Source organism: Streptomyces sp. NPDC096324, assembly GCF_044763015.1.
Lineage (GTDB): Bacteria > Actinomycetota > Actinomycetes > Streptomycetales > Streptomycetaceae > Streptomyces.
On the sequence record NZ_JBIWFK010000004.1, the window covers coordinates 1 to 112157 of the forward strand.

Here is a 112157-nt window from a genome sequence, read left to right on the forward strand (position 1 = left end):
AGGAGTGTTATCCGGTATTAGACCCCGTTTCCAGGGCTTGTCCCAGAGTGAAGGGCAGATTGCCCACGTGTTACTCACCCGTTCGCCACTAATCCCCACCGAAGTGGTTCATCGTTCGACTTGCATGTGTTAAGCACGCCGCCAGCGTTCGTCCTGAGCCAGGATCAAACTCTCCGTGAATGTTTTCCCGTAATCGGGACGACACCACGAGAGCGGAACAACCGGTCGGAATAGGACCGGTCGTTCACAGCGTCCTCGCTGTGCGCCTACCGGAACAATGCCCGGCAGGACTTTTTCAAAGGAACCTCGTCCCGGCCGATCGGCCGGAGACGGGGTATCAACATATCTGGCGTTGATTTTTGGCACGCTGTTGAGTTCTCAAGGAACGGACGCTTCCTTTGTACTCACCCTCTCGGGCTTTCCTCCGGGCGCTTCCCTTCGGTCTTGCGTTTCCGACTCTATCAGACTCTTTCGGGCCTGACTCCCAGTCAGCGGGTTTTGTCTACCGGCCTTTCAGCGCTTTCGCGTTTCGCGGCCTTTCGACATTCACTACGTTAGCGGATTTCCTCGGCGACTCATAATCGAGTTCCGCAGGTTCGAATTCAGACGTGCAGGCACGCCGAATAAGCCCCCGCTGCGGGGAAGTCGTAGGTAGTGGGTTGGCCGCTCTCGGCTGCTGGCTGAACGCCGTAACCGGTTCAAGCGGCTCGGGCTACATTACGGATCCCCTAGGGGCGAGTCAAGTTGAACGGCGGCGAGGCGCATGCGCTCTATAAGGACTCACCGTGGGGTCGTCGGCGATCCAGAAACGCCACGGGTGGACGCCCCCGTCGCCCGAGACTCCGGTGCGCGGCCCGTTGCGTACCTGGTCGGAGGGGACGGGGCTCCCCGTCAGCATGGTCAGAGGCGAAGCCTCGGGGCCGCAGGCGTCCGCCCCGTCGAGTGACCGGTCCACCCCCAGGGCCGTCGCGAGCCGCGCCGGTCCTTTGGCCAGTTCCTTGTCGTATCGGGCCGAGAGTCGACGTTTACGAGCGAGATCCACGCCCTCCGTGACCTCGCCGGCCCGGAGGAGCACTCCACTGGGCCTGCCCTCCGGGCCGCACACCAGGTTCATGCAGTGCCACATGCCGTAGGTGAAGTAGACGTACACATGACCGGGCGGGCCGAACATCACGCCGTTGCGGGCCGTGCGGCCGCGGTAGGCGTGCGAGCCGGGGTCGTTCGGGCCGTCGTAGGCCTCGACCTCCGTCAGGCGCAGCTCGATCGGGCCGTCCGGCGTGGCCCGTACGAGCAGGCGTCCCAGCAGGTCGGGGGCGACGTCCAGGACGGGCCGGTCGAAGAAGTCCCGCGTCAGGGGCGTACGGTCAGGGGCCGCGATCATGGCGTACGAGCGTAGTCCCTCCCTTCTCCCCGGTGTGGTGGGGTCCGGAGCCGTTCGGCGGAGTCCGGACGGATACGTGCCGGCGGGGTGGTCAGCGGGCCTCTCCGCTTGTAAGGGTGAGGGCGCGGAACCGGTCGGGGCCGGATCGCGTTTGTAGGGATCAAAGGATCCAGACAGACAGTGGACGAACAGGCATTGCCTGGGGAGGAAGTGACGACATGGGGTTCAAGCGGCTGCTTGCGAGCTTGGGGGCCGGTGGGGCTTCGGTCGAGACGGTGCTGACCGAGGCCAACACCGTTCCGGGCGGCGTCGTCCAGGGCGAGGTGCGGATCCAGGGTGGCTCGGTCGACCAGGCGATCGAGGGTCTGTCGGTCGGCCTTCAGGCCAAGGTCGAGGTCGAGGGCCACGACGACCAGGAGTACAAGCAGAACATCGAGTTCACGAAGCTGCGGCTCGGCGGGGCCTTCCAGCTCCAGGCCGGCGCCGTGCACACGGTCCCGTTCGGTCTGGAGGTGCCGTGGGAGACGCCGATCACCATGATCGACGGGCAGAGCCTGCGCGGGATGAACATCGGTGTCACCACCGAGCTGCAGATCGCCCGCGCCATCGACCCGGGTGACCTCGACCCGGTCAACGTGCACCCGCTGCCGGCGCAGAAGGCGATTCTCGACGCCTTCATCCAGCTCGGCTTCCGCTTCAAGAACGCGGACATGGAGAAGGGGCACATCCGCAACACCCGTCAGCGGCTGCCGTTCTACCAGGAGATCGAGTTCTACCCGCCGTCGCAGTACCGCGGGCTGAACCAGGTGGAGCTGAGCTTCGTCGCGGACGACCGCGCGATGGACGTCGTCCTGGAGATGGACAAGAAGCCGGGCCTCTTCAGCGAGGGCAGCGACTCCTTCCGCTCCTTCCAGGTCGGTCTGCACGACTTCCACGGCACCGACTGGGCCGGATACCTGAACCAGTGGCTGTCGGAGGTCGGCAGCAAGCGGAGCTGGTTCTAGGACATGTCCGCAAAGTCGCGTCGTCCGCCCGGCGGGCAGGCGAGACTTTGCGGACACGGCCTAGGCTCGAGGCACGGAATCCGCCGTTCTGGAGGTACTGACGTGACCGAGCTCAAGAGGCCGCCGCTTCCGCACGACTTCCATCCGCCGGTGCCGGCGTTCACGCTCACCAGCGAGGACGTCGAGCCGGGCGCGGTGCTGAAGGACGCGCAGGTCCACGCGGCCGGGAACACCTCGCCGCAACTGAGCTGGGAAGGCTTTCCACCGGAGACGAAGAGTTTCGCCGTGACGTGCTTCGATCCGGACGCCCCGACAGGCAGCGGGTTCTGGCACTGGGTGCTGTTCGACATCCCGGCCTCGGTGACGGAGCTGCCGACGGGCGCGGGCAGCGGCAAGTTCGAGGGTCTTCCCGACGGTGCCGTCCAGGTGCGCAACGACTACGGGTCCCGTGACTTCGGCGGCGCCGCGCCGCCGGCCGGGGATCCCGCGCACCGGTACGTCTTCACGGTGTACGCCGTGGATCAGGAGAAGCTCGGTCCCGACGCGGACGTGTCGCCCGCCGTGGTGGGCTTCAATCTGCGGTTCCACACGCTGGCGCGCGCCCAGTTGATCGGCGAGTACGCCAATCCCGCCGCAGACTGACGTTCACCGAACGTTTGCCCGCCTCTGGTCATGGAAGTGATCAGGGGCGGGCATTTTTTATTGCGTTGTCCATCTCGGCGTGCCCGGCCAAAGTTGATCCCAGCCCGCCGCAGGTGGGCCGGTGCGCAAGAGGAGGTGGGCCGGATGCGGGACACGCTGGTACTGAACGCGAGCTTCGAGCCGTTGTCGACGGTGACGTTGAACCGAGCCGTCGTTCTGGTGCTGACGGACAAGGCCGTCGTCGAGCAGGCCCACCCCGAACTGCGCATGCGCGGTGCCGCACTGGACATACCCGTGCCCCGGGTGATCAGGCTCTGCCGTTACGTCCGGGTGCCGTTCCGAAGACAAGCTCCGTGGTCGAGGCGGGGTGTGCTGGTACGCGACCGGCACCGGTGCGCCTACTGCGGTCGCCGGGCCACGACCGTGGACCACGTGGTGCCGCGGGCGCAGGGTGGTCGGGACTCCTGGCTGAACACCGTGGCCTCCTGCGCCGAGGACAATCACCGCAAGGCCGACCGTACGCCGGAGCAGGCCCAGATGCCGTTGCTGCGGCAGCCGTTCGAGCCGACTCCCGCGGACGCCATGCTGCTGGCGCTCGGTCAGGACGACTTCGACGCGCTGCCGGAGTGGCTGGCCCAGCCGGCCGCGTAGTCCGTACGACGATGGGGCCCACCTCCCGCGGGAGGTGGGCCCCATCGTCGTACGGGCAGTCGTGGGGCGTCAGTCCGTGATGGACGGCTTCTCGCGGCGCTCCGAGCCGCCGCCGGAGTCCCTCGAGGAACCGCCGTTGCCCGAACCGCCGCCCAGTCCACCGAAGTTGCCCATGGCCCCGCTGAGACCCTTGAGGGCGTCACCGATCTCGCTGGGCACGATCCAGAGCTTGTTGGCGTCGCCCTCGGCGATCTTCGGGAGCATCTGGAGGTACTGGTAGGAAAGGAGCTTCTGGTCCGGGTCTCCGGCGTGGATGGCCTCGAAGACCGTACGGACGGCCTGGGCCTCGCCCTCGGCGCGCAGGGCGGCCGCCTTGGCCTCACCCTCGGCGCGCAGGATCGCGGACTGCTTCTCGCCCTCGGCGGTGAGGATCTGGGACTGCCGGATGCCTTCCGCGGTGAGGATCGCCGCGCGCTTGTCGCGGTCGGCGCGCATCTGCTTCTCCATCGAGTCCTGGATGGAGGTGGGCGGTTCGATCGCCTTCAGCTCGACGCGGTTGACGCGGATGCCCCACTTGCCGGTGGCCTCGTCGAGGACTCCGCGCAGGGCCGCGTTGATCTCCTCGCGGGAGGTCAGGGTCCGCTCCAGGTCCATGCCGCCGATGATGTTGCGCAGTGTGGTGACGGTGAGCTGCTCGATCGCCTGGATGTAGCTGGCGACCTCGTACGTCGCGGCTCGCGCGTCGGTGACCTGGTAGTAGATGACGGTGTCGATGTTGACCACCAGGTTGTCCTGGGTGATCACCGGCTGCGGCGGGAACGGGACGACCTGTTCACGCAGGTCGATGCGGTTGCGGATCGAGTCTATGAACGGGACGACGATGTTCAGGCCGGCGTTCAGTGTCCGCGTGTAGCGGCCGAAGCGCTCGACGATGGCGGCGCTGGCCTGCGGGATGACCTGGATGGTCTTGATCAGGGCGATGAAGACCAACACCACCAGAATGATCAGGACGATGATGATCGGTTCCATCGATGCTCCCCGTACCCTTCTCCACTCGGCAATTGCGAAAGATCTTATGGGTGTTGAAGATCTTGCTGGACGAGTCTGACAGAACGTCGTCTGCCACGTGGGGCGTTCGGTTCACTTGCGTTGTACGAGGTCACATGACGATCGCCGTGGCTCCGTCGATGTCCACGACATCGACTTCCTGGCCCACCTCGTAGGTCTGGGCGCCGTCGAGGGAGCGCGCGGACCAGATCTCTCCGCCGAGCTTGACGCGGCCGGCGCCCGAACCGTCCACGCGTTCCAGGACGATGGCCTGTTTGCCCTTCAACGCTTCGATCCCGGTGGCGAGTTCGGGGCGCCGGCGGTGCCGGGTCGCGATGGGGCGGACGACGGCGATGAGTGCGACCGACACGACGACGAACACGAGTGTCTGGACGACGACACCGCCGCCGAGACCGGCCGTGACCGCGCCGGCGACGGCGCCCACGGAGAGCATGCCGAACTCCGGCATCGCGGTCACCACGAGCGGGATGCCGAGTCCGGCCGCGGCGATGAGCCACCACACCCATGCGTTGATGTCGTCCACATGGTCATGGTAGGACCGCGGCCCCCTGGCGGACAGAGCGCACGATCACGTCGGATACGCCGGTTGAGGGGTGCGGGGTGCGCGGGACGGAGCGGTTCAGCCCATCGGCAGGCCCTGCGCGGTCCAGCGCTCGCCGACCTGCTCGACGACGAGGGGGAGGCCGAAGCAGAGGGAGAGGTTGCGCGAGGTGAGTTCGAGTTCCAGCGGTCCGGCGGCGAGCACCTTGCCCTGGCGGATCATCAGGACGTGGGTGAAGCCGGGGGCGATCTCCTCGACGTGGTGCGTGACCATGATCATGGAGGGGGCGATCGGGTCGCGCGCGAGCCGGCCGAGGCGGCGCACGAGGTCCTCGCGGCCACCGAGGTCGAGGCCTGCCGCGGGCTCGTCGAGGAGCAGCAGTTCGGGGTCGGTCATCAGGGCGCGGGCGATCAGGGTGCGCTTGCGCTCGCCCTCGGAAAGGGTGCCGAACCTGCGGTCCAGGTAGTCGCTCATGCCGAGGCGGTCGAGGAAGGCGCGGGCGCGCTGCTCGTCGATGTCCTCGTAGTCCTCGTGCCAGCCGGCCGTCATGCCGTACGCGGCGGTGAGGACCGTCTGGAGGACCGTCTGGCGCTTGGGGAGCTTCTCCGCCATCGCGATGCCGGCGATGCCGATGCGCGGGCGCAGTTCGAAGACGTCGACCTTGCCCAGGGCCTCACCGAGGATGGTGGCGGAGCCCGAGCTGGGGAAGAGGTAGCTGGAGGCGACGTTCAGGAGGGTCGTCTTCCCGGCGCCGTTGGGGCCGAGGATGACCCAGCGCTCCCCCTCCTTGACCGACCAGGAGACCTGGTCCACCAGAGCGCGGCCCTCGCGGACCACGGATACGTCCACCAGTTCCAGTACATCGCTCATGAGCGCGTTGTCTCCCATTGCAGTCTCGGCCGTCGCTTGCGTCTGTGGACGAAGCCCCCAGGGAAAACCTACGCCACCGGTCGGGCACACCGATCCATCGGCCGGTCCTTAGGGTGGGGGCATGCTCTCCGAACCACGCTCAGGACGGCTGGCCGCATGGGGAAATGCCCTATTGGCCGGACTTGTTTCCCCGGACGACGCCGTGCTCGCCGTCGTCGGGGACGACGCGGTGCACCGGGTCGAGGGGTTGCCCGGCGAGTCGGGGCCCGTCGGGCTCACGCTCGCTCTCGGCCGGCTGCGCCGACTCGGGGTGACCGGGCTGCGGGTCGCGTTGCCCGCGCCGGGGCATCCGCTGGGACTCAGTGGGCCGCCCGAGTTCAACGCGCGCGCCCTCGACGCCGAGGAGGCCGTGGTCTGCCACGGCGCGGCGCTGGGGCTCGTGCCCGAGGTGTACGAGGCCGGGCCGGCCGGCGATGTGCATGTCGAGGTCGTCTGGCACTGCCTCGCCGTACGCGAGGCGCCGCCCGCCGATGTGCCTTCGCTCGGGGAGGCCGAGCGGGAGCTGGCGGAGGCGCTCCGCGACGCGACGCAGGTGCTGTCGCGGCTGGACGTGGCCGGGTCGGGGCCGGTCGCGGCGGCGGCGATCGACGCGTACCGGGCGCGGGCGGAGCGAGGGCGCGAGGTGCTGGCGCCCGGGTACCCGCCGCGCGCCGTGCGGGTGCTGGAGCTGGCTCAGCGGGTCGGGACGCTGATCTCGGTGGCGCACGAGAGCGGGCACGGTGGCGCGGTGAGCGCGTCGGAGATGTCCGGTCGGACCGAGGCGCTGCGTCCGGTGGAGCGGACGGCCCGGCGGGCGCAGGTGGCCGCTTACAACGCCTTCGTGGAGGAACGCGAACGCGGGGCGCGCTGAGCTTGTGCGGATCGCGGTTCGGTCCGGTGGGTGGGTCGGGGCCGTGCCGGTGCATCAGCCCGTCGCCGTCGGACGGAGAGGTGACCGTCGGTGGCGACGGGCATCGATGTACCGGCACGTCCCCGACGGCGCGTTCCCGGCTGCGGGTGCGAGATCCAGACGGTCACAGCCCCGACCGGGGAAGTCCCAACCCCGGCCGCAGCAGGTTTCAGCGCCGGCCGGGGAAAGTTTCAGCCCCTCCGGCGTTTGAGGAGCGGGGTCTGGGGCGGAGCCCCAGGTACGGGTCGGGTAGGGGCGGAGGGGGCGAAAGGCGCCTGTGTTCGGGGGGCGTCGGCTTCCGGAGGGCTCGGGGTGGGCGCGCGGGTCCGGGGAGGCATGCGGAAGGGCCCCGCGAAACGTTTCCGTTCGCGGGGCCCTTTCGACGGGGATGGCTCAGCCGTTGACGCCCGTGTTGCCGAACGCCGGGTTCAGGAGGCCGACGAGGTTGGCGGTGTTGCCCACGACGTTGACGGGGACGTGCACGGGGACCTGAGCGACGTTGCCCGAGACGGCGCCCGGCGACTTCGCGGCCGCACCCTCGGCACCCGAGTCGGCGACAGCGGCACCAGCACCAGCGCCCGCGGCGATACCGACGACGGTGACGGCCAGGGCGGCCTTCTTGGCGATGTTCATGAAAACTGTTCCTCCTGCGTTCACGGATCCGACCCTGCCGAGGGTCGTACGCTGAGAAACGCCGCCGAGTCGGGGACGGCACGGGGAGACGTAACGTTTGCCCCGTCCGGTGCAGTCCGCGGATGAGCCGACAAACCGACCGGCCCCCAGGGGATCCCTGGAGGGCCGGTGGTCAAGGTCGCCGCGACGGGGAACCTCAGTGGTTGAGGCCGAGGTTGCCGAAGGCCGGGTTCAGGGCGCCGATGACGTTCACGCTGTTGCCGACCACGTTCACCGGTACGTCGACCGGGGCCTGGACGAGGTTGCCGGAGACGACGCCCGGGGAGCCCACGGCCTTGCCGGACGCCGACGCGCCGTCCGCCGCCGAGGCCATGCCCGCGCCGGCGGCGACCAGACCGCCGGCCACCATCGCGACGGCCGTGAACTTCTTCAGGTTCTTCACTTGCGAAACCCCTCCTCGCGAACACCGCGGCAGGTCCGCCACGGCGCACTGGAGAACGGCCGGGCTCCAGGAAGGATGCGCCATCCGGGTGACATACACCCGACGGTATGAATCTCATCCCGGAGCGACACCCTCCGAGTTGACGATCAGTTCGTGATCCCGTGCCGTACGGCCCAGAGCGCGGCCTGGGTGCGGTCGGCGACGTCGAGCTTCATCAGGATGTTCGAGACGTGGGTCTTCACGGTCTTCTCGGAGAGGACGAGGGCGCGCGCGATCTCCCGGTTGGAGCGGCCGTCCGCGATCAGACCGAGGACCTCCCGTTCCCGCTCGGTGAGCGAGACACCTCTTCCCTGACCCGAGTTGACCTCCTCCTGGGACAACAGCGCGTGCGCGACCTCGGCTTGCAGGACGACGTGTCCCGCGTGGACCGAGCGGATGGCTCCGGCCAGCGCGTCGGGGTCGACGTCCTTGTACACGTACCCGGCGGCGCCCGCGCGCAGGGCCGGTACCACCGTGCGCTGCTCGGTGAAGCTGGTGACGATCAGTACGCGGGTGGGGTTGGCGAGTTCGCGGAGTTTTCGCAGCGCGTCGATGCCGTCCATCCCCGGCATCTTGACGTCCATGAGGACGACGTCCGGCTTCAGTTCCTCGGCGCGGGTGACGCCTTCGGATCCGTCGGACGCCTCGCCGACGACCTCGATGTCGTCCTGCACTTCGAGGAAGGTGCGCAGCCCCCGGCGGACGACCTGGTGGTCGTCGACGAGCAGCACCTTGATTGCGTCAGCCACCAGGAACCTCCATCTCGATCACGGTGCCCTTCCCGGGCGCCGACTCCACGGTGAGTGTGCCGCCGACCCCGCTCGCCCGGTCCCGCATCGACACCAGGCCGAGATGACGGCCGGCGCTGCGTATCGCGGTGGGGTCGAAGCCGCCGCCGTCGTCGCGGACGTGCAGGACGGCGCCGGGGCCGCGCCGGTCCAGGGTGACGTCGACGTGAGCCGCGCCGGAGTGCCGCAGCGCGTTGTGCAGGGCCTCCTGGGAGACCCTGAGCACGGCTTCCTCCTGGGAGGCGGGCAGCGCTCGTACACCGTGGCTGGAGAAGGTCACGCGCGCGGAGTGGGCGCGGTCGAGGACCTGGATCTGGGTGCGCAGGGTGGCGACGAGTCCGTCCTCGTCGAGGGCCGCCGGGCGCAACTCGACGACGGCGGCGCGCAGTTCCTCGGTGGCCTCCGCGGCGAGCGCGGCCACGTGCTGGAGTTCGCCCTTGGCGCGGGAGGGGTCGCGGTCGACGAGGGTGGCGGCGGCCTGCGCGGTCAGGCGCAGGGAGAACAGCTTCTGGCTGACGGCGTCGTGCAGTTCGTGCGCGAGCCGGGAGCGCTCCTCGGCGATGGTGAGTTCGCGGCTGCGTTCGTAGAGCCGGGCGTTGGTCAGGGCGATCGCCGCGTGCTGGGCGAGGATGGTGAGGAGTTCCTCGTCGTCCTCGGTGAAGCCGCAGCGGCCGTCCTCCTCGGCGCACGGCCCCGCCCCTTCGGGCCGCAGCTTGTTCGCGAGGAAGAGCGCGCCGATGATCTCGTCGCCGTCGCGGATGGGCAGGCCCAGGAAGTCGGACATGTCGGGGTGGGCCGCGGGCCAGCCCTCGAAGCGGGGGTCCTTGCGCACGTCGGCCAGGCGCTCGGGGCGGGCCTCGCGCAGCATCGCGGCGAGGATGCCGTGCTGGCGCGGGAGCGGTCCGATGGCCTTCCACTGCGCGTCGCTGACCCCGTCGACGACGAACTGGGCGAAGCCGCCGTGGTCGTCGGGCACGCCCAGTGCCGCGTACTGCGCGTCGAGCAGTTCGCGGGCCGAGGCGACGATCGTCTTGAGGACGTCGCGCACTTCGAGATGCCTGCTCATGGCCAGCAGCGCGGAGCTCACCGCGTACAGGCCCGACCGGGGTCCGTGACTCATGCCCCCAAAGTACCGGCGGGGTGTGACCGTGCGTATCGGGCCGTCGGCCTCGCCCACCGGGCCATTGGGCCTAGGACGAAGGGCCCCTGATCATTGCGGCCCGCGGACGAGGCGCCCGGGCGGACCGCGTTCCTACCGTGAGGGCAGCCGCCGGGAAGGCGGTCCGAGCGAGGGGACGGTTGTCATGCCGGTAGCGATCATCACGGGGGCCTCGAAGGGACTGGGGAGGGCGCTCGGCGCGGCTCTGGCGGGGCGCGGCTGGGATCTGGTGCTCGACGCCAGGACGCCCGGGGTGCTGGAGGAGACCGCGCGGGGGCTCTCCGTGTACGGGACGCGGGTGGAGGCCCTGCCCGGGGACGTGACGGACGCCGGTCACCGTGCCGAGCTGGTGGCGGCGGCCCGGAAGCTGGGCGGTGTCGATCTGCTCGTGAACAACGCGAGCGCGCTGGGCGCGGAGCCGCTGGTGCGCCTGGAGGAGCTGGATCCGGAGGGGCTGCGGCGGGCCCTGGAGGTCAATGTGGTCGCCGCGCTGGGCCTGGTCCAGGAGGCGCTGCCGCTGCTGAGGGCGGCCGGGGCGGGCGCGGTCGTCGGCGTCAGTTCGGACGCCGCGGTGCAGGCGTACGAGACGTGGGGCGGTTACGGGGCCTCGAAGGCCGCGCTGGACCATCTCTCGGCGGTGCTCGGCGAGGAGGAGCCCGGTCTGCGGGTGTGGGCGGTGGATCCGGGGGACATGGGGACGGACCTCTATGCGGCGGCCGTACCGGACGACGACGATCCGCGCCCGGCGCCGGAGCGTGTGGTCCCGGCCTTCCTGCGGCTGCTCGACGAACGGCCGGCCAGTGGGCGCTACACGGCTTCGGACCTGCTGGAGGAGCGGTGACGACGGTGGCGGGGGTCTCTCGGGCCGGGCGCGGCCGTGAGTGGGGAAGCGTTCCGGAGGAGTTGTCGGCGCGGGTGCCGGCGGAGCAGCGCGGTCCCGGCCGCGACCGGGATTCCGTACGGCTGCTGGTGTCGCGCGGTACCGAGGTGTCGCATCACGCGTTCGTGGAGCTGCCCCGGTTGCTGAAGGCCGGGGATCTGCTGATCGTCAACACCTCGGCCACGCTGGCGGCGGCCGTGGACGGGCGGATCGGGCACGCGCGCGTGGTGGTGCACTTCTCCACCCGGGGCGACGACGGGCGGTGGGCGGTCGAGCTGCGGGATCCGGACGGCCGCGGCACCACACGCGCGCGGGCGGGCGGCCCCGCGGGGACAGTGGTGCGCCTGCCCGGGGACGTACCTCTCGTACTGGAGGAGCCACTGACCGCGCGGGGGCGGCGGCTGTGGTGGGGGCGGGTGCCGGACGTGGACGTGCTGGGGCTGCTGCGGCGGTACGGGCGGCCCATCCGCTACTCCTACACGGACAGGGACCAGCCGCTGTCCGTGTACCAGACGGTGTTCGCGTTGCCGTCGGACGACGGGGCGGGGAGCGCGGAGATGCCGAGCGCGGCGCGTCCCTTCACCTCGCGTCTGGTGGCGGAGCTGGTGAGCCGGGGTGTGCAGTTCGCGCCGGTCACCCTGCACACGGGGGTCGCCTCGGCGGAGTCGCACGAGCCGCCGTATCCGGAGCGGTACGAGGTTCCGGCGGTGTCGGCCCGGCTGATCAACGCCGCGCGGGCCGGTGGGGGCCGGATCGTCGCGGTCGGTACGACGGCGGTGCGGGCCGTGGAGTCCGCGACCGGCGAGGACGGGCTGGTCCGGGCGGCGAAGGGGTGGACCGGACTCGTGGTGACTCCGGAGCGCGGGGTGCGGGCCGTCGACGGGCTGGTGACCGGGCTGCACGAGCCGGAGGCCTCGCATCTGCTGATGCTGGAGGCGATCGCGGGAGGGGCGGCGATCGACCGTGCCTACGACGAGGCCCTGCGCGGGCGCTATCTCTGGCACGAGTTCGGGGACGTGCACCTCATCCTCCCCGGGAACGGCCCTCACTCTGAGCATTGCTCCCGCAACCCCACGTCAGAATGATCGAGGACCCCTGTGAGCCCTCGCATAGGGCCCAGGTCACGTACGAAGGCGCATAGGAGATAAAAGGGACAAGGTGACCAGCGGAGACGTGCCAGTCTGCCCCGATTTGCCCCATCTGTGTCCACTACCTGGCTTCGTAGGTCACACCTTTGCCAGAGCATTTTGCGACCGCTAAGAATTGCTCATGTCGCTCAGCGCCTCGGGTTCTCCCCCGGGGCGTTTGTTCCGGAAACACAGTCCCCTACCGGGACGCAGAGCGACCTCCGCGCTATTCGAAGAGGTCTATCAGTCATGCTCAAGAACATTGCCGATCGTGGTCGTAGTCCGAAGCTGACGAAGCTCCACAAGTACTCGCTCGCCGGTGTGGCCACCCTCGGTGCCGCCACCCTCGCGTTCTCCCTGGCGCCGGGCGGCTCGCACACCACCACGGACGACGCCGCCGCCTCCACGGCGCCCGTCGCCTACAGCGGTAAGCAGATCCAGGGCGTCGAGTCCGGCGTGGCCGGCACCAGCGTCGCCGACCTGAAGGCCAAGACCATCGAGGCCAAGCACAAGGCGGCGGACTCCGCGGCCGCGGCGAAGAAGAAGGCCGCCCAGGCGGCTGCCGCCAAGAAGAAGGCGGCCGCCGAGGCCGCCGCGAAGAAGAAGGCCGCCGCCCAGGCCGCCGCGAGGAAGAAGGCCGCCGCGGCGAGCCGCTCCACGCAGCGCATCAAGATGCAGACGGTCTCCGCGAAGACGTACGCCAACAACCTCGACGGCTGGATCCGCGAGTCCCTCGACATCATGAAGGCGAAGGGCATCCCCGGCACCTACCACGGGCTGCACAAGAACATCATGCGTGAGTCCTCGGGCAACCCGATGGCCATCAACGACTGGGACATCAACGCCATCAACGGCATCCCGTCGAAGGGCCTGCTCCAGGTCATCCCGCCGACGTTCAAGGCGTACCACGTGGCCGGCACCTCGTGGGACATCTACAACCCCGTCGCCAACATCACCGCCGCCGCCAACTACGCGGCCGACAAGTACGGTTCCATGGACAACGTGAACAGCGCGTACTGAGGACTCAGCGCGGAGTTCCCACACAGACGCCGAAGGGCGGCACCCCGATGGGGGTGCCGCCCTCGCGTCGTTCCCGGGCGTCTACTTGCGCATGACCTCGGGCTCGTGGCGGCGCAGGAAGCGGGCCACGAAGAAGCCGCAGGCGATACCGAGGACGACCAGCGCGATCATGTCCACGGTCCAGGCCCCGGCCGTGTGGTTCCACAGCGGGTCCGTGCTCGTCGGATCGTCCTGGTTCGGGAAGATGTTGTTCAGGTCCAGCGTCGCCCCGGACGCGGCCACCGCCCAGCGGGCCGGCATCAGGTACGAGAACTGGTTGACACCCACCGTGCCGTTCAGGATGAACAGGCAGCCGGTGAAGACCACCTGGACGATCGCGAACATGACCAGCAGCGGCATGGTCTTCTCGGCCGTCTTCACCAGCGAAGAGATGATCAGGCCGAACATCATCGACACGAAGCCCAGCGCCATGATCGGCAGTGTGAGCTCGACCTTGGGCAGGCTCTTGAGGATCAGTCCCTCGGACGGGACCTCGCGGCTGCCGAAACCGATGGCGCCGACCAGCGCGCCCTGGAGCATGGTGATCACACCGAGCACGATCACCTTGGACATCAGGTACGCCGAGCGCGACAGACCCGTCGCGCGCTCCCGCTCGTAGATCACCCGTTCCTTGATCAGCTCACGGACCGAGTTGGCGGCGCCCGCGAAGCACGCGCCGACCGCGAGGATCAGCAGCACGGTGGTGGCGGTGCCGTTCGCCACATGGGCGCCCGACGGCAGGATCTTGTCGTTGACCAGCAGCGTCTTGCCGTTGTCGATGAGCAGGCTGACCGAGCCCAGGACCGCCGGCAGGATCACCGTCAGCGCCAGGAAGCCCTTGTCCGACACGATCACCGAGACATAGCGGCGCATCAGCGTCATGAGCTGAGAGCCCCAGCTCTGCGGCTTCGGCGGCTTCATCGCCTGCGCGGGCGGCATCTGCGTCGACTGCGGAGCCACCGCGTCGATGTCCGCCGCGTACATCTGGTAGTGCTGCGAGCCCTTCCAGCGGCCCGCCCAGTCGTAGTCGCGGTAGTTCTCGAACGCGGAGAACACGTCGGCCCAGGTCTCGTAGCCGAAGAAGTTCAGCGCCTCTTCCGGCGGACCGAAGTAGGCGACGGAGCCGCCGGGCGCCATCACGAGGAGCTTGTCGCAGATCGCGAGCTCCGCCACGGAGTGCGTGACGACGAGGACCGTACGGCCGTCGTCGGCGAGGCCGCGCAGGAGCTGCATGACATCGCGGTCCATGCCCGGGTCGAGACCGGAGGTCGGCTCGTCCAGGAAGATCAGCGACGGCTTGGTGAGCAGCTCCAGAGCCACCGAGACACGCTTGCGCTGGCCACCGGAGAGCGAGGTGACCTTCTTCTCCTTGTGGATGTCCAGCTTCAGCTCGCGCAGCACCTCGTCTATGCGCGCCTCGCGCTCCGCGCCCGTGGTGTCGGCGGGGAAGCGCAGCTTGGCCGCGTACTTGAGGGCCTTCTTGACGGTCAGCTCCTTGTGCAGGATGTCGTCCTGCGGGACCAGACCGATGCGCTGACGCAGCTCGGCGAACTGCTTGTACAGGTTCCGGTTGTCGTAGAGGACGTCACCCTGGTTGGCGGGGCGGTAGCCCGTGAGCGCCTTCAGGAGCGTCGACTTGCCGGAACCCGACGGGCCGATGACCGCGACGAGCGACTTCTCGGGAACGCCGAAGGAGACGTCCTTGAGGATCTGCTTGCCGCCGTCGACGGTGACCGTCAGATGGCGGGCCGAGAAGGAGACCTCGCCGGTGTCGACGAACTCCTCGAGCCGGTCGCCGACCAGCCGGAACGTCGAGTGGCCGACGCCGACGATGTCGTTCGGGCCGAGCAGCGCGGAGCCGCCCTTGGCGATCGGCATACCGTTGACGTACGTGCCGTTGTGCGAGCCGAGGTCACGGATCTCGAAGCGGCCGTCCGGCGTCGCGTGGAACTCGGCGTGGTGGCGCGAGACCTGGAGGTCGGAGACCACCAGTTCGTTCTCCAGCGCACGACCGATGCGCATCACGCGGCCCAGCGAGAACTGGTGGAACGTCGTCGGGCTGCGGTCGCCGTAGACCGGCGGTGCCCCCGCGCCACCGCCGGGTCCCTGCTGCTGCGGAATGCCCCCCGAATGCTGTGCGTTCTGCGGGGCCTGCGACCCCTGCGGCGTCGGCTGCTGAGCCCAGCCGGGGCCGGCGCCCTGCGCCGCGAACGGCTGCTGCGCCACCGGGGCCGCGGCACCGGCCACACTCAGCCGCGGACCGTCGGTCGCGTTGCCGAGGTGCACGGCCGAACCGGGCCCGATCTCCAACTGGTGGATCCGCTGCCCCTGTACGAAGGTGCCGTTGGTGCTCCCGTGGTCGTCGATGACCCAACTACGGCCGTTCCAGCTGATCGTGGCGTGACGCCAGGAGACCCTGGCGTCATCGAGCACGATGTCCCCCTGCGGATCACGTCCGAGGGTGTGAGGCCTGGACGCGTCGAGCGTCCAGGTCCGTCCATTCAATTCCAGTACGAGTTCCGGCACTCCAGCCCCACTGAGTTGTCCCCCGAGTTACCCCCATCACAGGGAGTCTAGGGATGTCGAACATCGTGGGGAACTATTTCAGTTCAGGCCCCCTGACCGAAAGTCGGGCCTTGTGAACGTTGATGGCGGGCGGGTTGTCCGTATCCGTTGACGGGGTTGAAACCGGCCCGGAGAGTGGTAATCCCACACGAGGGGGACATGCGCGGGATCACCGCGTCGCTGATCGGGGGGTCTGGCGATGAGCATCGGGACCACGCACCACGGCGGGAACGGCGGGCGGGTGCCGTGGGGAGACGTGCTGTTGTCCGCGATCGCCTCCGTGAGCTGGGCGTTGATCGGGATGGCGGGCACCGCAGCGCTCGGTCTGCATCTGCTCGGGGCGGACGCGGCGGCCTCGCTCGGCCCGATGACCGCCGCGATGGTGGCCCTCGGGGCGGGCGGCGCGGTGACGCCGTCCGGCAACGTGTCCGCCTTCGGGCTGAAGGGCGCGCAGGCGCACACCGCCATCCAGATCACACCGCTCGGCGTCGGGCTGGTCGGTGCCCTGCTGCTGTCGTGGTTCTTCCTGCGCTCCCTGCGTGGGGCAGGAGCTGTCGTCACGTCGGCCGAACTCCTCGCGCGGGCGGGCTCGGTGGTCGCCCTGTTCGTGGCCACCCTGGGCGGGCTCGCCTGGGCCGGACACGACGTCATCACGATCGACGGCGACAAGCTCGGGCTCGACAAGGCCGTGGGCGGGGGCGGGGGCGACGGGCTCGGCTCCATCACCGACAAACTGCCCGGCGGTCTCGGGGACCTCGGCGGTCTGCTGCCCGGCAAGATCGGTGACCTCGTGAAGGCGAAGGCCGCCGTGGGGTTCTCCGTCGACACCGTGCCGACCCTGCTCGGCGGGGCCGCGTGGGCCGCCTCGGTCCTGCTGATCGCGCTGCTGGCCTCCCGGCGTACGCCGTTGCCGCGCGGCTGGGACGTCGTGCATCGCGCGGTGCGGCCGGCCGTCTCCTCGCTCGTCGCCGTCCTGCTGGTCGCCGTCCTCGCCGGGCTCGCGGCGGCCGCGTACACGGCGATCGGCGACGACCACCCGAAGCGGATCGCGGGAGCCGCGCTGCTCGGCGCGCCCAACGGCGTGTGGCTCGGCATCCCCCTCGGGCTCTTCGTGCCCTGGGACGGGAAGGCCACCGGTGAGCTCGCCAAGCTGTTGCCCGACCCCCTCGACAAGCTCCTCACCGCCGACGCGTCCCGGCCCGTCACCCTCGGGCGGCTCGCCGAACTCGACGGGCGCGTATGGCTGTTGGCGCTCGCGGCCGCTCTGATGATGCTGTACGCGGGCGTCCTGACGGCTGCGCGTACGCCATTCGTACGGGTGGGGGGTGCGGCGGCGGGAGGATCCCCGGGGGGCCCGGATGTACGGGGGGACGGTGCTCTGCGGTTCGCGGCGCGCTGCGCACTTCGGCTGGGGGGTGTCACGGCGCTGGCGCTGCCGCTGCTCGCGTGGCTGACGGAGGTGTCGGTGGACGCGTCCCTGTCCGTGTTCGGGTTCGACGCGTTCGGGGCGGGGATCGAGCTGCGGGGCCGGCTCGGGGTGGCGTTGGTCCTGGGGGCTCTCTGGGGGGCCGGGGCGGGGGCTGTGGGGGCGTTGCTGGCTTGGGTGTGTGGGGCTGTGGGGCGGGGGGCTGCGGGGGGTGCTGAGGTTGTCGGGGGGGCTGGGGTTCCTGGGGTGGCGTGGGGGGCCGGGGGGCCTGGGGGTGCGGGTGCGGGTGCGGGTGCGGGTCACGATGCGGAGGCCGGGCCCTATCGGCCTCGGGGGTCGTATCGGGCGCCGAACCCTGACACCAATCCGTACCTGACGGTGCCGGACGAGTTGCGGGAGCCGGAGGATCGTAGGGCGGGGGATCGTAGGGCGGGGGACGTGTATGGGGCGCCCACGATGGTGGGCCCGGTCGGGCCGGTCGGGCCGTCGTCGAAGCGGAGGCCGGACGGGCCGCCGCCGCTGCCTCCTCCCCCGCCGCCGGTTCCGCCCTCGCCGGACGAGGGGCGGCCGGGTCCGCGCCGGCCTCGACGCTGAGGGCGCTGCGCCGGCGGTCGCGGTGCCGGGTGTTGCCCGTGCCGGTGTCGGCGCCGGGTTCCGTTCGGTGCCGGTGTCGGATTCCGTCCGGTGGGTGGGGCGGGGCCGCGCCGGTACATCCGCCCGCATCCGAACGGATCCCAGCGGGGTCGAGAAGTGCGGGTGGGTGATGATCCGTCCGGCCTGTCGGGCATTTGATGTACCGGCACGTCCCCTCCCGTGCGCTGCCGACTGCGGGTGCGTCGTGGTGACCTTGCCGGCCCGTTCCGGGAGCTGCTGGCTGCGGGTGCATCGTGGTGACCGCGCCGGCCCGATCCGGGCGCTCCCGACTGCGGGTGCGTCGTGGTGGCCGCGCCGGCGTCTTCTGCCGGAGCACGGCTGCGGGTGCGAAATTCAGCCCCGGCCGGGAAAATCCAGCCCCTCCGGCGAATGAGGAGCGGGGTCCGGGGCGGAGCCCCAGGGTCATGGGGGTCCCCCCTGGTCGAGCGAAGCCGAGACCTTGGGGGAGGGTAGGGGCGGAGGGGGCGAAAGAGGCTTGGTGGTGCGGCGGGGCGGGGACCGGTGGCGGGGGTGAGGGGGCGTCTCGGGGTGGCGGGTGGGTGTTCGTCACTCGGGGGACGCCGGGGTGTCACCCAGTGTTCCGTGTCCGCTAGGCGGACCGGGCGGGCGGGCGGCACTGGGTGCCGGATACGGTGGGAAATACCATGAGCGCTTCACATACCCCTGATGTGCCCACTCTTCTTGTCAAGATCTTCGGCAAGGACCGGCCGGGCATCACCGCCGGACTCTTCGACACCCTCGCCGCCTACTCCGTCGACGTGGTCGACATCGAGCAGGTCGTCACCCGGGGCCGGATCGTGCTGTGCGCGCTCGTGACCGAGCCGCCCGGAGGCCTCGAAGGCGATCTTCGGTCGACCGTCCACAGCTGGGCGGAGTCGATGAAGATGCAGGCGGAGATCATCTCCGGCCTCGGCGACAACCGCCCGCGCGGTCTGGGACGTTCGCTGGTCACGGTGCTCGGACACCCGCTCACCGCGGAGTCGACGGCCGCCATCGCCGCACGGATCACGAAGACCGGCGGCAACATCGACCGTATCTTCCGGCTGGCCAAGTACCCGGTGACCGCGGTCGAGTTCGCGGTGTCCGGCACGGAGACCGAGGAACTGCGCACCGCGCTGGTGACCGAGGCGTCGGCACTCGGTGTCGACATCGCGGTCGTGGCCGCGGGCCTGCACCGGCGGGCCCAGCGTCTCGTCGTGATGGACGTGGACTCCACGCTCATCCAGGACGAGGTGATCGAGCTCTTCGCCGCGCATGCCGGGTGCGAGGCCGAGGTCGCCGAGGTCACGGCGGCCGCGATGCGCGGTGAGCTGGACTTCGAGCAGTCCCTGCACGCGCGCGTGGCGCTCCTCGAGGGGCTGGACGCGTCGGTGGTGCAGAAGGTGCGCGAGGAGGTGCGGCTGACGCCGGGCGCGCGCACCCTGATCCGCACGCTGAAGCGGCTCGGCTTCCAAGTCGGTGTCGTCTCCGGCGGGTTCACTCAGGTCACCGACGACCTGAAGGAGCGGCTCGGGCTCGACTTCGCCCAGGCCAACACGCTGGAGATCGTCGACGGAAAGCTGACCGGCCGGGTCACCGGCGAGATCGTGGACCGGGCCGGCAAGGCGCGGCTGCTGCGCCGCTTCGCCGCCGAGGCCGAGATCCCGCTGGCCCAGACCGTGGCGATCGGCGACGGCGCCAACGACCTGGACATGCTCAACGCCGCCGGTCTCGGGGTCGCGTTCAACGCGAAGCCGGTCGTACGGCAGGCCGCGCACACCGCGGTGAACTTCCCGTTCCTCGACACGGTCCTCTATCTGCTGGGCGTCACCCGTGAAGAGGTCGAGGCCGCCGACATGCACGAGGACGACTTGGCTCACTGAGCGACGGTCCTCGGACGGACGAGGGCCCGGCACCGTGACGGTGCCGGGCCCTCGTGGGTTGTCGGGGCGGGGTCACTCCGTCGGGGCCCAGTAGTCGGTCAGGGCCGCCGATCCGGGTTCGAGGGACTTCCAGGGGCCGTCGAAGGTGAGGACCGCGAACGCCGCGGTGTGGAAGCCCTGGGCGTTCATCCGGGCGCGGCTGTCACCCTCCGCCCGGCCCGCCAGGATCTCGGTGAGGCCGTGCATGCCGGGATTGTGGCCGATCAGGATCGCGCTCCGGGCGTCGTCCGGGGTTTCGTTGATCACGGCGATCAGCTCACCGGGCGAGGCTTCGTAGATCCGCTCCTCGTAGACCGTTTTCGGCCGGTGCGGGAGCTCCAGGACGGCGTGCTTCCATGTCTCGCGGGTGCGAATCGCGGTGGAGCACAGGGCCAGGTCCAGGGGGATGCCGCTGTCGGCCAGCCTGCGTCCGGCGATGGCGGCGTCCATGCGGCCCCGGTCGGCGAGCGGCCGCTCATGGTCGGACACCTGCGGCCAGTCGGCTTTCGCATGCCGGAAGAGGACGATCCTGCGGGGTTCTGCGACGCTCATGCGTCCCAGCTTCGCACGAAACATGCCATGGGGCTCAAGGAGTTGATGTGGTCCCCCGGCGAGGGTGAAGCCGTGCCCCGTCAGGGGTGATGGCATCCCCGTGGAGGGGGCGCGGTGCGGTGGGGCCGGGGCTCGCGGGTGTGCGGCGGCGGGCCCTCGGTACGCCGCTCAGGAGGCGTTGTGCAGGACCGCTTGCTGGACGCGCTCGAACAGGTGGGTGATCGCCGGGTCGCCGGTCGCCGCGTGCGCGTCCGCCGGGTTCAGGATCATGATCAGCAGGACCACGAAGGAGAGCGTGGGCAGGGCGAGGGCCCACCAGGGCAGGCGGATGTCGACGCGGCCCGTGGTCGCCGGGTGGGGCCGGGTGTGCGTAGGGGCCGACATGCCGCCTCCGTGAGTCTTCGAGTGGTCCCTGGCCGCGGTTCGCGGTCACGATTCGAAGCTACGGAATACGCCGCTCTCGGCCCATCCGGTGATCCACCCACTTGACCCTGACACTCACCCCCTAGGGGATGGGGGGTTATCCCCACCTCCGGGCCGGCGGTCGGCCCCGGCGTCGCCGACGGGACGGGCCCGAGGGGTGTGCGGGGTGTCAGGGCACCGGTGCGACGGCGGTCAGTGCCAGGTCGCCGGTCTCGGTGATCGGGACGAGGGCACCGGGCTCGGGGCTCCGCCGGTCACGGGGAGGCGATGGACGCGATGATGCCGATGATCACCGTGATGGCCAGCATCGCGCCGAGCACGAGCAGCAGCTTCTTCTGGCCGTTCTGGGGGTTCGGGTCGAGCACAGGCATGCGGTCAGTCTCGCACTCCTGGTACGTCGCGCCGTCGCCGGGGCCCGTTTCCGGCAGCCGGGGTCAGCCGGCCGCCTCGTCCTCCACGGTGCGGTCGCGGCCCGCCAGGATGCCGACCCCGATCTGCGGGATCATCAGCCCGGCCATCAGCGCGATCGGCAGGCCCCAGCCGCCGCTGTGCTGGTAGAGCACGCCCACGAGCAGCGGGCCCGGGATCGAGATCAGGTATCCCGTGCTCTGGGCGAACGCCGACAGTTGCGCGACACCGGCGCCGGTCCGGGCGCGCATGCCGACCATGGTCAGGGCCAGGGGGAAGGCGCAGTTGGAGATGCCGAGCAGCAGGGCCCAGGCCCAGGCACCCTGTGCCGGGGCCAGGTAGAGGCCCGCGTATCCGGCGAGTCCGCAGAGGCCCAGGGCGACCACGATGGGCCCCTGCCGGGGCAGGCGGGTGGCGAGGCGCGGGATGACGAAGGCCAGGGGCACGCCCATCACCATCGTGACGGCGAGGAGCAGCCCGGAGGTGCTCGCGGCGACGCCCGCGTCGCGGAAGATCTGCGCCATCCAGCCCATCGTGATGTAGGCGGCCGTGGCCTGGAGACCGAAGAAGACGGCCAGGGCCCAGGCGGTGCGACTGCGGGTGATGCGCAGCCCGCCGGGCTCCGGGCGGGCGACGGCGGCGGCAGCCGTAGGAGGCTTCGTGACGCCGGCGCGGGACGCGGTCGCGGTGTCAGTGCCGCTGGTGCCAGTGCCGGCGGCGAGGTCCGCGGACGCGGCAGGCGCGCCGTCACCGGTGTCGGGAGCCGTGCCCCGGGCTCGTACCAGCAGGATCCACGGCAGCACCGCAGCCGCCGCGAGGCCCGCCCACACCACGAGGCCGGAGCGCCAGTCGCCCCCGAGGGCGTCGGTCATGGGGACGGTCGCCGCCGCGGCGGCGGACGTGCCGAGGGCGAGGGCCATCGAGTACAGGCCCGTCATGGAGCCGACCCTGTCGGGGAACCAGCGCTTGACGATCACCGGCATCAGGACGTTGCTGACGGCGATGCCCATGAGCGCGAGGGCGCTGGCGGCCAGGAAGCCGGCCGTTCCCCCGATGTACGGCCGCACGGCCAGGCCCGTGGTGATGGCGACCATGCCCGCGCAGACGACGGCGGCGGCCCCGAAGCGGCGGGCGAGCCGCGGTGCGGTCACGCCGAAGAGGGCGAAGCACAGGGGCGGCACGGAGGTGAGGAGTCCGGCGACGCTGCCGCTCATGCCGAGGCCCCCGCGCACCTCTTCGAGGAGGGCGCCGAGGCTGGTGATGGCCGGGCGCAGGTTGAGGGCGGCGAGGACGATGCCGGCGACCACGAGCCGTGTCGTCCACGCGCGCGGGTGGGGTTTCGCGGCTGCCGTGCTCCGGACGGGGCGGCGTATCGCGGGGGGACGCGTCGGCGTACGGGTTTCCTCGGGGACCATGAGGCCCATCATAGAATCATGGGATGATTGGGTGTCCAATCGCGCTGCGTTAATCTCCGGAACCTCCGGCCCCGCGCGAACGATCACACCCGGGCCCGTACGAAGGACCGCCATGCCGCTGAGCCATCCCCGCCGTTCGGCCCTGTCCGAGCAGGTCATCGCCGAGCTGCGGAACCAGATCACCTCGGGCGAGTGGCCGGTGGGCTCCCGTATCCCCACCGAGCCGGAGCTCGTCGACCAGCTCGGCGTCGCCCGCAACACCGTGCGCGAGGCGGTCCGGGCGCTCGCCCACAACGGGCTGCTGGACATCCGGCAGGGATCGGGCACCTACGTGGTGGCGACCAGCGAGCTCGCGGGCGTGATGCACCGCCGGTTCGCGGACGCCGACCCGCGGCACATCGCCGAACTGCGGTCCACGCTGGAGTCGAGCGCCGCCCGGCTGGCCGCCGAACGGCGCACGGAACGCGATCTCAAGCAGTTGGAGGCACTCCTCGTACGTCGTGAGGAGGCCTGGGAGTCGGGCGACGCGGAGTCCTTCGTGGCCGCCGACGCGACCTTCCACCTGGCGGTGGTGGCCGCGTCCCACAACGACGTCATGACGGCGATGTACGCGGATCTGGGCGAGGTGCTGCGCGACTGGCTGCGCGTGGACGTCGGCAAGGAGCTGACGCCGGAGTCGTACATGGACCATGCCCTGCTCGTCGACGCGATCCGGGCGGGCGACGCGGAGGCGGCCGCCGCGGAGGCCGCGAGCTATCCCTTCCAGTGCCGACCGGGCCCGCCGGCCGGCACGGAGTAGGCACGGGCGCCGGGCCCGGTGGCCCGGGGCGTCACTTCTCGTGCGTGATCCAGACCGCGCGGATCTCCTTCCAGCAGCGGCCGGTCAGCCGGACGGTCATCGCCGGTCCGACCTCGACCGGGGTGCCGTCGGTGTCGATGTCCCACCAGCGGGCGCACTCGACGTGCAGAGCGACGTGGTCGGTGCCCACATAGGGGTTGTGGCAGTACGCGACGACCTGGGAACCGGTGACGGTGGTCCGGCACTCGGCGCCGAACGGCTGGGGCACGGCGGGCTTCCGCGCCTCCTCGCCCGCGGCGGCCGGCCGGGACCCTTCGTTCACCCTCTCCGCGTGCGGGAAGGACATCGCGTCGTGAGGGACGGCCAGGACGACAGCGACAGCGGCGAACACCGGAGCAAAGCGGCGGGACAGGCGCACAAGGGGACCTCCTCGGCCGAACGGCTACGGGGCGGGCGGTGCGTCCTCCCAGGGTGCCGGTCAGGGGGTCCCGGCCGCCCGGCCGACTGGGCCGAACGGGGGACGCCCCGCTCCCCGCGCGCTGCGGGAAACGGGGCGCCGGTACCGCGCGTAAGCGTTTACGCGCCGATGGCGTGCAGGCCGCCGTCCACGTGGATGATCTCGCCCGTGGTCTTCGGGAACCAGTCGCTCAGGAGGGCGACGACGCCCTTGCCGGCCGGCTCCGGGTCCTTCAGGTCCCACTCCAGCGGGGCGCGGGTGTCCCACACGGAGGCCAGCTCGCCGAAGCCCGGGATGGACTTGGCGGCCATGGAGCCGATGGGGCCGGCGGAGATGAGGTTGCAGCGGATGTTCTGCTTGCCCAGGTCGCGGGCCATGTAACGGCTGGTGGCCTCCAGGGCGGCCTTGGCCGGGCCCATCCAGTCGTACTGCGGCCACGCGTACTGCGCGTCGAAGGTGAGGCCGACGACGGAGCCGCCGTTCTGCATCAGCGGCAGGCAGGCCATCGTCAGCGACTTCAGGGAGAACGCCGAGACGTGCATGGCCGTGGCGACCGACTCGAACGGCGTGTTCAGGAAGTTGCCGCCGAGGGCGTCCTGCGGCGCGAAGCCGATGGAGTGCACGACGCCGTCGAGGCCGCCCAGCTCCTCGCCGACGACGTCGGCGAGACGCCCGAGGTGCTCCTCGTTGGTGACGTCCAGCTCGATGACCTTGGTGGGCTTCGGCAGCTTCCTGGCGATGCGCTCGGTCAGCGTGGGCCGCGGGAACGCGGTCAGGATGATCTCCGCACCCTGCTCCTGGGCCAGCTTCGCGGTGTGGAAGGCGATGGAGGACTCCATCAGCACACCGGTGATCAGGACGCGCTTGCCCTCAAGAATTCCGCTCATGGTGATCAGTGACCCATTCCCAGTCCGCCGTCAACAGGGATGACGGCTCCAGTGATGTATGAGGCGTCGTCCGAGGCGAGGAACCGCACCGTCGCGGCGATCTCCTCCGGCTGCGCGTAACGGCCGAGCGGCACCTGCGACACGATGCCGGCGCGCTGTTCGTCGGTCAGCACCTTGGTCATGTCGGTGTCGACGAAGCCGGGCGCGACGACGTTGAAGGTGATGTTGCGCGAGCCGAGCTCGCGGGCGAGCGAGCGCGCGAAGCCGACAAGGGCGGCCTTGGACGCGGCGTAGTTCGACTGTCCCGCCGAGCCGAGCAGCCCGACGACCGAGGAGACCAGCACGACGCGGCCCTTCTTGGCGCGCAGCATGCCCCGGTTGGCGCGCTTGACGACGCGGAAGGTGCCGGTGAGGTTCGTGTCGACGACCGAGGTGAAGTCCTCCTCGGACATGCGCATCAGCAACTGGTCCTTGGTGACGCCGGCGTTGGCGATCAGGACCTCGACCGGGCCGTGCTCGGCCTCGATCTCCTTGTAGGCCTGCTCCACCTGCTCGGTGTCGGTGATGTCGCACTTGACCGCCAAGAAGCCGGCCGGCGGCTCACCGGACCGGTACGTGATCGCGACCTTGTCGCCGGCGTCGGCGAATGCTCGGGCGATGGCGAGGCCGATGCCCCGGTTGCCTCCGGTGACGAGAACCGAGCGGCTCAACGGATCACCCTTTCGTTAGCGGACTGAAACCCCTGCAATACAGGCGCCTTCCTCGAAAACCTATCGGTCCGCCAGGCTTCCCAGGGAATCGGGCACCGACAGTGGGTTCGGGTGACTGCTGTCGGGTCTCTACAGAAAGCCGGGGCGGTACGGCCGTAAGACGGACGCCTCGCGGCCGAAAGACGCGCCCGGTCACGGCAAAGGCGTGGCCGCCGGGGCCGCCCGCGCGACATGATCGGACCCGACGGGCCACGACAGCAGGGAGAACCTCGGTGCCTCATTCCATCGACGAAGCCTTCACGGCGCTACCGCTGCGCGCACTCGCCGACGCCGCGCTCGCGCGGGCGCGGGCGCTGGGCGCCGACCACGCGGACTTCCGGTTCGAGCGGGTGCGCAGCGCGTCCTGGCGGCTGCGCGACGCCAAGCCGGCCGGATCGTCGGACACCACGGACCTGGGGTACGCGGTACGGGTCGTGCACGGCGGGACCTGGGGGTTCGCGTCGGGTGTGGACCTGACGATGGACGCGGCCGCGAAGGTCGCCTCGCAGGCCGTGGCGATGGCGAAGCTGTCGGCGCAGGTGATCAAGGCGGCGGGGTCGGACGAGCGGGTGGAGCTGGCCCGGGAGCCGGTGCACGCCGAGAAGACGTGGGTCTCGTCGTACGAGATCGATCCCTTCTCGGTGCCGGACGAGGAGAAGGCGGGGCTGCTGGCCGACTGGAGCGCGCGGCTGCTGGCGGCCGACGGTGTCAACCACGTCGACGCGTCCCTGCTGACCGTGCACGAGAACAAGTTCTACGCGGACACCGCCGGGACGGTGACCACGCAGCAGCGGGTGCGGCTGCATCCGCAGCTCACCGCGGTGGCCGTCGACGACTCCAGCGGCGAGTTCGACTCGATGCGGACGATCGCGCCGCCCGTCGGGCGCGGCTGGGAGTACCTGCTGGGCACCGGCTGGGACTGGGAGGGCGAGCTGGAGCGGATTCCGGGACTGCTCGCGGAGAAGATGCGGGCGCCGAGCGTGGAGGCGGGGGTGTACGACCTCGTCGTGGACCCGTCCAACCTGTGGCTGACCATCCACGAGTCCATCGGGCACGCCACCGAGCTGGACCGCGCGCTCGGCTACGAGGCGGCGTACGCCGGGACCTCCTTCGCCACCTTCGACCAGCTCGGCAAGCTCAGGTACGGCTCCGACCTGATGAACGTGACGGGTGACCGCACCGCCGAGCACGGCCTCGCGACCATCGGGTACGACGACGAGGGCGTCGAGGGCCAGTCCTGGGACCTGGTGAAGGAGGGCACGCTCGTCGGCTACCAGCTCGACCGGCGGATCGCGGACCTGACCGGCTTCGAGCGCTCCAACGGCTGCGCGTACGCCGATTCGCCCCGGCATGTGCCCGTGCAGCGGATGGCCAACGTGTCGTTGCGGCCGGACCCCGGCGGGCTGTCCACCGAGGACCTGATCGGGGGTGTCGACCGGGGCATCTACGTCGTCGGCGACCGGTCCTGGTCCATCGACATGCAGCGCTACAACTTCCAGTTCACCGGCCAGCGCTTCTTCAGGATCGAGAACGGCCGGATCACGGGCCAGCTCCGTGATGTCGCGTACCAGGCGACGACCACCGACTTCTGGGGTTCGATGGCGGCCGTCGGCGGCCCCCAGACGTACGTCCTCGGCGGTGCCTTCAACTGCGGCAAGGCCCAGCCGGGCCAGGTCGCCGCGGTGTCGCACGGCTGCCCTTCCGCCCTCTTCAAGGGTGTCAACATCCTCAACACCACGCAGGAGGCCGGTCGATGAGCGCCCGTACGAGCAAGCCGCACGAAGTCGTCGAGCGTGCCCTCGAACTGTCCCGGGCCGACGGCTGTGTGGTGATCGCCGACGAGCAGTCCACCGCCAATCTCCGCTGGGCGGGCAACACGCTCACCACGAACGGGGTCACCCGCGGGCGCACGCTCACGGTGATCGCCACCGTCGACGGCCGCGAGGGCACCTCGTCCGGTGTCGTCTCGCGCTCGGCCGTGACCGCCGACGAGCTGGAGCCCCTGGTGCGGGCGGCCGAGGCGGCGGCGCGCGGCGCCGGTCCCGCCGAGGACGGCCGGCCGCTGGTGACGGGCGTGCCGGAGTCCCCCGACTTCACGGACGCGCCCGCCGAGACGTCCTCCACCGTCTTCGCCGACTTCGCGCCGGCGCTCGGCGAGGCGTTCGCCCGCGCGCGTGCGGGCGGCCGTGAGCTGTACGGCTTCGCCAACCACGAGCTGGTCACCAGCTACCTGGGTACCTCGACGGGGCTGCGGCTGCGGCACGACCAGCCGAACGGCACGCTGGAGGTCAACGCCAAGTCCCCGGACCGTACGCGTTCGGCCTGGGCGGGACGCTCGACGCGGGACTTCAAGGACGTCGACCCGGCCGCGATGGACGCGGAGCTGGCGGTACGGCTCGGCTGGGCCGAGCGGCGCGTCGAGCTGCCGGCCGGGCGGTACGAGACCCTGCTGCCGCCGACCGCGGTCGCGGACCTGCTGATCTACCAGATGTGGTCGGCCGCGGCCCGGGACGCCGCCGAGGGCCGGACCGTCTTCAGCAAGCCCGGGGGCGGCACCCGCATCGGTGAGCGGCTGACCGAACTGCCGCTGTCGCTGCGCAGCGACCCGAACGAGCCCGGTCTGGAGTCCGCCCCCTTCGTCCTCGCGCACTCCTCGGGCGACGACGCCTCCGTGTTCGACAACGGGCTGCCGCTGAAGGCCACCGACTGGATCCGGGAGGGCGAGCTGCGGCATCTGTCCACCACCCGGCACAGCGCCGGCCTGACCGGGCTGCCGGTGACGCCGACGATCGGGAACCTCGTCCTCGACGGCGGCGAGGACCGCTCCCTGGAGGAGATGGTCGCCGCGACCGGGCGCGGTCTGCTGCTGACCTGCCTCTGGTACATCCGCGAGGTCGACCCGGCGACGCTGCTGCTGACCGGGCTCACCCGCGACGGCGTCTACCTCGTCGAGGACGGCGAGGTCGTGGGCGAGGTGAACAACTTCCGGTTCAACGAGTCGCCGGTGGGCCTGCTGGGACGGGCCACGGAGGCGGGGCGGACGGAGAAGACGCTGCCCCGTGAGTGGAGCGACTGGTTCACCCGGGCCGCGATGCCCGCCCTGCGGGTACCGGATTTCAATATGAGTTCTGTCAGCCAGGGCGTATAACCTCGTACCTGATATTCACGAGACCACCCGAGGAGATACGAGAACCGTGACGGACATCGTCGACGAGCTGAAGTGGCGGGGCCTGTTCTCCCTGTCCACCGACGAAGATGCTTTGCGCAAGGCGCTCGCGGACGGTCCCGTCACGTTCTATTGCGGCTTCGACCCGACCGCGCCCAGCCTCCACGTCGGTCACCTGGTCCAGGTGCTCACGATGCGCCGGCTGCAGCGGGCCGGGCTGCGGCCGCTCGCCCTCGTGGGCGGGGCCACGGGCCAGATCGGCGACCCCCGCCCGACGGCCGAGCGCACCCTGAACGACCCGGAGACGGTCGCGAACTGGGTGACCCGGCTGCGTTCGCAGATCGAGCCGTTCCTGTCCTTCGAGGGCGAGAACCCCGCGGTCATGGTGAACAACCTGGACTGGACGGCCGGGCTCTCGGCCATCGAGTTCCTGCGGGACATCGGCAAGCACTTCCGCGTCAACAAGATGCTCACCAAGGACTCCGTGGCCCGCCGCCTGGAGTCCGAGGAAGGCATCAGCTACACGGAGTTCAGCTACCAGCTCCTCCAGGGCATGGACTTCCTGGAGCTGTACCGCCGGTACGGCTGCACCCTTCAGCAGGGCGGCAGCGACCAGTGGGGCAACCTCACGGCGGGCCTGGACCTGATCCACCGCCTGGAGCCGGCGGCCCATGTGCACGCGCTGGCGACCCCGCTGATGGTCAAGGCGGACGGCACCAAGTTCGGCAAGACCGAGGGCGGCGCCGTCTGGCTCGACCCCGAGATGACGACGCCGTACGCGTTCTACCAGTTCTGGCTGAACGTGGACGACCGGGACGTCTCGACGTACCTGCGCATCCTGTCCTTCAGGTCCCCCGAGGAGCTGACGGAGCTGGAGAAGCAGACGGAGGAGCGTCCGCAGGCCCGTGCCGCCCAGCGCGCGCTGGCCGAGGAGCTGACGACGCTGGTGCACGGCGCCGACCAGACGGCCGCCGTGATCGCCGCGTCCAAGGCCCTCTTCGGGCAGGGCGAGCTGACCGACCTGGACGAGCGCACGCTCGCCGCGGCCCTGTCCGAGGTGCCGCACATCCAGGTCGCCGAGGCGGGCCTGGTCGTGGACCTGTTCGCCGAGGTCGGCCTGGTGGCCAGCAAGTCGGCCGCGCGCCGCACGGTCAAGGAGGGCGGGGCGTACGTGAACAACGTGAAGGTCGGCGCCGAGGACGCGGTCCCGGCCAAGGAGGACCTGCTGCACGGGCGCTGGCTGGTGCTGCGCCGGGGCAAGAAGAGCCTGGCCGCGGTGGAGGTCACGGGCGGCTGAGCGTTCCGACGACAGCGAGGGCGCGGGCCGCTTCCCGGATCGGGAGGCGGCCCGCGCCTTTCGTCCGTCCGGACGGGGTCACGCCCGCTGCTGCGCCTTTTTGTTCCCCCACAGGGCCATGTACGCCATGTCGCCCAGCGCCACGATGACGATCGCGGCGATCAGCTGGAACAGGTGACGGGTCCAGTCGATGCCGGACGTCGCCTCGACGCCGAAGGCGCGCGCGAGGGCGTTGCCCACGATGGCGCCGAGCATGCCGAAGATGGTGGTCAGCCAGAGCGGGCTGTGCTGCTTCCCCGGGATGATCAACTTGGCGATCAGGCCCAGCACGAATCCGACGATGATCGCCCATAGCCAGCCCATGTCCGCCTCCTCGTACCGCTCCGGGTGAGCCGTACGGCCAGTCTCGGGCCGCCCGCCATACGTCGCATGTCGGGCTCGGCCGTACGCGCTACGGCGCACCCGCTCTCCCCGGACGCGGCGTGCCCCCGGTCTCGAAGGTGGCGCAGACGCGGCGTAACGTGGAAGCCGTCCGGGCCCGCTCCCTCGACGGGTTCGTGCCGGGTACGGGCCGGGAGTGTCCGAACAGGCGGGTGGTGGAGTGTGATCAGGAAGCAGAGCAACGTCCAGGTCTTCCGGATCACGGGAGCCAGACAGAGCCTGGACGACGACGTGCGCGGCCGGCAGCGCCGCTACGTGATCTCGATGTCCGTCCGTACCGTGTCGGTGATCCTGGCGGCCACCCTGTGGAACGTCGAACGGCCCGTCGCTCTGGTCGCTCTGGTCCTCGGAATCCTCCTCCCGTACGTCGCGGTGGTCATCGCGAACGCCGGACGCGAGAACGCGCCCTCGCTCCCCTCCACCTTCGTCACCGCTCCGTCGCGTCCGATGATCACCGCGCCCCGGCGGGACGGCACCGACGAGCCCTCCGCCGAGGACGCCGCGACCGGTCCCGAGGCGCGCTCGGGTGCCGAGCCGCGCGACCCGGCCTGAGAACCGGCCGGAGCCGGAAGGAGGGCGAACTCGCCCTGGGACAAAGCCGGTTCGGCTCCGGACGGACGTCCGCGCATTCCCCGAAAACGGAATATCCGCACACCGGCAAGCTCAAGAAAAGCTCAGATCAATCATGTTGTTCCAGTGCCGGGCGGCGGGCTACCCGTGACATACTTCGTACGCGCTCCGCATCCCCCGTCGGAGCGACAGACCGACGCCGGGCAGCTCCCCCCGTGGCTGCTCGGCGTCGCCTTTTCGGAGCCTCGGAGCCCGGCCCGCGAAGGGTCCGCCCACCGCGCGGAACGCGTGTCGCTCGGCCTCGGCTAGGGTCGGCAGGGTGATTTCGAACGCTCCCGGCTCCGGTCCCGTCTCCCCCGTCTGCTCGGCCAAGGCCTGCCGCGCGGACGCCGTGTGGGTGCTCGCCTGGAACAACCCGAAGCTGCACACGCCCGAGCGCCGCAAGACCTGGCTCGCGTGCGAGGAGCACCGCGAGCACCTGTCGTCGTTCCTCGGGATGCGCGGGTTCCTGAAGGACGTCGTGCCCCTCGCCGAGTGGGAGGCCTCCCGGCCCGCGGAGCGCGGGGAGGACCAGGACACGCCGTAGGGCCGTCCGCCCCGGGGCCTGTCAGCCGCCGATCGCCGACATCGGGCGGTCGGGCTGCACGAACGACGGGTCGTCCAGACCCGCTCCCGCCTTCTTGCCCCACATCGCCACGCGCCAGACGCGGGCGATCTCCTCGTCGGGCGCGCCCGAGCGCAGCGCTCCGCGCAGGTCGGTCTCCTCCGTGGCGAACAGGCAGGTGCGCACCTGGCCGTCGGCGGTGAGGCGGGTGCGGTCGCAGGCCGCGCAGAACGGGCGGGTGACCGAGGCGATCACCCCGACGCGGTGCGGGCCGCCGTCGACGATCCAGCGCTCGGCGGGTGCGGAACCCCGCTCGCCGGCGTCTTCCTCGGTGAGCCGGAAGCGGGTGCGCAGCGAGGCGAGGATGTCGGCGGCGGTGACCATGCCGTCGCGCTTCCAGCCGTGCTGGGCGTCCAGGGGCATCTGCTCGATGAAGCGGAGCTCGTAGGCGTGCTCCATGGACCAGGCCAGCAGGTCCGGGGCTTCGTCGGCGTTCAGGCCCGGCATCAGCACCGAGTTGATCTTGACGGGGGTCAGTCCGGCGGTGTGGGCGGCTTCGAGGCCGTCGATGACGTCCTGGTGGCGGTCGCGGCGGGTGAGGGTCTTGAAGACGTCGGGCCGCAGGGTGTCCAGCGAGACGTTGACCCGGTCCAGGCCGGCGGCCTTCAGGGCGCTCGCGGTGCGCTTGAGGCCGATGCCGTTGGTCGTGAGGGACATCCGCGGGCGGGGGGCGAGGGCCGCGACCCGTTCGACGATGCCGGGCAGTCCGGGGCGCAGCAGGGGTTCGCCGCCGGTGAAGCGGACCTCTTCGATGCCGAGGCGGGTGACCGCGATCTCTATCAGGCGGACGATCTCGTCGTCGGTGAGGAGGTCGGGCTTGGCGAGCCACTGCAGGCCTTCCTCAGGCATGCAGTAGGTGCAGCGGAGGTTGCACTTGTCCGTCAGTGAGACACGCAGGTCGGTGGCGACCCGGCCGTAGGTGTCGATGAGCACGTGGGCCCCCTCCCTCGTTGCGATCTCTTTCTCCGGATACCTCTGAGCCTACGTGACCGGGCGGGCGGGGACAGCGGGCCCGATCGCACGAGACGCGGCGCGGGCCCGTCGTAGGGATCTACCAGTGGTGATCCACCGGTGGTCCTGCGACGGGCCCGCGCGATGCCGTGGCTAGTGCGCTCCGGTGCCGGTCAGGGCGCGGACCTCCAGCTCGGCGTACTTGCCGGCGTCCGGCTCCTCCTTGGAGAGGAGGGTGCCCAGCCAGCCCAGCAGGAAGCCGACCGGGATGGAGATGAGGCCCGGGTTCTCCAGCGGGAACCAGTGGAAGTCGACGTCCGGGAACATCGAGGTGGGCTTGCCCGAGACGACCGGGGAGAACAGCACCAGGCCGACCGCCGTGACCAGGCCGCCGTAGATCGACCAGAGGGCGCCCGGGGTGGTGAACCTCTTCCAGAACAGGCTGTAGAGGATCGTCGGCAGGTTGGCGGAGGCGGCGACCGCGAAGGCGAGGGCCACCAGGCCGGCGACGTTGAGGTCGCGGGCGAGGGCGCCCAGCAGGATGGACACGGCGCCGATGCCGACGGTCGCGTACCGGGCGGCCTTCATCTCCTGTTTCTCCGACGCCTGACCCTTCTTGATCACGTTCGCGTAGATGTCGTGCGCGAAGGAGGAGGACGAGGCGAGCGTCAGTCCCGCGACGACCGCGAGGATCGTGGCGAAGGCGACGGCGGAGATGGTGGCGAGCAGGATCGCGCCCCAGTTGGAGTCCACGCCGCCGAGATGGAGGGCGAGCAGGGGTGCCGCCGTGTTGCCCGCCTTGTTGGAGGCGATGATCTCGTCCGGCTTGATCAGCGCGGCGGCGCCGAAGCCGAGGGCGAGGGTCATCAGGTAGAAGGCGCCGATGAGGCCGATCGCCCAGTTGACCGACTTCCGCGCGGTCTTGGCGGTGGGCACGGTGTAGAAACGGATCAGGATGTGCGGCAGGCCCGCGGTGCCGAGGACCAGTGCCATGCCCAGCGAGATGAAGTCCAGCTTGGTGGTGGAGGTCGCGCCGTACTTGAGCCCGGGTTCCAGGAACGGCGAGCCCTTGCCGCTGTTCTCGGCCGCCTTGCCGAGCAGGTCGGAGATGTTGAAGTGGAACTTCAGCAGGACCAGGAAGGTGAGCAGGACGGCGCCCGCGATGAGCAGGACCGCCTTGACCATCTGCACCCAGGTGGTGCCCTTCATGCCGCCGATGGTGACGTACACGATCATCAGGACGCCGACGAGCGCGACGATGCCGATCTTGCCGCCGTCGCTGGTGATGCCGAGGAGCAGGGAGACCAGGACGCCCGCGCCCGCCATCTGGGCCAGCAGGTAGAAGATCGACACGACGATGGTGGACGTGCCTGCGGCGGTACGGACCGGGCGCTGGCGCATGCGGTAGGCGAGGACGTCGCCCATCGTGTAGCGGCCGGAGTTGCGCAGGGGTTCGGCGACCAGGAGCAGGGCGACGAGCCAGGCGACCAGGAAGCCGATGGAGTAGAGGAAGCCGTCGTAGCCGAAGAGGGCGATCGCGCCGGCGATGCCGAGGAAGGACGCGGCGGACATGTAGTCGCCGGAGACGGCGAGTCCGTTCTGGAATCCGGTGAACTGGCGTCCGCCCGCGTAGAAGTCGGCGGCGTCCTTGGTCTGGCGGCCGGCCCAGACGGTGATGACGAGGGTCGCGGCGACGAACACCGCGAACAGGGTGATGATCAGCGGGCGGTGCTGGCTCGCCTCGCCCGCGGCCAGCACGGTCGTGTGCGCGGTGGTCTGTACGGGGCTCATGCGCCGCCCTCCATCCGGGACTTGATGGCGTCGGCCTTGGGGTCGAGTTGAGTGGCCGCGTGCCGCGAGTACCACCAGGCGATGAGGAAGGTGGTGAGGAACTGGGCGAGGCCGAGCACCAGGGCGACGTTGACGTTGCCGAACAGCTTGGTGCCCATGAAGTCGCCCGCGTAGTTCGAGAGCAGGACGTACAGCAGGTACCAGAGGATGAATCCGACGGTCAGCGGGAAGGCGAAGGAGCGGTGCGAGCTGCGCAGTTCACCGAATTCGGCGCTCTCCTGCATCTCGACGAACTGTTCTGTGGACGGGAGCTCTGCTCCGGTCCTCGCGGGTGGTGGTGCGTCGGTGGCCACGGTGTCTCCTCGCGTTGCGGGTGCGGTTACGCCGGTGGACGGGGGCAGGCCGGGGCCCGTGGACGGGGACGGTTCGGGTACGGACATGGGACTTCGACCTCACATCGACGAGCGTCACGTGACGGAGCGCTGTCGATCGCGTCCGTTCCGTGATCAAAGCCGGGGGCTCGATCGTCCACGGGCTCCCTGCCCAAGGTCACGGCGCCACGCGTGGACCGGTTCAACTCACCGGGCTTCTTTCGGAAATCACGGCCGCACACCCTCGGCTTCTCCCGGGAGTCGTCGCCGCGCTCCCCCGTCCTCTTTCTGAAGTCGTCGCCGCAAGTCATTGCTGGGCCGGTCGGCGGGAGGATAGCTTCGGCCTGCACCATTCCGTCATGTACCTGCCCGAGCACCATCCGTGTTCGGGCAGCTCCGTTTTCCGGATGATGTGGAGATCCCATGGCTCATCTGCGTTCCAGACACCGTCTCGCCCTCGCCGTGCCGGTCGTTCTGTCGCTCACCGCCTCGCTCGGCTTCCTGCCGGGCGTCGCGACGGCCACACCTCTCAGCACGCCCGCCGTGACGACCGCGGACGGGCCGAACCTCTCGTACGTGGTCAACACGACGACGGACCACCGGACGATCGCATCGGTGAAGAAGGCGATCGCGGCGGCCGGCGGCAGTGTCGTGATCGCGTACGAGCAGATCGGCGTGATCGTCGTCCACTCCGCGAACCCGGACTTCGGCACGCGGATCCGGACGGTGCGCGGAGTGCAGTCGGCCGGTGCCACCCGCACCTCGCCGCTGAAGGCCGCGGGCACGACGGACGAGGGCGCGGCGCAGGTGCTGTCCGCCGCCGAGGCCGCCAAGGTCGCGAAGGCCGCCGACGCGGGCCAGGAGCCTCTCGAGGCCGACCAGTGGGACCTGCGCGCGATAGGCGCCGACAAGGCGGCCACGATCAACCCGGGCAGCAAGAAGGTGACCGTCGCGGTGATCGACGTCGGCGTCGACGACACCCACCCCGACATCGCGCCGAACTTCTCCGCCTCGCAGTCCGCGAACTGTGTGGGCGGCAAGCCGGACACGACGTACGGCTCCTGGCGCCCGGTGGACGCCGACCACTACCACGGCACGCATGTCGCGGGAGAGATCGCGGCGGCCCGCAACGGCGTCGGTGTCGCGGGGGTCGCGCCGGGTGTGAAGGTCTCCGGCATCACCGTCGCCGAGCCCGACTCCACCCAGCTCTTCTACCCGGAGAGCGTCGTGTGCGCCTTCGTGTTCGCCGCCGACCACGGTGTCGAGATCACCAACAACAGCTACTACGTGGACCCGTGGCTGTACAACTGCGTCGACGACCCCGACCAGAAGGCCATCGTCGACGCCGTCAACCGCGCCCAGCTCTACGCCCAGCACAAGGGCACGCTGAACGTCGCCGCGGCGGGCAACTCCAACGACGACCTCGACTCGAACGCGCTCACCGACGCGTCCAGCCCCGACGACTCGACCGCCACCACGCGGACGGTCGACCCGCACAAGTGCTATGACATCCCGACCCAGTTGCCCGGCGTCGTCACGGTCTCCTCGACCGGCGTCAAGGGCGCCAAGTCGTACTTCTCCAGCTATGGGAAGGGTGTCATCGACGTCGCGGCGCCCGGCGGCGACCGCTACCAGATCCCGGACACGCCCTCGGGGAACGGCCGCATCCTCTCCACGCTGCCGAACAACACGTACGGCTTCCTCCAGGGCACCTCGATGGCGACCCCGCACGTCGCCGGTGTGGCCGCGCTCCTGAAGTCCGAGTACCCGTGGGCGTCGCCCGCTCAGCTCCAGCTCCTCCTCAAGGCCGAGGCGGACAACCCGGGTTGCCCGGCCGAGCCGTACGACGGCAACGGTGACGGTGTCGTCGACGCGACCTGCGTGGGCGGCAAGCACGTGAACGGCTTCTACGGATCCGGCATCGTCAACGCCCTGCGGGCGGTCAAGTAGCGCCTGCCGTAACCCCCGTGGCCTCGGCCGCCGCCCTGTGGGGCCGCCGGGGCCACGCGCGGTCGGGGCCGCCTCCCGTATTGATCGCGTCCACACCGCATAGTGCCGGTATGACGCATACACCGATGGCCGCTGTGTGGGAGGAGCTGGGCGGAGACCCGGCGCTGCTCCCCGGGGTTTCGACCGTGGCGCGGGCCGGGGCGCTGGAAGCCGCCCTGCCCGTACGCGCGTTGGCGCGCGCCTGCGTGGGCGCCTGCGCGCTCGCGGCCGCCGAGCTGGGGGCCCGGCGTGCCGGGCTCGCGCGGGTTCCGCGGGTGAGCGTGGACGACGGCGCGGTCGCCACCGCCTTCGTCAGCGAGCGGCATCTGCGGATCGACGGGCGCGCGCCGCTGAACTTCGCGCCGCTGTCGCGGTTCTGGCGGACCGCGGACGGCTGGGTGCGGACGCACGCCAACTATCCGCATCACCGGGCCCGGCTGCTGCACGCGCTGGGCGCGGCGGACGACGCGGGCCCCGAGGACGTGGCCGCCCTGCTCGCCGGGCGCTCCGCGCGCGAGATCGAGGAGACGGTGTACGCCGCCGGCGGCCTCGCCGTCGCCCTGCGCACGTCGAAGGAGTGGGCGGTCCACGCCCAGGGCCTCGCGCTGGCGGAGCGCCCGTTGATCGAGTGGGGCGGGTCCGCCGGGCGGGGCGCACCGGTGGACTCCTCCGCGTCCGCCGGGGAGGACCGACCGGGTGCCCGGCGCGGACGGGGGCTCGGGCCGTTGTCCGGGGGTGGGGTGCTGCTGCCCGCCGCCGGGGTGCGGGTCCTGGATCTGACCCGGGTCATCGCGGGCCCGGTCGCCACCCGCACCCTGGCCCTGCTGGGCGCCGACGTGCTGCGCATCGACGCGCCGCAGCTGCCGGAGGACCCGGACGCCCACGCCGACACCGGCTTCGGCAAGCGCTCGACGCTGCTGGACCTGGCGGCCGACCGCCGTGCCTTCGACGAGTTGCTGGCGTCGGCGGACGTGGTCGTCACCGGGTACCGGCCCGGCGCCCTGGACCGCTTCGGGCTCTCGCCCGGGGCGCTGGCCGAGCGCCGTCCGGGCCTGGTGGTGGCTCAGGTGTCGGCGTGGGGGGCGTACGCGCCCTGGGGCGGACGGCGGGGCTTCGACAGCCTGGTGCAGGTGGCCACCGGGATCGCGGTGGCGGAGGGATCGCCCGAGCGGCCGGGCGCGCTGCCGGCGCAGGCCCTCGACCACGGCACCGGGTATCTGCTGGCGGCGGCGGTCCTGCGGGCGCTGACCGAGCGGGAGGAGCGGGGCCACGGCGCCGTCGTACGGCTGGCGCTGGCCCGCACGGCGATGTGGCTGACGGACGGGATCGGACGGGAGGAGGAACCCGGCACGGTGCCCGGCTCCTCGACGTCCGGCGCGGTGCCGGGCTTCTCGACGTCCGGCGCGGTGCCGGGCTCCTCGGTGTCCGGCGCGGTGCCGGGCTCTTCGGCGTCCGGCGCGGTGCCGGACCCCTCCGCGGGGGAACCGTACGACCGTCCCGACGCCTGGCTGTCGGAGCGGGTCGCCCCCGTCGGCCTGCTCGCCCACGCCCTGCCCCCGGTCACCTTCGCGGGCGGCCCCGCCGACTGGTCACGCCCTCCGGGCCGCTGGGGGACGGACCCGGCCCGCTGGAGCTGAGGGACCGCGGCGCCGGGCGCGATGCCCGCCCGGCGCCCGTGCTCCGCCGGGTCAGGAGGTGACGAGGACCTTCAGCGCGGTGCGCTCGTCCATCGCCTTGTAGCCCTCGGGCACGCCGTCCAGGCCGACGGTCATGTCGAAGACCGGCGACGGGTCGATGGTGCCGTCCAGGACGTCGGGCAGCAGCTCGGGGATGTACGCGCGCACCGGGGCGACCCCGCCGCGCAGGGCGATGTTCCGGTCGAACATGACGCCCAGGTCGAGGCCCGTACCGCTGCCGTGGGGCACCCCGACGAAGCCGATCGCGCCGCCGTCGCGGGTGATGTTCACGGCCGTGCTCATGGACTGCTCGGTGCCGACCGCCTCGACGACGCAGTGCGCGCCCTGGCCACCGGTCAGCTCGCGGACGGCCTCGATGGCCGCCTCGCCGCGCTCGGCGACGACGTCCGTGGCGCCGAAGCGGCGCGCGATGTCGGTGCGGACCTGGTGGCGGCCGAGCGCGATGATCCGGTCGGCGCCGAGCCGCTTGGCGGCCAGGACGGCGCACAGGCCGACGGCCCCGTCACCCACGACGGCGACGGTCGAGCCCTTGACGACACCGGCGCCGAGGGCCGCGTGGTGACCGGTGCCGAGGACGTCGGAGAGCGTCAGCAGCGCGGACAGCAGGTGATCGTCGGAGGCCGCCTCCTTGGGCAGCTGTACGAGGGTGCCGTCGGCGAAGGGGACGCGTACGGCCTCGCCCTGGCCGCCGTCGTAGCCGACCGAGCCCCAGAACCCGCCGTGCACGCACGAGGTGGTGAGCCCGTCACGGCAGTAGTCGCAGACGCCGTCGGACCACATGAAGGGCGCCACGACCAGGTCGCCGCGCCGCACGCCGGCCACCGCGGAGCCCGTCTCCTCGACGATGCCGAGGAACTCGTGCCCGATCCGCTGGCCCGGCTGCCGGGCCGCCTCGCCGCGGTACGCCCACAGGTCGCTGCCGCAGATGCAGGAGCGCAGCACCCGCACGATCGCGTCGGTGGGGAGCTGCACCATGGGCTCGGGCACCTCCTCCACACGCATGTCGAACGGGGCGTGGATGGTGGTGGCGCGCATGGCGAGGATCCTTCTCGTCTGAAGCGTGGGTGAGATGCGCTCAGGGGGTGGTTGAGCGCATCTCACCGTACGCCGCCACGGGCACGCGTCGCGCGCCGAGGGGGTCGAGCACGCCGCGGACCAGCAGGAACTGGGCCGCGATGTACGTGAGCATGATCCAGAAGGCCGCCTTCGGAAGCTGCGGCCAGTCGGCGACGCCGGTGGCGATCAGCGTGTCCGAGAGCATGAAGAGGGCGCCGCCGAGCGCCGCGACGGGCCCGAGGCGCGTGGCGCCGTACGCCATCGCGGTCAGCAGCAGGCTGTAGGCCGCGACGGGGACGCGCAGGCCGGCCGGCAGCCCGGGCCACAGCAGGACGACGAGGGCGACGAGAACGGTGGCGTACGCGAGGACGAGCCGCGCGTCCCGTACGCGTGCCGTCCGGCGGAAGACCACGAGATAGCACACGTGCCCCGCCGCGAAGGAGGCCATGCCGACGAGGAAGGCGGGGTCGGCGTCGGACATGAGCGCCAGGTCGCCGCACCAGCCGAGGAGCAGGGCGGCCAGGAGCGGCCGGGGTGCGCCGCGCACGCCCGCGTGGGCGGCGAGCAACGGCATCAGGAGCGGCTTGGCGATCCGGTGCCCGGGGTCGAATCCGGCGAGCAGCGAGAGGAGGTCGACGGCCGCCGTCAGCGCGAAGCAGACGAGCAGGACGCGTGCGGTGCGGGGGCTCACGCGGCGGTCTCCGCGATCGGGGCCTGAGCGGCGGTCTGTCCTGCCACCGGGGCCTGCGCGGCGGTCTGTCCTGCGGCCGGCGGCGCGGGCTGCCAGCCGGGCCCGCCGAAGAGCCGTCCGGCGCGCTCGCGCCAGGTCGCCGCCGCCCGGACGTCGCGGGCGATGGCGGTGTACTCGTGGGTGGCCACGCGCAGCGGGTTGTACGTGGTGATGTTCTTGGTGAGTCCGTAGACGGGCCGTTCCGTCTCCGCGACGAACGATCCGAAGAGCCGGTCCCAGACGATGAGGATGCCGCCGAAGTTGCGGTCCAGGTAGCCGCCCTGGGAGGCGTGGTGGACGCGGTGGTGGGAGGGCGTGTTGAGGGCGAACTCGAACCAGCGGGGCAGCTTGTCGATGCGCTCGGTGTGGATCCAGAACTGGTAGACGAGGCTCACCGAGGAGCAGAAGGCGAGCACGGCCGGGTGCACCCCGAGGGCGATCATCGGGAGGTAGAAGGGCCACGACGTCAAGCCCGTCCAGGGCTGGCGCAGGGCGGTGGTGAGGTTGAACTTCCTGCTGGAGTGGTGCACGACGTGGCAGGCCCACAGGAGGCGGATCACGTGGTGGCCGCGGTGGGACCAGTAGTAGAAGAAGTCCTGCGCGAGCAGCATCAGCGGGATCGTCCACCACAGGACGGGCACCCGCAGCGGCGTCAGCGCGTAGACCGCGCTGTAGACGGCGACGATCGGGAACTTCCACAGGAAGTCGAAGAACAGACTGCCCAGTCCCATGCCGAGGCTCGTCGCGGCGTCCTTCTTCTCGTACCCCGCGTCGTCCTCGTCCGGATGGATCCGGACGCTGATCATCTCGATCACGGCGAGGAGGATGAAGGCGGGTATCGACAACACCACGACATCCGGCAGGTTCGGCATGGGTGAACCGTAGATGCGCTGGTCGGCCGCGTACAGAGGCTGTTACCAACAAGTATTACCGGCGGTACGCGCTTACTTCTCGGCGACCTCCGCCAAGAACCGTCGCGCGGTCGCCACGAGCCGTCACGAGACGGGCCGGAACCACCACGGAACCGGCCGGAGGCGTCACGCGGCCGGCCCCACGCTCCCCCGCCCACCCGACCGGGCACGGCTTCGGCAAGGCTCCGGCGGGGCGCTCGCCGCGCCCGCACGGACCCCGCGCTCACCACACGCGCACCGAGCCTCCTCTCGCGAACACCGGGCTCGTCGCATCGGCGGGCGGGGTGTCCAGCGGTTCGGCGATCTCGGCCACCGTCGGGCCCGCCTTGGCGGCGATCTCGTCGAGATACGCCAGGTCGAAGCCGTAGACGCGGGCCGCGTTGCCGCCGACCATGGCGGCGACCTCCTCGCGCGGCAGGCCCGCGTACGCGACGCGCAGACCCTCGCGGGTGTAGGGGTGGGTGCCTTCGTCGTGCGGGTAGTCGCTGCCCCACATGATCTTGTCGAGGCCGATGCGGTGGCGCAGCGGCACCTCGTGGGGGCGCATGAAGCTGGCGCCGACGAAGCAGTTCGCGCGCCAGACCTCCCAGGGGCGCTCACCCATCGCCGCGGCCAGGCCCGCGCCGAACTTCGACTCGGCCGTCGCCGCCCGGCCCGCCGCCGCGACCAGCCTTCGGTGGTAGTAGTCCAGCATGTCGAGCACCCCGGGGATCCAGCCCGAGCCCTGCTCGGTCAGCACCAGTCTCAGACCGGGGTGCCGGCGGAACGCGCCGCCGAACACCAGGTGCCACAGGGCGCGGTGCGAGAACCAGGTCGTCTCCACCATGAAGACCGCGCGGGCCGCCGGTTCGTCCCCGAGCGGCGGCGAGGCGGAGCCCGCGTGGTGGTTCACCGGGACGCCCAGCTCGGCGCAGGCCGCCCAGATCGGGTCGTACGCCCGTGAGTACAGCTCGGGCAGGCCCGAACCGGGGGGTGTGCCGGGCAGCAGCAGCCCGCCCTTGAGGCCCGCGCCCGCCGACCGGTGGATCTCCTCGACCGCCGCGTCGACGTCGTTCAGGAGGATCTGGAAGACACCCGCGCGCCGGCCGGGTGCCGCCGCGCAGAAGTCGGCGAGCCAGCGGTTGTGGGCCCGCAGCCCCGCCCAGCGCTCCTCGAACTCCGCCGCCGTCGGGGCCGGTGCCATGAGGGAGGCCGACGGGAAGAACGGCGGGATGGTGTTCGGGAACACCACCTCCGCGACGATGCCGTCCTCCTCCAGCTCCGCGAGCCGCCGCGCGGAGTTCCAGTTCCGGTCGGCGGTCTCGGCGAGCAGGTCCTCGTACGGGTTGACGTAGTCGGTGGCCCAGGCGTCGAAGTCGTCGTGGTACCGGCGCTCCAGATACGGCTTGTAGTCGAGGAGATCGGCGCCCGCGTGGCAGTCGGCGGAGATGACGGTGTAGCGGTCCTCGCCACCGGCGCGGCTCCCGGCGGTCACGGCGTTCTCGGCGGTCATGGGTTCACCCCCAGTACGGGGAAGTCGTGGTCCGTCAGCCAGTGGCGGCCGACCTCGCGCGAGCGCGCCCAGGACGCCTCGACCGCCGCCTGGTCCGCGTCCTGGCCCAGTTCGGCCGGGGTCGGCCCGATCCGCCGAGCCAACGGGGCGAGCGCGCCGACGTCGAAGCCGAACACCTCCGCCGCAGCGAGGCCGAGCATGCGGCGGGTCTCGGCGACCGGGATGTCGTGGAAGGTCCGCGCCAGCCACGCCCGGGTGTCGGGCCAGGTGCCCTCGGGGTGCGGGAAGTCGCTGCCCCAGAGGATGTTGTCGACGCCGATCTCGTAGCGCTGGGCGAGTTCGCGGCGCTTGGTGTTGGTCGCGCAGATGAACACCTGCCGGTCCAGGTACTCGTGCGGCGGCCGCTTCAGCTCCGCGAAGGGGGACAGCTTCTTGCCGCCGTGCGCGCCGAGATACAGCCGGTCCATGAACCACAGCAGGTTGGGCAGCCACCAGCAGCCCGACTCGGCGACGCCGAAGCGGAGTCCCGGGTGCCGCTCGAAGACCCCCGACCAGAGCAGGAACCACAGGGGGCGCGCGGGCCACCAGGTGACCTCGGAGACGTAGATCCCGAGGTGGTCGCCGTACTCGTGGCGTGGCGCGGCGCCGGAGTGGGTGAGCACGGGCATCGAACACTCGGCGGCCGCCGCCCACACGGGGTCGTAACGGCGGTCGTGGTAGGGCTCCTTGTCGACCCACATGGAGGGGATCATCAGCGCGCCGAGGCCCGACTCCTTGGCCCGGTACACCTCGGCGACGACCCGTCCGGTCTCGCCCGTGACCGGCAACAGGGCCACCCCGCAGTGCCGTTCGGGGTGCTCGGAGACGAAGTCGGCGAGCCAGCGGTTGTGGGCCCGGGCGCCCGCCATGCCGAGTTCGGGGTCCTGGTCGCCGGAGAGGCCGAGGCCCACGCCGAACGGGGCCGCGGTGCGGCTGTCCACGGCGTCCGCGTCCGGGAAGACGACCTCGGCCGCCACCCCGTCGCCGTCGAGCTCCTTGAGCCGCTGCGCGGTGTCCCAACCGCCGCGCAGGCCTTCCTCGTTGTCCTGGAACCACTTGTCGGCGAAGGCCTCGTTGCGGATGCCGAGGCGGTTCATCTCCTCGCGGCGCCGGCCCTGGCCCGCGAGGAACTCGTCGAACTCCCGGTGGAAACGGGAGTCCAGATAGGGCCGGTACTCCTCGGTGGGAAGCCCGGCGTGGCAGTCGGAGGAGATGATCAGATACGGGTCCTGTTCGGTCACCGCGCCCCCTCAGTCGAGGATGAAACTTTCCAGGTACGACGGATCGGCCCGCTCGAGCATCGACCGCGACCGCGCCCGGATCTGCCGGTCGCTGTGCTCGCTCTCGGGCAGCAGCCAGAAGCGGCCCGCGCGGATCCCCTCGACGACGAGGTCGGCGACCTCCTCGACGGGGGTGAACCGCACCTCGTTGCCCGCCTCGTTCATCGCGGCCTCCCACTGGGCGAGGCTGCGGTACGGGGTCCTGCGGGGCCGCTCCTTCGCGTACCGCTCGGGCCGGTTGCGGTGCGACTCCCACAGGCCCGTGCGCAGCATGTGCGGCCCGGGGAACAGCACGGAGGCGCCCACGCGCGCGTGCTCCGCCCTCAGATGCGCGTACAGCGACTCGGTCATCGTCACCACGGCCGCCTTGGTCACGGCGTACACGGAGGCGGTGGGCAGCGGGGCGATCCCGCCGTCGCCGGACGAGGTGTTGACGACGTGGCCGGGCTCGCCCCCGGCGAGCATCCGGGGCACGAACGCCTGGACGCCGTGGAAGACACCCCACACGTTGACGGCGAACGCCCACTTCCAGTCGTTCGGGTCGTGCTCCCACATCCGGCCCTCGGCGCCGGAGCCGACACCGGCGTTGTTGCACAGGACGTGCACCGCGCCGTACGTGCCGTACACGTCCTCGGCGAGTGCGAGGACCTCCGAGCGCTCCGAGACGTCGACCACGCGCGCGTGGACGTCGGCGCCGTCCTCGCGCAGCTCGGCGGCGGCCTTGTCCAGCGCGCCCTCCTCGACGTCGGCGAGGACCACCCTCAGGCCGTCCGCCGCGAAGCGCCGGGCCATCGCGAGCCCGATGCCGCTCGCCGCACCGGTGACGACGGCGACCTGTCCCGCGCGCAGTTCCATCAGACGCTCCCCTCGGGCGGACCGTCGAGGATCTGCCGCGGATCGTCGTAGCGCTGGTGGATGTACGGCAGCAGGGCCCGCGCGCTGACGCGTTCGACGACCCGGCCCTTCTGGGCGGTGGTCTTCTCGCCGATGGTGATCTCCAGCAGTCGGCGTACGGGCAGATCGGCGACCGGGTCGTACATGGACTCGCGCAGAACGACGTCCCCGGTGACGCGCTCCAGTCTGCGGACCTTCTCGTCGCGTACGCAGTGCACGAGGACCGGGTCGGCGTCGAATCCCGAACCGTCCACCGCGGGAAGGAACTTGAAGTAGAAGTCGGTCTTCCGCACGGGTTCGGGCAGCGGCAGGGGCCCGCTCACCGCGCCGCGCACCTCGACGAACTCGATGCCGTGCCGGGCGAGCACCGCCCGTACGACGAGCCCGTCGCGCTCGACGGTCACCTCACCGAGCTTCTTGGGCTCCCCGAAGACCTCGCGGCCACCGGTCAGGGCCCGCTCGTGGGTCATCGGCATGACCAGCGGATACCAGCCCTCGACGTCCTCGTGCGCCGCGGCGACGGCGAACGAGCCCGCGCCCAGCGGGTATCCGGCCAGATCGACCTTGCTGATGTTGACCCGCACCAGCGGGCGCGCGGTGGGCTTCAGCGGGGGCGGCAGGACCGCCGCGACCGCGTCCGGATCGCTCTCCCAGACGGCCACGACACCGGTCGACCAGATGTCGGGGAGTCTGGAGCTCGCGGCACGCGCGGCGTCGATCTCCGCCTCGGTCCGCGCGCCGTACCTCACTCGTGCCATGTCCGTACCGCCCTTCGTAGGCGCTACCTGCTGGGGCGCGGAGCACGCTTGCACCGCACGGGCGAAAGGTCCATAGCCATGCGCTCCCGAAGCCCAACGTCCCTTTGCGCGGGCCCCGTTCGGGAGCGAGACGGCCGTCCGTCCCGGGACGCGGAAATAATCGGTGGCCCCGGAGGGCCGCACCTTCCTAGACTCCGCAAGCGCGGGGGCGGCTCCGCAAGCGTGCTTCCTTCTCTCTTTTCTACGACTGCCGTAGCGCGCTCACTCTCCGCCCCCGCCTCACCCACTTCCGATCCCGGGGGATCTCCGCTTGTCCGTACTGTCGTCCGTGCTGCTCCGCCGCCTGCGTACCGTCTACGTCGACCAGGCCGGGCCACGGCCGGGAGACCCGGCGACGACCGAGGGTCTCGTCGCCCTGGAGGCGGAACTGCTCGATCGGGGATTCGCCCCGGCCGCACCGCTGCGCGCCGCGCTCGCCTGGCTCGGCCCCGCCGGGCTCGCCGACGCCGGCACCACCCTGATCCGGCAGATCGACGCGGAACTGGGCGCGGACCGCACCCATATGCCGCTGTTCCGCAGCTTCCCGGCGTCGGTGCCCGACGACACCTTCCGGCTCTACGTCGACCGCGTCTTCACCCTGCTGCTCCAGTGGCCCGCCCAGCCGTGCGTGCTGTGCGGCACGGTCGGCAGCGTGCATCCCGTGTCGCCGTGCGCGCACCTGGTGTGCCGCGTCTGCTGGGACGGCGGCGACTACGCCGGCTGCCCCCTGTGCCACCGCCGGATCGACGGCACGGACCCCTTCCTGAAGCCCGCCCCGCCCCGGCTTGCGCGTGACCTGCCCGTCGGGCCGCTGAAGTTGCTGGCGCTCGGCACCGACCAGCGGGCGGACGCGACGACGGCGCTGCTCCGGCTGCTGGCCCGGCGGACGCCGCTGCCGCCGCAGGACCGGGACGACGTGAAGCTGCTCCTCGGACACGCGCCCACCGGTCTCGGCTGGCTGCCCTCGGACATTCCCGTCCGCGAGACGAAGGCCCTGGTGCTCGGGAGCCTCCTGCTGGACCGGCGCACGCGCGCGGCCGTGCGCCCGCTGCTCGCCGCGCACCTCACCACGGCGACGGACGTGCTGCGGCTGCTCCAGGTGTGGTCGGGCGGCGAGGCCGATCTCGCCGAGCCGCGCCGTCTGCGTTCGCTGCCCCGACCGCTGCGCCGCGAACTGCTCGCCGTGCTCGACGGGTTCGAGGCCGCGTCGCTCGTCGAGGACGTACTGCGGCATCCGCTCGGCTGGAAGCGCGCCGCCGAGATCCTGCACCCGTACGAGCGGCACGAGCGGCATCCGAAGGCCGCCCTCGCCTTCGCCGTGCTGCGCGCCACCGACACCTCGGACACCCCCCTGGGCGAGGCCCTGCTGCGCACCGCGGCCGCGCACCCGGAGGCCGTACGGATCGACGGCACGCGCATCCGGCCCGACTCCTGGGGCGCGCACACCGAACAGGCCCTGCGGGACAAGGACTTCGCCCGCGCGCTCGACCTGCTCGCCCGGCGGCCGGGCGAACTGCTGCGCAGGCTCGACCACCTGCTGCGCCTGAACGACCTGGCGGAGCTGCCCGAGGGGTTCGCCGACACGCTGCGGCGGGTGCTCCCGGGGGCCGGTCCCGGTCCGCTGCTCGCGGCGCTCGGCCGGCTGCGGATCCGTCATCTCCCGGGCGAGCGACGGGTGTTCTTCCCCCGCGGCAGGGTCACACGGTCCTTCACCCTGGACGACACCCGGGCCCCGCTGGCCGAGGCGGTCACCGACGGCGTCCGCGCGCTCCTGGAGGCCGAGGCGGTACGCCGGACGGCGTCGGCCCCGCGCTTCGACCTCGCCGTCCTCGACGCGGACCTCGCGGGCCTGGCCGTCCCCTCCGTCGAGCGGGCGTCCGCGAAGGCGCTGGTCTCCGTGCCGCGCGGCAGCACCCAGCCGCTCCCCGAGGGGCAGGTCCTGCGCCTGTTCCTGCACTGGACGCAGCCCGCGAGGATCCGCGTGGACCTCGACCTGTCCGTCGCGCTGTACGACGAGGACTGGGCGTTCGTCGGTGTGTGCGACTACACCAACCTCGTCCACGGGGAGCGGGCGATCGTCCACTCCGGTGACCTGACCTCGGCCCCGGCGCCCGACGGCGCCACCGAGTACGTGGACCTGGACCTCGCGGCACTCGCCGGGGGCCCGGTGCGCTTCGCGGTGCCCGTCGTGTTCAGCTACAACGACATCGCCTTCGAGGAGCTCCTCGACGCCTTCGCCGGCTTCATGGCCCTGCCCTCGACGGACGGCCGGGACGCCTCGTACGACCCCCGCACGGTGCGTCAGCGCTACGACCTGGAGGGCGACTCGCGCATCCACGTCCCGCTGCTGGTCGACCTGGAGCGCCGCACGTTCCTGTGGACGGACCTGCATCTGCCGTCCTCCGAGGGCTTCCACAGCGTGCACCGGCACGGCGCCGACCTCGGCCGCGTCGGCAGGGACCTGTTCCAGTACTTCACGACCGGCCGGACGACGCTGTGGGACCTGGCGGTGTGGCACGCGGCGGCCCGTACGGACGAGGTCGTGGTGGTCCGGCGGGCACGGTCGGGCGGGGAACTGTGGCACTACACGCGCGGGGAGGGCGAGAGCGCCCCGGCCTTCGCCGCCCGCGTGGGCGCGCTGGCGCCTCCCGAGCGGCGCAGTCCGGCCGAGGACGCGGACGCGCTCGCCGCCGGGGCGGCCGCGAAGAGACACGTCCTGCTCGCCCTGGTGCACGGCGGTGTCGCCCCCGAGGGCGCGAGCGGATCGGTGTACCGGCTGCTGCCCGGCCCGGTCGACGGCTGCGGTCTCGCCCCCCTGACGGCGGGGGACCTGGTGGCGGCGCTGGGCTGAGCGCGTCAACACCGGGACCGGCGGACCCGGTTGCGGCGCCCGCGCGCGCGTGGCCCGTCGGCGGGCCGCCGGGGGTGTCCGATCAGGAAGGCGGGGGCCGGTATGTCAGTCGGGGCCCGTATCCTCATTGACCATGCTCGAAGACCTCACGACCGCAGCGTCCCCTGCCTCCTGGCCGGCCGCGTATCCGCAGGGATACGCGGTCGTCGACGTGGAGACCACAGGACTGGCCCGCGACGACCGGATAATCTCCGCCGCCGTCTACCGGCTGGACGCGCGCGGCGAGGTCGAGGACCACTGGTACACGACGGTCAATCCGGAGCGGGACCCGGGCCCGGTGTGGATCCACGGTCTGACGAGCGAGATGCTCGAAGGCGCGCCGCTCTTCCAGGAGGTGGCCGAGGAGTTCGCCGCCCGGCTCGCGGGGCGGGTGCTGGTCGCGCACAACGCGGTCTTCGACTGGTCGATGATCGCGCGGGAGTACGCCCGCGCGGACCGCGAGGCGCCGGTGCGTCAGCGCCTGTGCACCATCGCCCTCTCCAAGGAGCTGGGGCTGCCGCTGCCCAACCACAAGCTGGAGTCGCTGGCCGCGCACTTCGGTGTCGTGCAGCAGCGGGCGCACCACGCGCTGGACGACGCGCGCGTGCTGGCCGAGGCGTTCCGGCCGAGCCTGCGGGCCGCCGCGGAGGGCGGGGTGCGGCTGCCGCTCCTCGAATGCCTGCCGCTGAAGGAGTGGTCCGACAGCGCCGCGGCCCCGCGGATCGGACGGCAGTCCGGGGGGTACGCGTCCGGCGGCTACCCGTCGGGGAGTTGGCGTCCCTCCCGCAAGCGCCCCGCGTGCCCCTATCCGAACCCCGGGCGGTACACGGCGGACGAACCGCTCAAGCAGGGCATGCGGATCGCGTTCTCCGGGGACACGTCCGTCGACCGCGAACTGCTGGAGGACCGTGCCGTCGAGGCCGGACTGCATGTCGCGACGAGCCTGTCGCGGCTGACCAGTCTGCTGGTGACCAACGACCCGGACTCCGGCACCTCGAAAGTGGTCAAAGCGCGCCAATTCGGAACACCCGTGGTCGACGAGGCCGCGTTCGGGCAGCTCCTGCGGGACGTCGAACCCGCGTCGGAAGGGTGACGGGCGTACGGGTGATTGACGGGCGACTCGCCCCGCGCCCGCTCGATCGCGCCGCCCCGGCACCCCACCCTGTGGCGCATGGCGAGATGCGAAGTATGCGGCAATGACTACGGAATGACCTTCGAGGTGCACGCGCAGGGCGCCGTGCACGTCTTCGACTGCTTCTCCTGCGCGATCCACCGGATGGCCCCGATCTGCGAGCACTGTCGCGTCCAGGTCATCGGCCAGGGCGTCGAGGTCGAGGGCCACTGGTATTGCGGCGCGCACTGCGCCCGCGCGGAGGGGAAGGCGGGGATCGTCGACAAGGTCTGAGCCCTTGCCCGTCCCCCCGGACAGGGCATCGGACGGCCCTCGGCGGGACCCTCCCGTCGGGGGCCGAATCATGCCGAGTACCGTCAATGGGGTGTACCGCTTCCTGTTGACCCGCCAGTGGGTGATCCTCACCCTCGTGGCCCTCGCGCTCATCCCGACGATGATCAAGCTGGGCTTCTGGCAGCTCCACCGGCACGAGCACAAGGTCGCGCTGAACACGGTGATCTCCGACTCGCTCGCCGCGAAGCCGGTTCCCGTGGAGACGGTCACCACACCGGGCCGGCAGATCCGGGACGCCGACCTGTACCGCCGGGTGACCGCGAAGGGCCGCTTCGACACCGCGCACGAAGAGGTCGTCCGCCGCCGCACCAACGCCGACGGCGAGGTCGGCTACCACGTCCTGACCCCGTTCGTCCTGACCGACGGCCGCGTCCTCATGGTCAACCGGGGCTGGGTCCCGGCGGACGGCGCGCAGACCGCCTTCCCGAAGATCCCGGCCCCCGCCCCGGGCGAGATCACCGTCACCGGCCGGCTGATGGCCGACCAGACCACCGCCGAGAGCGGCATCAAGAACGTCCGGGGCCTGCCCGACCGCCAGGTCATGCTGATCAGCAGCGGGCAGGAGGCGCAGCGGCTCGGCAAGGACGTCCTCGGCGGCTACGTCGAGCAGACCGCGCCCGCGCCCGGGGGCGGCTCCCCCGAGCTGATCCCGGACCCCGAGCACAGCGACATCGGCCCCCACATGGCGTACGCGATCCAGTGGTGGCTCTTCTCCGCGGGCGTCCCGTTCGGCTGGGTCGTCCTGGTCCGCCGCGAGCGCCGCGACCGGGCGGAGGCCGCCGCCACGGAGAGCGCTCCGGAGGCGGAACCCGCGGGCGTGTAGACCGGTAGGCGCGTAAACCGGTGGGCGTGTAGACCGGTAGGGCGTACAGCACGTCGGGTGTTCAGCACGTCGGGCCGGTGGACGGGCGGGCCTGTGGACCGGCGCCAGGGAGCCCCCGGCCGCCCGCGGCACGCGCCACCGGCGTCCATGCCACTCTGGCGGCCCGATTGACCGTCACCCCGGTCGGGAACCCGTCCACCGTGCACCGACGCATCGAGGACTACGCGCTCATCGGGGACGAGCAGACCGCCGCTCTGGTGGGCCGCGACGGCTCCGTCGACTGGCTGTGCCTGCCCCGCTTCGACTCCGCGGCCTGCTTCGCGGCCCTGCTCGGCGACGAGGACAACGGTCACTGGCGGATCGCGCCCGAGAACGCCGGCGCGTGCACCCGGCGCGCGTACCGCCCCGACACCCTGGTGCTCGACACCGAGTGGGACACGGACGAGGGCTCGGTCCGGGTGACGGACCTGATGCCGCAGCGCGAGCACGCCCCCGATCTCGTACGCGTCGTCGAAGGCCTCAGCGGCCGGGTCCGGATGCGCAGTCTGCTGCGGCTGCGGTTCGACTACGGCTCGGTCGTGCCGTGGATGCGCCGCTCGGACGGCCACCGGGTCGCGGTCGCGGGCCCGGACTCGGTGTGGCTGCGCAGCGAACCGCCCGTGCACACCTACGGCAAGGACTTCCGCACGCACTCGGAGTTCACCGTGGAAGCGGGCGACAAGGTCGCCTTCGTCCTGACCTGGCACCCCTCGCACCGGCCCCGGCCGCCCCTGTGCGATCCCTTCGAGGCCCTGGAGACCAGCGTCCAGGACTGGAGGGCGTGGGCGGCGCGCTGCCGCTACGACGGGCCGCACCGGGACGCCGTCGTCCGCTCCCTGATCACCCTCAAGGCCCTCACCTACGCGCCGACCGGCGGCATCGTGGCCGCCCCCACCACCTCGCTGCCGGAGGAACTCGGCGGCGTCCGCAACTGGGACTACCGCTACTGCTGGCTGCGCGACTCCACCCTCACCCTCGGCGCGCTCCTGTCGGCCGGCTATCACGAGGAGGCCGAGGCCTGGCGCGACTGGCTGCTGCGCGCGGTCGCCGGCGACCCGGCGGCCCTCCAGATCATGTACGGCCTCTCGGGCGAACGCCGGCTGTCGGAGTACGAGATCCCCTGGCTGTCCGGCTACGCGGACTCCTCGCCCGTCCGCGTCGGCAACAGCGCGGTGGAGCAACTCCAGCTCGACGTGTACGGCGAGGTCATCGACTCGCTGTCGCTCGCCCGGCGCTCGGGCCTGCCGTCCCGGCCCCACATGTGGCGGGTGGAGTGCGCCATGATGGAGTTCCTCCGGGTGGCGTGGCGGCAGCCCGACGAGGGGATCTGGGAGGTGCGCGGCCCGCGCCGGCACTTCGTGTACTCGAAGGTGATGGCCTGGGTGGCCGCCGACCGCGCCGTACGCACCCTGGAGGACGACCCGAGCCTCGACGGCGACATCGAGGGCTGGCGGGCGATGCGCGACGAGGTGCACCGGGAGGTGTGCGAGCGCGGCTTCGACCCCGTCCGGAACACGTTCACGCAGTCCTACGGCTCACCCGAACTGGACGCCTCCCTGCTGCTCATCCCGCGTGTGGGCTTCCTGCCCCCCGACGATCCGCGGGTGGTCGGCACGGTCGACGCGGTCCGCGCGGAACTCGCCCGTGACGGCTTCCTGGTGCGCCGCTACAGCACCACGACGACGGCCGGTGTCGACGGGCTCCCGGGCGACGAGGGCACCTTCGTCGTCTGCTCGTTCTGGCTCGCGGACGCCCTGCATCTGACGGGCCGTACGCGGGAGGCGCGGGAGCTGTTCGAGCGGCTGGTCGGCCTCACCAACGACCTGGGGCTGCTGTCCGAGGAGTACGACCCGGTCGCGGGCCGACAGCTCGGCAACTTCCCCCAGGCCTTCAGCCACATCGGCCTGGTCGTGACCGCCCTCAGCCTGTTCGGCGTCGACGAGACGGTCGGCGGGACGGTCGACGGGACGGGGGAAGCACCGGAGGCCGGTAACCCGGGATAGGGGAGGATGGGGCCATGGATCTTGGACTGAAGGATCGTGTGTACGTCGTCACGGGAGCCACCCGGGGCCTGGGCAACGCCGCCGCGCGCGAACTCGTCGCAGACGGCGCCAGGGTGGTCGTCACCGGACGCGACGAGGAGAGCGCGGCCGGCGCCGCCACCGCGCTCGGCCCGAACGCGGTGGGCGTCGCGGCCGACAACGGCGCCGCCGAGACCCCGGCCCGGCTGATCGCCGGTGCCCGTGAGCACTTCGGCGGCTTCGACGGCATCCTGATCAGCGTCGGCGGACCGCCGCCCGGGTTCGCCGCGGACAACACCGACGAACAGTGGATGGTGGCGTTCGAGTCGGTCTTCCTCGGTGCGGTACGGCTGGCCCGCGCGGCCGCCGAGGAGCTGGGCGAGGGCGGTGTCATCGGCTTCGTGCTCTCCGGCTCGGTGCACGAGCCCATCCCCGGGCTCACCATCTCCAACGGTCTGCGTCCGGGCCTCGCCGGGTTCGCCAAGTCCCTCGCGAACGAGCTGGGTCCGCGCGGCATCCGCGTCGTCGGGCTGCTGCCGTCCCGCATCGACACCGACCGCGTCCGCCAGCTCGACGGTCTGTCCGCCGACCCCGAGGCCACCCGCGCGGCGAACGAGTCCCGCATCCCGTTGCGCCGCTACGGCGCCCCGGAGGAGTTCGGCCGCGCGGCCGCGTTCCTGCTCTCCCCCGCCGCGTCCTACCTGACGGGCATCATGCTCCCGGTGGACGGCGGGACGCGGGGCGGGTTCTAGAACCCCGCGGTACGCCAGAACGCGCGACGCGCTCCGGCCCCCCGGCGGAACGCGACGGGACGCCGAATCGGGCGGCCGGGCACAGCGGGCGCGGCAGGACGCCGGGCGGGTTCCGGACCCCCGGCGAGGCGCTGCGGGAACCGGGCCGGGCACCGCGGAACGCCGGGCAGGGTTCCAGACCTCGGCGGGGCACGCCAGAACGCTGGACGGATCTCCAACCCCCCGGCGGGACACGCCAGAACACCGGGCGGGTTCCGGCCCCCCGGCGAGGCTCTGCGGACACCGGGCCGGGACCCGCGGAACGCCGGGCGAGGGTACGGACCCCCGGTGCTGGCCCCGGCCCGTCACGTCACGCGTTCGGCGCCGTGCTTGACTCCGCGCAGCCGCACCTCCGCCGGGAGCCCGGCGAGGCCGCGCGCCGCGGGACGCCAGGCGGGCTCCAGACCCCCGGCGAGGCGCTGGGGGAACACCGGACGCCGGGCACCACGGAACGCCGGGCGAGGGTCCGGACCCCCGGTGCTGGCCCCCGGCCCGTCACGTCACGCGTTCGGCGCCGTGCTTGACTCCGCGCAGCCGCACCTCCGCCGGGAGCGCGGCGAGGCCGGCCGAGTCGCGTGCGTGCGCGAGCGCCTCCACGGTCAGCAGCCGCAGCGCCTGCCCGGGGTCCACATGCGGTTCCAGCAGGAGCCGCACCCGTGCCTCGGGCAGCGTGCGCCGCCCGGTCAGGTGGACGTCGGCGCGGTCGACACCGCTCAGCCGGGCCGATTCGGCTGCCAGCACGCTCTCCAGGGCCCGTCCGCGCAGCAGCGCCCCTGCCCCGTCACCGGTGTCGACGAGCACGTCGGCGAGCCGTCGGCGCCGTACGACGGCGACCAGCCACCACAGGGCGAGCAGCAGGAGCACGGCGAGCGCGGCGATGACGACGGGCCACCACCAGCCCTGGTCACGCCACTTGGTCCGTTCGGCGGTACTGAGCAGCACGTCGTGCCGCCCGTCGTGGATCCACCACGACGGGGGCCGTACGCCGAGTCCCACGGCGAGCACGGAGCCGCCGAGGACGAGCAGCACGAGCCCGATGAAGCCGATCAGAACGCGGTTGACGATCCGCAGCACGGACCTCACCTCTTCCGTCCGGGGCGCGCGACATGCACCGCCAGGGCGGGCGAACGGGACAGCCCCAGACCCTTGATGCCGTCGGCGAGGGTGGTGTCGAGGTCGGCGCGCACGTCGTCGAGCTCCCGGAAGTGCGACAACGCGCGGACGTCGACCTTCCGGCGCTTCACGCGCACGCGGACCGACTGCACACCGGCGACCTCCATGGCCCGGTCGCGGAGCGCCATCGCGGCGGCGCCCCGGTGCAGTCCGGCGCGGACGTCGGCGTGGGTGCGCCGCATCGGCAGCACGTCCCGCAGTCCCGGGGTGGCGGCGAGGACGATCAGCCAGAGTCCCACCGCGGCGGCGATTCCCGCGCCGATGAGGACCGCGGTGTCGTCGAGCGGCCGTTCGGCGAGCTGTTCGGCCAGCCAGGTCCGCCAGCGCAGCGCGGACCGTCCGGCGCGCACGGCCACGACGTCGTACAGGAAGGCGCCGGCGGCGACGAGGAGCAGGAGCGCGAGGATGCCGGCGGGAACGCGTCGCGCGGACCAGAACCGGCCCTGCCGGCCGTCCTCGTCGTCGGCGGTCCCCAGCGGTTCGTAGGCGGCGGAGGACGCGGACTGTCCGAGGGCGCCCGCGCCGTCCCCCGTCTCCGGCTGCTCCGTCTTCTCCAGTACGGGCATCCCGCGGGTGTCCTCGGAGCCCTGGGGCTCGCTCATTGCGTCCTCCCCTGTGCCGCGCCGGGCCCGGGCGTCAGATGCAGCCGCTCCACCTGGACGGCCACCTCGGGCACTTCCATCCCCGCCAACGCCTCTACCCGCTCGGCGACATGACGACGCACCTCGCCGCACTGGGCCCCGATGTCGGCGGGGTAGCCGAGTTCGAGGCTCACCCGGACCCGGGCGCTGTGCGTCGGGGTGCCGTCCGTGCCGCCGGAGCCCGACGCCTGGCGCCGTACGACGACCGACGCGTGCGGGGGGACGGCGTCGGCGGGCAGCGGAGGCAGTGCCTCCCGTGCCGCCCGCGACGCGATCTTCGCGACGACACGGTCGGCGATGCGGGTGGCGCCCCGTTCGGGCGGCGGGATCCTCGCGATGCCCGGCGTGGTCTCACCGAGCCGGTCGACATGACCTGGCACGCGTCACCGCCGCCGGTCGTCACGGGAGCGGAAGAAGTCGCCGATGTCCAGGTCCCCCTCCAGGAGCCGTCCGACGACGAACCCGACGGCCCCCAGGGCGGCCACCAGGAGGAAGGCGCCGAAACCGCCGAAGTACCCGGCGAAGCCCAGCGCCATTCCGGCGATCATGCCGATCACGGCCATGCTCATGGTGCGCTCCTCAGCAGTCGGTGGCCGCGTGATCACTCAGGGTGCGGTGGCCTGTTGTCCGGAGGTCCCGGGCGGCCCGGAGGTCACTGGAGCCGTGACTCCGGCTCTTCTTCCTCTTCCTCCGGAAGCTTCACGTCACTCACCGCGATGTTGACTTCCACCACTTCGAGCCCGGTCATGCGCTCGACGGCGGCGATGACGTTCTCGCGCACGGCGTGCGCGACGTCGGAGATCGACACGCCGTAGTCGACGACGATCTCCAGGTCGAGCGCCGTCTGGAGCTCTCCGACCTCGGCCTTCACACCCCGCGTCACGGATTTGGTGGAACCGCCCGGCACCCGGTCCCGTACCGCTCCGAAGGTCCGGCTCAGCCCGCTGCCCATCGTGTGGACACCGACGACGTCCCGGGCGGCGAGCCCGGCGATCTTCTCCACGACACCGTCGGCGATCGTGGTCCGTCCCCGCGTGGCGGGATCTCCGCCGCCTCGCCGGGTGGGCTTGCGGGTCTGCTGGGACTCCTTCTCCGTGTCGGGGCTGTCCGTCCGGTTCCGCTCGCTCATGTCGGTCATCGCCGTACGTCCCTTTCGGTCGTCCTCCTCTGCTCACAGTAGGTCGGGTCGCGCGGTCGCGCGCCGTGGATGGGGCACGCTGGAGCAATGACGGCGGACCGGTGGACGCAGGCGGTACGACAGCAGCTCGGGCTCGGCAGACTCCTGCCACTGGGTCTCGCGCTCGACGGCGCGTGGATCACGGAGGAGGCGGCCGGGTCGGTGCTGCGGCGCGAGACGGCGGCCGTCGAGGGGGTACGGCTCGGGGCGCTGCGGGTCGCGCTCGCCGATCCGGACCTGGCCGGCACACCGGCCGTGCCGCCACCGCCCAGCGCCCTGCCGCCGGGTCCGCTGCGTGTCACCGCGGAGTTCCGGGCCTCGGTGGATCCCACGGCTCCGGGCGTCGAGCCCCTTCCGGCCGTCGCGGCCCGGCTGCGCCTGGCCGTCGTGTCCGCCGCGACACGGCTCCTCGGCCTCGACGTCACCGAGGTCGACCTGCGGGTGACGGACCTGCTGGAGGGCGAGGCCGAGGACGAGGCGCCCCCGTCCCGCCCGGCGGGCGAGGTGAGGGCGACGCCCGTGCCGAGGGACCCCGAGGAGGCGCGGATCGCGTCGGAGGTCCTGGCCGTCCCGGGGGTCACCCGTCTGAGGGACTCCCTGGGCCGGCCGGTCCACGTCGAGAGCGCGCCGGCCTCCACCTCCACGGAACCGGCCCTGCCGCGCCGCCACATCCGCGTCGAGCTGGAGGTCTCCGGTGACGAGCGCGCGGTGGACGTGGCACGGGCGGTCAGGGCCGCGGTCACCGAGACCGCACAGGACAGCCCGTCCGTGGCGGTACTGGTGACAGCCGTGAGCGAGGGCATCCGTCATCGGGGACCGTCGTGAGGAGGGCCACCCGTCCTCGGTGACCGGCGTGAGGGAGGGCACCCGTCCTCGTGAGGCGTGACCCCGTACGACGGGCGGCCCCACCTCCGTACGGGTGTGGGGCCTGACTCCGTGAGGCAGGCCGCGTCACCTCCGTACGGGTAGGCATGCGCCGTACAGAGGTGACCCTCGTACGGCGTAGAGCCCGGCCCGCGCGGCGGGGTGTCCCGCCGCACAAAGCCCTCGGCCGAAAGGGCTAGTCGCCCACGCCCGCGAGGTCGCGGAGCCGGCGGGCCTGGGAGGCGCGTTCGGCGGTGCGCTGCTCCTCGTACGACCGCTCCTGGGCCCCGCGCAGCAGCGCCTTCGTCTCGATCACGGCGTCCCGGGGCGCGGCCAGCAGCGCCGCGGCGAGGTCGGCGACCGCGGCGTCGAGCTGCTCGCCGGACACGGCGAGGTTGGCGAGCCCGGTGCGCTCGGCCTCCTCGGCCAGGACGAAGCGGCCCGTGGCGCAGATCTCGAGCGCGCGGGCGTACCCGACGAGGCCGACCAGCGGGTGCGTCCCCGTGAGGTCGGGCACCAGTCCGAGGCTGGTCTCGCGCATGGCGAAACGCACGTCGTCGGCGACGACGCGCAGGTCACAGGCGAGGGCGAGCTGGAACCCCGCACCGATGGCATGTCCCTGGACGGCGGCGATGGACACGAGGTCACTGCGCCGCCACCAGGTGAACGCCTCCTGGTACTCGGCGATGGTCGCGTCGAGCTCGGCGTCGGAGCCGCGCGCGAGGTCGATGAACGACGGTTCCCCGTCGAACCCCTCGGGCGTGAACGCCTGCCGGTCGAGCCCCGCGGAGAAGGACTGGCCCTCGGCGCGCAGGACGACCACCCGGACGGAGCCCGGCAGTGACCGACCGGCTTGCGTCAAGGCCCGCCAGAGAGCGGGACTCTGGGCATTGCGCTTGGCCGGATTGGTCAGCGTCACCGTGGCGATCGCGTCGTCGACGGTGAGCCGTACGCCGTCCTTGTCGAGTACCGGGTCGAGGTCCTTGTCGAGCGAAGCCATGGGCTGCCTCCGATGGGTGCGGTCGGATCAGACGCGCGCCTCGCAAAGACGAGGAACGCACCTAAGTGACTGCACAGTAACCACCCGGTCGGTCACCCGACCGACCGGGTGGTCACCACCGAAGCCGATGGGGACGCCCGGCCTCAGGCCGAGGCGGCCTTCTTGCCCCGCGTCGCGCCGCCACGCCCTCGGAGCGTGACACCCGACTCGCTGAGCATCCGGTGGACGAAGCCATACGAGCGGCCGGTCTCTTCGGCCAGCGCTCGGATGCTCGCACCGGAGTCGTACTTCTTCTTCAGGTCTGCCGCGAGCTTGTCGCGCGCGGCGCCGGTAACCCGGCTGCCCTTCTTCAGAGTCTCGGCCACCCGGTCCTCCTCATGGGAAGTGCGCTCTGGACTCTCATGATCACCCCTTTCGGGCGTCATGGCCACCCATTCGGCAAGGTCCGTAAGACAAGGTTTTGACGACAGGAGTCCGTCCCCACGAACGGAATCAGGGATTCCGTCCGATGTCGCCGGTACGGCCGAACGGGTTCCTCCACGAAGTACCTGGTCAGCGACGCAAGACGGCCGAGCCCTTGGGAACAAGGGACTCGGCCGTGAAATCGATGTACGACACACCTCGGTACGAGGAGATCTCACACAGATGATGGATCACGGATCGGCCGAATGATCCATACGCAGTGGATCAGTCAATCGATCACGGGGCGGCGGCCCCCTCCAGGAGGCCGCTCAGGGCTCAGGCGAGGGCCACCAGGTCGGCGTAGTCGGCGCCCCACAGGTCCTCGACACCGTCCGGGAGCAGGATGATCCGCTCCGGCTGGAGCGCCTCGACGGCACCCTCGTCGTGGGTGACGAGGACGACGGCGCCCTTGTAGGTGCGCAGCGCGCCGAGGATCTCCTCGCGGCTGGCCGGGTCGAGGTTGTTCGTCGGCTCGTCGAGGAGGAGGACGTTCGCGGAGGAGACGACGAGGGTCGCGAGGGCGAGGCGGGTCTTCTCGCCGCCGGAGAGGACGCCGGCGGGCTTGTCGACGTCGTCGCCGGAGAACAGGAACGAGCCGAGCGTCTTGCGGACCTCGACCAGGTCCAGGTCGGGGGCGGCGGAACGCATGTTCTCCAGGACCGTGCGCTCGGGGTCGAGCGTCTCGTGCTCCTGCGCGTAGTAGCCGAGCTTGAGGCCGTGGCCCTCGATGACCTCTCCGGTGTCGGGCTTCTCGGCACCGCCGAGGAGCCGCAGGAGGGTCGTCTTGCCGGCGCCGTTCAGGCCGAGGATGACGACGCGGGATCCCTTGTCGATGGCCAGGTCGACGTCGGTGAAGATCTCCAGGGAGCCGTACGACTTCGACAGGCCCTCGGCCATGAGCGGGGTCTTGCCGCAGGGCGACGGCTCGGGGAAGCGCAGCTTGGCGACCTTGTCGGAGACACGGACGGCGTCCAGGCCGGCGAGCAGCCGGTCGGCGCGCTTGGCCATGTTCTGCGCGGCGACCGTCTTGGTGGCCTTGGCGCGCATCTTGTCGGCCTGCGCGTTCAGCGCGGCGGCCTTCTTCTCCGCGTTCTGGCGCTCGCGCTTGCGGCGCTTCTCGTCGGCCTCGCGCTGCTGCTGGTAGAGCTTCCAACCCATGTTGTAGACGTCGATCGTGGCGCGGTTGGCGTCCAGGTAGAACACCTTGTTCACGACCGTCTCCACGAGGTCGACGTCGTGGGAGATCACGATGAAGCCGCCGCGGTAGGTCTTCAGGTAGTCGCGCAGCCAGACGATGGAGTCGGCGTCGAGGTGGTTCGTCGGCTCGTCGAGCAGCAGGGTGTCGGCGTCCGAGAAGAGGATGCGGGCCAGCTCGATACGACGGCGCTGACCGCCGGAGAGCGTGTGCAGGGGCTGGCCGAGCACGCGGTCGGGCAGGTTGAGCGCGGCGGCGATGGTCGCGGCCTCGGCCTCGGCGGAGTACCCGCCCTTGGTGAGGAACTCCGTCTCCTGGCGCTCGTACTGCCGCAGCGCCTTCTCGCGGGTGGCGCCGGAGCCGTTGGCGATGCGCTGTTCGTTCTCGCGCATCTTGCGGATCAGCACGTCCAGGCCGCGGGCCGACAGGACGCGGTCGCGGGCGAGGACGTCGAGGTCTCCGGTGCGCGGGTCCTGCGGGAGGTAGCCGACCTCGCCGGAGCGGGCGACGGCTCCGGCGGCGGGCTGTCCCTCACCCGCGAGGACCTTGGTGAGGGTCGTCTTGCCCGCGCCGTTGCGGCCGACCAGACCGATGCGGTCGCCCTTGGTGATGCGGAAGGTGGCGGACTCGATGAGGATGCGGGCGCCGGCGCGCAGCTCGATACCGGAGGCGGAGATCACGGACAGGCTCCATAGCGGGATAGGTGGCGGGGGTGGGCGGCTGAGGCGTTCCCGCCGTCTAGTGCGCGAGGAGAATGGCCATGGGCCAAGTCTAACGGGGCCGTGCAACCACTTTTCCGGTGCGCACTGTGACGCTCGCCCCCTTCCGGGATGCTCCGGCCGCCGGACGGGACCGGTCCGGCGGCCGGGTCCGGGGTCGCCCGTTCGGACCGCGGGCCGGGGCCGGGGGCCCGGGAGCGTACGAGGATGGCGCCACGGAGCGACGAAAGCGGTGTGCTCATGCGGTTCGACGACGACGCCGATCTGGACACCTCCGAGGTGCGGGACGTACGCGGCGGTCGCGTCCCCGGCGGCAGGGCGACCATCGACGGCGGCCTCGCCGGTCTGATCGCCCTGGTCCTCGGGCTGCTCTTCGGGGTGGGTCCCGACCAGCTCGGGCTCACCTCGGACGGCGACCAGCCCGGAGCCGCCTCCTCCTCCCTCGCGCAGGTGCAGCGGACCTGTCTGAAGGGGCGGGACGCCAACGCCCGGGAGGACTGCCGGACCGTGGCGGTGGTCAACAGCGTCCAGGCCTACTGGGACCGGGAGTTCGCGCGCCGGGGCGGCACCTACACGCGCGCCCCGACGGTGTTCTTCGGCGGCCGGGTCGGCACCGCCTGCGGCACCGCGTCGTCGTCCGTCGGGCCCTTCTACTGTCCCGGCGACCGCAAGGTCTATCTGGATCTCGGCTTCTTCGGCGATCTGCGGACGCGGTTCGGCTCCGGCGGGGGACCGTTCGCGCAGGCCTACGTGGTGGCGCACGAGTACGGGCATCACGTGCAGAACCTGACGGGCACCCTGGCCGGCTCGCAGGACGGCGTGACCGGCGCGAACAGCGACTCGGTGAAGACGGAGCTCCAGGCCGACTGCTACGTGGGGGTGTGGGCGCGGCACGCGACCACCACACCGTCCTCGTCGGGCAAGCCGCTGCTGACCTCGCTGACGGACACCGACATCCGCGACGGTCTGGACGCGGCGGCAGCCGTCGGCGACGACCGGATCCAGGAGCGCTACCAGGGCCGGGTGACGCCGGAGACCTGGACGCACGGGTCGGCCGAGCAGCGCCAGCAGTGGTTCTACCAGGGCTTCATCAGCGGCGACATGGCGCAGTGCAACACCTTCCGGTGAGCGTGAGCGTCCCGGGGTTCCGGACCGCGGGGCGTTGTCAGTGGCCGGTGCCAGACTGGGCAGCGGATCGGATTCCGGCAGTTTGTGACGAGACGGAGTGATCGGTATGGCTGGCACGAACGGGCGCCCGAGTATCTACCCCTCGATGCTGTACGCGGACGCGAAGGCGGCGATCAGGCAGCTCACGGAGGCCTTCGGCTTCACCGAGCTGGCGGTCTACGAGGGTGAGGACGGCTCGGTGATGCACGCCGAGCTGGTGCAGGGCAACGGCGCGGTGATGCTCGGTTCCAAGGGCCGCGGCGGCCGCTTCGACGAGGCGATGAAGAGCGCGGGCCCGTGCGGGGTGTACACCGTCGTGGACGACGTCGACGCACACCACCAGCGGGCCGTGGCGCACGGCGCGGAGATCCTGATGACCCCCACCGACCAGGACTACGGCTCGCGGGACTACATGGCCCGCGACCTCGAGGGCAACATCTGGAGCTTCGGCACTTACGCCCCGGAGATAGGCGCGTAGGACCGCTCCGGGCTCCGGCCCGGGGCGGTCCCGGCCGGGCCGGTCAGCTTCCTCCGGTGTGCACCTGGAAGGCGGCCCGGCGCACGGCCTTGGCGAGCGCCGGGTCCGGGTGGGCGGCGGCCAGCGCGACCAGCACCTGCACCGTGCGCGGGTGCCCGACCGCGCGCACCTCGTCGAGGAGCGCGGGCACGGTGGGCTGCACCGCGGACTCCAGATGGCGGACCAGGAGCGGGGACTCGCCGTGGTCGGCGACGGCGGCGGCGGTGTCGACCCACAGCCAGGTGGACTCGGCGCGGGTGAGGACCTCGTGGGCGTCCTCGGGGTCGTAGCCGTCGTGCTCGGCGAGCCACAGCAGGGCGTAGGGGCGCAGCGAGGTTTCCTCGACCACCGCGCGCACGTCCGGTTCGGCGGGGGCGCCGACCACGCGCAGCGCCTCGAAGGCGAGGCCGCGGGTGAGGGCGTCCTCGCCGCGGGCCGCGTCGATGAGTTCGGTGACGGCGCCGCCGACCGGACGGGCGGCGAGCCAGGCGCGGTACTCGGCGCGGGCGGCGTTGGGGCGGAGCTGGGCGCAGCCGCGGAGCATGTCCTCGGCGGACTGCTCGATGTTGCCGGCGGGGCTCTGCGCGGCGACGCAGATCTGCTCCAGCTTGACCCACACCGCCCAGCTTCCGAGCGCGGTGAGGGTGGCCTGTCCGTCGCCGTAGGTCAGGGCGCCGACGGAGGCGAGTGCCTGGAGGGCCCATTCGAGGAGCGGGGCGAGGGGGGCGTCCGGGACCTCGGCGGGTTCCGGGGCCGGGTCGGTCGCGGGGTCGGGGCCGTAGGAGATCTCGCAGCGCTCCGTGCGCAGTTCCGTGACGCGCTGCCCGAGAAGGTCGAGAAGCTGGTCCACGGGGACCGGTCCGGCGGAGAGCTGGAGGAAGGAGAGCACCTGGGGCATCGCGGAGACGACCTCGGCGACGGCCGCGGGCTCGCGGTCCACCGGTTCGGGGTACGCGAGGGACCAGGCGTCGAAGAGGGCGACCCAGCCGCGCAGGACGGCGCTGTCGTCGCGGCTCCAGGCGCGCAGCCGCCACCCGGGGCGGGCGTCGCCGCCGTGCACCTCGATGAGGCCGGCCAGGCGTGCGGTGTCCCAGTCGGCGCGGACCTGGACCGGGGTCAGCCCGAGATCCGTCGCGGCCCGTTCGGCGGTGGCGTCGGAGAGGGTGCCCCTGCCGTCGGGGTTCGCGCCGTCGCGTCCCGGGCGCAGGGCGGCGTCGGCCCAGCGCGCCACGCGGGCCGCGTCGGACAGGCCGGTGCGCGCCATGCGGGCGAGTTCCGCGGGCGGCGGTGTGCCTTCCGGCGGGCGCGGTGCGGGGCGGCGGGTGCGGCGCTGGGTCACCGCTCGGGGAGCGGTCGCGAGGGACCGCGGGCTGACGAGTCGGAGCCTGGAGTCGCGCGGGTTACGGGACGTCACGGGTGCAGTCTTGCGGTTGACAGTCCGAAAACCCAAACGGAATGCCGTCGCGGGCCGCGGGGGCGCCGGGAGCGGGGGTCTCCCCGGGCGCCCGGCGCGCGGGAACGAGGGCCGCGCGGAGTTGTCGGGGACCCAACCGGAAGCCCGTCTCCGCGGCGGCCGGGACACCTACATCAGAGGGGTGAGGAACCGGCGCAGGGCTTCTTCGTAGGTCGCCGGGTCGGCGTTCCACATGGCGCCGTGCGGGGCGTTCGGGACGGTGTGCAGGGTGACCAGGTCGGGCCGGCTCGCGGCGAGGCGGCGGGAGGCGCCCCAGGGGGCGATGCCGTCGTCGGGGCCGTGCACCAGCAGGGTGGGCACCTTGACCTGGTCGGGGTGCGCGGCATGGGCGATGCGGTCTCCGCGTACGCCGGTGCGGCCCTGTGCGGCGCGCACGGCGAGCGGCAGCAGGAAGGCCGGGGTGTGGCGGGCGCCGGCGAGGGCGCGCAGCGTGGTCTCCCAGTCGAGGACCGGTGAGTCCAGGACGAGCCCGGAGATGCGCTCGCGCAGCGCGGAGTGGGCGGCGGCGCGCAGGGCCATCGTGGCGCCGGTGGACCAGCCGTACAGGACGACCCGCTCGGCGCCGAACCGCACGGCGTACCGGATGGCCGCGTCGAGGTCGCGCCACTCGGTCTCGCCGAGGTGGTTCAGGCCGTCGGGCGGGCGGGGGGCGCCGAGGTCGCCCCGGTAGGCGAGGTCGAGGACGGGGAAGTGCCGGCCGTTCAGGAACCCCATCAGGTTCATGGGGTGTTCCCGGGTGCTGCCCAGACCGTGCACGGTGATGACCCAGGTGTCTCGGACCGCGGGCACGAACCAGGCGGGCAGTGCGCCGAGTTCGCCGGGCACGTCGACGTCGGCGTGTTCGAGTCCGAGGGCGGACCCGGGGTCGCCGACGTAGAGGTTCGGGGTCAGCCACACCTTGTCGCCGGGCTCCAGGGAGCCGTGCGTGACGCGTTCCAGGCTGCGTACGACGGTGTCGGCGGTGTGGGGCACGGAGTTCTGGAGGGGGCCGACGACCGCGTGCGATCCGTCGCCCGCGAGGCCGTAGGTTCCCGGGCGCCGGGACGCGAGGGCCCTGGTGAGGGTGATTCCGCCCGACGTCGTGGCGTGCACGGTGAGCCGGGGCTCGGTGGGCAGAGGCTTGCCGGGCCTCGTCTTCAGCGCGGCGTCGCTGGCGAACCGGCCCGCCGCCACGGAGGCCGCGCCCGCGGCTATGGCTACGGTGACGGCCGCTGCCGTGGCTCTTAGGGTGCGCACTCGACCAGTTTCCCGGGGGATCCGGCCATCGGCCAGCGGGAGCGCGCCGATGGGTGACGGACGGGGCGTGGTGCGGTGCCCCGGGCCTGGTGCCGGGGCGGGCTTCAGGGCTGCTGGCCGTAGCCCCGCAGGCGCTCGCCGGCCTCCTCCAGCTGGGCCGGGGAGAGCAGGGCGGGGGTGAGGCCCGGGACCGAGGCGGACAGGAGCCAGACGCGGCACATCCACTCGAGCTGGGCCGTGCGGTCGTAGGCCTGGTCCAGCGAGGCTCCGTGGGCGATGGTGCCGTGGTTCCGGAGGAGGCAGGCGGTGCGGCCGGCCAGGGCCCGGAGGGTGTTCTCGGCCAGCTCCGGTGTGCCGTAGGCCGCGTAGGGGGCGACACGGACCGGGCCGCCGAGGGCCGCCGCCATGTAGTGGACGAGCGGGAGTTCGGTGACGAGGAGCGAGACGGCCGTCGCGTGCGGTGCGTGGGTGTGGACGACGGCCCGCGCCCCGGTCGCGCGGTACACCGCGAGGTGCATGGGCAGTTCGCTGGTCGGGCGCAGCGAACCGAGCACCTGCCGGCCGTCGAGGGCGACGCCGGTGATGTCGTCGTGCGTCAGCCGGTCGTAGGGGACGCCCGTGGGGGTGACCAGGACGGTGTCGCCGACGCGGACCGAGACGTTGCCGGACGTGCCGACGACCAGCCCGTCGGCGACCGTGCGCCGGGCCGTGGAGACCAACTCGTCCCAGGCCCGCCGGAGGCCGTCCCGCCCGTCCGGCGCGGCCGATCCGTCGCGCCCGGCGCGCCCGTCGGGTTCCGCGGATCCACCGGGTTCGGCGGGCCCGGCGGGCTCCCCCGGAGTCCGTCCCCGCTCGGGCCCGCCCGGTGTGTCCTGATGCCGCTCAGTCATGACGCGATCCTGCCAGCCGCCGCTTCCCGCGCACCCCGCACGGGCGTGCTTCAGGACGGATGCGGGAGGGGTGGGCCCGCCAAGACCCCATGGTTGTATGTGATTTACATCACGTCACACGAAGGGAACGCCGACGTCACCCGGGGTCGGACATTTACCGCGGATCACACCCCGTGGTCGACCTGCTACGACCCGGCAGCGCCCGCGCACCCCCGCGGAGCGGCCCTCTCGGACCTTCGGACGCTGTGACGACGGCTACAGCCTGCGGGTGACGCGGATCTCACCGCCCAAACCCGCCCCGAACCGAACGATTCATCCAAGGCGCCGACCCCAAGGGGAGTACGGAATTCCGTATCCGTTCGAAGCCGTCGCGCTGCGCCTCGACACAAGCGGAATGACGATCCACCGTTTAAGACACCACGCAGCCCGACCCAGTTCATCTTCCGTTCACCCAGGTTGCCTACGGTCCACCTGCCACTGACGTCCAACAGAAGCCTGGGTAAATGGAACACATCACGCTCCTCCTCGGAATCGTGATCGTCACCGCTCTCGTGTTCGATTTCACGAACGGTTTCCACGACACCGCCAACGCGATGGCCACCACCATCTCGACCGGCGCACTCAAGCCCAAGGTCGCGGTGGCCATGTCCGCCGCCCTCAACCTTGTCGGCGCCTTCCTCTCCGTCGAGGTCGCCAACACGATCTCCAAGGGCCTCGTCGACGAGACGGGCATCCGGCCAGAGGTGATCTTCGCCGCGCTCGTCGGCGCGATCCTCTGGAATCTGGTGACGTGGCTCGTCGGACTCCCGTCCAGCTCCTCGCACGCCCTCATGGGCGGCCTGGTCGGCGCCACCATCGCCTCCGCCGGTACCGGCGCCGTGCACGGTGACGTCCTGGTCGGCAAGGTGCTTCTGCCCGCCGTCGCCGCCCCGATCGTCGCCGGTCTGGCCGCCATGCTCGCCACCCGGCTGTCGTACAAGCTGAGCGGCGGCGCCGACACCAAGGCGACCAAGAAGGGTTACCGCGCCGGCCAGATCGCCTCCGCGGGCCTGGTCTCGCTGGCCCACGGCACGAACGACGCGCAGAAGACGATGGGCATCATCACCCTGGCCCTGGTCGCCGGTGGCGCCGTCGCTCCCGACTCGGACCCGCCGGTCTGGGTCATCCTCTCCGCCGGTCTCGCCATCGCGCTCGGCACCTACCTGGGCGGCTGGCGCATCATCCGCACGATGGGCAAGGGCCTGACCGACCTTCAGCCGCAGCAGGGCTTCGCCGCCCAGACCAGCGCGGCGACGGTCATCCTGGCCTCCTCGCACATCGGCTTCTCCCTCTCCACCACGCACTCGGTCTCCGGTTCCGTGATGGGCGCGGGTCTCGGCCGCAAGGGCGGTGTGGTCCGCTGGTCCACCGCCACCCGCATGGTCGTCGCCTGGGTCCTCACGCTGCCCGCCGCCGCCCTGGTCGGCGCCGGCGCCGAGTGGGTGACCGGTTTCGGTGCCTGGGGCACCGCGCTCGTCGCCGCGTTCCTGGTCGGCTCCAGCTTCGCGATCTGGCGCCGCTCGCGCCGCGAGGTGATCGACCACAACAACGTGAACGACACCGAGGAGCCCGCCGGTGTGGTGACGCAGGCCATCGCCGCCGTCACCCCGCCCCCGGCCGGCACCGTGGCCGAAGGCCTCACGGCCACCATCCCGGCTCCGGCCGAGCCCACGGTGAACCCGTCGGCGCCGTCCCGAGTGGCCTGAGAACCGAAGGAAGAAACAGCATGAGCATCGACTGGTCAGCCCTCGGGTCCGTCTTCGGGGTCAGCCTCGGAGTGACCGTGGCCCTCGTCGCCCTCTTCACCCTCGGCGTCGCCGGCCTCTCCAAGAAGGAGTCCGCCCAGGGCGGTTCCGCGGTCGCGGCGGCCACCGGCGCGTACGTCTGCTTCGCGGCCTGTGCCGCGGCGGTGGCGTACGGCATCTCTCTGATCATCACCAAGTAGCCCGTCGGCGGCCCGGAACCGGGTCGCGCCGAACGGAACCGCGCGTGGGGTGCGGGACGGATCACCGTCCCGCACCCCACGCGTATGTGGGCCTGCGCACACTGTCCCTCCGCAGGTCAACAGCCAGTTGACGGCCGTTCTCACCCCGTGGTGGACTGCCGGAGCCAAGTACGGCGGCATGAGAGGAAGCCGGTGCGAATCCGGCGCGGTCCCGCCACTGTCATCGGGGAAGAAACTCCCCGGGAGCCAGGAACTCTCACCGCCGGTCTCGTCGAACCAGGGCGTGGACACCCTGAGTGAGGACATATCGCCATGCGCGGCTGCCCGTTGCCCGTTTCGCTGAGTACGAGGGTTCCGCTCCACCCCACGGCCGGCTGACCCCGTGCGTGCCGATCGCGTCTTCGCGTACGGCGCCGCCGCCGGCCTTCTCGGCGACCTGCTGCTCGGCGATCCCCGCCGAGGGCATCCGGTCGCCGCGTTCGGGCGGGCCGCCGCGACCGTCGAACGGACCCTGTGGCGGGACCACCGCGGGTGGGGCGCCCTGCACACGGCTGTCTGCGTCGGCGGCGCCACCGGACTGGCCGCGCTGGCGAGCCGCACCGTACGCCGCTCCCGTACCGCCTCGATCGCCCTGACCGCCGCCGCCACCTGGGCCGTCGTCGGAGGGACCTCCCTCGGCCGCGAGGCGCGGGCGATCGGCGGCCCGCTCGCGGCCGGTGACCTCGGCGCGGCCCGGGAACGGCTGCCGCACCTGTGCGGACGCGATCCGCAGGCGCTGGACGCCGACGGCGTCGCGCGCGCGGTCGTCGAGTCCGTCGCCGAGAACACCTCCGACGCCGTCGTGGGCGCTCTGGTCTGGGGCGCCATCGCCGGCGTGCCCGGACTCGTCGCCTTCCGCGCCGTGAACACGCTCGACGCCATGGTCGGACACAAGTCCCCCCGCCACCGGCGCTACGGCTGGGCCTCCGCCCGGCTCGACGACCTGGCCGGCTGGCCGGGCGCCCGGCTGACCGCCGTCCTCGCGGCCGTGGCCGGACCCGATCCGCGCGGTGCCCTGCGGGCCTGGCGCGCCGACGCCCGCAAGCATCCGAGCCCCAACGCCGGGCCCGTGGAGGCCTCGTTCGCGGGCGCGCTCGGCGTGCGGCTCGGCGGCACCCTCTCGTACGGCGGACGGGTCGAGCACCGGCCCGTCCTCAACGGCGCGGGGCGCGCCGTCCACGTCCACGACATCGAACGGGCCGTACGGCTCTCGCGGCGCGTGGGCTGGCTCGCGCTCGGCGTGAGCGCCGCCGGCCGGATTCTGCTCACCGGAGCCGGACGGGTTCCGGTCACCAGGAAGGGGCGCACCGCATGAGCGGCGGGCTGCTGATCGCCGGGACCACCTCCGACGCGGGCAAGAGCGTCGTGACCGCCGGGATCTGCCGGTGGCTGGCGCGCCAGGGCGTCAAGGTCGCGCCCTTCAAGGCGCAGAACATGTCCCTGAACTCGTTCGTGACGCGCGAGGGCGCCGAGATCGGGCGGGCGCAGGCCATGCAGGCGCAGGCCGCCCGCGTGGAGCCGACCGCGCTGATGAATCCCGTGCTGCTCAAGCCGGGCAGCGACCGCAGCAGCCAGGTCGTCCTGATGGGAAAGCCGGTGGGCGAGATGAGCGCCCGCGGGTTCTTCGGGACGACCGGGTCCGTGACGGACCCCTCGTCAGGTGCCGCGCCGGCAGGGGACCGGCTGCGCGGGGGGCGCCAGGAAGCACTCCTCGCCACCGTCCTCGACTGTCTGGCGCAGTTGCGGGGCACGTATGACGCGGTGATCTGTGAAGGGGCCGGCAGCCCGGCCGAGATCAATCTGCGGCGCACCGACATCGTGAACATGGGGGTGGCGCGGAACGCAGGTCTCCCCGTGCTCGTCGTCGGCGACATCGACCGGGGCGGGGTGTTCGCCTCGTTCTTCGGGACGGTCGCCCTGCTGTCGCCCGAGGACCAGGCGCTCGTCGCCGGGTTCCTCGTCAACAAGTTCCGCGGCGACGTGAGTCTGCTGGAGCCCGGCCTCGACATGCTGCACGGCCTCACCGGGCGGCGCTCGTACGGCGTCCTGCCGTTCCGGCACGGACTCGGCATCGACGAGGAGGACGGACTGCGGGTCTCGCTGCGCGGGACCGTCCGCGAGTCGGCGGTCTCCTCCCCCGCCGGCGAGGACATCCTGCGGGTCGCCGTCTGCGCGATCCCGCTGATGTCCAACTTCACCGACGTGGACGCGCTGGCCGCCGAACCGGGTGTCGTCGTGCGGTTCGTGGACCGGGCCGAGGAACTGGCCGACGCGGACCTGGTCGTCGTCCCCGGGACCCGGGGCACGGTCGGCGCGCTCCGGTGGCTGCGCGAGCGCGGCCTGGCGGACGCCATCGCGCGCCGGGCCGCCGAGGGGCGGCCCGTCCTCGGCGTCTGCGGCGGCTTCCAGCTTCTCGGCGAGCACATCGAGGACGAGGTCGAGTCCCGCGCCGGCCAGGTCGAGGGGCTCGGACTCCTGCCCGTGCGGGTGCGGTTCGCGCGGGAGAAGACGCTGGCGCGGCCGGTCGGCGAGGCCCTCGGCGAGCAGGTCGAGGGGTACGAGATCCATCACGGCGTCGCCGAGGTCACCGGGGGCACCCCCTTCCTGGACGGCTGCCGGGTCGGCTCCGTCTGGGGCACACACTGGCACGGCTCCCTGGAGTCGGACGGTTTCCGGCGGGCCTTCCTGCGCGAGGTGGCCGCCGCCGCGGGCCGCCGCTTCGTGCCGGCCCCCGACACGTCGTTCTCGGCGCTGCGCGAGGAGCAGCTCGACCGGCTCGGCGACCTGATCGAGGAACACGCGGACACGGACGCGCTCTGGCGGCTCATCGAGTCCGGCGCACCGCAAGGACTGCCCTTCATTCCACCGGGAGCACCCGCATGAGCACAGTGTTGTTGTTGTCGACCGCCGACACGGATCTGCTGGCGGCCCGCGCCAGTGGCGCCGCCTACCGGATCGGCAACCCGACCCGGGTGGACGTCACCGGCGAACTCCCCGCGCTCGTCGAGGGCGCGGACCTGGCCGTCGTACGGCTGCTCGGCGGCAAGCGGGCCTGGGAGGACGGGCTGGCCTTCCTGAAGGCGGCCGGGATCCCGACCGTGCTCCTGGGCGGCGAGTCCGTCCCGGACGCCGAGCTGATGGCCGAGTCGTCGGCGCCCGCGGGCGTGGTCGCCGAGGCGCTGCGCTATCTCGTCGAGGGCGGTCCCGCCAACCTCGGCGAGCTGGCCCGGTTCCTCTCCGACACCGTGCTGCTGACGGGCGAGGGCTTCGAGGAGCCGCACCGGACCGCCGAGTTCGGCGTCCACGGCGAGCACGGGTTCACCGAGGGCAGGCCGACGGTCGGCGTGCTGTTCTACCGGGCGCACGAACTGTCCGGGAACACCGCGTTCGTGGACACGTTGTGCGAGGCCATCGAGGCACGCGGCGCCAACGCCCTTCCCGTGTACTGCGGTTCGCTGCGCGGAGCCGACCCGGGCCTGTACGAGATCCTCGGCCGGGCCGACGCGCTCGTGGCCACCGTCCTCGCGGCGGGCGGCACGCACGCCTCGCAGGCGTCCGCGGGCGGCGACGAGGAGGCCTGGGACATCGGGGCCCTCGCCGACCTCGACATCCCGGTGCTCCAGGGCCTCTGCCTGACCTCGTCGAAGAGCGCCTGGGACGCCTCGGACGCGGCCCTGTCCCCCATGGACGCGGCGATGCAGGTCGCGATCCCGGAGTTCGACGGCCGTCTGATCACCGTGCCGTTCTCGTTCAAGGAGCAGGGTCCCGACGACGTCCCGGTGTACGTCGCCGACCCCGAGCGGGCCGCCCGGGTCGCCGGAATCGCCCTGCGGCACGCGCAGTTGAAGCACAAGCCGAACGCGGAGAAGAAGCTGGGGATCGTCTTCACCGCCTACCCCACCAAGCACTCGCGGGTGGGCAACGCGGTCGGCCTCGACACCCCCGCCTCCGCGGTACGGGTGCTCGACGCGCTCCGCGACGCGGGCTACGCGCTCACCGAATACCCCGACAACGGCGACGAGTTGATCCACCGGCTGATCGCGGCCGGCGGTCACGACGTCGAGTGGCTGACCGAGGAGCAGCTCGCCGCCGCTCCGGCGCGGGTGCCGCTCGCCGACTACCGGGCCTGGTTCGACACGCTCGACCCCGCGCTGCGCGAGGGCATGCTGGAGGCCTGGGGCGAGCCGCCGGGCTCCCTCTACGTCGACGGCGACGACATCGTGCTCGCCTGCCTGGAGTTCGGGAACGTCGTCGTGATGATCCAGCCGCCGCGCGGCTTCGGCGAGAACCCGATCGCGATCTACCACGACCCCGACATGCCGCCCTCGCACCACTACATGGCCGCCTACCGCTGGCTGGAGAACAGTTTCGGCGCGGACGCGGTCGTGCACATGGGCAAGCACGGCACGATGGAGTGGCTGCCGGGCAAGGGCCTCGGGCTCAGCGGGGGCTGCGCGCCCGACGCCGTCCTCGGCGAACTCCCCCTCGTCTACCCGTTCATCGTCAACGACCCCGGTGAGGGCACGCAGGCCAAGCGGCGCGGGCACGCCACCGTGGTCGACCACCTCGTGCCGCCGATGGCCCGCGCCGACACCTACGGCGACCTCGCGAAGCTGGAGCAGCTCCTCGACGAGTACGCGCTCGTGTCCGACCTGGACCCGACGAAGGCCCCGGCGGTCCGCGCGCAGATCTGGACGCTGGTCAAGGCGGCCGAGCTCCACCACGACCTGCACGTCGACGACCAGCCGGACGACGGCGACTTCGACGCGTTCGTGATGCACATCGACGGCTATCTGTGCGAGATCAAGGACGTGCAGATCCGCGACGGTCTGCACATCCTGGGCGGCGGCCCGGAGGCCGAGCCGCGGGTGAACCTGGTGCTGGCCGTGCTGCGCGCCTCGCAGGTGTGGGGCGGCGCGGCGAACGCGCTGCCCGGTCTGCGCGCCGCGCTCGCGGAGCATTTCGGCCTGGTGGAGAAGGAGCTGCTGGCCGAGCCGGGCGCTCCGGTGAAGGCACCCGTCGAGCTGACGGACCTCGTCGAGGGCCCGGCCCGTACGGCGGCCGACGCGATCGACCTGCTGGAACAGCTCTGCCGCCGGGCGGCGCTCGGCATGGAGGAGCGGGGCTGGGACCCGGCCGCCGTCCCGGCGCTCGTGCGGGACGTCCTCGGCAGCGAACTCCCCGACGCCGTCGCCGTGCTGGAGTTCGCCTGCCGCGAGGTGGTGCCGCGGCTCGCCCGCACGACGGACGAGATCGGGCACATCCTCAAGGCCCTGAACGGCGGTTACGTCCCGGCCGGTCCGTCGGGCTCGCCGACCCGCGGGCTCGTGAACGTCCTGCCGACCGGCCGCAACTTCTACTCCGTCGACCCCAAGGCGATCCCCTCCCGGCTGAGTTGGGAGGTCGGCCAGTCCCTCGCGGACTCGCTCGTGCAGCGCTACCTCCAGGACACCGGCGACTACCCGACCTCGGTCGGGCTGACGGTGTGGGGCACGTCCGCCATGCGCACCCAGGGCGACGACATCGCGGAGATCCTCGCGCTGCTCGGCTGCCGCCCGGTGTGGGACGACGCCTCGCGACGGGTCACCGGCTTCGAGATCGTCCCGCTCGACGAGCTCGGCCGCCCCCGTATCGACGTCACGGTCCGTATCTCCGGATTCTTCCGGGACGCGTTCCCGCACGTGGTCGGGCTCCTGGACGACGCCGTACGGGCGGTCGCCGAGCTGGACGAGCCCGCCGACCGGAACTTCGTGCGCAGGCACGCCGACGAGGACACCGCCGAGCACGGCGACCGGCGGCGCGCGACCGCCCGTATCTTCGGCTCCAAGCCGGGCGCGTACGGCGCCGGGCTGCTGCCGCTGATCGACGCCCGCAACTGGCGCTCGGACGCCGACCTCGCCGAGGTGTACGCCGTCTGGGGCGGCTACGCCTACGGACGCGGGCTCGACGGGCGGGCCGCGCGCGGGGACATGGAGACGGCGTTCCGGCGGATCGCGGTGGCGGCGAAGAACGTCGATACACGCGAGCACGACCTCGTCGACGCCGACGACTACTTCCAGTACCACGGCGGCATGGTCGCGATGGTCCGCCACCTCACCGGGGCCTCCCCCGAGGCGTACGTCGGGGACTCGGCCGTCCCCGACCAGGTCAAGACCCGCACGCTGGGTGAGGAGACGCACCGGGTCTTCCGGGCCCGGGTGGTCAACCCGCGCTGGATGGCCGCGATGCGCCGGCACGGCTACAAGGGCGCCTTCGAGATGGCGGCGACCGTCGACTACCTGTTCGGCTACGACGCCACCGCCGGGGTCGTGGACGACTGGATGTACGAGAAGCTCAGCGCGGAGTACGTCTTCGACGCGGAGAACCGGGACTTCATGAAGAAGTCCAACCCCTGGGCGCTGCGCGGGATCACCGAACGACTGCTGGAGGCCGCCGACCGCGGTCTGTGGGCCGAGCCGGACGCGGACACGCTGGAGCGGCTGCGCGCCACCTATCTGGAGCTCGAAGGCGACTTGGAGGGCGACGACCAGTGAGTACCCCGTTCCCGTTCACCGCGGTGGTCGGCCAGGACGACCTGCGGCTCGCGCTGCTGCTGAACGCCGTGTCGCCCGCCGTGGGCGGTGTGCTGGTGCGCGGCGAGAAGGGCACCGCCAAGTCGACGGCGGTACGCGCCCTTTCGGCGCTGCTGCCTGAGGTGGCCGTCGTGCCCGGCTGCCGGTTCTCCTGCGATCCGGCCGCCGCAGACCCGGCCTGCCCGGACGGGCCCCACGAGGCGCACGAGGCGGGCTCGGGCGCACAACGCCCCGCCCGGATGGTCGAGTTGCCCGTCGGCGCCTCCGAGGACCGGCTGGTCGGCGCCCTGGACATCGAACGGGCGCTCGCGGAGGGCGTGAAGGCCTTCGAGCCGGGGCTGCTGGCCGACGCCCACCGCGGGCTCCTGTACGTCGACGAGGTCAACCTCCTCCACGACCATCTGGTCGACCTGCTGCTGGACGCGGCCGCGATGGGCGCCTCGTACGTGGAACGCGAGGGTGTCTCCGTACGGCATGCCGCGCGGTTCCTGCTCGTCGGCACCATGAACCCCGAAGAGGGCGAGCTGCGGCCGCAGCTGCTCGACCGGTTCGGGCTGACCGTCGAGGTGGCCGCCTCGCGCGAGCCCGATCAGCGGGTCGAGGTCGTGCGGCGCAGGCTCGCCCACGACGACGACCCGGCCGGCTTCGCCGCCCGCTGGGCCGACGAGGAGGCCGCCGTGCGGGCGCGGATCGTGGCGGCCCGCGCGCTGCTGCCCTCCGTGCGTCTCGGGGACGGGCCGCTGCGGCAGATCGCGGCGACCTGCGCCGCCTTCGAGGTGGACGGCATGCGCGCCGACATCGTGATGGCCAGGACCGCGACCGCGCTCGCCGCGTGGGCGGGACGGACCGAGGTGATCGCCGAGGACGTACGGCAGGCGGCGCTGCTCGCGCTGCCGCACCGGCGGCGCCGCAACCCCTTCGACGCGCCCGGCCTCGACGAGGACAAGCTCGACGAGACGCTGGAGGAGTTCGGCGGCTCGGACGAGGACTCCTCCGGCGAGGGTTCCTCCGACGACGACCCGGACCCGGATCCGGACGGGCCGGGCGGGGGCGGGCAGCCTCCTCAGGACGGTCCGGACGACGGCTCCCCCGCCGGTGACGTCCCGGCGCAGGGCGAGCCCTCGGACGACGGGAAGGCGCCGGCCGGACAGGGCGGCGAGCAGTCGCCCGTACGGGCCGCCGAGCCCTTTCGCACGAAGATGCTGAGCGTGCCGGGGCTCGGCGAGGGCGCGGCCGGGCGGCGCTCGCGGGCGCGGACCGAGCACGGCCGTACGACCGGGGCGCGGCGGCCCCGGGGAACGCTCACCAAGCTGCACCTGGCGGCGACCGTACAGGCGGCGGCCCCGCATCAGCGGGCGCGCGGGCGGTCGGGCCGCGGTCTGGTCGTACGGCGGGACGATCTGCGGCAGGCGACGCGCGAGGGCCGTGAGGGCAACCTCGTGCTGTTCGTCGTGGACGCCTCCGGGTCGATGGCGGCGCGGCAGCGGATGGGCGCGGTCAAGGGCGCGGTGCTGTCGCTGCTGCTCGACGCCTATCAGCGGCGGGACAAGGTGGGCCTGGTGACCTTCCGCGGGTCGGCCGCGGAGCTCGCGCTGCCGCCGACCTCCTCGGTGGAGGCGGCCGCGGCCCGGCTGGAGTCGCTGCCCACGGGCGGCCGCACTCCGCTCGCGGCCGGGCTGCTCAGGGCCCACGAGGTGCTGCGGGTGGAACGGCTGCGGGACCCGGCACGCCGGGCGCTCGTCGTGGTGGTGACGGACGGGCGCGCCACGGGCGGGCCCGAGCCGGTGGCGCTGGCCGGGCGCGCGGCACGGCTGTTCGCGGCCGACCAGGTCGCCTCGGTGGTCGTGGACTGCGAGAGCGGACCGGTCAGGCTCGCTCTCGCGGGCCGGCTCGCGGGTGAACTGGGCGGAACCGCCGTGACGTTGGACGAGCTGCGGGCCGACTCCATCGCCGGTCTCGTCCGGGACGTACAGGGTGCGCAGGGGACTTCGAGGAGGGCCGCGTAGTGCCGCAGGGACAGCCGAGTGTCGTACCGGACGACGGACTGACGACCCGTCAACGCCGTAACCGGCCGCTGGTCGTCGTGCACACGGGGATCGGCAAGGGCAAGTCGACGGCCGCGTTCGGGCTCGCGCTGCGCGCCTGGAACCAGGGGTGGCCCATCGGGGTGTTCCAGTTCGTCAAGTCGGCGAAGTGGAAGGTCGGCGAGGAGAACGCGCTGCGCGTGCTCGGGGCCTCCGGCGAGGGCGGGACCGTCGACTGGCACAAGATGGGCGAGGGCTGGTCCTGGGTCCAGCGCGACGCGCAGATGGACAACGAGGAGAAGGCCCGCGAGGGCTGGGAGCAGGTCAAGCGTGACCTCGCCGCCGAGACGTACAAGCTGTACGTGCTCGACGAGTTCGCGTACCCGATGCACTGGGGATGGATCGACACCGACGAGGTCGTGGCGGTGCTGCGGGACCGTCCCGGCACCCAGCACGTCGTGATCACCGGGCGCAACGCCCCGGAGAAGCTGGTCGGGCTGGCCGATCTCGTGACCGACATGTCCAAGGTCAAGCATCCGATGGACGCCGGCCAGAAGGGCCAGAGGGGCATCGAGTGGTGACGTCCGTTCCCCGGCTGGTGGTCGCCGCGCCCTCCTCGGGCAGCGGCAAGACCACCGTCGCCACCGGGCTGATGGCGGCCTTCGCCGCGCGGGGGCTCGCCGTGTCCCCGCACAAGGTGGGGCCCGACTACATCGACCCCGGCTATCACGCGCTCGCCACGGGACGCGTGGGACGCAATCTCGACGCGTATCTGTGCGGCACCGAGCTGATCGGCCCGCTGTTCGCGCACGGGGCGCGCGGCTGTGATCTCGCGGTCGTCGAGGGCGTGATGGGGCTGTACGACGGGGCCGCGGGCGAGGGAGAGCTCGCGTCCACGGCGCAGGTCGCGAAGCTGCTGCGGGCGCCGGTGGTGCTGGTCGTGGACGCGTCCTCGCAGTCGCGGTCCGTGGCCGCGCTGGTGCACGGCTTCGCCTCCTGGGACCCCGAGGTGCGGATCGGGGGCGTCATCCTCAACAAGGTGGGGTCCGACCGGCACGAGGCCATGCTCCGGGAGGCGCTGGACGCGTCCGGGGTGCCGGTGCTCGGGGTGCTGCGCCGGGCGCCGCAGGTGGACACGCCGTCGCGGCACCTCGGTCTCGTGCCGGTCGCCGAGCGGCGGTCGGAGGCGGTGGAGGCGGTCGCCGCCATGGCCGCGCAGGTCTCCGCCGGGTGCGACCTGGACGCGCTGGCGGCGCTGGCGCGCGGTGCCGGTGCGCTGTCGGGCGCGGCCTGGGACCCGGCCGAGGCCGTCGAATCGCCCACCCACGACCACCCGACTCGCCCGGCCGGGAAGCGAGCGCCTGTGGTGGCCGTCGCCGGCGGGGAGGCGTTCACCTTCTCCTACGCCGAGCACACCGAGCTCCTCGCCGCGGCCGGTGCCGAGGTCGTCCCGTTCGATCCGCTCCGCGACGAGCACCTGCCGGACGGAACCCGGGGCCTGGTCATCGGCGGTGGCTTCCCCGAGGTGTACGCGGCCGAGCTGTCCGCCAACGAGCCGCTGCGCAAGGCGGTCGCGGCCCTCGCGGAGTCGGGCGCCCCCGTGGCCGCCGAGTGCGCCGGGCTGCTCTATCTATGCCGGGAGCTGGACGGACGGCCGATGTGCGGGGTGCTCGACGCGACCGCCCGGATGGACGAGCGGCTCACCCTCGGCTACCGGGACGCGGTGGCGGTCAGCGACAGCGTGCTCGCCGCGGCCGGCACCCGGATGCGCGGTCACGAGTTCCACCGCACGGTCGTGGAGCCCGGCGCCGGGGCGGCTCCCGCCTGGGGGGTGCGCGCCCCCGAGCGGCGCGTCGAGGGTTTCGTGCAGCACGGCGTGCACGCGAGTTATCTCCACACGCACTGGGCGTCCGAGCCCGGTGTGGCCCGTAGGTTCGTCGAGAGGTGCCTGACGTCATGAGCAGCAAGCTGATCGGGGTCGGGGTCGGCCCCGGCGACCCCGAGCTGGTGACCGTCAAGGGCGTCAACGCCCTGCGCGCCGCGGACGTGGTCGTCGTACCCGTGATGGCTGCCTCGGATGGGAAGGACGGCGGTGAGCGGGGGCGGGCCGAGGCGACCGTGCTGCACTACGTGCCCGTCGAGAAGGTCGTCCGGGTGGTGTTCGCGCTCAACGAGCGGAGCGACCGGGGGCGGCGCGAGGCCGCCTGGGACGCCGCCGGCGCGCGGGTCGCGGAACTCCTCGGCCGGCACGGCACGGTCGCCTTCGCCACCATCGGCGACCCGAACGTGTACTCGACCTTCACGTATCTCGCCCACACGATCGAGGAGCTCGTACCCGGCACGGTCGTGGAGACCGTGCCCGGCATCACCGCCATGCAGGACCTCGCCGCGCGGTCGGGGGCCGTTCTCACCGAGGGGACCGAACCGCTCACGCTCGTCCCGGTGACCGCGGGCGCGGCCGTGCTCAAGGACGCGCTGAACGGGCCCGGCACGGTGGTCGCCTACAAGTTCGGGCGGCAGGCCGCCGAGGTGGCCGAGGCGCTGCGGGACAGCGGGCGGATCGACGACGCCGTCTGGGGGTCGGCCCTCGGCCTGGAGGACGAGTCGATCCGGCCCGCGGCCGAGCTCGACGGCGAGCCGCTGCCGTACCTCTCGACGCTCATCGCGCCCGCGCGCCGCGACGGGACCCGCGGCGGAAAGCTGTGACCCGCACCCGCCCCGCACGCCCGGCGGCCCCCGCGCCCGCGGGGCCTCCGCCGCACCCGGCGGACCTCGTGGGCTCAGCCCGCGAGGCCCACCACCAGCCAGATGAAGGCCACGCCCGCGACCGTGCACAGCAGGGTCGAGCGGGCCGGGTGCTCGTGATGGGCCTCCGGGAGGATCTCGGCGGCGGCGAGATAGAGGAGTACGCCGCCGAAGAGGCCGAGGTAGCCGCCGAGCAGACGCTCGGGAATGGTGAAGAACAGCGTCGAGGCGGCGCCGATCATCGGGGCCGCCGCGTCCGCGTACAGCATGAACAGCGCCTTGCGGCGGGCGTTCCCGTACAGGCTCGTGATCGTGTACGTGTTGAATCCGTCCGCGAAGTCATGGGCGATCACCGCGAGGGACACCGCCAGGCCCATCCCCCCGCCGACCTGGAAGGCGGCGCCGATGGCGACGCCGTCCATCGCGCTGTGGCCGACCATGGCTGCGGCCGCCGTGAGCCCCACCTCGGGCGCGCGTTCGGCGTGCTCGTCACCGCCGTGCGCGGCCTGGCGGTGGGCGAGGAGCCGTTCGACCAGATGGGCCAGCAGGAAGCCGCCCACGAACAGGAGCAGCGCGGCCGGTACGCCGAACACCTCGGTGCCCGCCGCGGCCAGTGCCTCCGGCAGCAGATCGAGGCCGACCACGCCGAGCATCAGGCCACCGGCCAGGCCCAGCACCAGATGACGGCGGTCGGTCACCCGCTGCGCGGTCCAGCCGCCGACGAGCGTCATCAGGAACGCGCCGAGCGCGACGAGGACCGCCATACGCCCTTGCTATCCGATGCACCCCCGTGCGCGCACATCGGGCGACGGCCCCGCGCCCGCCCGGGCGTTCACGGCACCCCTGATGCGCAGCACCCCTGATGTCCCGTAGGACCCGTAGGAGAGGACCGATTCCCATGGCCGATGCCCCCACCGGCAAAGTGACCTTCGTCGGTGCCGGCCCCGGCGCCGCCGATCTGCTGACCTTCCGCGCCGCGCGCGCCATCGCCGAGGCCGATGTCGTGATCTGGGCGGCGAGCCTGGTGCAGGCCGAGGTCCTCGGCCACGCGCGCGAGGGCGCCGAGATCCTCGATTCGGCGACGATGTCGCTGGAGGACGTCGTCGCCGTCTACGAGCGGGCCCGTGCCGAGGGCCTGCGGGTGGCGCGGATCCACTCCGGCGACCCGGCCCTGTGGGGCGGCACGCAGGAACAGGTCGACCGGTGCGCCGAGCTCGGTGTCGAGACCGAGATCGTGCCGGGTGTCTCGTCCTTCTCCGCGGTGGCCGCGATCGCTCAGCGCGAGCTGACGATCCCCGAGGTCGCCCAGTCCGTGATCCTCACCCGGCTCGGCGGCGGCAAGACGCCGATGCCTCCCGGCGAGGACGTACGGGAGTTCGCGAAGCACGGCACGACGATGGCGCTGTTCCTGTCGGCGGCGCGCAGCGGACAGCTCGTGCGGGAGCTGCTGGAGGGCGGCTATCCGACGACCACACCCGTCGTGGTCGCCTACCAGGCGACCTGGCCGGAGGAGCTGATCGTGAAGTGCACGATCGGCACGCTGGAGGAGACCGTCAAGGAGCACAAGCTCTGGAAGCACACGCTCTTCCTGGTCGGCCCGGCCCTCGACGCGAGCGGCACCCGCTCGCACCTCTACCACCCCGGTCATTTCCACGGCTTCCGCAAGGCCGACCCGCAGGCGCGCGCCGAGCTGCGTGCCGCCCGCCGGAGCGGTGCCGGCAGTGCGCAGGGCCCCGCGTCGTGAGTGTGATCACCGTCGTCGGTACGGGCACGGGGGCGCCGCCGGCCCCGGACGAGGGGGCCGCGCTCGCCGGAGCGGGGCTGGTCGTGGGTGCCGGTCGGCATCTGGCGGCGGCCCGGCTGCCCGAGCGGGCCGAGCGGCTGGTGCTCGGACCGCTGGCGCCGGCCCTGGACCGCATCGAGCGGTACACGGACGCCGGGGCGCCGCAGGGTCCGGTCGTGGTGCTCGCGTCGGGCGACCCCGGGTTCTTCGGGATCGTACGGGCGCTCGCGGAGCGGTTCGGGAACGCGCGGCTGGACGTCCGGCCCGGCGTCTCGTCCGTGGCGACCGCCTTCGCCCGGCTCGGCCTTCCCTGGGACGACGCCGTGGTGGTCAGCGCGCACGGACGCGATCTGCGGACGGCCGTCCAGATCTGCCGGTCGCGGCCCAAGGTGGCGGTGCTGACCGCTCCCGGGTCCGGACCCGCCGAGCTGGGCGCCGCCCTCGCCGACGCGGACGCCGAGCGCGTCCTGGTGGTGGCGCGGTCCCTCGGCGATCCGGAACACGAGGACGTCGAGCGGGTCACGCCCGCCGAGGCCGCCGCGCGCGACTGGGGTCCGGCGGTCGGTGTCGTGCTGTGCCTGGACGAGTCGCGGTCCCCGGCTACCGTCCGGACCGTCGCCGGGGCGCCGGCCGGTCCCGGCCGATGGGCCCTGGACGAGAGCGAGTTCGCCCACCGCGACTCGATGATCACCAAGTTCGAGGTACGGGCGCTGGCACTGGCCCGGATCGGACCGAGGCTCGGCGACCTGGTCTGGGACATCGGCGCGGGCTCGGGGTCCGTCGCCGTGGAGTGCGCGCGCTTCGGTGCCGCGGTGACCGCGGTCGAGAAGACCGAGGACGGCTGCGAGCGCGTCCGCGCCAACGCGGCGGCGCACGGCGTGGACGTACGGGTCGTGCGCGGGTCCGCGCCCGACGTGCTGTCCGGCCTGGACGAGCCGCACGGTCCGGACGCCGTCTTCATCGGCGGCGGCGGACGTGAACTGCCCGGGATCGTCACGGAGTGCGCGCGCCGTGCCCGGCGTGCCGTCGTCGTCGCGATGGCCTCGCTCGACCGGGTGCCGGCCGCCCGTGACGCGCTCGCCTCCGCCGGATTCACCTGCGACGGCGTCCTGTTGCAGTCCTCGCGGCTCGCCCCGCTGCCGGGCGGGGTCTCCCGGCTCGCGGCGGCCAATCCCGTCTTCGTGCTGTGGGGCGTCCGGCCTCCGGCCCGTACCGAAGGAGTTCCCCAGTGATCGGCCTGATTTCCGCGACGGCGGCGGGCGCGGCGGCCCGTGACCGGCTCGCCGCTGCCTGGTCCACGCGTACCCGGGTGTACGACGGGCCCGTGGCGGACGCCGTACGGCGGGCCTTCGCGGAGTGCGACCAGTTGGTGTGCTTCCTCGCCACGGGCGCGGTCGTACGGCTCGTCGCGCCCCTGCTCTCGGACAAGGGGGCGGACCCCGGGGTGGTGTGCGTCGACGAGGCGGGACGGTTCGCCGTGTCGCTGGTCGGCGGCCACGCGGGCGGGGCGAACGAACTCGCGCGTGAGGTCGGCGAGTTGCTCGGCGCCGAGCCGGTGGTGACGACGGCTACCGACGCGGTGGGCGTGCCCGGTCTCGACACGCTCGGTCTCCCGGTGGAAGGGGATCTCGCCGGGGTCTCGCGGGCCATGCTGGACGGCGAACCGGTCGTGCTGGAGCGGGAGTCGCCCTGGCCGCTGCCCGCGCTGCCGCCGAACGTGGGCAGTCCCGCGGCGCCGGGTGCCGCCGTCGTCCGGGTGAGCGACCGCGTCCGGGCGAGCGCCGCGCGCGAGGTCGTGCTGCGTCCGCCGTCCCTCGTCGTCGGTGTCGGCGCCTCCCGGGGCGCGCCCGTGGAGGAGGTCCTCGGTCTCATCGGGGACGCTCTGCGCGAGGCCGGGCTCTCCGCGTCGTCGGTGGCCGAACTCGCCACCGTGGACGCCAAGTCCGAGGAGCCCGGCATCGCCCTGGCCGCCGCCCGGCTCGGGGTCCCGGTCGTCACGTACACCGCCGGGGAGCTGGCGGCGGTGGCGGTCCCGAACCCCTCCGACGCGCCGCTCGCCGCCGTGGGAACGCCGTCCGTGGCGGAGGCCGCCGCGCTGCTGGGCGGCGGCGAACTCCTTGTGCCCAAGCGGAAGTCGGTACGGACGGACGGGCAGCCGGCGATGGCGACCTGTGCGGTCGTGCGCCGCCCGGCGCGCGGACGCCTCGCGGTCGTCGGTCTCGGCCCCGGGGCCCGCGATCTGCTCACCCCGCGGGCGACGGCGGAACTGCGGCGGGCCGCGGTGCTCGTCGGGCTCGACCAGTACGTCGACCAGATCCGCGACCTGCTGCGGCCCGGCACACTGATCCTGGAGTCGGGGCTCGGCGCCGAGGAGGAACGGGCCCGCACGGCGGTGGCCGAGGCGCGCCGGGGACAGGCCGTCGCGCTAATCGGCAGCGGCGACGCCGGCGTGTACGCGATGGCCTCGCCCGCGCTGGCCGAGGCGTCCGACGACATCGACGTGGTCGGGGTGCCGGGGGTGACCGCCGCGCTCGCGGCGGGTGCGATCCTCGGCGCGCCGCTCGGCCACGACCATGTGTCGATCAGCCTGTCCGACCTGCACACGCCGTGGGAGGTCATCGAGCGCCGGGTGCGCGCGGCGGCCGAGGCCGACATCGTCGTGACCTTCTACAACCCGCGGAGCCGGGGCCGTGACTGGCAGCTCCCCAAGGCGCTCGCGCTGCTCGCGGAGCACCGGGAGCCGACGACACCGGTGGGTGTGGTGCGCAACGCCTCCCGTCCGGACGAGTCGAGCCGGGTCACGACGCTGGGGTCCCTGGATCCGGCAATCGTCGACATGATGACCGTGGTGACCGTGGGCAACACGGCGACCCGCGAGATCGCCGGGCGCATGGTGACCCCGCGCGGCTACCGCTGGCAGAAGGAGGCCGAGTGAGCCCGGTGATCCGGCCTCGGCACGGACGCCGGGCCGGTGCGCCCGGCGCCCGGCGGGAGCCCGTCGGCCGTCCGCCGCACCCCGCTGTTCCCCAGGCCGACCCGGCCGCGAGGAAGACCGCTCGGGCCGACCCGGCCCACAAGACCTCTCGGGCCGACCCGGCCCTCCAGAAGACGGCTCGGACCGACCGGGCCTCGACGACCGCTGAGGCCCACCAGGCCTCGACAACCGCCGCGGCCGACTCGGCCGCCGAGGAGACATCGTGACCACCCCTCCCCCCGCGCTGCTCATCGCCGGACACGGCACCCGGGACGAGGCCGGAGCCGAGGCCTTCCGTTCCTTCGTACGGGAGCTCGGCCGCCGCCATCCCGAACTGCCCGTCGCCGGCGGGTTCATCGAGCTGTCGCCGCCGCCGCTCGGCGAAGCGGTCGGTGAACTCGTCGGACAGGGCGTCCGGCGATTCGCCGCCGTACCGCTGATGCTGGTGTCCGCCGGGCACGCCAAGGGCGACATCCCGGCGGCGCTGGCCCGGGAGAAGGAGCGGCACCCCGGGATCTCGTACACGTACGGGCGTCCGCTGGGCCCGCATCCCTCGCTGCTCGCCGTGCTGGAGCGGCGGCTGGACGAGGTCCTCGGCGACGGCGTCACGACCCCCGAGGAGCGGGCCGAGGTGACCGTGCTGCTCGTGGGCCGCGGGTCCACCGACCCGGACGCCAACGCCGAGGTGCACAAGGCGGCGCGGCTGCTGTGGGAGGGCCGGGGGTACGCGGGCGTCGAGACCGCGTTCGTGTCCCTGGCCGCGCCGGACGTGCCCGCGGGCCTCGACCGCTGTGTGAAGCTGGGCGCGCGCAGGATCGTGGTCCTGCCCTACTTCCTGTTCACCGGCATCCTCCCGGACCGGGTGCGGCGGCAGACGGAGGACTGGGCCGCCGCGCACCCCGGGGTCGAGGTGGGCTCCGCCGAGGTCATCGGTCCCGAGCCCGAGCTGCTCGACCTGGTCATGGAGCGCTACCGTGAGGCCGTCGCGGGCGATCTGCGGATGAACTGCGACTCCTGCGTGTACCGGATCGCGCTGCCCGGCTTCGAGGACAAGGTGGGACTGCCCCAGCAGCCGCACTTCCACCCGGACGACGACGGCCACCACGACGGGCACGGGAACCACGACGGACACGGGCACCACCATCACGGGGGACACACGCATTCCCATGCCCACTGACCAGGCCGCCGAGGGCGGGCACGATCTGCGGCACCACGGGGACGCCGAGGTGCGCGACGACGGTTCCAAGCTGACCGATCTGGCCGTGAACGTCCGGGCGGACACTCCGCCCGCGTGGCTGCTGGACCGGATCGCCGCGTCACTGCCGTCCCTCGCGGCCTACCCGGACGGGCGGGCCGCGCGGGCGGCGGTCGCGGCGCGGCACGGGCTGCCGGTGGAACGGGTGCTGCTCACGGCGGGCGCGGCCGAGGCGTTCGTGCTGCTCGCGCGTGGCCTGGAGGTGCGCCGGCCGGTCGTCGTGCATCCGCAGTTCACGGAGCCCGAGGCCGCGCTGCGGGACGCCGGCCACACGGTGGGCCGCGTGCTGCTGCGCGAGGAGGACGGTTTCCGGCTCGATCCGGCCGCCGTCCCCGAGGACGCCGATCTCGTCGTGATCGGCAATCCGACCAATCCGACCTCGGTGCTGCACCCGGCCGGGACGGTCGCCGCGCTGGCCCGTCCCGGGCGGGTGCTGGTGGTCGACGAGGCGTTCATGGACGCGGTGCCGGGTGAGCGCGAGTCGCTGGCCGGGCGGACGGACGTACCCGGTCTCGTCGTGCTGCGCAGTCTCACGAAGACGTGGGGTCTCGCGGGGCTGCGGATCGGGTACGTGCTCGCCGAACCCGCGACGATCGCCCGGCTGGAGCGTGCCCAGCCGCTCTGGCCGGTGTCCACGCCCGCGCTAGCGGCGGCGGAGGCGTGCGTGTCCGCACAGGCCCTCGCGGAGGCGGCGCACGCGGCACGCCGGATCGCCAAGGACCGGGACCATCTGGTCGCGGGACTGCGGGAGTTCGCCTGCACCGACGGGCTGGCGGTGGTGGAGCCGGCCGAGAGCTCCTTCGTGCTGGTCCGGCTGCCGCGGGCCGCCGGGGTGCGCCGCGCGCTCCGGGATCTCGGCTTCGCGGTGCGGCGCGGCGACACGTTTCCCGGGCTGGGGGACGAATGGCTGCGGATCGCGGTACGGGACCGGGCGACGGTCAACCGGTTCCTCCAGGCCGTGGACCGGGCGATGACCGTCGCCGGGGACGGCTGCGCCGGCGGCACGGGAATCGTTCCGCCCCGGCAGCCCCCGCCGCCCCCGCCCGGCCCGCGCCCGGAGCCGCCCCGGACGTCCTCCTCGTCCTGACGACCGCCCTGGAGCCTGAACTCCGGGGCTCTCAGCCCCTCGGGCCTTGGGCCCCCGGGCGCACCACGTCCGTTCAGTGTCTCCGGGCGTCGGGGAGAACAGCAGGCGTCAGCTCCTGCGGCGGCGGGAGAGGGTGACCGCTCCGGCGCCCGCGGCGAGCAGGGCCACCGCGCCGCCCGCCAGGTACGGCGTCATCGAACTGCTCCCGGTCTCGGCGAGGTCGCCCTCCTCGCGACCGCCCTGCGGGCTCGCCTCGGCCGTGGGCTCGGCGGCGGCCGCCGAGGGACTGGCCGGGGTCGCCGAGGGAGTGTCCGGCGCGACCTCCCGAGCGGGCGCGGCCGGTGCTTCGCAGGTGGCCTTCGCCAGGGTGACCGTGCCCTCGACCTCGGCCACGCCGAGCTTCAACGGGTCGACGGACACGTTCAGTTCGAGCGCGGTGGCGGCGGCCGTACGGGAGGTGGTCTCGGTCCTGGACAGGTCGAGCCGCACCTCACCGACGCCGGGGACCTTCACGTGCGTCGGGCCGCCGGTCGTCAGGGTGACCTTCTTGCCGAGAACGGTGACGGATCCCAGCAGGTTCGCGGTGGCGACGGGCTTCCTGCCCACCTCGCAGGTCGCCTTCGAGGTCACTTCCTGGACCTCGACGAGGGAGAGCAGCGGCAGCCCGGGGACGTGGACGGCTGCGTGCGCGAGACGGGTCGAGCCCTCGGCCTTCTCCGCGGAGACGGTGGCCTCGGCGGTGGCGACCTCGGCGCGCAGCACGCTGAACGGACGTCCGTGGTCGACGCCGTCCAACTGGGCGGTGAGGGCGGTCTTCTCCGCACTCTGCGGTGCCTGCACCTCGTTCAGGGAGACCGCGAGCGGGACGTTCACGGTCTTCTTGAGGAGGGACACGTCGAGGCCGGTGCGGAGCACGACGGCACTCGCGCGGCCGTGGTCGCCGGTCGCGTGGGCCGAGCCCGCGCCGGCCAGCGCGGCGGGACCCGCGGCGAGGACGGTGGCGGCCGCGGTGACGGCGAGACGGCGTGCGGGCATGCGGTGGTTGATGCTGTTCAAGGGTGGGACCCCCATAGGAGAAAGCCTGGGACCCGGAAAGAATTACGCACTGAGAGTGAACAGTCAGGCACCTGACGTGAGTTCACTCCATCGTGGGGTTTCCGCGCATGTCTTCGAATCCGGGGGCACAGTCGTTCCCCGCCGTCACTCGCTCAACACCCTTGGACGAACACGCTGGTTGACGCGCCGGTTGACGACGGGGTGACGCGCCGGAGCGCACCGGAGGATGCCCAACGAGCGTGCCACCCCGTCCGTCACGCTCCGTCAACCGCGCCCGGGTCGGCCGTCCGCGACCTCCGGCACGTCCGCCGCAGCCGCGTCAGCCGCGTCAGCCGCGTCAGCCGCGTCAGCCGACGATCCGCCCGTTGAGGACCACCCGTCGCGGATCCGCCAGGACCCGTACGTCGTCGCGCGGGTCCCCGGCGTAGACCACGAGGTCCGCCGGTGCCCCCTCGTCGAGTCCGGGCCGTCCGAGCCAGCTCCTGGCGCCCCAGGTGGTGGCGGAGAGCGCCTCGACGGGCGGGATGCCGGCGGTGACGAGCTCGGCGACCTCGGCCGCGACGAGGCCGTGCGCGAGGGAGCCGCCCGCGTCGGTGCCGACGTAGACGGGGATTCCGGCGTCGTACGCGGCGCGCACGGTGTCGTAGCGGCGTTCGTGCAGCCGTCGCATGTGCGCCGACCACTGGGGGTACCTGGCCTCGCCGCCGGCCGCGAGCCGCGGGAAGGTGGCGATGTTCACGAGGGTCGGGACGATGGCGACACCGCGCTCGGCGAAGAGCGGGACGGTGTCCTCGGTGAGGCCGGTGGCGTGCTCGACGCAGTCGATGCCCGCCTCGACCAGGTCCCGGAGCGAGTCCTCGGCGAAGCAGTGCGCGGTGACCCGGGCGCCGAGCCGGTGCGCCTCGGCGATCGCCGCCTCGACGGCGTCCCGCGGCCAGCAGGCGCTCAGGTCGCCGGTGCCCCGGTCGATCCAGTCCCCCACGAGCTTGACCCAGCCGTCACCGCGCCGGGCCTCCCGGGCGACGTACGCGACCAGGTCCTCCGGCTCGATCTCGTGTGCGTAGTTGCGGATGTAGCGGCGGGTGCGGGCGATGTGCCGGCCCGCTCGGATGATCTTCGGGAGGTCCTCGCGGTCGTCGATCCAGCGGGTGTCGGAGGGCGAGCCCGCGTCCCGGACGAGGAGGGTACCGGCGTCGCGGTCGGTCAGCGCCTGCTTCTCGGAGACGTCCGCCGGGACCGGGCCGTGGGCGTCGAGCCCGACGTGGCAGTGCGCGTCGACCAGGCCGGGCAGCGCCCAGCCCTCGACGGCGCGGACGTCACGGGCGCCGGCGGGGCGCTCGTACGAGATCCTGCCGCCGACGACCCACAGTTCGTCGCGGACGTCGTCGGGCCCGACGAGGACCCGCCCCTTCACGTGCAGTACCGGGTGATCGCTCATGCACGGCACCTTAGTGAGGCGGCTTCCCGTCCTCGCCCCGCCCTGCGCTGTTTCCGGCCTGCCGGTCCGGTGTCCCCTCGGCGACGTCCGCCATCGCCGGGTCGAGCAGCCGGGAGAGGAAGTGCCGGGTGCGCTCGTTGGCCGGGTTGCCGATGACCTGCGCCGGGGTGCCGTCCTCGACGATCACACCGCCGTCCATGAAGACGACCCGGTCGGCGACCTCACGCGCGAAGGTCATCTCGTGGGTGACGACCATCATCGTCATGCCCTCGTCGGCGAGCATCCGCATGACGGCGAGGACGTCGCCGACGAGCTCGGGGTCGAGCGCGGAGGTCGGCTCGTCGAAGAGCATCACGTCGGGTCCCATGGCGAGCGCGCGGGCGATCGCGACGCGCTGCTGCTGGCCTCCGGAGAGGGAGGCCGGATAGGCGTCGGCCTTCTCCGCGAGCCCGACCCGGGCGAGGTTCTCGGCGGCGGTCCGGGCCGCCTCCGCCTTGTCCCGGCCGAGCACCCGGCGCTGCGGCAGCGTGAGGTTCCCGGTCACCGACAGATGGGGGAAGAGGTTGAACTGCTGGAACACCATGCCGATGCGGCGGCGTACGGCGTCGATGTCGACGTCGGGGTCCGTGACCTCCGTGCCGCCCACGAACACCTGGCCCTTGGTGGGTTCCTCCAGGAGGTTCACACAGCGCAGCAGCGTCGACTTGCCGGAGCCGGACGGGCCGATCACGCAGACGACCTCGCCCTGGCCGATCTCCAGGTCGATCCCGCGCAGCACCTCGTTGTCGCCGAAGGACTTGTGCAGGTCCTTCACCTGGATCTCGGGTGTGCTCACTTGGTGGCCTCCTTCTGCCGCGCCTCAAGGCGTCGCGCGACGAAGCCGAGCGGGATCGTGACGAGCAGGTAGCACAGACCCGCGACCAGGATCGGCGTGGAGTTGGCGGTCGTGCTGGCCAGGTCGCGGCCGTACTTGGACAGTTCGCGCTCCTCCAGGGTGACACCCAGGAACAGTACGAGCGAGGAGTCCTTGAAGAGGGTCACGAGTTCGTTGGTGAGCGGCGGGACGATGATCCGGAACGCCTGCGGGACGACGATCGAGACCATCGCCCGCGCGTGCGAGAAGCCCAACGAACGGGCCGCCTCCATCTGCCCCTTGGGCACCGCCTGGATGCCCGCCCGGAAGGTCTCGGCCATGTACGCGGCCCCCACCAGACCGAGCGCGAGGGCGACCTTTCCGTACGTTCCGCCGATGATCTCCGTGCCCGGGAACGCGAGCGGCACCGCGACGCCCACGAAGATGAAGATCATCAGGGCGGGCAGACCGCGGAAGACCTCGATGTAGATTCCGGCGAACCAGCGGTAGGGACCCACCGAGGACAGCCGCATCAGGGCGATGACGATGCCCAGCACGAGACCGACGGCGAAGCCGGACGTCGTGTAGAGGACGGTGTTCTTCAGCGCCAGCGTGATGACGTCGGGGAACATCTGCTTGACCAGGTCCCACTGGAAGAACTGGTTCTGCAGACGGCCCCAGTCCGCCGTGACCGCGAAGGCGATCACGACGGCGACGAAGACGACGTACTGCACACCGCGTGAGATCTGGCGCTTCTGGCGCCGGCTCAGGCCGGACCTGCGGGGCTGGAGGGGTGTGTCGGCACCACTCATGAGGCGGACGGGGAGGCGGAGGCCGCGGCCGCGTCGTACGGGCCGATCCACTTCTCGTAGAGCTTCTTGTACGTGCCGTCGGCCTTGGAGTCCGCGATGGCCTTGTTGATGGCGGCGAGGAGCTCGGTGTTGCCCTTCTTCACGGTGAAGCCGTACTGCTCACCGGTGCTGACGTTGTCGACCACCTTGAAGGCGTCGGCGTTGGCCTTGTCCTTCAGCCAGCCCTGGACCACCGGGTAGTCGATGACGACGGCCTGCACCTGACCGCTGCGCAGTCCGCTGAGGACCGCGTCGGAGGACTCGAAGGACACCGGGTCGAAGCCCTGCTGCTTCGCGTAGTCCTCGCCGGTGGTCTGCGCCTGGGCGCCGAGCTTCTTGCCCTTCGCCTTGACGTCGGCCAGCGAGGTGATGCCGCTCTTCTTGTCGACCAGCACGCCCTGGGTGGCGTTGAAGTACGGGTCGGAGAAGTCGACGTTCTTCTTGCGCTCCTCGGTGATCGTCATACCGGCCGCGGCGAGGTCGCACTGCTCGGAGTTGAGGAAGGCGCCCGTCTTGAAGTTCTCGAAGGGGGTGTCGACGATCGCCTGCTTCACGCCCAGGTCCGCGGCGACGAGGTCGATCAGCGACACGTCGAAGCCCTGCACCTTGCCGTCGATCTCCGACTGGAAGGGCGGGTACGGCAGGTGGGTGCACGTGGTGAGCTGCCCCGCCTTGACGAGCTGGACCCCGCCGGACGCGGTCTTGGAGCCGCTGCCGCCGTCGCCACTGGAGGTGCAGGCGGCCACGAGCGTCAGCCCTGCCGTCAGGGTGATGGCGGCCAGGACTCGGGTCCGGCGGCCGGAGAGGGTGTTCACGGCGGGCCTTCCTGTCAGGGAACTGTGGGTTCCGATTATAAGGAGATGTTTGAGGCTCTCAAATCAAACCGATGGCAACGGGGCCACTTGACCTAAGAAGTCACCAGTGGGCGGGGTCTGGGGCACGACAGTTAATCTCGTCACCTGTACCCCATGAGTGAAGAGAGCACCGCCGTGACACACCCGTTCCTGGACCTCGCCCCGCTGAGCGCCGCGCACTTCGCGTCGATCGAGGACCGTGTCGCCCGGCTGCTCGGCACCGAGCAGGACGTCGTGATCATGCAGGGCGAGGCCCTGCTTCCCCTGGAAGGGGCCATCCGGGGTACGGCCGGTCCCGGCACCACCGCCCTGAACGTCATCACCGGCCCCTACGGCCAGACGTTCGGGAACTGGCTGCGGGACTGCGGCGCGACCGTGATCGATCTGGCGGTGCCGTTCCACACCGCGGTCACCGCCGCTCAGATCCGCGAGGCCTTCGCCGAGCACCCGTCGATCGACTTCGTGTCGCTCGTGCACGCCGAGGCCGCCACCGGGAACACCAACCCGGTGGCGGAGATCGGCGAGGTCGTACGCGAGCACGGCGCGCTCTTCTATCTGGACGCCGTCGCGTCGATCGGCGCCGAGCCGGTGCTGCCGGACGCCTGGGGCGTCGACCTGTGCGTGATCGGGGCGCAGAAGGCGATGGGCGGTCCCGCGGGCGTGTCGGCGGTGTCGGTGAGCGAGCGGGCATGGGCGCGGATGACGGCGAACCCCGGCGCGCCGCGCCGCTCGTACCTCTCGCTCCTCGACTGGAAGGAGCGCTGGGTCGACGGCGGCCGCACGGCACTGCTGCACGCGCCGGCGCAGTTGGAGATGCTGGCGCTGGAGGCGTGCGTCGAGCGCATCGAGGGCGAGGGCCTGGACGCGGTGATGGCCCGTCACGCCTCGGCGGCCGCGGCCACCCGGGCGGGAGCGGTGGCCCTCGGCGGCGGTCTGGCGCCGTACGTGGACGCCGCCTCCGACGCTGCGCCCGTCGCCACCACCCTGCGGGTGCCCGAGAACGTGGACGCGTCCGCGGTGGTCGCGAAGGCGCTGGCCGCGGATCCCGCGCTGCCGCTCGCCGCGGGCGGCGGCGCGCTCGCGCAGTCGATGATCCGTGTGAACCACTACGGCCCCGACGCCACCCGGGGCGCCGTCCACTCCAGCCTCGCGGCCCTCGGCGCGGCGCTGGCCGAGTCCGGCCTGACGGTGGACCTGGAGGGGGCGCGCCGGGCCGTGGCCCTGGCCTGGGACTGACCCGGAGGACGCGGAGGACTCCGAGGGGGCCGGTGAGGGGACCGGCCGAGGGGCCGGCGCGGGCGTCCGCGCCCTCACCGGTCGGGCGGGCGGAGGCGTCCGGACCTTCGTCGGCGCAGCGGATGGGGGCTCCAGCACCTTCGCCGGACCGGCGGGCGGGAACGTCAGCGCCTTCGCCAGTCCGGCGTACGGGAACGTCAACGCCTTCGCCAGTCCGGCGGGCGCGGGCGTCCGGGCCTTCGCCGGACCGGGGAGCGCCCGGGATCCGGGACGGCGATACCGCGGGAATGGCAATTCCATCCCCCCGCCCCTATCCTGCCGTCAATTCGGATCCGAATTCCTTCGATACAGCTTCCCGCATTCTTCTGCCCGCTTTCCGTGCCCCCAAACGCAAAGGTTTGGCGAACACGAGCGGGCGGGATTCGGGGAGACCTCGTACACATTTCATCCTTGTGACACACTCCACAGGCGCCCGTTTTCTGGGGTATTTACCGGGCAAAGCCGTCGATAAGGGCACCCTCTTGGGGGACCTTTCACGGGCGCGTGATAACACATGGACGCGCCGTCCGTAACCCCGTCCGACGATGCGATCCGAGCTTTCCGTCGGTAAATTCAAGCCGCATGACCGTCGCCCAAGCAGACCTGTCAGCGGAATTCGTGGAAATGCCGGAGGGCCTTCGGATCGACCGTCCGGAGGTGGCCGACGGGGCCGCCCTCTGGCGTATCGCCAAGGACTCCCGAACCCTCGACCTGAACTCCTCCTACAGCTACCTCCTGTGGTGCCGTGACTTCGCCGGCACCTCGGTGGTGGCACGGGACGCCGACGGGCGGCCCGTCGGTTTCGTCACCGCGTACGTGCGCCCCGAGCGTCCGGGGACCCTCCTCGTGTGGCAGGTGGCCGTCGACGCGGCGCACCGCGGCCGCGGACTGGCCGCGCGCCTCCTCGACGGGCTGACCGCGCGCGTGGCGGCCGAGCGCGGACTGTCCGCCGTCGAGACCACCATCACTCCGGGCAACACCGCCTCCGAGCGCCTGTTCACGTCGTACGCACGACGTCATGGCGCCTCCGTCGAGCGCGAGGTGCTGTTCGAGGCGGGGCAGTTCCCCGACGGGCCGCACGACCCCGAAGTGCTCTACCGCATCGGCCCGTTCCCCGGCTGATCCCCCTCCTTCCTCCCCTCCCCCACAAGCTTCGAGGAGCGAATCCCCTTGACCATCACCCAGCCCGACCTGAGCGTCTTCGAGACCCTGGAGTCGGAGGTCCGCAGCTACTGCCGCAACTGGCCCACCGTCTTCGACCGGGCCCGCGGCAGCCGCATGTACGACGAGGACGGGCACGCGTACCTGGACTTCTTCGCCGGTGCCGGGTCGCTGAACTACGGACACAACAACCCCGTGCTCAAACGGGCCCTGATCGACTATCTGGAGCGCGACGGCGTCACCCACGGGCTCGACATGTCGACGGCCGCCAAGCGCGGTTTCCTGGAGGCCTTCCAGAACCTGGTGCTGCGGCCGCGCGACCTGCCGTACAAGGTGATGTTCCCCGGCCCGACCGGCACCAACGCCGTCGAGTCGGCGCTGAAGCTCGCGCGGAAGGTGAAGGGGCGCGAGGCGATCGTGTCGTTCACCAACGCGTTCCACGGGATGTCGCTCGGCTCGCTCGCCGTCACGGGCAACGCCTTCAAGCGGGCGGGCGCCGGCGTCCCGCTGGTGCACGGCACCCCGATGCCGTTCGACAACTACTTCGACGGTCAGGTCCCGGACTTCCTGTGGTTCGAACGGCTCCTGGAGGACCAGGGATCCGGTCTCAACCAGCCCGCCGCGGTGATCGTCGAGACCGTGCAGGGCGAGGGCGGCATCAACGTCGCGCGGCCCGAGTGGCTGCGCGCCCTGGCCGACCTGTGCGCGCGTCGCGACATGCTGCTGATCGTCGACGACATCCAGATGGGCTGCGGGCGGACCGGCGCGTTCTTCTCCTTCGAGGAGGCGGGGATCGTGCCCGACATCGTGACCGTGTCCAAGTCCATCAGCGGGTACGGGCTGCCGATGTCGCTGTGCCTGTTCAAGCCCGAGCTGGACATCTGGGAGCCGGGCGAGCACAACGGCACCTTCCGCGGCAACAACCCGGCGTTCGTCACGGCCACCGCCGCCCTGGAGGCCTACTGGGCCGACGGGTCCGCCATGGAGAAGCAGACCCGCGCCCGCGGCGAGCAGATCGAACAGGCGCTGATCTCCATCACCGAGGAGAACCTCGCCGACGTCAAGGAGTACCGCGGCCGCGGACTCGTCTGGGGCATCGAGTTCCAGGACAAGGCCCGCGCCGCGCGGATCGCCCGTCGCGCCTTCGAACTCGGGCTGCTCGTCGAGACGTCGGGTCCGGAGAGCGAGGTCGTGAAACTGCTGCCGGCCCTGACCATCACCCCCGACGAACTGGACGAGGGCCTGCGCACCCTCGAACGCGCCGTCCGCGAGACCGTCTGAGCCCGCCGCTCCTCCCCCGGAGACCGGCGGGAAAGCGTGAGCAGCGCGAGCGGCACCGGAAGCACGAGAGCACTGGAAGCACGACCGGCACGACTCGCACGAACCGCACGAGAGAGAGGCAGCGCACCACCGTGATAGTCCGTTCGTTCAAGGAACTCGAGGGCACCGACCGGCATGTGAAGGCCGCGTCCGGCACCTGGGAGAGCAAGCGCATCGTCCTCGCCGAGGAGAAGGTCGGCTTCTCCCTGCACGAGACGGTCCTGTACGCGGGCACGGAGACGTCGATGTGGTACGCGAACCACATCGAGGCCGTGCTGTGCGTCGAGGGCGAGGCCGAACTCACCGATCACGAGACCGGCGAGAAGCACTGGATCGCGCCGGGGACGATGTACCTGCTGAACGGTCACGAGCGCCACACCCTGCGCCCCAAGACCGACTTCCGGTGCGTCTGCGTCTTCAACCCGCCCGTCACCGGACGGGAGGACCACGACGAGAACGGCGTCTACCCCCTGCTCACCGAACCCGAGGAGGTGTGACACACCGATGACCACACTCACCGATCCGTACCCCAGCCGCGCCGCCACCGAAGTGGCCGTGCCCCGCCAGGACCCGGTCGTCTGGGGCGCGCCGGACGCACCCGGCCCGATCTCGGTCTCCGACCTGCACTCCTACGAGCGCGACGGCTTCCTCCCCGTCGAGCGGCTCATCGACGAGGACGAGGTCGCCGTCTACCACCAGGAGTTGGAGCGGCTCGTCGCCGACCCGGCGGTCCGCGCCGACGAGCGCTCGATCGTCGAGCCGAGAACGCAGGAGATCCGGTCCGTCTTCGAGGTGCACCGGATCAGCGAGGTCTTCGCCCGTCTCGTGCGCGACGAGCGCGTCGTCGGGCGGGCCCGGCAGATCCTCGGCTCGGACGTCTACGTCCACCAGTCGCGGATCAACGTCAAGCCGGGCTTCGGGGCCAGTGGCTTCTACTGGCACTCGGACTTCGAGACCTGGCACGCGGAGGACGGTCTGCCGAACATGCGGACCGTGTCCGTCTCGATCGCGCTGACCGAGAACCACGACACCAACGGCGGCCTCATGATCATGCCGGGGTCGCACAGGACGTTCCTCGGGTGTGCGGGGTCCACACCGAAGGACAACTACAAGAAGTCGCTCCAGATGCAGGACGCCGGAACCCCCTCCGACGAGGCGCTCACCGGCCTCGCGAGCCGGCACGGCATCAAGCTCTTCACGGGCAGGGCGGGTTCGGCGACCTGGTTCGACTGCAACTGCATGCACGGCTCGGGGGACAACATCACCCCGTTCCCGCGCAGTAACGTCTTCATCGTGTTCAACAGCGTGGAGAACGCCGCGGTGGAGCCGTTCGCGGCGCCCGTGCGCAGGCCGGAGTTCATCGGGGCGCGGGACTTCACGCCGGTGCGATGACCCCTCCGGCGGGGTGAGCGGGAGACCGGCGGCCCCGGGGAGCGCGTGCTCCCCGGGGCCGTCCGCCGTGTCAGCCGGCCAGTACGTCCAGGAGGCGGTCGACGTCGGGGGGCGTGTTGTAGAGGTGGAACGACGCCCGCAGATTGCCCGCGCGGTTGGACACCTCGATGCCGGCCCGGCTCAACTCGCCCTGCCGGTGGCCGAGTCCGGGCACGGAGACGATGGCGGAGCCCGGCGCGGGCAGCGCCTCGTGGTCCAGCGCGGCCAGCCCCGCGCGAAACCGTTCGGCGAGGGCCAGGTCGTGCTCGTGCACGGCGTCCACGCCGAGTTCCTCGATCAGGGCGAGGGAGTGGCGCACCCCGGCATAGGTGAACAGGGCGGGGCTGACGTCGAAGCGGCGGGCGGAGTGGGCGAGTTCCTGCACCGGGCCGTAGCAGGAGTCCCAGGGCCGCTCCGCGGCGACCCAGCCCGCGTTCAGCGGGACGAGCCCGCCGAAGTCCTCGGGCACGACGAGGAAGGCCGCACCGTGCGGGCCCAGCAGCCACTTGAAGGTGGTGCACGCGGTGAAGTCGTAGCCGTCGGCGTCGATGGGCAGCCAGCCCGCCGCCTGGGAGAAGTCGAGGTAGGTGCGCGCCCCGTGGGCGCGGGCCGCCTCGCGCAGCGCGGGCAGGTCGGCGATCCGGCCGTCCGCGGACTGGGCGGCGCTGACCGCGACGAGCGCCGTGCCGGGCCGCACGGACTCGGCGAGCCGCTCCAGCGGTACGGCGCGCACCTTCAGGTCGCCGCGGACGTGGAACGGGTTCAGCACGGAGGTGAAGTCGTCCTCGGCGGTGAGGACTTCGGACCCCGGGGCCAGCCCGGCCGCGACGAGCGCGGTCTGTGCGGCGACGGACGGACCGGCGGCGACCCGGGCGGCCGGGACACCGGCCAGCCGGGCGAAGGAGGCGCGGGCCAGCTCGACGTCCTCGAAGAGGGAGTCGATCGGCCTGCCCTCGGCCCGCAGGGCCACCGCCTCGCGCAGGGCGTCGACGGTACGGGCGGGGAGCAGGCCGGTGCTCGCGGTGTTCAGAAAGGTGTTCTTCGGGGCGAACTCGGCACGGACGAGGGTCTCGAAGGTCTCCATGGGACCACTGTGGGCCCGTACGAGCCCCAAGTCCATTGCGAGGTTTTACGCGGTTTCCCCAAGCAGCGCTTATGCATGGGCCCCGACCTGCGTCTTCCGCAGCCGGGGCCCCTCTCCCGCGCTTCTCAGTTCTGCGGGACGGCGCAGCCGTCCGGGCCACAGGCCTCGGCGTCGCCGGTCTCGTCCTGGATCAGCGTGAGCGCCGGACGCTCGCCCCAGGCCTGGGACAGCGCCTGCGCGAAGACCTCGGCGGGCTGTGCGCCGGAGACCCCGTACGTGCGGTCCAGCACGAAGAAGGGGACGCCGTTCGCGCCCAGCTCGGCGGCCTCGCGCTCGTCGGCGCGGACGTCGTCGGCGTAGGCGGCCGGGTCCGCGAGCACCCCGCGGGCCTCGTCGGCGTCGAGCCCGGCGGCGACGGCCAGCTCCACGAGCCGCTCGTCGTCACCGAAGACGGTCCGCTCCTGAGCGAAGTTGGCCTCGCAGAACAGGCCGATCAGTTCGTCCTGGCGGCCCCGCGCCTTGGCGAGGTGCAGCAGGCGGTGCATGTCGAAGGTGTTGCCGTGGTCCCGGTCCCGGGTGCGGTACGCGAGGCCCTCGGCGGCGGCCTGCGTGCCGAGGTTCTCCTCGCCCGCCTGCGCCTGTGCCTCGCTCATGCCGTACTTCTTGGTGAGCATCGTGATCACGGGCTGGATGTCGCCCTTGGCGCGGCCGGGGTCCAGCTCGAAGGACCGGTGCACGACCTCGACCTCGTCACGGTGCGGGAAGGCGTCGAGCGCCTTCTCGAAACGGGCCTTTCCGACATAGCACCAGGGGCAGGCGATGTCGGACCAGATCTCGACGCGCATTCTTCGGCTCTCTCCAGGTCGTGCGGATACGGGACACCCTCCGGGGACGTCGTTAGGTGAACATTCAAGCGGCTCGGGTCATTCCCCGGCCACCGCGTACCGCAGATACAGGTGGTGATCACCCTCCTCGGGCGGGTTCCCCGGATCGGGGACCCAGCCCAGGCGGGCGTAGAAGGCCTGGGCGCGCAGGTTGTCCACGTGCACGTCGAGGGTCGCCATGCGCTTCCCGTCCGCCTGCCACTCCTCCACGCAGGCCGCGTGCAGCTCCCGCCCGATTCCGGCCCGCCAGCGGTCGGGGTCGACATGGAACTGGAAGAGCTTGACCGTGTCTGCGGGCGCGCCCTCGTCCGTACGGAAGGAGGCGATGGCGACGATCCGGCCCTGCGCGACGGCGCACAGCACATGCCCGTCCGGGCGTGCGATGGAGCCGCGCCAGGCCTCGGTCCAGTCGACGTCGCTCTGCGGGACGCCGTCCGGGTAGTACGTCGAACGGGCCCGGAAGTGCAGGTCGGCGATGGTCCGGGCCTCGGCGGGCAGAGCGGTGCGAATCACCGGCGCGCCGGTCACACGATCACTGATCATGCAACGGAGGACGTCACGGCTCCGGTCACGGTTCCGCGCCGGCTGAACTGCGCCCGGTAGGCGCTGGGGGGGAGGCCGGTCCGCCGGACCACATGGGCGCGCAGCGAGTCGGCGGTGCCCAGGCCGCAGGCCGCGGCGACCCGGTCCATCGGCAGCGTCGTGGTCTCCAGGAGCTCCTTGGCCCGTTCGACGCGCTGGTGGAGCAGCCACTGCAGCGGGCTGACCCCGCTCTCGGCGTGGAACCGGCGGGTGAGGGTGCGCACGCTGACGCCCGCGTGCCGGGCCAGGTCGGTGAGCGTGAGCGGCTTGTCGAGGTTGCGCATGGCCCAGCCCCGGGTGTCGGCGCAGACGTTGCCGCGTTCGGGAGGCAACGGGGTCTGGGTGAACTGGGTCTGGCCGCCGGGCCGCACGGGGGCCACCAGGGCGAGGCGGGCCACCTCGTTGGCCACGGCGGCGCCGTAGTCGGTGCGGATGACGTGCAGGCACAGGTCGATGCCGGCGGCGTAGCCGGAGGACGTGAGGAACGGCCCGTCCTGCACGTACAGCACGTCTCCCCGCAGGTCGACCTGCGGGTAGCGCCGGCGCATCTCCTCCGCGTGGGCCCAGTAGGTGGTGGCCCTGCGGCCCTGGAGCAGGCCCGCCTCGGCGAGCTGGAAGGCGCCGGTGCAGATGGACGCGACGCGCTTGCCGGCGGCGGCCGCCGCGCTGACGGCCGCCACGATCCGCGGGTCCGGCTCGAACGGTGCCCCGGTGCCGGCGACGATCACCGTGTCGGCCTCCCGTACGGCCTCCAGACCGTGCGGGACGTACAGGTCGAGCCCACCGGTCGTGGGCACGGGGCCGGGCTCGGCCGTGCAGACGACCACCTCGTAACCGGGCCGGCCGTCCACTTCGACCTTGTCGAACAGCATCTCCGGCATCGCGAGGTTGAACAGCGCGACGGGCGAGGGGGCGATGACGGTGACGCGATGCGGGGTGAGCCGGTCGGGCATGGCCAGAACCTCCGGACGTATGGCATTCAGGCCACTACTGTACGGCGCCACGGGTCCGCAGCATGGGGACATGCCAACGAACCAGATGTCCCGATCCTCCGAACCGGGCATCGAACAGCGGGAGTCGGGAGCCGGCGGGCCGGCTGCCGCGCTCACGCTCACCGCTTCTCTGCTCGGCTTCGCGCTGACCTGTCTCGACGCGTCCGTGGTGAACGTGGCCCTCCCCACGATCGGCTCCTCGTTCGGCACCGGGATGTCCGGTCAGCAGTGGGTCGTGGACGCCTACACCCTGGCCTTCGCCGCACTGATGCTGTCCACCGGCGCCTTCTCCGACCGGGCCGGGGCGAGCCGGGCGTACGCGCTGGGAACCGCGGTGTTCACGCTCGCCTCGATGGTCTGCGGACTGGCCCCGAACCTGCCGTCCCTCATCGGCGCCCGGGTGGTGCAGGGTGTGGCGGCGGCGGTCGTGCTCCCGGCCTCCCTGGCGCTCGTACGGCAGGCGTACACGGAACCGGCACGGCGGGCCCGCGCGGTGGCCGCCTGGGCCGCGGGCGGTTCGCTGGCGGTGGCGCTCGGCCCGGTGGCGGGCGGCGCGCTGACCACGGCGTGGGGCTGGCGCGGCATCTTCTTCGTCAACCTGCCGGTGGGGGCGGCGATCCTGGTCCTGCTGGTCCGGGCCCCGCGCTCGCGGCCCCGCCCGGCCCCGCTGGACCTGCCGGGCCAGCTCACGGCGGTGGTGGCCCTCGCGGCGCTGGCCTTCGCGGTGATCGAGGGCGGGACGGCGGGCCACGTCGCGCTCGCGGTGGCCGTGGCCGCGGGTGCCGCGTTCCTGTGGATCGAGTCGCGGCAGGCGCATCCGGTGGTGCCGCTCGGCCTGTTCCGCGACCGGACGGTGGCCACGACGGTCGCCGCCGGATCGGCGGTCAGCGTGGCGTTCTACAGCATGGTGTTCGTCTTCTCGCTCTTCTTCCAGCAGGTGCAGCACCACTCGGCGCTGTACTCGGGGCTGCTGTTCCTGCCGATGACGGGCCTGATCGCGGTGACGAACGTGGTGGCGGGCAAGCTCACGGGACGCTACGGGCCCCGGCTGCCGATGCTGGTGGGACAGCCGGTGGCGGTCGCCGGGCTGCTCGCCCTCCTCAGCGTCGACGCCGATACGCCCCCGGTGCTGGTGTCGCTGCTGCTGGTCCCGCTGGCGCTGGGGTGCGCCCTGACCGTGCCGCCGCTCACCACCGCGATGCTGGACGCCGTTCCCGCCGAGCGGGCGGGGCTGGCGGCCGGTGTGCTCAACGCGGCCCGGCAGGTGTCCGGGGGCCTGGGCATCGCGGTGTTCGGCGCGCTGGTCGCCGACGGGTTCGAGGCCGGGATGCGCCTGAGCCTGGCCGCCTCGGCGGCCCTGCTCACGGTGACGTACGTCCTCAGTTTCCGTCTCGCAGGTCGCGCGGCCAGGCGGGCCTGAACTCGATGTGGTCGTAGGTCACCACACATCCCTCCCCCATCGGCGACTGGGTCATGAAACCCACCAGCGCGGCCCCGGTCTCCTTCTCGTCTCCCAGGGTGAACAGGCGGATGAAGGTCCATCGCTCGCCGTCGCGGGAGGCGTGGAAGGCGAAGGCACGGCCGGTGCGGCTCACCCGCAGCCAGACGGAACTGCCCTCCACGGTGAAGGAGTTGGCATCGTCGGAGTGTCCCCGGGTGACGACCGTGCAGACGGTGGGGACGTCCGGGGAGTTCTCCAGGCACAGCTTCGCCCAGGCCCGCTCCCCGACGTGGACGTAGAGCACGCCCGCGTCGAAGGCCGCGCCGAAGCCCACCGTCACGCGGGCGATGAGCTGAAAGTCCCCCTCGGGCGAACCGAGCAGCCTCGGCGCGTCGGAGGCCGGGTCGAGTCCTTCGCCGGTGGGCGGCACGAAGCGGTCCTGCCGGGGGCCGGCCCAGCCGGTGAGGACACCGTCCTCGTAGGACCAGTTCCCGTCGGGGCCGTAGGTACGGAGGGAGAAGGGGAGTTCGGGGAGTGTGACGTCCATGGTCCGAAGTCTCTCAGGTTCCCGGCCGGCCCCTTCGGGAGAAAGGACCGGCCCTTCACGGAACGAACGGCACCGGAACCGGAACCGGGCCGGTGCCGCGGAAACCGGCCGTCATGGCACCGGCCGCCACGGCACGAAACCGGCCGTCACGACACCGGGCCGTCACGACACCGACCGCCACGACGCCGACCGCCACGGCACCGGGCCGTCATGGCACCGGCCCGGCATGAAGCCGCGTCAGCGCTCCAGGCGCCCGTCGTACCGGCGCGGCAGCCCCAGCGGGTTGGCGTCGCGGAGCTCGGGCGGCAGCAGCGCCTCGGGCACTCCCTGGTACGCCACCGGCCGCATCCAGCGTTCGATGGCGGTGCCGCCGACCGAGGTGGACGTCGAGGTCGTCGCCGGGTACGGCCCTCCGTGGTGCTGGGCCGGAGCGACGGCGACGCCGGTCGGCCAGCCGTTCACCAGGACCCGGCCCGCGAGAGAGGTGAGTTCGGCGAGGATCTCCGCACCGCGCCCCTCGCCCGCGGCCTCCTCCGCGGAGAGCTGCACGGTGGCCGTGAGGTTGCCGGGCAGCCGGGAGAGCACCGCGCCCGCCTCGGACTCGTCCTCGTAGCGCGCCACGACCGTGAGCGGCCCGAAGCACTCCTCCAGGAGCAGATCGTGCTCGCCCTCGGCGGCGAGCCTGCTCGCGGGAACGGTCAGGAAGCCGGGGCTCACCGTGTGCTCACCGCCCGCGCCCGGCGTCACCGGGGCCTGGACGTCCGGGAGCCCGGCGCGCTCGGCGACCCCGGCGATGAAGTTGTCGCGCATGCGGTGGTCGAGCAGGACCCCGGAGGCAGTGTCGCTCACGGCGTCGGTCAGGGACTTCAGCAGCCGGTCGCCCGCCGCGCCGGCCGGCGCGAGGACCAGGCCGGGCTTCACACAGAACTGGCCGACGCCCAGGGTCATCGAGCCGGCGAGTCCCGTGCCGATCTCCTCGGCGCGCTCGGCGGCGGCGGCCTCGGTGACGACGACGGGGTTGAGGGAGCCCAGCTCGCCGTGGAACGGGATCGGCACCGGCCGCGCGGCGGCCGCGTCGAACAGCGCGCGCCCGCCCCGGACGGAGCCGGTGAACCCGGCGGCCGTGACCAGCGGATGGCGGACCAGTTCGACACCGGCCTCGAAGCCGTGCACGAGGCCGACGACACCCTCGGGGATGCCGTGCCCGGCGGCCGCGCGGCGCAGGACGGCCGCGACCAGTTCGGAGAGCGCCGGGTGGTCGGGGTGGGCCTTGACGACGACCGGGCAGCCCGCCGCCAGCGCGCTCGCCGTGTCGCCGCCGGCCACCGAGAAGGCGAACGGGAAGTTCGAGGCGGAGTACACGGCGACGACACCCAGCGGCACCTTGTAGCGGCGCAGGTCCGGGATCGGCGGGGTCGCGGTGGCGTCCGGGTGGTCGATCACGACGTCGAGGAAGGCGCCCTCGTCGACGATTCCGGCGAAAGCGCGCAACTGGTAGCAGGTCCGGGCGAGTTCACCCGTGAGCCGGACCGGACCGAGCGCGGTCTCCGCGTCGGCGGCCTCGACGAGCAGATCCCTGGCGGCTTCGAGCTGGTCAGCGGCGGAGCGCAGGAACGCGGCGCGCACGGCGCGGTCGGCCAGCGCGGGGCGCGCGTCGTGCGCGGCGCGGACGGCCTCGTCCACCTCTTGGCCTGTGGCCTCCACCGCAACCTGTTCCCGCTGCTTCCCGGTACGGGGGTCGACACTCCAGACTGGTGCTGCTGCCACCGCGGGTCCCTTCCGATGTGATGCCACAGTTCTCGCCGAAGTTCTTGTGTCACTCACCAGGGGTGTTCGATATGCTGAACGCTGTCTCTGATGATGAACTTCTGGTCGGAGACTATTTCCGTCCAACGAAGGGGTCAAGGGCGATGCCGGCAGGCGAGACAGGTGGCGGGGCGCAGGTCAAGTCCGCGGTGCGGACCGTTGAATTGCTGGAGTACTTCGCCGGCCGGCCCGGAATGCATTCCCTCGCCGCGGTCCAGGAGGCCGTCGGATATCCCAAGTCGAGCCTGTACATGCTGCTGCGCACGCTCGTGGAGCTCGGCTGGGTCGAGACGGACGCGACGGGCACGCGGTACGGCATCGGCGTACGGGCCCTGCTGGTCGGCACCTCGTACATCGACGGCGACGAGGTGGTCGCCGCGGCGCGCCCCACCCTCGACCGCCTCTCGGACGACACCACCGAGACGATCCACCTCGCCCGCCTGGACGGCACGAACGTCGTCTATCTCGCCACCCGGCAGTCACAGCACTATCTGCGCCCCTTCACCCGCGTCGGCCGCCGGCTCCCCGCCCACTCCACCTCGCTCGGCAAGGCGCTGCTGGCCACGTACAGCGACGAGCAGGTCCGCAAGATGCTGCCGGAGACGCTTCCCGCGCTGACCGAGCACACGATCACCGACCGGGAGAAGCTCATCGAGGAGCTGCGCCAGGTGCGGGAGCAGGGCTTCGCGGTGGACCGTGAGGAGAACACGCTGGGGCTGCGCTGCTTCGGTGTGGCGATCCCGTACCGCACGCCCGCACGTGACGCGATCAGCTGCTCGGTGCCCGTGGCCCGGCTCACCCCCGCGCACGAGCAGATGGTCAAGGACGCCCTGTTCGACGCCCGTGACCGGCTCACCCTGGCCACCCGCAGGCTCTGAGAAGGCGGGCGGCCGGCCCGGCGGCCCCATGAGGAACCGATGAGAAAACCGGGCGGACGGGAACGATTCACCCCTGATCGCTCGTCCTTCTGGTCGGAATGAACAAGACGATCAGGCGTGCCGCCGTCTTCACGCTGCTGCTCGTGCTCTCCCTGCTGGTCAGGGCGACCTGGGTGCAGTTCTACGACGGTCGGGCACTCGCGGACGACAAGGAAAACCGACGGAACGCGATCGCGCTGTACGCGAACCCGCTCGGGAACATCATCGTGGCCGGCGACGCGATCACCGGCTCCGCGCAGACGACAGGGAGCGACCTCAAGTACAAGCGGACGTACAAGGACGGCAGCCTGTACGCGGCGGTCACCGGCTACAGCTCGCAGGTCTACGGGGCGACCCAGCTCGAGGGCATCTACCAGAAGCTTCTCGACGGCTCGGACATCCAGCTCAAGAACCCGCTGGACACGCTCACGAACAAGCGCGCCGACCCCGGTGACGTGGTCACGACGATCGATCCGGACGTCCAGAAGGCCGCCTACAACGCGCTCGGGAACAACAAGGGCGCGGCCGTCGCCATCGACCCGAAGACCGGCAAGATCCTCGCGGTCGCCTCGACACCGTCGTACGACCCGACGACGATCAGCACCGGGAACAACAGCGTCTGGAAGAAGCTGACGACCGACCCCGACAAGCCGCTGGTCAACCGCGCGCTGCGGCAGCCGCTGCCGCCGGGTTCGACCTTCAAGCTGGTCGTGGCCGCCGCCGCGCTGGAGGACGGGCTCTACGGGGACGTGGACGCCAAGACGGACAGCCCGGACCCGTACACCCTGCCCGGCACGACGACCCTCCTGAAGAACGAGAACGCGTCCGCTCCCTGCGAGAACGCCTCGATCCGGGTCGCGCTCCAGTACTCCTGCAACAACGTCTTCGGCAAGATGGCGGTCGACCTGGGCCAGGACAAGGTCCGGGCCATGGCGGAGAAGTTCGGCTTCAACGACACGCAGCAGGACGTGCCGGTGCGCGCGTACACCAGCGTGTACCCCAAGGACATGAACCCGTCGTCCACGGCGCTGACCGGCATCGGCCAGTACGACGTCACCGCGACGCCGCTCCAGATGGCCATGGTGTCCGCCGCCATCGCCAACGACGGCAAGCTGGTCTCGCCGCACATGGTGTCGCAGACCAGCGACGCCGACGGCAATGTGCTGAGGAACTACGACGACAGCGTGGACACCGACGAGATCGTCAGCTCGGACACCGCCCGGCAGCTCCGGTCGGCGATGCAGACGGTCGTCGAGGACGGCACGGGCACGAACGCCCTGATCCCCGGCGCCACCGTGGGCGGCAAGACCGGTACGGCCCAGCACGGCGAGAAGAACAGCAAGACGCCGTACGCCTGGTTCACGTCGTTCGCGAAGTCCGACTCGAACGGCAAGGAGGTCGCCGTCGCGGTCATGGTCGAGCAGTCGGACGCGGCGCGCTCCGAGGTCAGCGGCAACGGACTGGCGGCGCCGGTCGCCAAGGCGATGATGCGGGCCGCGCTGAAGAGCTGAGGCGCGCCCGGCCCGTACGCGAGGCGGCCCCGCACCCCGACGGACGGGGTGCGGGGCCGTTCGCACGGGGGCTCCGTCGTACGGACCGGCCGCTCCGGGCACCGGCGCCGTCGCGGCCGGTCCCCTCAGAAGCCGGTTCCCGCGTGCGGGCCGGTCACTTCACGCCGAGGAGTTGCTCCACCGGGTCGATCGCGAAGTACACCAGGAACAGGGCCGAGACCGCCCACAGCAGCCAGTTGACCTCCTTCGCCTTGCCCACCACCGTCTTGATGACGACGTAGGCGAGGAATCCGGCGCCGATGCCGTCGGTGATGGAGTACGTGAACGGCATCACGGCGATGGTCAGGAACGCCGGGATCGCGATCTCGTACTGGTCCCAGTCGATGTGCTTGACGTGGGTCATCATCAGGAACCCGACCGCGATCAGCGCGGGCGCCGCGGCCTGGAGCGGGACGATGGTCAGCAGCGGGGTGAGGAAGAGCGCGAGACCGAAGAGGCCGCCGGTGACCAGGTTGGCGAAGCCGGTGCGGGCGCCCTCGCCGACGCCGGCCGCGGACTCGATGTAGGCGGTGTTGGAGGAGGCGGAGCCGAGACCGCCCGCGACGGCGGCGGCGCCGTCGATGAACAGGACCCGGCCGATGCCCGGCACCTGCCCCTGCTCGTCGAGCAGCCCGGCCTCGGCGCTGATCCCGACGATGGTTCCCATGGCGTCGAAGAAGTCCGACAGGACCAGCGTGAAGATCAGCAGGACCGCGGTGAGGACACCGGCCTCGGCGAAGCCGCCGAACAGGCTGAAGTGACCGATGAGCCCGAAGTCCGGGCTGTCGACGATCTTGTCCGGGACCTTGGGGGTGGTCAGGCCCCAGCTCTTGATGTCGGCGACGGCGTTGATGACGATCGCCACGACCGTCATGGTGACGATGCTGATGAGGATCGCGCCCTTCACCCTGCGGGCGATCAGCGCGATGGTCAGCAGGACACCGAGACAGAAGACGAGGACGGGCCAGCCTGTGAGGCGGCCCACGGCACCGAGCTGCACGGGGACGGTGGTGTTCGCGACGTCCGGGATGCGGCTGACGAACCCGGCGTCCACGAAGCCGATGAAGGCGATGAACAGGCCGATGCCGACGCCGATGGCCTGCTTGAGCTGCTGCGGAATGGCGTTCATGATCGCCTTCCGGAGGCCGGTGAGCACCAGGACGCAGATCAGGACGCCTTCGAGGACGACCAGGCCCATCGCGTCGTCCCAGCTCATCAGCGGGGCGAGCTGGAAGGCGACGACGGCGTTGAGGCCGAGGCCCGCGGCGATGGCGAGCGGGAGGTTGCCGCCGATGCCCATGATCACGGTCATCACGCACGCCACCAGCGCGGTGGCGGTGACCAGTTGACCCGTGTCGAGCGTGTGCCCGAACTTGTCCTTGGCGCTGCCGAGGATGATGGGATTCAGCACGAGGATGTACGCCATGGTGAAGAACGTGGCGAACCCGCCGCGTATCTCCCGGCCGACGGTGGAGCCTCTCGCGGATATCTTGAAGAACCCGTCGACCCCTCTTGCCGTCGGTGGTGCGGCACTTGGCCGGTTGTCGACCTTCTGCGCTTCGGACATGGCGTTACTCCTCGTTGCCTGCGGGCCCGGTGTGCGGATGCTGGCTGGATTGTTCCCCCGATCAACCCGTTTCAGGTTTTCCCCGTGTTACGGAATGGGGTTCGGCCCGCCAGGCACTGTTCCGGGGCCCGGACGACCGGCTGCTACGCTCACGCGTCCCGCTCCGCCGGAACTCCCCTGCCCCACACCGGAATCACGGATCCGCACCCGCCGCGCCCGCACCGGTGCGGCAGCCGAAGCGAGGGAGGTGTCCCGTGAGCACGCTCGTCGACGACGCCGCCGCCGCGGAGTTCCACGCCTTCTTCGAACGTCACTACGCCGAACTGGCGCGGCTGGCGCATCTGTTGACGGGTGAGGCGGACGCCGCCGACGATCTGGCCGCGGACGCGCTGCTCGCGCTGTGGCACCGCTGGGACCGGGTGCGCGCGGCGGACCGTCCGACGGCGTACGCGCGGGGGGTGGTCGCCAACCTCGCCCGCACCCGGATCCGGGCCGCGGTGCGCGAGCGCCGACGCATGACGCTCTTCTGGTCGCAGCGCGAGGACAGGACCGAGAACCCGGACGTGCCCGGCACGGTCGACGTCCAGGAGGCGCTGCGCCGGCTGCCGTTCCGCAAACGCGCCTGTGTCGTGCTGCGGCACGCCTTCGACCTGTCGGAGAAGGACACCGCACTCGCCCTCGGCGTGTCCGTGGGTACGGTGAAGAGCCAGACGTCCAAGGGCATGGCGGAACTGAAGCGGCTGCTCGGCACGGACGAGGCGGCCGTACGAATGCACGCGGGGGCGCTGCCCGCGGGCGGGGCCGGAGGTCGGGACCGGTGAGGGAGTCGCGGGAGGTGCACGACGAGCTGCGCGTCCGGCTGCGCGAGGCGGCCGGGTCCCACGAGCCGGACCGCGCCCGGATCCTGGCCCGCGTCGAGCGTGGCATGGCGGGCCCCGGTGGGCGGCCGCAGCGGCGCACGGCACGCCCGCCGCTGCCCGGCTGGGTGCGCGTCCTGGGCGCCACGGCGGCGGTCGCGGGCGTCCTGGCGGTCGGGGGGTACGTGGTCGCCTCGGCGGTGCGGGACGACGGCCCGGCTCCGCGGACCGTGGCCGTCCCACCGGCGACCGACCCCTCGCCGGACCCGACCGGAGGGGTGGTGGTCACGCCCGGACCCGGACCACGTACCGGGACACCGGAAACGTCGGACGGACCGCGCCCCTCCCCCTCCGACATCCCCGCGGCGACCGGGGCCGCCACCCCGGCTGGGACGCCCGCCGGGGACGCCGCGGACGGCCCGTTGCGGTCGGACGGCTCGGTCGACCCGCACAGCGACGACTTCTGGGCGCAGAGCGATGTCAGCCTGAGGACCACGAAGCGACTCACCTCGCTGGCGGTCACGTTGAAGGTCGGGCAGACCGGCGGGGTGAGGGAGGCGGGTGCCTGGCTCTCGCTGCCCGGGGGCGACTTCACCACCAAGGTCGCCGAGCGGGACGGCTTCCTCGTCTACACCTGGACCCTCAGGCCCGGCCGCACGGTCTGGCCGGGCACCTGGGTGTTCGCCGGCCAGTACGGCCACGACCGCGGCGTCCGGGACGCGAAGGGCGACGGCTACACGGTGACGGCGACCGCGGCGGACGGCGAACGGGCCTCCGTGGCCGGGGACTTCACGGCCCCGAGCGCGGGCGGCGGAGGTCCGTAGCGACGCGTCGGCCCGGGCCCTCCCGCCGACAGGCGAACGCCCCCGACGGTGAGGACCGGCGGGGGCGTTCGCCCATGGGGGGGAAGGCGTCAGCTCACGAAGTACGTGGGGTTCGGGAGCTTGTAGGTCTTGTCGGCGTAGCCGCCTTCGAGGTCCGAGTACTGGTCGCCGAAGTTGGCGACGATGTCGTACCCGAGGGACTCGATGTGCTTGCGGGTTCCGGCCTTGTACTGCACGGTCGTGCAGTTCCAGGCGGCGGCGGTGGCGCAGTCGCCCAGGTAGGCGGGCGGGTTGGCCGCGTCCTTGAGGAACATGTGCGCGGCGTCGAGGTTGACGTCGACGCCTATCTTCTTCAGGTTGTCGACCGCGGAGACGCGCTGCGACTCCTTCAGGCCGGAGTTGTAGAACACCTCGACGCCCTTGGAAGCGGCGTACTTGACGAGTTCCGGGCTGCCGAAGACGGCCGGGCGGTCCGCCTGGGCGACGTACGCGGCCCAGGAGGCCGAGTTGTAGGTGTAGTTGGTCTTCTTCTCGTAGTCGAGGGACAGCAGCAGCGTGTCGTCGATGTCGAAGACGACCGCGGCCTTCTCGTGCCGGTGGTGGGCCTTGCGGGCCGCCTGGTCGATGTACCGCTTGGCGGAGGCGTCGAGGCGGGCCAGGTCCTTGGCGTACGGGCTGTCGGGGGACGCCTGGTAGACACCGTTGCTGTCGGCGGTGGTGCCGTAGTAGGTGTCGATGTCCTTGACGAGGACGCCGATGTTGTAAGGCTCGTGCGTCGAGTTCGCCGTCGACTGACCGGCGGTGGCGACACCGGTGCCGTACAGGGCGGCACCGGCGACGGCACAGGTCGCGGCGACGGCCGCGATGCGGAGTGGCTTATGCATGACAGGTTTTCTACGCGCGTAACGTCCGTGGGCGCGAGGTCTTTTGCCGGATCGATACATACTTTTCGGCCGACTTGGGCCTCGCGCCGGACGATTCGGGCCCCCTCCGCATGGAGAGGGATCACGGACACCAGTCGCCGAGATAGGCGGCACGGGTGTGCTGCCCGGCCTCCGCGTCCGTGAGCTGGGGACGGTTCTCCGGGACGGTGATCAGCGCGCCGGGGCCCGTGTTGCGGTACTCGGCGAAGCGCTGGCTCTGCCACGGGTGGGCGGCGGACATGTTCGCGTAGGGCGCGACCGCGTCGACACCGGCGTCCAGGCGGGTGTCGCGGACGGTCAGCATCGGGCGGGCGGTGGGGTCCGAGCCGGGCACCCAGGGGCGGGCCAGCTTGTAGTACGCGTCCGGCGCGGCGCTGCTGATCCCGCAGCGGGTGACCAGGTATCCGCGCGGGTCGGCGACGGCCGTGGACGGCGCGAAGACGAAGCCGTACGGGGCGCCGGCCAGGTCCGTGCGGCCCAGGGTGCGGAAGTGACAGCGCTCGAAGACCGCCGTCGCCCGCCCGAAGACGAAGTCCACGTCCCCCTCGACGTAACAGTCCCGGTAGTACTGCCGGGCGAAGGTGCCGAGCGCGATCGTGTCGGCGTACAGGGTGTCCTGGTGACCGAGGAAGCGGCACCGGTGGAACGCCGACCGGTCGCCCTGCACCTTGATCGCCACGGCCTGGGTGCCGGTGATCCCGGGGTGGTCGGCGCGCAGCCAGTCGTTGGCGAAGGTCACCGCGCGGGCGGTGAACCCGTCGGTGCGCACGGTGGTCGTCGCCGACCCGGTGGTGCCGTAGGTGCCCGAACCGTCTGGCCTGGGCGTGCCGTTGGCGTTGTCGTACACGACGACGACATCACGCGGGTCGCCGGAGGCGCCGATCCAGGTCATCTCGGATCCGGCGGCGCCGGGCAGGCCGGTCGCCGGGTCGATCGCTCCGACCGAGACCGTCTCGCGGTACACGCCGGGAGCGATGACCAGGGTGAATCCGGCGGCGGTCGCGGCCGTCACGGCCCCCTGCACGGTGGTGTGGTCGCCGAGGCCGCCGGGGTGGACGTACAGCGTCCTCGCGTCGCGCCGCGCGGACGGCGAACCGTGGCGCCCGAACGGTGTCCGGCCGGTGGCACGGGCGGTGGCGCGGGCGGGGCCCGCGAGCACGGGAGCCATTGCGGCTCCGGTGCCCGCGGCGATGAACGCCCTTCTGCCGAGGGGCAGTCCGGTCATGGTCAGCAGATCCTTCCGGCGCCCGCGCGGTGGTCGACGATGCCGGGAACGGCCCTCGGCGCGTCGACCTTCGTCCGCAGGACCGGTGTCCAGCCGGCACCGGACTG

The 112157-nt window shown here is 72.0% G+C and carries 106 protein-coding genes, 1 rRNA gene and 1 riboswitch (1 of these 108 running past the window's edge); of the genes, 51 read left to right on the forward strand and 56 right to left on the reverse strand.

The genetic code is table 11. From position 1 onward, the window contains the following. Both ACIQ7M_RS10780 and ACIQ7M_RS10785 read right to left on the reverse strand, forming a co-directional pair. Positions 1 to 180, reverse strand: a 16S ribosomal RNA gene (locus tag ACIQ7M_RS10780); the annotation flags it as partial. 559 nt (positions 181 to 739) lie between these two features. Further along, positions 740 to 1381: a DNA-3-methyladenine glycosylase gene (locus ACIQ7M_RS10785; protein ID WP_403642261.1), complete on the reverse strand. Its 642-nt coding sequence runs from the start codon at positions 1379 to 1381 to the stop codon at positions 740 to 742. A 218-nt stretch (positions 1382 to 1599) separates the two neighbouring features. On the opposite strand from ACIQ7M_RS10785, the gene ACIQ7M_RS10790 reads away from it, so the two are divergent. The 3 genes from ACIQ7M_RS10790 (at position 1600) to ACIQ7M_RS10800 (ending at position 3678) form a co-directional block, all read left to right on the forward strand. Then, positions 1600 to 2385: a sporulation protein gene (locus ACIQ7M_RS10790; RefSeq protein WP_355775841.1), complete on the forward strand. Its 786-nt coding sequence runs from the start codon at positions 1600 to 1602 to the stop codon at positions 2383 to 2385. Positions 2386 to 2487: 102 nt separating this feature from the next. Then, positions 2488 to 3027 (forward strand): YbhB/YbcL family Raf kinase inhibitor-like protein, encoded by a 540-nt coding sequence (locus tag ACIQ7M_RS10795; RefSeq protein ID WP_355775843.1) that lies wholly within the window; start codon positions 2488 to 2490, stop codon positions 3025 to 3027. A gap of 144 nt (positions 3028 to 3171) precedes the next feature. Further along, the gene (locus ACIQ7M_RS10800) at positions 3172 to 3678 is read left to right on the forward strand and encodes an HNH endonuclease (RefSeq protein ID WP_355775845.1); all 507 of its coding nucleotides are present in this window, start codon (positions 3172 to 3174) and stop codon (positions 3676 to 3678) included. 69 nt (positions 3679 to 3747) lie between these two features. On the opposite strand, the gene ACIQ7M_RS10805 is transcribed toward ACIQ7M_RS10800, so the two are convergent. The 3 genes from ACIQ7M_RS10805 to ACIQ7M_RS10815 form a co-directional block, all read right to left on the reverse strand. Further along, on the reverse strand, positions 3748 to 4707 hold the full coding sequence (locus ACIQ7M_RS10805; RefSeq protein ID WP_355775798.1) for an SPFH domain-containing protein: 960 nt from the start codon (positions 4705 to 4707) through the stop codon (positions 3748 to 3750). Between the two features lie 130 nt (positions 4708 to 4837). Then, complete coding sequence (locus tag ACIQ7M_RS10810) at positions 4838 to 5269, reverse strand: NfeD family protein (protein ID WP_403642266.1); 432 nt, start codon at positions 5267 to 5269, stop codon at positions 4838 to 4840. 96 nt (positions 5270 to 5365) lie between these two features. Beyond that, the gene (locus ACIQ7M_RS10815; RefSeq protein WP_355775794.1) at positions 5366 to 6157 is read right to left on the reverse strand and encodes an ABC transporter ATP-binding protein; all 792 of its coding nucleotides are present in this window, start codon (positions 6155 to 6157) and stop codon (positions 5366 to 5368) included. 121 nt (positions 6158 to 6278) lie between these two features. On the opposite strand from ACIQ7M_RS10815, the gene ACIQ7M_RS10820 reads away from it, so the two are divergent. Further along, entirely contained in the window at positions 6279 to 7067 is a 789-nt protein-coding gene (locus ACIQ7M_RS10820; RefSeq protein WP_355775793.1) for a hypothetical protein, read from the forward strand. A gap of 432 nt (positions 7068 to 7499) precedes the next feature. On the opposite strand, the gene ACIQ7M_RS10825 is transcribed toward ACIQ7M_RS10820, so the two are convergent. The 4 genes from ACIQ7M_RS10825 to ACIQ7M_RS10840 form a co-directional block, all read right to left on the reverse strand. Further along, a complete protein-coding gene (locus tag ACIQ7M_RS10825; protein WP_355774740.1) occupies positions 7500 to 7739 on the reverse strand; it encodes a chaplin in 240 nt (79 codons plus the stop codon). Between the two features lie 196 nt (positions 7740 to 7935). Continuing rightward, positions 7936 to 8181 (reverse strand): chaplin, encoded by a 246-nt coding sequence (locus ACIQ7M_RS10830; RefSeq protein WP_355774743.1) that lies wholly within the window; start codon positions 8179 to 8181, stop codon positions 7936 to 7938. A gap of 146 nt (positions 8182 to 8327) precedes the next feature. Then, the gene (locus ACIQ7M_RS10835) at positions 8328 to 8969 is read right to left on the reverse strand and encodes a response regulator transcription factor (protein ID WP_355774746.1); all 642 of its coding nucleotides are present in this window, start codon (positions 8967 to 8969) and stop codon (positions 8328 to 8330) included. Further along, on the reverse strand, positions 8962 to 10128 hold the full coding sequence (locus ACIQ7M_RS10840) for a GAF domain-containing sensor histidine kinase (protein WP_403642276.1): 1167 nt from the start codon (positions 10126 to 10128) through the stop codon (positions 8962 to 8964). Before ACIQ7M_RS10840 ends, ACIQ7M_RS10835 begins: the two co-directional genes overlap by 8 nt. A gap of 184 nt (positions 10129 to 10312) precedes the next feature. On the opposite strand from ACIQ7M_RS10840, the gene ACIQ7M_RS10845 reads away from it, so the two are divergent. From ACIQ7M_RS10845 to ACIQ7M_RS10855, 3 genes are all read left to right on the forward strand, one after another. Beyond that, complete coding sequence (locus ACIQ7M_RS10845) at positions 10313 to 11008, forward strand: SDR family NAD(P)-dependent oxidoreductase (protein ID WP_403642279.1); 696 nt, start codon at positions 10313 to 10315, stop codon at positions 11006 to 11008. Continuing rightward, entirely contained in the window at positions 11005 to 12132 is a 1128-nt protein-coding gene (locus ACIQ7M_RS10850; RefSeq protein ID WP_403642282.1) for an S-adenosylmethionine:tRNA ribosyltransferase-isomerase, read from the forward strand. Before ACIQ7M_RS10845 ends, ACIQ7M_RS10850 begins: the two co-directional genes overlap by 4 nt. Before the next feature lie 291 nt (positions 12133 to 12423). After that, a complete protein-coding gene (locus ACIQ7M_RS10855) occupies positions 12424 to 13194 on the forward strand; it encodes a transglycosylase SLT domain-containing protein (RefSeq protein ID WP_355774754.1) in 771 nt (256 codons plus the stop codon). Between the two features lie 81 nt (positions 13195 to 13275). On the opposite strand, the gene ACIQ7M_RS10860 is transcribed toward ACIQ7M_RS10855, so the two are convergent. Further along, positions 13276 to 15759 carry an FHA domain-containing protein gene (locus tag ACIQ7M_RS10860; RefSeq protein ID WP_403642286.1) on the reverse strand — a complete coding sequence of 828 codons (2484 nt, stop codon included), beginning with the start codon at positions 15757 to 15759 and terminating at the stop codon, positions 13276 to 13278. A gap of 238 nt (positions 15760 to 15997) precedes the next feature. Between ACIQ7M_RS10860 and ACIQ7M_RS10865 the strand changes: the two genes are divergently transcribed. Beyond that, complete coding sequence (locus ACIQ7M_RS10865; protein ID WP_403642289.1) at positions 15998 to 17818, forward strand: streptophobe family protein; 1821 nt, start codon at positions 15998 to 16000, stop codon at positions 17816 to 17818. A 704-nt stretch (positions 17819 to 18522) separates the two neighbouring features. Beyond that, on the forward strand, positions 18523 to 19740 hold the full coding sequence (serB, locus tag ACIQ7M_RS10870) for a phosphoserine phosphatase SerB (RefSeq protein WP_355771272.1): 1218 nt from the start codon (positions 18523 to 18525) through the stop codon (positions 19738 to 19740). Positions 19741 to 19812: 72 nt separating this feature from the next. Here serB and ACIQ7M_RS10875 read toward each other — a convergent pair whose 3' ends face one another. From ACIQ7M_RS10875 to ACIQ7M_RS10890, 4 genes are all read right to left on the reverse strand, one after another. Beyond that, complete coding sequence (locus ACIQ7M_RS10875; protein WP_355771275.1) at positions 19813 to 20331, reverse strand: histidine phosphatase family protein; 519 nt, start codon at positions 20329 to 20331, stop codon at positions 19813 to 19815. A gap of 168 nt (positions 20332 to 20499) precedes the next feature. Next, a complete protein-coding gene (locus ACIQ7M_RS10880; protein ID WP_355771277.1) occupies positions 20500 to 20715 on the reverse strand; it encodes a hypothetical protein in 216 nt (71 codons plus the stop codon). A gap of 293 nt (positions 20716 to 21008) precedes the next feature. Continuing rightward, positions 21009 to 21125, reverse strand: coding sequence for an SGM_5486 family transporter-associated protein (locus ACIQ7M_RS10885; RefSeq protein ID WP_263974370.1), 117 nt, complete (start codon positions 21123 to 21125; stop codon positions 21009 to 21011). Positions 21126 to 21188: 63 nt separating this feature from the next. Then, a complete protein-coding gene (locus tag ACIQ7M_RS10890) occupies positions 21189 to 22577 on the reverse strand; it encodes a CynX/NimT family MFS transporter (RefSeq protein ID WP_403642293.1) in 1389 nt (462 codons plus the stop codon). Between the two features lie 112 nt (positions 22578 to 22689). Between ACIQ7M_RS10890 and ACIQ7M_RS10895 the strand changes: the two genes are divergently transcribed. Further along, positions 22690 to 23376, forward strand: a complete 687-nt coding sequence (locus ACIQ7M_RS10895; protein WP_355771284.1) for a FadR/GntR family transcriptional regulator — start codon at positions 22690 to 22692, stop codon at positions 23374 to 23376. A 31-nt stretch (positions 23377 to 23407) separates the two neighbouring features. Here the strand turns inward: ACIQ7M_RS10895 and ACIQ7M_RS10900 are convergent, their stop codons facing one another. The 3 genes from ACIQ7M_RS10900 to fabG all read right to left on the reverse strand — a co-directional run bounded on the left by ACIQ7M_RS10900 (position 23408) and on the right by fabG (position 25430). After that, positions 23408 to 23794, reverse strand: coding sequence for a hypothetical protein (locus ACIQ7M_RS10900; protein ID WP_355771287.1), 387 nt, complete (start codon positions 23792 to 23794; stop codon positions 23408 to 23410). Between the two features lie 158 nt (positions 23795 to 23952). Beyond that, positions 23953 to 24720, reverse strand: a complete 768-nt coding sequence (gene fabI / locus ACIQ7M_RS10905; RefSeq protein ID WP_339128529.1) for an enoyl-ACP reductase FabI — start codon at positions 24718 to 24720, stop codon at positions 23953 to 23955. A gap of 5 nt (positions 24721 to 24725) precedes the next feature. Then, positions 24726 to 25430 carry a 3-oxoacyl-[acyl-carrier-protein] reductase gene (gene fabG, locus ACIQ7M_RS10910; protein WP_355771290.1) on the reverse strand — a complete coding sequence of 235 codons (705 nt, stop codon included), beginning with the start codon at positions 25428 to 25430 and terminating at the stop codon, positions 24726 to 24728. A gap of 272 nt (positions 25431 to 25702) precedes the next feature. Between fabG and ACIQ7M_RS10915 the strand changes: the two genes are divergently transcribed. The 3 genes from ACIQ7M_RS10915 to tyrS are packed head-to-tail and all read left to right on the forward strand — an operon-like array spanning position 25703 to position 29932. Next, on the forward strand, positions 25703 to 27226 hold the full coding sequence (locus ACIQ7M_RS10915; RefSeq protein WP_403642298.1) for a TldD/PmbA family protein: 1524 nt from the start codon (positions 25703 to 25705) through the stop codon (positions 27224 to 27226). Then, positions 27223 to 28617: a metallopeptidase TldD-related protein gene (locus ACIQ7M_RS10920; RefSeq protein ID WP_403642301.1), complete on the forward strand. Its 1395-nt coding sequence runs from the start codon at positions 27223 to 27225 to the stop codon at positions 28615 to 28617. The genes ACIQ7M_RS10915 and ACIQ7M_RS10920 overlap by 4 nt, the downstream gene beginning before the upstream one ends. Positions 28618 to 28663: 46 nt before the next feature. Further along, entirely contained in the window at positions 28664 to 29932 is a 1269-nt protein-coding gene (gene tyrS / locus ACIQ7M_RS10925) for a tyrosine--tRNA ligase (RefSeq protein ID WP_403642304.1), read from the forward strand. Positions 29933 to 30010: 78 nt separating this feature from the next. On the opposite strand, the gene ACIQ7M_RS10930 is transcribed toward tyrS, so the two are convergent. Further along, the gene (locus ACIQ7M_RS10930) at positions 30011 to 30295 is read right to left on the reverse strand and encodes a GlsB/YeaQ/YmgE family stress response membrane protein (protein ID WP_151470443.1); all 285 of its coding nucleotides are present in this window, start codon (positions 30293 to 30295) and stop codon (positions 30011 to 30013) included. Between the two features lie 240 nt (positions 30296 to 30535). On the opposite strand from ACIQ7M_RS10930, the gene ACIQ7M_RS10935 reads away from it, so the two are divergent. Both ACIQ7M_RS10935 and ACIQ7M_RS10940 read left to right on the forward strand, forming a co-directional pair. Further along, the gene (locus ACIQ7M_RS10935; protein ID WP_355771885.1) at positions 30536 to 30925 is read left to right on the forward strand and encodes a DUF3099 domain-containing protein; all 390 of its coding nucleotides are present in this window, start codon (positions 30536 to 30538) and stop codon (positions 30923 to 30925) included. 337 nt (positions 30926 to 31262) lie between these two features. Next, positions 31263 to 31529, forward strand: coding sequence for a hypothetical protein (locus tag ACIQ7M_RS10940; RefSeq protein WP_355771887.1), 267 nt, complete (start codon positions 31263 to 31265; stop codon positions 31527 to 31529). Between the two features lie 21 nt (positions 31530 to 31550). Here ACIQ7M_RS10940 and moaA read toward each other — a convergent pair whose 3' ends face one another. The 3 genes from moaA to ACIQ7M_RS10955 all read right to left on the reverse strand — a co-directional run bounded on the left by moaA (position 31551) and on the right by ACIQ7M_RS10955 (position 34702). Next, positions 31551 to 32540 (reverse strand): GTP 3',8-cyclase MoaA, encoded by a 990-nt coding sequence (gene moaA, locus ACIQ7M_RS10945; protein WP_403642309.1) that lies wholly within the window; start codon positions 32538 to 32540, stop codon positions 31551 to 31553. A 171-nt stretch (positions 32541 to 32711) separates the two neighbouring features. Beyond that, positions 32712 to 34349 (reverse strand): cation acetate symporter, encoded by a 1638-nt coding sequence (locus ACIQ7M_RS10950; RefSeq protein ID WP_403642312.1) that lies wholly within the window; start codon positions 34347 to 34349, stop codon positions 32712 to 32714. Then, the gene (locus ACIQ7M_RS10955; protein WP_355771896.1) at positions 34346 to 34702 is read right to left on the reverse strand and encodes a DUF485 domain-containing protein; all 357 of its coding nucleotides are present in this window, start codon (positions 34700 to 34702) and stop codon (positions 34346 to 34348) included. Before ACIQ7M_RS10955 ends, ACIQ7M_RS10950 begins: the two co-directional genes overlap by 4 nt. 441 nt (positions 34703 to 35143) lie before the next feature. On the opposite strand from ACIQ7M_RS10955, the gene ACIQ7M_RS10960 reads away from it, so the two are divergent. Both ACIQ7M_RS10960 and ACIQ7M_RS10965 read left to right on the forward strand, forming a co-directional pair. Then, a complete protein-coding gene (locus ACIQ7M_RS10960) occupies positions 35144 to 36670 on the forward strand; it encodes a S8 family serine peptidase (RefSeq protein WP_355771899.1) in 1527 nt (508 codons plus the stop codon). A gap of 110 nt (positions 36671 to 36780) precedes the next feature. Further along, a complete protein-coding gene (locus tag ACIQ7M_RS10965; RefSeq protein ID WP_403642317.1) occupies positions 36781 to 38346 on the forward strand; it encodes a CoA transferase in 1566 nt (521 codons plus the stop codon). A gap of 51 nt (positions 38347 to 38397) precedes the next feature. Here the strand turns inward: ACIQ7M_RS10965 and ACIQ7M_RS10970 are convergent, their stop codons facing one another. The 7 genes from ACIQ7M_RS10970 to ACIQ7M_RS11000 form a co-directional block, all read right to left on the reverse strand. Then, complete coding sequence (locus tag ACIQ7M_RS10970) at positions 38398 to 39441, reverse strand: zinc-dependent alcohol dehydrogenase family protein (RefSeq protein ID WP_355771905.1); 1044 nt, start codon at positions 39439 to 39441, stop codon at positions 38398 to 38400. Positions 39442 to 39481: 40 nt separating this feature from the next. After that, entirely contained in the window at positions 39482 to 40153 is a 672-nt protein-coding gene (locus tag ACIQ7M_RS10975) for a lysoplasmalogenase (protein WP_403642321.1), read from the reverse strand. Further along, entirely contained in the window at positions 40150 to 41064 is a 915-nt protein-coding gene (locus ACIQ7M_RS10980) for a sterol desaturase family protein (RefSeq protein ID WP_403642324.1), read from the reverse strand. The genes ACIQ7M_RS10975 and ACIQ7M_RS10980 overlap by 4 nt, the downstream gene beginning before the upstream one ends. Positions 41065 to 41326: 262 nt before the next feature. Then, on the reverse strand, positions 41327 to 42595 hold the full coding sequence (locus ACIQ7M_RS10985; RefSeq protein ID WP_403642327.1) for an amidohydrolase family protein: 1269 nt from the start codon (positions 42593 to 42595) through the stop codon (positions 41327 to 41329). After that, positions 42592 to 43875 carry an amidohydrolase family protein gene (locus ACIQ7M_RS10990; RefSeq protein WP_403642330.1) on the reverse strand — a complete coding sequence of 428 codons (1284 nt, stop codon included), beginning with the start codon at positions 43873 to 43875 and terminating at the stop codon, positions 42592 to 42594. Before ACIQ7M_RS10990 ends, ACIQ7M_RS10985 begins: the two co-directional genes overlap by 4 nt. Before the next feature lie 9 nt (positions 43876 to 43884). Next, positions 43885 to 44769 carry an SDR family NAD(P)-dependent oxidoreductase gene (locus tag ACIQ7M_RS10995; protein WP_403642332.1) on the reverse strand — a complete coding sequence of 295 codons (885 nt, stop codon included), beginning with the start codon at positions 44767 to 44769 and terminating at the stop codon, positions 43885 to 43887. Then, positions 44769 to 45566 carry an acetoacetate decarboxylase family protein gene (locus ACIQ7M_RS11000; protein ID WP_403642334.1) on the reverse strand — a complete coding sequence of 266 codons (798 nt, stop codon included), beginning with the start codon at positions 45564 to 45566 and terminating at the stop codon, positions 44769 to 44771. The genes ACIQ7M_RS10995 and ACIQ7M_RS11000 overlap by 1 nt, the downstream gene beginning before the upstream one ends. 310 nt (positions 45567 to 45876) lie before the next feature. On the opposite strand from ACIQ7M_RS11000, the gene ACIQ7M_RS11005 reads away from it, so the two are divergent. The 6 genes from ACIQ7M_RS11005 (at position 45877) to ACIQ7M_RS11030 (ending at position 53595) form a co-directional block, all read left to right on the forward strand. Then, the gene (locus tag ACIQ7M_RS11005) at positions 45877 to 48456 is read left to right on the forward strand and encodes an MXAN_6230/SCO0854 family RING domain-containing protein (protein ID WP_403642337.1); all 2580 of its coding nucleotides are present in this window, start codon (positions 45877 to 45879) and stop codon (positions 48454 to 48456) included. A gap of 133 nt (positions 48457 to 48589) precedes the next feature. Then, positions 48590 to 49588 (forward strand): DEDDh family exonuclease, encoded by a 999-nt coding sequence (locus tag ACIQ7M_RS11010; RefSeq protein ID WP_386984717.1) that lies wholly within the window; start codon positions 48590 to 48592, stop codon positions 49586 to 49588. Positions 49589 to 49666: 78 nt separating this feature from the next. Further along, complete coding sequence (locus ACIQ7M_RS11015) at positions 49667 to 49900, forward strand: hypothetical protein (protein ID WP_078943477.1); 234 nt, start codon at positions 49667 to 49669, stop codon at positions 49898 to 49900. Positions 49901 to 49991: 91 nt separating this feature from the next. Further along, positions 49992 to 50783 carry an SURF1 family protein gene (locus ACIQ7M_RS11020; RefSeq protein ID WP_403642340.1) on the forward strand — a complete coding sequence of 264 codons (792 nt, stop codon included), beginning with the start codon at positions 49992 to 49994 and terminating at the stop codon, positions 50781 to 50783. Positions 50784 to 50983: 200 nt separating this feature from the next. Next, entirely contained in the window at positions 50984 to 52825 is a 1842-nt protein-coding gene (locus ACIQ7M_RS11025; protein ID WP_403642343.1) for a glycoside hydrolase family 15 protein, read from the forward strand. A 14-nt stretch (positions 52826 to 52839) separates the two neighbouring features. Further along, positions 52840 to 53595 (forward strand): SDR family oxidoreductase, encoded by a 756-nt coding sequence (locus ACIQ7M_RS11030; protein WP_403642346.1) that lies wholly within the window; start codon positions 52840 to 52842, stop codon positions 53593 to 53595. A gap of 344 nt (positions 53596 to 53939) precedes the next feature. Here ACIQ7M_RS11030 and ACIQ7M_RS11035 read toward each other — a convergent pair whose 3' ends face one another. From ACIQ7M_RS11035 to ACIQ7M_RS11060, 6 genes are all read right to left on the reverse strand, one after another. Beyond that, positions 53940 to 54065: a hypothetical protein gene (locus tag ACIQ7M_RS11035; protein WP_403642349.1), complete on the reverse strand. Its 126-nt coding sequence runs from the start codon at positions 54063 to 54065 to the stop codon at positions 53940 to 53942. Positions 54066 to 54129: 64 nt separating this feature from the next. Next, a complete protein-coding gene (amaP, locus tag ACIQ7M_RS11040; protein WP_355772143.1) occupies positions 54130 to 54717 on the reverse strand; it encodes an alkaline shock response membrane anchor protein AmaP in 588 nt (195 codons plus the stop codon). Further along, positions 54714 to 55409, reverse strand: a complete 696-nt coding sequence (locus ACIQ7M_RS11045; RefSeq protein WP_403642353.1) for a DUF6286 domain-containing protein — start codon at positions 55407 to 55409, stop codon at positions 54714 to 54716. The genes amaP and ACIQ7M_RS11045 overlap by 4 nt, the downstream gene beginning before the upstream one ends. After that, complete coding sequence (locus ACIQ7M_RS11050; protein WP_355772150.1) at positions 55406 to 55828, reverse strand: Asp23/Gls24 family envelope stress response protein; 423 nt, start codon at positions 55826 to 55828, stop codon at positions 55406 to 55408. Before ACIQ7M_RS11050 ends, ACIQ7M_RS11045 begins: the two co-directional genes overlap by 4 nt. 3 nt (positions 55829 to 55831) lie before the next feature. Beyond that, positions 55832 to 56017: a hypothetical protein gene (locus ACIQ7M_RS11055; protein ID WP_355772153.1), complete on the reverse strand. Its 186-nt coding sequence runs from the start codon at positions 56015 to 56017 to the stop codon at positions 55832 to 55834. A gap of 83 nt (positions 56018 to 56100) precedes the next feature. Beyond that, entirely contained in the window at positions 56101 to 56586 is a 486-nt protein-coding gene (locus ACIQ7M_RS11060; protein WP_355772156.1) for an Asp23/Gls24 family envelope stress response protein, read from the reverse strand. 87 nt (positions 56587 to 56673) lie between these two features. Here ACIQ7M_RS11060 and ACIQ7M_RS11065 point away from each other — a divergent pair, with 87 nt between their 5' ends. Further along, the gene (locus ACIQ7M_RS11065; protein ID WP_403642356.1) at positions 56674 to 57450 is read left to right on the forward strand and encodes a nucleopolyhedrovirus P10 family protein; all 777 of its coding nucleotides are present in this window, start codon (positions 56674 to 56676) and stop codon (positions 57448 to 57450) included. 235 nt (positions 57451 to 57685) lie between these two features. Here ACIQ7M_RS11065 and ACIQ7M_RS11070 read toward each other — a convergent pair whose 3' ends face one another. From ACIQ7M_RS11070 to ACIQ7M_RS11080, 3 genes are all read right to left on the reverse strand, one after another. Then, positions 57686 to 58489, reverse strand: a complete 804-nt coding sequence (locus tag ACIQ7M_RS11070) for an enoyl-CoA hydratase/isomerase family protein (RefSeq protein ID WP_386984708.1) — start codon at positions 58487 to 58489, stop codon at positions 57686 to 57688. Positions 58490 to 58632: 143 nt separating this feature from the next. Continuing rightward, positions 58633 to 58854, reverse strand: coding sequence for a helix-turn-helix domain-containing protein (locus ACIQ7M_RS11075; RefSeq protein ID WP_006123601.1), 222 nt, complete (start codon positions 58852 to 58854; stop codon positions 58633 to 58635). 373 nt (positions 58855 to 59227) lie between these two features. After that, on the reverse strand, positions 59228 to 60826 hold the full coding sequence (locus ACIQ7M_RS11080) for an ABC-F family ATP-binding cassette domain-containing protein (RefSeq protein ID WP_355773346.1): 1599 nt from the start codon (positions 60824 to 60826) through the stop codon (positions 59228 to 59230). 279 nt (positions 60827 to 61105) lie between these two features. Between ACIQ7M_RS11080 and ACIQ7M_RS11085 the strand changes: the two genes are divergently transcribed. Together ACIQ7M_RS11085 and ACIQ7M_RS11090 are read left to right on the forward strand one after the other, a co-directional pair. Then, on the forward strand, positions 61106 to 61993 hold the full coding sequence (locus tag ACIQ7M_RS11085) for a neutral zinc metallopeptidase (RefSeq protein WP_403643493.1): 888 nt from the start codon (positions 61106 to 61108) through the stop codon (positions 61991 to 61993). A gap of 106 nt (positions 61994 to 62099) precedes the next feature. Further along, positions 62100 to 62510 (forward strand): VOC family protein, encoded by a 411-nt coding sequence (locus ACIQ7M_RS11090; RefSeq protein ID WP_403642360.1) that lies wholly within the window; start codon positions 62100 to 62102, stop codon positions 62508 to 62510. A gap of 43 nt (positions 62511 to 62553) precedes the next feature. Here the strand turns inward: ACIQ7M_RS11090 and ACIQ7M_RS11095 are convergent, their stop codons facing one another. The 3 genes from ACIQ7M_RS11095 to ACIQ7M_RS11105 all read right to left on the reverse strand — a co-directional run bounded on the left by ACIQ7M_RS11095 (position 62554) and on the right by ACIQ7M_RS11105 (position 66149). Then, positions 62554 to 63963 (reverse strand): hypothetical protein, encoded by a 1410-nt coding sequence (locus tag ACIQ7M_RS11095; protein ID WP_355773350.1) that lies wholly within the window; start codon positions 63961 to 63963, stop codon positions 62554 to 62556. 168 nt (positions 63964 to 64131) lie between these two features. Further along, complete coding sequence (locus ACIQ7M_RS11100) at positions 64132 to 65259, reverse strand: alpha/beta fold hydrolase (RefSeq protein ID WP_355773352.1); 1128 nt, start codon at positions 65257 to 65259, stop codon at positions 64132 to 64134. Between the two features lie 104 nt (positions 65260 to 65363). Further along, positions 65364 to 66149 carry a class II aldolase/adducin family protein gene (locus ACIQ7M_RS11105; RefSeq protein ID WP_403642365.1) on the reverse strand — a complete coding sequence of 262 codons (786 nt, stop codon included), beginning with the start codon at positions 66147 to 66149 and terminating at the stop codon, positions 65364 to 65366. A 503-nt stretch (positions 66150 to 66652) separates the two neighbouring features. Here ACIQ7M_RS11105 and ACIQ7M_RS11110 point away from each other — a divergent pair. From ACIQ7M_RS11110 to cobI, 9 genes are all read left to right on the forward strand, one after another. Then, positions 66653 to 67894: an inorganic phosphate transporter gene (locus ACIQ7M_RS11110; protein ID WP_355773357.1), complete on the forward strand. Its 1242-nt coding sequence runs from the start codon at positions 66653 to 66655 to the stop codon at positions 67892 to 67894. A 20-nt stretch (positions 67895 to 67914) separates the two neighbouring features. Next, complete coding sequence (locus tag ACIQ7M_RS11115) at positions 67915 to 68133, forward strand: hypothetical protein (protein ID WP_326788553.1); 219 nt, start codon at positions 67915 to 67917, stop codon at positions 68131 to 68133. A 133-nt stretch (positions 68134 to 68266) separates the two neighbouring features. Continuing rightward, positions 68267 to 68410, forward strand: a riboswitch (cobalamin riboswitch). 105 nt (positions 68411 to 68515) lie between these two features. Further along, positions 68516 to 69487, forward strand: a complete 972-nt coding sequence (locus ACIQ7M_RS11120) for a cobalamin biosynthesis protein (protein WP_403642370.1) — start codon at positions 68516 to 68518, stop codon at positions 69485 to 69487. Beyond that, positions 69484 to 71055 (forward strand): cobyric acid synthase, encoded by a 1572-nt coding sequence (locus tag ACIQ7M_RS11125; RefSeq protein WP_355768931.1) that lies wholly within the window; start codon positions 69484 to 69486, stop codon positions 71053 to 71055. The genes ACIQ7M_RS11120 and ACIQ7M_RS11125 overlap by 4 nt, the downstream gene beginning before the upstream one ends. Further along, the gene (gene cobN, locus ACIQ7M_RS11130; protein WP_403642374.1) at positions 71052 to 74705 is read left to right on the forward strand and encodes a cobaltochelatase subunit CobN; all 3654 of its coding nucleotides are present in this window, start codon (positions 71052 to 71054) and stop codon (positions 74703 to 74705) included. The genes ACIQ7M_RS11125 and cobN overlap by 4 nt, the downstream gene beginning before the upstream one ends. Next, on the forward strand, positions 74702 to 76750 hold the full coding sequence (locus ACIQ7M_RS11135; protein ID WP_403642376.1) for a putative cobaltochelatase: 2049 nt from the start codon (positions 74702 to 74704) through the stop codon (positions 76748 to 76750). The genes cobN and ACIQ7M_RS11135 overlap by 4 nt, the downstream gene beginning before the upstream one ends. Beyond that, positions 76750 to 77349, forward strand: coding sequence for a cob(I)yrinic acid a,c-diamide adenosyltransferase (cobO, locus tag ACIQ7M_RS11140; protein ID WP_355768923.1), 600 nt, complete (start codon positions 76750 to 76752; stop codon positions 77347 to 77349). Before ACIQ7M_RS11135 ends, cobO begins: the two co-directional genes overlap by 1 nt. Beyond that, positions 77343 to 78728 (forward strand): cobyrinate a,c-diamide synthase, encoded by a 1386-nt coding sequence (locus ACIQ7M_RS11145; RefSeq protein WP_403642379.1) that lies wholly within the window; start codon positions 77343 to 77345, stop codon positions 78726 to 78728. Before cobO ends, ACIQ7M_RS11145 begins: the two co-directional genes overlap by 7 nt. Next, positions 78725 to 79474, forward strand: a complete 750-nt coding sequence (gene cobI, locus ACIQ7M_RS11150; protein ID WP_355768917.1) for a precorrin-2 C(20)-methyltransferase — start codon at positions 78725 to 78727, stop codon at positions 79472 to 79474. The genes ACIQ7M_RS11145 and cobI overlap by 4 nt, the downstream gene beginning before the upstream one ends. A gap of 74 nt (positions 79475 to 79548) precedes the next feature. On the opposite strand, the gene ACIQ7M_RS11155 is transcribed toward cobI, so the two are convergent. Then, positions 79549 to 80277 carry a ZIP family metal transporter gene (locus ACIQ7M_RS11155; RefSeq protein ID WP_403642382.1) on the reverse strand — a complete coding sequence of 243 codons (729 nt, stop codon included), beginning with the start codon at positions 80275 to 80277 and terminating at the stop codon, positions 79549 to 79551. Between the two features lie 134 nt (positions 80278 to 80411). On the opposite strand from ACIQ7M_RS11155, the gene cobM reads away from it, so the two are divergent. Genes cobM through cobC form a run of 6 tightly spaced genes read left to right on the forward strand, consistent with a single transcriptional unit; the run spans position 80412 to position 86612 of the window. Next, entirely contained in the window at positions 80412 to 81257 is an 846-nt protein-coding gene (gene cobM, locus ACIQ7M_RS11160; protein WP_355768911.1) for a precorrin-4 C(11)-methyltransferase, read from the forward strand. Positions 81258 to 81259: 2 nt separating this feature from the next. Continuing rightward, positions 81260 to 82528, forward strand: coding sequence for a precorrin-6y C5,15-methyltransferase (decarboxylating) subunit CbiE (gene cbiE / locus ACIQ7M_RS11165; RefSeq protein WP_403643496.1), 1269 nt, complete (start codon positions 81260 to 81262; stop codon positions 82526 to 82528). Continuing rightward, complete coding sequence (gene cobJ, locus ACIQ7M_RS11170) at positions 82525 to 84231, forward strand: precorrin-3B C(17)-methyltransferase (RefSeq protein ID WP_403642385.1); 1707 nt, start codon at positions 82525 to 82527, stop codon at positions 84229 to 84231. Before cbiE ends, cobJ begins: the two co-directional genes overlap by 4 nt. Beyond that, positions 84228 to 84497, forward strand: coding sequence for a hypothetical protein (locus ACIQ7M_RS11175; RefSeq protein WP_403642388.1), 270 nt, complete (start codon positions 84228 to 84230; stop codon positions 84495 to 84497). The genes cobJ and ACIQ7M_RS11175 overlap by 4 nt, the downstream gene beginning before the upstream one ends. Then, positions 84494 to 85447, forward strand: a complete 954-nt coding sequence (locus tag ACIQ7M_RS11180; RefSeq protein ID WP_355768905.1) for a sirohydrochlorin chelatase — start codon at positions 84494 to 84496, stop codon at positions 85445 to 85447. Before ACIQ7M_RS11175 ends, ACIQ7M_RS11180 begins: the two co-directional genes overlap by 4 nt. Next, complete coding sequence (gene cobC, locus ACIQ7M_RS11185) at positions 85437 to 86612, forward strand: Rv2231c family pyridoxal phosphate-dependent protein CobC (RefSeq protein ID WP_355768902.1); 1176 nt, start codon at positions 85437 to 85439, stop codon at positions 86610 to 86612. The genes ACIQ7M_RS11180 and cobC overlap by 11 nt, the downstream gene beginning before the upstream one ends. 108 nt (positions 86613 to 86720) lie before the next feature. Here the strand turns inward: cobC and ACIQ7M_RS11190 are convergent, their stop codons facing one another. From ACIQ7M_RS11190 to ACIQ7M_RS11210, 5 genes are all read right to left on the reverse strand, one after another. Beyond that, entirely contained in the window at positions 86721 to 87647 is a 927-nt protein-coding gene (locus ACIQ7M_RS11190; protein ID WP_403642392.1) for an SCO1860 family LAETG-anchored protein, read from the reverse strand. A 367-nt stretch (positions 87648 to 88014) separates the two neighbouring features. Continuing rightward, positions 88015 to 89106, reverse strand: a complete 1092-nt coding sequence (locus ACIQ7M_RS11195; protein ID WP_389847711.1) for an amidohydrolase family protein — start codon at positions 89104 to 89106, stop codon at positions 88015 to 88017. Positions 89107 to 89116: 10 nt separating this feature from the next. Continuing rightward, complete coding sequence (locus ACIQ7M_RS11200) at positions 89117 to 89941, reverse strand: amino acid ABC transporter ATP-binding protein (protein ID WP_403642395.1); 825 nt, start codon at positions 89939 to 89941, stop codon at positions 89117 to 89119. Continuing rightward, a complete protein-coding gene (locus tag ACIQ7M_RS11205) occupies positions 89938 to 90771 on the reverse strand; it encodes an amino acid ABC transporter permease (protein WP_355775783.1) in 834 nt (277 codons plus the stop codon). Before ACIQ7M_RS11205 ends, ACIQ7M_RS11200 begins: the two co-directional genes overlap by 4 nt. Further along, positions 90768 to 91625 (reverse strand): transporter substrate-binding domain-containing protein, encoded by an 858-nt coding sequence (locus ACIQ7M_RS11210; protein WP_403642398.1) that lies wholly within the window; start codon positions 91623 to 91625, stop codon positions 90768 to 90770. The genes ACIQ7M_RS11205 and ACIQ7M_RS11210 overlap by 4 nt, the downstream gene beginning before the upstream one ends. Before the next feature lie 153 nt (positions 91626 to 91778). On the opposite strand from ACIQ7M_RS11210, the gene ACIQ7M_RS11215 reads away from it, so the two are divergent. From ACIQ7M_RS11215 to thpD, 5 genes are all read left to right on the forward strand, one after another. After that, entirely contained in the window at positions 91779 to 92900 is a 1122-nt protein-coding gene (locus ACIQ7M_RS11215) for a pyridoxal-phosphate-dependent aminotransferase family protein (protein WP_403642401.1), read from the forward strand. 621 nt (positions 92901 to 93521) lie between these two features. Next, positions 93522 to 94061, forward strand: coding sequence for a diaminobutyrate acetyltransferase (ectA, locus tag ACIQ7M_RS11220; RefSeq protein ID WP_403642404.1), 540 nt, complete (start codon positions 93522 to 93524; stop codon positions 94059 to 94061). Positions 94062 to 94109: 48 nt separating this feature from the next. Continuing rightward, on the forward strand, positions 94110 to 95381 hold the full coding sequence (gene ectB, locus ACIQ7M_RS11225; RefSeq protein WP_403642407.1) for a diaminobutyrate--2-oxoglutarate transaminase: 1272 nt from the start codon (positions 94110 to 94112) through the stop codon (positions 95379 to 95381). A gap of 131 nt (positions 95382 to 95512) precedes the next feature. Then, positions 95513 to 95917, forward strand: coding sequence for an ectoine synthase (locus ACIQ7M_RS11230; protein ID WP_403642410.1), 405 nt, complete (start codon positions 95513 to 95515; stop codon positions 95915 to 95917). 7 nt (positions 95918 to 95924) lie between these two features. Beyond that, positions 95925 to 96812 carry an ectoine hydroxylase gene (gene thpD, locus ACIQ7M_RS11235; RefSeq protein WP_355775728.1) on the forward strand — a complete coding sequence of 296 codons (888 nt, stop codon included), beginning with the start codon at positions 95925 to 95927 and terminating at the stop codon, positions 96810 to 96812. A 70-nt stretch (positions 96813 to 96882) separates the two neighbouring features. Here thpD and ACIQ7M_RS11240 read toward each other — a convergent pair whose 3' ends face one another. The 4 genes from ACIQ7M_RS11240 to ACIQ7M_RS11255 form a co-directional block, all read right to left on the reverse strand. Continuing rightward, positions 96883 to 97935: an aminotransferase class V-fold PLP-dependent enzyme gene (locus ACIQ7M_RS11240; RefSeq protein WP_403642414.1), complete on the reverse strand. Its 1053-nt coding sequence runs from the start codon at positions 97933 to 97935 to the stop codon at positions 96883 to 96885. 125 nt (positions 97936 to 98060) lie between these two features. Further along, positions 98061 to 98780, reverse strand: a complete 720-nt coding sequence (locus ACIQ7M_RS11245) for a DsbA family oxidoreductase (RefSeq protein ID WP_403642417.1) — start codon at positions 98778 to 98780, stop codon at positions 98061 to 98063. 78 nt (positions 98781 to 98858) lie between these two features. Continuing rightward, on the reverse strand, positions 98859 to 99362 hold the full coding sequence (locus tag ACIQ7M_RS11250; RefSeq protein ID WP_403642420.1) for a GNAT family N-acetyltransferase: 504 nt from the start codon (positions 99360 to 99362) through the stop codon (positions 98859 to 98861). Continuing rightward, positions 99359 to 100354 carry a helix-turn-helix domain-containing protein gene (locus tag ACIQ7M_RS11255; protein WP_355773550.1) on the reverse strand — a complete coding sequence of 332 codons (996 nt, stop codon included), beginning with the start codon at positions 100352 to 100354 and terminating at the stop codon, positions 99359 to 99361. The genes ACIQ7M_RS11250 and ACIQ7M_RS11255 overlap by 4 nt, the downstream gene beginning before the upstream one ends. A 70-nt stretch (positions 100355 to 100424) precedes the next feature. Between ACIQ7M_RS11255 and ACIQ7M_RS11260 the strand changes: the two genes are divergently transcribed. Next, the gene (locus tag ACIQ7M_RS11260) at positions 100425 to 101813 is read left to right on the forward strand and encodes an MFS transporter (protein ID WP_403642424.1); all 1389 of its coding nucleotides are present in this window, start codon (positions 100425 to 100427) and stop codon (positions 101811 to 101813) included. Here ACIQ7M_RS11260 and ACIQ7M_RS11265 read toward each other — a convergent pair. Then, the gene (locus ACIQ7M_RS11265; RefSeq protein ID WP_355773545.1) at positions 101773 to 102381 is read right to left on the reverse strand and encodes a DUF1349 domain-containing protein; all 609 of its coding nucleotides are present in this window, start codon (positions 102379 to 102381) and stop codon (positions 101773 to 101775) included. The two genes, ACIQ7M_RS11260 and ACIQ7M_RS11265, sit on opposite strands and share 41 nt — an antisense overlap. A gap of 237 nt (positions 102382 to 102618) precedes the next feature. After that, complete coding sequence (locus ACIQ7M_RS11270) at positions 102619 to 104148, reverse strand: aldehyde dehydrogenase (NADP(+)) (RefSeq protein WP_386988965.1); 1530 nt, start codon at positions 104146 to 104148, stop codon at positions 102619 to 102621. A 143-nt stretch (positions 104149 to 104291) separates the two neighbouring features. On the opposite strand from ACIQ7M_RS11270, the gene ACIQ7M_RS11275 reads away from it, so the two are divergent. Both ACIQ7M_RS11275 and ACIQ7M_RS11280 read left to right on the forward strand, forming a co-directional pair. Continuing rightward, the gene (locus ACIQ7M_RS11275; RefSeq protein ID WP_355773541.1) at positions 104292 to 105065 is read left to right on the forward strand and encodes an IclR family transcriptional regulator; all 774 of its coding nucleotides are present in this window, start codon (positions 104292 to 104294) and stop codon (positions 105063 to 105065) included. 98 nt (positions 105066 to 105163) lie between these two features. Beyond that, on the forward strand, positions 105164 to 106615 hold the full coding sequence (locus tag ACIQ7M_RS11280) for a peptidoglycan D,D-transpeptidase FtsI family protein (protein WP_386988961.1): 1452 nt from the start codon (positions 105164 to 105166) through the stop codon (positions 106613 to 106615). A gap of 154 nt (positions 106616 to 106769) precedes the next feature. Here the strand turns inward: ACIQ7M_RS11280 and ACIQ7M_RS11285 are convergent, their stop codons facing one another. After that, a complete protein-coding gene (locus ACIQ7M_RS11285; protein WP_355774564.1) occupies positions 106770 to 108221 on the reverse strand; it encodes an NCS2 family permease in 1452 nt (483 codons plus the stop codon). Positions 108222 to 108475: 254 nt separating this feature from the next. Here ACIQ7M_RS11285 and ACIQ7M_RS11290 point away from each other — a divergent pair, with 254 nt between their 5' ends. Beyond that, the gene (locus tag ACIQ7M_RS11290; RefSeq protein ID WP_403642430.1) at positions 108476 to 109042 is read left to right on the forward strand and encodes a SigE family RNA polymerase sigma factor; all 567 of its coding nucleotides are present in this window, start codon (positions 108476 to 108478) and stop codon (positions 109040 to 109042) included. Next, a complete protein-coding gene (locus ACIQ7M_RS11295; protein ID WP_403642433.1) occupies positions 109039 to 109902 on the forward strand; it encodes an anti-sigma factor in 864 nt (287 codons plus the stop codon). The genes ACIQ7M_RS11290 and ACIQ7M_RS11295 overlap by 4 nt, the downstream gene beginning before the upstream one ends. Before the next feature lie 89 nt (positions 109903 to 109991). Here ACIQ7M_RS11295 and ACIQ7M_RS11300 read toward each other — a convergent pair whose 3' ends face one another. The 3 genes from ACIQ7M_RS11300 to ACIQ7M_RS11310 all read right to left on the reverse strand — a co-directional run. Beyond that, positions 109992 to 110786: an HAD family acid phosphatase gene (locus tag ACIQ7M_RS11300; RefSeq protein WP_355774555.1), complete on the reverse strand. Its 795-nt coding sequence runs from the start codon at positions 110784 to 110786 to the stop codon at positions 109992 to 109994. Between the two features lie 121 nt (positions 110787 to 110907). Continuing rightward, positions 110908 to 112050 carry a pectinesterase family protein gene (locus ACIQ7M_RS11305; protein WP_403642437.1) on the reverse strand — a complete coding sequence of 381 codons (1143 nt, stop codon included), beginning with the start codon at positions 112048 to 112050 and terminating at the stop codon, positions 110908 to 110910. A 2-nt stretch (positions 112051 to 112052) separates the two neighbouring features. Further along, on the reverse strand, positions 112053 to 112157 hold the 3' end of the coding sequence (locus ACIQ7M_RS11310) for a polysaccharide lyase family 1 protein (RefSeq protein ID WP_403642440.1). Its footprint extends 1224 nt past the window's final position; 105 of the gene's 1329 nt are visible here — the last part of the coding sequence; the start codon falls outside the window, past its right edge; it ends in the stop codon at positions 112053 to 112055.

Excerpts from the sequence above, each read along its gene's own strand:
- ACIQ7M_RS10785 (WP_403642261.1), bottom strand. The coding sequence starts at position 1,381 with ATGATCGCGGCCCCTGACCGTACGCCCCTGACGCGGGACTTCTTCGAC.
- ACIQ7M_RS10790 (WP_355775841.1), top strand. The coding sequence starts at position 1,600 with ATGGGGTTCAAGCGGCTGCTTGCGAGCTTGGGGGCCGGTGGGGCTTCG.
- ACIQ7M_RS10800 (WP_355775845.1), top strand. The coding sequence starts at position 3,172 with ATGCGGGACACGCTGGTACTGAACGCGAGCTTCGAGCCGTTGTCGACG.
- ACIQ7M_RS10805 (WP_355775798.1), bottom strand. The coding sequence starts at position 4,707 with ATGGAACCGATCATCATCGTCCTGATCATTCTGGTGGTGTTGGTCTTC.
- ACIQ7M_RS10815 (WP_355775794.1), bottom strand. The coding sequence starts at position 6,157 with ATGAGCGATGTACTGGAACTGGTGGACGTATCCGTGGTCCGCGAGGGC.
- ACIQ7M_RS10820 (WP_355775793.1), top strand. The coding sequence starts at position 6,279 with ATGCTCTCCGAACCACGCTCAGGACGGCTGGCCGCATGGGGAAATGCC.
- ACIQ7M_RS10825 (WP_355774740.1), bottom strand. The coding sequence starts at position 7,739 with ATGAACATCGCCAAGAAGGCCGCCCTGGCCGTCACCGTCGTCGGTATC.
- ACIQ7M_RS10840 (WP_403642276.1), bottom strand. The coding sequence starts at position 10,128 with ATGAGTCACGGACCCCGGTCGGGCCTGTACGCGGTGAGCTCCGCGCTG.
- ACIQ7M_RS10845 (WP_403642279.1), top strand. The coding sequence starts at position 10,313 with ATGCCGGTAGCGATCATCACGGGGGCCTCGAAGGGACTGGGGAGGGCG.
- ACIQ7M_RS10855 (WP_355774754.1), top strand. The coding sequence starts at position 12,424 with ATGCTCAAGAACATTGCCGATCGTGGTCGTAGTCCGAAGCTGACGAAG.
- ACIQ7M_RS10865 (WP_403642289.1), top strand. The coding sequence starts at position 15,998 with ATGAGCATCGGGACCACGCACCACGGCGGGAACGGCGGGCGGGTGCCG.
- serB (WP_355771272.1), top strand. The coding sequence starts at position 18,523 with ATGAGCGCTTCACATACCCCTGATGTGCCCACTCTTCTTGTCAAGATC.
- ACIQ7M_RS10875 (WP_355771275.1), bottom strand. The coding sequence starts at position 20,331 with ATGAGCGTCGCAGAACCCCGCAGGATCGTCCTCTTCCGGCATGCGAAA.
- ACIQ7M_RS10880 (WP_355771277.1), bottom strand. The coding sequence starts at position 20,715 with ATGTCGGCCCCTACGCACACCCGGCCCCACCCGGCGACCACGGGCCGC.
- ACIQ7M_RS10885 (WP_263974370.1), bottom strand. The coding sequence starts at position 21,125 with ATGCCTGTGCTCGACCCGAACCCCCAGAACGGCCAGAAGAAGCTGCTG.
- ACIQ7M_RS10890 (WP_403642293.1), bottom strand. The coding sequence starts at position 22,577 with ATGGTCCCCGAGGAAACCCGTACGCCGACGCGTCCCCCCGCGATACGC.
- ACIQ7M_RS10895 (WP_355771284.1), top strand. The coding sequence starts at position 22,690 with ATGCCGCTGAGCCATCCCCGCCGTTCGGCCCTGTCCGAGCAGGTCATC.
- fabI (WP_339128529.1), bottom strand. The coding sequence starts at position 24,720 with ATGAGCGGAATTCTTGAGGGCAAGCGCGTCCTGATCACCGGTGTGCTG.
- ACIQ7M_RS10920 (WP_403642301.1), top strand. The coding sequence starts at position 27,223 with ATGAGCGCCCGTACGAGCAAGCCGCACGAAGTCGTCGAGCGTGCCCTC.
- ACIQ7M_RS10930 (WP_151470443.1), bottom strand. The coding sequence starts at position 30,295 with ATGGGCTGGCTATGGGCGATCATCGTCGGATTCGTGCTGGGCCTGATC.
- ACIQ7M_RS10950 (WP_403642312.1), bottom strand. The coding sequence starts at position 34,349 with ATGAGCCCCGTACAGACCACCGCGCACACGACCGTGCTGGCCGCGGGC.
- ACIQ7M_RS10960 (WP_355771899.1), top strand. The coding sequence starts at position 35,144 with ATGGCTCATCTGCGTTCCAGACACCGTCTCGCCCTCGCCGTGCCGGTC.
- ACIQ7M_RS10965 (WP_403642317.1), top strand. The coding sequence starts at position 36,781 with ATGACGCATACACCGATGGCCGCTGTGTGGGAGGAGCTGGGCGGAGAC.
- ACIQ7M_RS10970 (WP_355771905.1), bottom strand. The coding sequence starts at position 39,441 with ATGCGCGCCACCACCATCCACGCCCCGTTCGACATGCGTGTGGAGGAG.
- ACIQ7M_RS10980 (WP_403642324.1), bottom strand. The coding sequence starts at position 41,064 with ATGCCGAACCTGCCGGATGTCGTGGTGTTGTCGATACCCGCCTTCATC.
- ACIQ7M_RS10985 (WP_403642327.1), bottom strand. The coding sequence starts at position 42,595 with ATGACCGCCGAGAACGCCGTGACCGCCGGGAGCCGCGCCGGTGGCGAG.
- ACIQ7M_RS10995 (WP_403642332.1), bottom strand. The coding sequence starts at position 44,769 with ATGGAACTGCGCGCGGGACAGGTCGCCGTCGTCACCGGTGCGGCGAGC.
- ACIQ7M_RS11000 (WP_403642334.1), bottom strand. The coding sequence starts at position 45,566 with ATGGCACGAGTGAGGTACGGCGCGCGGACCGAGGCGGAGATCGACGCC.
- ACIQ7M_RS11010 (WP_386984717.1), top strand. The coding sequence starts at position 48,590 with ATGCTCGAAGACCTCACGACCGCAGCGTCCCCTGCCTCCTGGCCGGCC.
- ACIQ7M_RS11015 (WP_078943477.1), top strand. The coding sequence starts at position 49,667 with ATGGCGAGATGCGAAGTATGCGGCAATGACTACGGAATGACCTTCGAG.
- ACIQ7M_RS11030 (WP_403642346.1), top strand. The coding sequence starts at position 52,840 with ATGGATCTTGGACTGAAGGATCGTGTGTACGTCGTCACGGGAGCCACC.
- ACIQ7M_RS11045 (WP_403642353.1), bottom strand. The coding sequence starts at position 55,409 with ATGAGCGAGCCCCAGGGCTCCGAGGACACCCGCGGGATGCCCGTACTG.
- ACIQ7M_RS11055 (WP_355772153.1), bottom strand. The coding sequence starts at position 56,017 with ATGAGCATGGCCGTGATCGGCATGATCGCCGGAATGGCGCTGGGCTTC.
- ACIQ7M_RS11060 (WP_355772156.1), bottom strand. The coding sequence starts at position 56,586 with ATGACCGACATGAGCGAGCGGAACCGGACGGACAGCCCCGACACGGAG.
- ACIQ7M_RS11065 (WP_403642356.1), top strand. The coding sequence starts at position 56,674 with ATGACGGCGGACCGGTGGACGCAGGCGGTACGACAGCAGCTCGGGCTC.
- ACIQ7M_RS11070 (WP_386984708.1), bottom strand. The coding sequence starts at position 58,489 with ATGGCTTCGCTCGACAAGGACCTCGACCCGGTACTCGACAAGGACGGC.
- ACIQ7M_RS11085 (WP_403643493.1), top strand. The coding sequence starts at position 61,106 with ATGCGGTTCGACGACGACGCCGATCTGGACACCTCCGAGGTGCGGGAC.
- ACIQ7M_RS11090 (WP_403642360.1), top strand. The coding sequence starts at position 62,100 with ATGGCTGGCACGAACGGGCGCCCGAGTATCTACCCCTCGATGCTGTAC.
- ACIQ7M_RS11105 (WP_403642365.1), bottom strand. The coding sequence starts at position 66,149 with ATGACTGAGCGGCATCAGGACACACCGGGCGGGCCCGAGCGGGGACGG.
- ACIQ7M_RS11110 (WP_355773357.1), top strand. The coding sequence starts at position 66,653 with ATGGAACACATCACGCTCCTCCTCGGAATCGTGATCGTCACCGCTCTC.
- ACIQ7M_RS11115 (WP_326788553.1), top strand. The coding sequence starts at position 67,915 with ATGAGCATCGACTGGTCAGCCCTCGGGTCCGTCTTCGGGGTCAGCCTC.
- ACIQ7M_RS11125 (WP_355768931.1), top strand. The coding sequence starts at position 69,484 with ATGAGCGGCGGGCTGCTGATCGCCGGGACCACCTCCGACGCGGGCAAG.
- cobN (WP_403642374.1), top strand. The coding sequence starts at position 71,052 with ATGAGCACAGTGTTGTTGTTGTCGACCGCCGACACGGATCTGCTGGCG.
- cobI (WP_355768917.1), top strand. The coding sequence starts at position 78,725 with ATGAGCAGCAAGCTGATCGGGGTCGGGGTCGGCCCCGGCGACCCCGAG.
- ACIQ7M_RS11155 (WP_403642382.1), bottom strand. The coding sequence starts at position 80,277 with ATGGCGGTCCTCGTCGCGCTCGGCGCGTTCCTGATGACGCTCGTCGGC.
- cobM (WP_355768911.1), top strand. The coding sequence starts at position 80,412 with ATGGCCGATGCCCCCACCGGCAAAGTGACCTTCGTCGGTGCCGGCCCC.
- cobC (WP_355768902.1), top strand. The coding sequence starts at position 85,437 with ATGCCCACTGACCAGGCCGCCGAGGGCGGGCACGATCTGCGGCACCAC.
- ACIQ7M_RS11190 (WP_403642392.1), bottom strand. The coding sequence starts at position 87,647 with ATGCCCGCACGCCGTCTCGCCGTCACCGCGGCCGCCACCGTCCTCGCC.
- ACIQ7M_RS11195 (WP_389847711.1), bottom strand. The coding sequence starts at position 89,106 with ATGAGCGATCACCCGGTACTGCACGTGAAGGGGCGGGTCCTCGTCGGG.
- ACIQ7M_RS11205 (WP_355775783.1), bottom strand. The coding sequence starts at position 90,771 with ATGAGTGGTGCCGACACACCCCTCCAGCCCCGCAGGTCCGGCCTGAGC.
- ACIQ7M_RS11215 (WP_403642401.1), top strand. The coding sequence starts at position 91,779 with ATGAGTGAAGAGAGCACCGCCGTGACACACCCGTTCCTGGACCTCGCC.
- ectA (WP_403642404.1), top strand. The coding sequence starts at position 93,522 with ATGACCGTCGCCCAAGCAGACCTGTCAGCGGAATTCGTGGAAATGCCG.
- thpD (WP_355775728.1), top strand. The coding sequence starts at position 95,925 with ATGACCACACTCACCGATCCGTACCCCAGCCGCGCCGCCACCGAAGTG.
- ACIQ7M_RS11240 (WP_403642414.1), bottom strand. The coding sequence starts at position 97,935 with ATGGAGACCTTCGAGACCCTCGTCCGTGCCGAGTTCGCCCCGAAGAAC.
- ACIQ7M_RS11245 (WP_403642417.1), bottom strand. The coding sequence starts at position 98,780 with ATGCGCGTCGAGATCTGGTCCGACATCGCCTGCCCCTGGTGCTATGTC.
- ACIQ7M_RS11250 (WP_403642420.1), bottom strand. The coding sequence starts at position 99,362 with ATGATCAGTGATCGTGTGACCGGCGCGCCGGTGATTCGCACCGCTCTG.
- ACIQ7M_RS11255 (WP_355773550.1), bottom strand. The coding sequence starts at position 100,354 with ATGCCCGACCGGCTCACCCCGCATCGCGTCACCGTCATCGCCCCCTCG.
- ACIQ7M_RS11260 (WP_403642424.1), top strand. The coding sequence starts at position 100,425 with ATGCCAACGAACCAGATGTCCCGATCCTCCGAACCGGGCATCGAACAG.
- ACIQ7M_RS11265 (WP_355773545.1), bottom strand. The coding sequence starts at position 102,381 with ATGGACGTCACACTCCCCGAACTCCCCTTCTCCCTCCGTACCTACGGC.
- ACIQ7M_RS11275 (WP_355773541.1), top strand. The coding sequence starts at position 104,292 with ATGCCGGCAGGCGAGACAGGTGGCGGGGCGCAGGTCAAGTCCGCGGTG.
- ACIQ7M_RS11280 (WP_386988961.1), top strand. The coding sequence starts at position 105,164 with ATGAACAAGACGATCAGGCGTGCCGCCGTCTTCACGCTGCTGCTCGTG.
- ACIQ7M_RS11285 (WP_355774564.1), bottom strand. The coding sequence starts at position 108,221 with ATGTCCGAAGCGCAGAAGGTCGACAACCGGCCAAGTGCCGCACCACCG.
- ACIQ7M_RS11300 (WP_355774555.1), bottom strand. The coding sequence starts at position 110,786 with ATGCATAAGCCACTCCGCATCGCGGCCGTCGCCGCGACCTGTGCCGTC.
- ACIQ7M_RS11305 (WP_403642437.1), bottom strand. The coding sequence starts at position 112,050 with ATGACCGGACTGCCCCTCGGCAGAAGGGCGTTCATCGCCGCGGGCACC.